Below are 110,089 nucleotides of genomic sequence, written 5' to 3' on the forward strand. Positions count from 1 at the left end.
TCCCGAAGAGAAGCAAGGCCCTGCGAAAGACGTCAAAACGCCGGAGACACGCAAAAGCTCGATAGTGATTGACCTCAACACGCCGAATAGAGAAGTGTCTCAGTTTGAAAATTCTCACATGAAAAAGGCCGCTTCTGGAAGGCGGCCTACCGGCGACGGGAGTCGAACCCGCAGTCTCTCTAAAGACATGGTTTGCGATGGCCTTACCATTCGGGCGAACGCCGGCTTGCTCTATCTATCAGGCCGCACTCTTTTTGTTGTTACTCCCCTGCACCTTCCAGAGTGACAAACACTAGCGGCACTTTCTCCGCGCTTGCTGTGGCCGGCTGCGGGACATGCGTTATCTCGGTCACCGCATACATGGCCAGACTATCGCCTGATGGCATGTGTACCCGGTCACCTACTACAGGCATTGATGCGAACGTCCACATCGTTGCTTCGTTTTCAATTCTGACAAGGCATCGGACCACCGCTCAATCACTCCATCCTTTCCGGTAAGCATATAGGAGTTCGGCGCGTGGCGCGACAGTCGGCCGATGCCTAATAGCAGCCCGTCAAATTTCAAACTGAGACACTACCCGCGCCTTCCGGTGAGACGAGGAGCCGCCGTCATCAGTTCGCCGCTTTCATCCAATGCTGCATCGTCGTCACCGAGCGGGCCAGCTGCGGCGCCGGGTGGATTTTTTCGCCGAAGGTGGCCGCGGCGCGCCAGCCCCAGCGCGGATCGGCAAGGAAAGCGCGCGCCAGCGCCACCATGTCGGCGCGGCCGTCGGCGACGATCGCCTCGGCCTGTTTCGGATCGTCGATCAGACCGACGGCCCGCGTCGGGATGCCGACGGCCTTGCGCACCGCTTCGGCCAGATGAACCTGGTAGCCGGGCCCGGAGGGCAGCTTCTGCAACGGTGAATTGCCGCCGCTCGAGCAGCAGAGATAGGCGACGCCGGCTTCCTTCAGCGCTTTTGCCACTTCGATCGCATCCTCGACCTCGAAGCCGCCATCGACCCATTCCTTGATCGACAGACGCGCGCCCAGCATCAGCCTGGGCACCGCCTTCTTCACCGCCTTGGCGATCTCGACGGCGAAACGCATGCGGTTTTCCAGCGAGCCGCCCCAGCGGTCGGTGCGCCGGTTGGAGAGCGGCGACAGGAACTGGAAGATCAGATAGCCGTGCGCGGCATGCAGCTCGATGAAGTCGAAGCCGGCGCGCTCGGCCCGCCGGGCTGCTTCGGCGAAGCGTTCGATGATTTGCAGTATCTCGTCGTCCTCCAGCGCCCGCGGCACCTGCCAGCCGGTGTCGTAGGCGATGGCCGAGGCCGACACGATCGGCCACGGATCCTGATCGGCATGCAGCGGGCCGCCGCCCTCCCAGGGTTTGCGGTTCGAGGCCTTGCGGCCGGCATGGGCAAGCTGCGTGCCGAATTTCGTGCCCGGTGCGGCGACACGCTTGGCTGCATCCAGCGTGCGTCGCGCCGCCGCCTCGTTGTCCTCGGAATAGAGGCCGAGACAGCCATGCGAGATGCGGCCGCGCCGTTCGACATCGGTCATCTCGACGGTAACCATGCCGGCGCCGGACATCGCCAGGTTCATCCAGTGATAGAGATGCCAATCGCTGGCCGAGCCGTCCTCGGCCGAATACTGGCACATAGGCGCGACCGCGATGCGGTTGGGGAAGGTCAGGCCGTCGAGGGTGATCGGCTGGAAAAGCGATGAGGTCATAAAAAACTCCGGAAAGGGTTGCCGCTATTTATGCAGCCGATTGTGCCAGCGCCAGACACGAGACGGTGAACCGGCGCTCTGGACCAATTGGTGGCCCGATTGCACGAACCGCCGTTCGCGGCTACGCCTTGCCGCGGCAGCAGGGAGTCCACCATGGAAGATCGCATTCGCATCCGCTCTGAGGAAGTCCTTTCCGACGAGTGGGCGGTTTTGAAAAAGACCGTCTTCGACTACCGCCGGCGCGACGGCAAATGGGAAACGCACACCCGCCAGACCTACGATCGCGGCGACGGCGCGGTGATCCTGCCTTTCGATCCCGAGCGTTCGACGGTGCTTCTGGTGCGGCAGTTCCGCTACCCGGCCTACGTCACCGGCCACAAGGAGCCGCTGATCGAGGCCTGCGCCGGCCTGCTCGACGAAGACGATCCCGAAACCTGCATCCGAAAGGAGGCCGAGGAGGAACTCGGCTACCGTCTGAAGGACGTGCAGCGGCTGTTTTCGCCCTATATGAGCCCCGGCAGCGTGACCGAGCGGCTCTGGTTCTTCGTCGCCCGCTATTCGCCCGCCGACCGCATTTCCGACGGCGGCGGCGCCCACGACGAAGGCGAGGACATCGAAGTTCTGGAAATGCCGCTCGACGAGGCGCTGGCCGGCATCCACGACGGTCGCATCATCGACGCCAAGACGATTATTTTGATCCAGCACCTGAAGCTGAACCCGATCGGGCCTTGATCCGTGCTGGAACCTAGACGCCGCGAGCAAGCGCGGCAAACATGAGCGCCGGAAAGGCGGGCTCGCGGCCATGCCGGAGCGCAGAACAGGCAGCTATTCCGCTCGATCGAGCGCTTCGCCGAAGCGAGTGAAATGTATAGAGAATTTCATCAGTAGAATGTAAAAACCATAATTGTTGAGCCTGAAAAGGCGCTCCTTTTGGGGAGCCTCAGCGAACGAGCCTAGTGGCTGTGTGGCCACGTCATCGAACTGTACGATCGCCTCGGGCGTCCGCCTAGAAGCGGGCAGATAAAATAGCTCCGTTTTCTGTTGGCTTTTTATCGCCTGTAGGTGGTTCGAAACCTTTTCGTTTGAGAGTGTTCCCAACGAGCGCAGATGGTCAGCATACTTGCTAAGAGGAACTATTGGGGCGAACACAATATTCCGCATTCGTAGGGATTTGTTGTCCTCGTCGATGTCGCAGCTATTTGAAATTACGATTCCCGCCACGGGGTATCGCTCTGCGGTGCTAAAATCTAACTTTACAAAGCCGTTCCATCCATCGCCTTGAATCGGCCCGGCGGGCCCCTCCCAGGTAGTCGAATAGAAATTGTGATTGTCTGGATAGGATTGGATTCGCCTGCGAAGCTCCTCCTTGCTTCCATCCGTCAGATAACGTGGAAACACCTTTGCCAGTTCTTCCGGCAAGAGACCTGCAGTCGATGAGACGTTGGACATCTAAAGCAGTGTGTAAAAATCGGATCGTCTATCGTACAAGGCAGGCAAAAACTCCTCCTCAACATCCGTCTGTGCGGAGGCCAACTTCCGGAAAAAGGAATTCAAATCGGAGGCAAGAAGTTCATCAGCTTCAACAGCGGCGCGTACGGTCATTCTGGGCGCATAACTGGAATCGCTCCTCTCGTACGTGACGAGGATTTGACGCGGCGCAACTTGAGCATGCGCAGAAGATAGAGGCGTGGCGCATTGAGCTAGCGCTGCAAGCAACGCCAGAGCCCCCTGCGACGTCATAGTTGAGCTGGTTTGCACAGGCATTGTCGTCGCAAACATCATCGAGCTATTCCCACTTTGGTCCGAATGCCTTTAAGGTTCTGTCGTTCAGCATCCCAAAAAATACCTTTTTCTCATCGGCATGAACCATGTCGATGATATCTGAAAAATCCCGCCAAAAATCTTCGAGAGAACTCGTCAAAATGCAATCAACATCCAACAAAATGCCGCTTAATTTGGTGTCTGAAACGCTGTCTTTGATTTCGATGAGGGCTGAATTCGCTACCTGTATGATTGCAAGTGCACCATCGTCCAATATAGTTTCCACACGCAAGTGGAAACCGTCCTCTTTTATTTTAAAATTCCCGACCGAGCCCGACACATTGAGTACGTCCATAACTGAATTGCTTCCTGTGCCTTCCAGAATATTGACGTAGCGGAGGGAACAACGATCGACCGTTGAGACCAATCCAGTGTCTCGAACGGTACTGAGGATCTCACATATCAATTCTTTAAAGGCTTTCCAGCCCCAATATGGGTGCACCAACTCGATAACCAAAGAGCGCTCGGCGAAATTGATGTTCGAACGTTTGCCAACAAGGCTTTTCAGGCCTTGGTATTCGATGTTTGGCAACTGCGCTCGAAGGGCGGCTGGCATTTCTCCTGCCGGTAGCGTCACCACCCTGTCGTAGCGTCCGCGAAGTTTCGTAAACATCAGTCCGGGCAGAATGTCAGAAATTCCCGTCACGTCCGATGAGAACCTAATCTCAAAAACCGCATTGGCGATTGGGTCTCTCTCGAGCGCAACTGGGAGCTTGGTCATTTCAATCTATGCTCACTGCGTCGCCGATTCGTATCAGTGTGCGAGCCCAAGGAAGCAAGGCGCACAACTTTGCACCGGTCAATCCCGAAAACAGATAAATCATTGCAAATCTATCTTCATTTGAGCCGCCATATGAATCAGTAGGTACTTTCGCCCAGCCCGCCAGCGACCTTTCCAAGACGCTTCAACCTTTATCGGAGCGCTGTCAAATTTTCTAAACGTTTTCAACTCTGGTGCGGACGACGGGAATCGAACCCGTACGATCAGAGATCGAGGGATTTTAAGTCCCTTGCGTCTACCAATTCCGCCACGTCCGCAGGCCAGCCCTTTTCAGCCGCCAGCCAAAGGCCGTCAAGCCGTCTTCTGCCGTCGACAAATCTGGCACCGGAAGCTAGCGAGGCCGATCACCTACAGTGGTGCAAACAAAATCGTTTCACCTGGGAAATGTTTTTAGCGGCAGCTTCCGCGGCTACCGCGAATGCGCGTCCCCCGTTCGCAGGATGCGTTCGGGCGCTCTGCCCTGGTAGGCTCGAAGTGGCAAGTGGATCGGCGCTCCGATACTCGACGCCGTCCTCTACAAACACTGGGAGATTGTCATGCTCAAGCTTGCCTCTGCCCTGGCACTGCTGCTTGTTGGGACGGCGCCTCTGTTTGCCGATGAGATGCCGATGAACGCCAAAGACATCAAATGGGGTCCTGCTCCAGCTGTCATTCCCGCTGGCGCGGAAATGGCTGTTGTCGCTGGAGATCCCTCAAAGGACGGCGCCTATGTGCTGCGGTTGAAGACACCCGCCGGCTACAAAATTGCCGCACATAACCATCCCACCACGGAATACGTAACGGTGCTTTCCGGCAACTTCCATATTGGAATGGGCGATAAGCTCGACGAGGCGAAAGGTGTCGAACTGACTGCTGGCGGCTTCGGCGTCGCGCCGGCCGGAATGAATCACTTCGCCTGGACGACAAGCGAAACGATTATCCAGGTTCATGGCGAGGGGCCATTCAAGATCACCTACGTCAACCCGGCGGACGACCCAAGCAAAAAGTGACAGTTCGGGATCGAATTGAGTGAACCGGCCGAAGGCTCGAACGATGGAGTGCGTCAAACTCCGCGACCGTCGATTCGGAAGGATCCTCTAACGAGACGAAAGCTGATTGGCCGCAACGGAATCGTATTCCGCCTGGGCCATTTGCCATGAATGGCGCAATAACAAAAAACCCGTCTCGGGAGGACGGGTCGTTGGAGCCAATTGGCACCATACCCAAATTAGTAGCATAGCTGCCGGCACAAAGCAAGAACAAAGTTGCTGTGGCCGGCACAAAATGCCCTTGACGATTGGCGAAAGCCATGGCGCATCGATCTCCCTCCTTGAGGGGGAGATGGCCGGCAGGCCAGAGGGGGTCGTCGCGCATCGAGCGCCAGCCTGTTTTGTTCGCGGTAAAGGTTCGCGTCAGGACGTCCCGACCCCCTCTGTCGCCTTCGGCGACATCTCCCCCTCAAGGGGGGAGATCTGCAACTTCGCCGTCCGCGCTTACTTCCTCGCTGGTCAAAATCCTCGCGGCTTGGCACAGTCGGGCAAAGAGGAGCCTGTTGATGCCGAAGACCGCCAATGCGACGAAACCAAAACCCTGGGCCGAGATGGCGACGCATCTGGTCGATGTCGCTATGGGCCGCAAACCCGCCGATCTCGTCATCCGCAACGGGCGCTGGGTCAACGTCCATTCGGGCGAGATCATCGCCGGCACCGACATCGCCATTGCCGGCGGCCGCTTTGCCTATTGCGGGCCGAACGCCGGCCATGCCATCGGCCAGGGGACCAAGGTGGTCGATGCCGGCGGCCGCTATCTGGTGCCGGGGCTTTGCGACGCGCATATGCATGTCGAGAGCGGCATGGTGACGGTGACGGAATTCTGCCGCGCGGTGATCCCGCATGGCACAACTTCGATGTTCATCGATCCGCATGAGATCGCCAACGTGCTCGGCCTGCCGGGCGTGCGGCTGATGCATGACGAGGCCGTCGCCATGCCGGTCAACGTGCTCGTGCAGATGCCGTCCTGCGTGCCCTCCGCCCCGGGGCTCGAGCATGCCGGCGCCGAGCTGACCGTCGCCGACGTTGCCGAGGCGATGACCTGGGAGAACATCATCGGGCTCGGCGAGGTGATGAATTTTCCGGGCGTCGCCGCCAATGATCCGGTGATGTCGGGCGAGATCGCGGCGACGGTGAGGGCCGGCAAGACCGTCGGCGGGCATTATGCCTCGCGCGATCTCGGCCTGCCGTTTCACGGCTACGTCGCCGGCGGCCCGGAGGATGACCACGAAGGCACGCGCGCCGAGGACGCCATCGCGCGCGTCCGCCAGGGCATGAAGGCGATGCTGCGGCTGGGCTCGGCCTGGTACGACGTGGCCTCGCAGATCAAGGCGGTGACCGAGAGCGGCCTCGACCCGCGCAACTTCATCCTGTGCACCGACGACAGCCATTCCGGTACGCTGGTGCACGAAGGCCATATGGACCGGGTCGTGCGCCACGCCATCAGCCAAGGGCTGACGCCGGTGACGGCGATCCAGATGGCGACGCTCAACACCGCCCAGCATTTCCGGCTGGAGCGCGAGATCGGCTCGATCGCGCCGGGACGGCTCGCCGATCTGCTGATCATCTCCGACCTGGCCGAAATGACCATCGACGAGGTCTATGGCCGCGGCGTCAGGCTGGCCAAGGGCGGCAAGCTCGAAATTGACATTCCGGCCTACAACTATCCGAAGACGGCGAAGAACACCGTCAAGCTCGGCAGGAAGCTCAAGGCCGGCGACTTCGACATCGCGGCACCCATGGGCGCCAACGAGGTGCGGGTGCGCGTCATCGGCGTCATCGAAAACCAGGCGCCGACGCGGGCGCTGGAGGCCGATCTTGCCGTCGAGGACGGGCTGGTCGCCATGGACCGCCGCAACGATATCTGCCAGATCGCGCTGATCGAGCGTCACAAGGGCACCGGCGGCGTCACCAACGCCTTCGTCTCCGGCTTCGGCTATATCGGCGACTGCGCCATGGCCTCGAGCGTGGCGCATGATGCCCACCACATCATCGTCGTCGGCACCAACAAGCAGGATATGGCTCTGGCCGTGAACCGGCTGGGCGAGGTCGGCGGCGGCGTCGTGCTGTTCTCCAAGGGCAAGGAGCTGGCGCTGGTCGAGATGCCGATCGCCGGGCTGATGTCGGACGAGCGCGCCGAAATCGTCGCCGCCAAGGCGGACCAACTCAGCGACGCCATGCGCCAGATGGGCTGCTCGCTCAACAACGCCTACATGCAGCACTCGCTGCTGGCGCTGGTCGTCATCCCCGAGCTCAGGATTTCCGACGTCGGCCTGATCGACGTGACGACTTTCCAGAAGGTTGATTTGTTCGTTTGAAGAATCACTGAACCCTGGAGGGACAGCGCCCCCCTCTGTCCTGCCGGACATCTCCCCCTCAAGGGGGGAGATTGGCAGTTTCGTCGACAGCGCGTTGTTCGTCAGAGTTGGAGATTGGCGAAAGCCGAAAGTGGCGGCCAATCTCCCCACTAGAGGGGGAGATGTCCGGCAGGACAGAGGGGGGCGCGAAGGATCGCTACAGGGCGTTTTTATTGACTCGCGGCCAACCACCAACGTTGCCGATTGGCAGCAGAGGTCTGCTCACCCGCCGGTGGCGATGGTCAGCACTTTGAACGGCGTGGTGATGACGATTTCGGCGACCGAGCCGACGGCCTTGCCGAGGCCCTGGCCGAGATTGTCGAGCTGGGCCGGCGCGGTCTCTTCGGAGGCGAGGCCCGCCGGGGCGCGCAGGCGGTCGCCGAGCAGCTGCACCAGGAACGGGTTGTCGGCGAATTTGGCGTGGTTCAGCCGGTCGCCGCCCTTGGTCTTGGTCAGGTCGACCACCGAGACGCCATAGCTGGCGAGGTCGGCCGCGTCGCCATAGTCGCCGACGCGTGGCTTGTCGCCGGAGATCAGGGTCGACAGCCTGAGCGCCCGGTCGTCGCCCGAAAGCAGCACGGCGAACGGCTTGTCGGGCTTGCCGTAGCGGATCATCTGCTTCTTGAACACGTCGACGTCGATGTCGGGTGAGGCCAGGATGACGTAGCCGAGCTTGCCGCCGAGGTCGCGGTCGCCGGTGATGGCAAGCTGGCGCAATGCTTCCATGGTCACCCAGGTCCCCATCGAATGGGCAATGATGTCGATGCTCTTGGCGCGGCTCTTGGCGAGCATGCGCAGCGTCGCTTCGAGATCGTCGCGCGCCGCATTGGCGCTTTCCTTGTCGTAGATGTAGCCGGTCGTCTTGCCGCTCGACGCCCACGAAAACAGCACCGGCGTGCCCGGATATTTCGTGTCATGCGCGATCTGCGTCAGCCGGTAGATACCGTCGTCGAAGCCGTTGTTGAAGCCGTGCACGAAAACCAGCGCGCGGTCGCCGCGCATCGCGATATCGGCGCCGACCGCCTTGGCGAATTGCGGCGCGCCTTCGTAGAAGGTGACGCCGGTCGCCGTGAAATCCTTCGCCGGATCGCTGTTGGCCGAGCCCTTGACCCGCTCGATGGCGCCGAGCTGGTGAATTTTGGGCACCGTCACCTCGACGCTGGCAAAGCTGGTGGTCGGCGAACGGTCGCCGTCGAACACCTGCCGGGGCTCTTTCATTGCCTTTTGCCGGGTTGTGGCGACGAAGATCTTGTGCGTCGCGGCAATGTCGGAAGCAGGCACGGTGATTGTCGTCTTGTTGAGCAGATCGTGCGTGTTCTGGCCGGCGCAGCCTGCCAGCGCGAGCGCGAACGCAACGACGAGAAAGATCTTCGAAGGCACGGTCACGCGGGCTCCCGCAAAGGCGACGTCGAGCCGGAGACGTCTTGGCCTATTCGATAGAGGCAGAGCCCGGCACGGTCCAGTTCAAACTGTTCCGATGGTGCGGCAATGGTCAACAATCACTGCCGCGCAATGCAGCTATTGTCCGACCGAGGCGATCCGGTCGGTCACCTCGCGGTCGCTGGCAAACCCGTCATCCTCGCGCAGCTTCTGGCCGATCAACTGCACCAATTCCGGATTGTCCGCGAATTTGGTGTGGTTGAAGCGGTCGGCTCCCTTGACGCTGGAGAGATCGACGACCGACACGCCATAGCTGGCGAGGTCGGCGGCGTCCTTGTAGTCGCCAACGCGCGGCCGCGCGCCGGCTATCAGGCCGGAGAGCCGCAGCGCCCGGTCGTCGTCGGAGAGCAGCAGGATGAACGGCTTGTCCGGCTTGCCGTAGCGGCGCATCTGGCTCTTGAACACGTCGACGTCGATGTCGGGCGAGGCCAGCACGACGTCGCCGAGCTTGCCGCCGAGATCGCGGTCGCCGGTGATGGCGAGCTGGCGCAGCGCCTCCATGGTGACCCAGGTTCCCAGCGAATGGGCAACGATGTCGATGCGCCGCGCGCCGGTCTGCGCCAGCATTCTCAGCGTCACTTCCAGCTGGTCGCGGGCAACGCTGGCGCTTTCCTTGTCGTAGACATAATCGGTGGTCTTGGCGCCCGACGCCCAGGAAAACAGCACCGGCGTGCCCGGATAGCCGGAATCATGGGTGATCTGGGTGACGCGGTAGACCGCGTCGTCGAAGCCGGTGTTGTAGCCGTGGACGAAGACCATGACGCGGCCGCCGCGCGCCGCGATGTCGGCGCTGAGCGCGCTGGAGAATTTCGGCTGGGTGTCGTATCCGACGACCTCGGAAGCCATGAAGTATTTGGCCGGATCGTCCGACTTGCCGCGCGAGCGCCGCTCGATCTGGCCTGTCTTGTGGATACCGGGGACGGTGACGTTGACGCGGGCATAGTTCAGCGTCGCCGAGCGCTCGCCGTCGAAGACCTTGTCGGGATCGTCGGAGCGCTTGCGCGTGGTTGCGATGAAGATCGAGTGGTTGCCGGCGATTTCCGTCACCGGCACCGCCATCATGGCGCTGCCGAGCAGTTCCTCGGTTTGGCGCCCGCCGCAGCCGGCGAGCAGCGCGGCAATGAGAATGATGCAAATCGTCTTCAAGGGCACTTAAGCAATTCCACTCCGGCCTGACCAAAGGCCCATCCACCTCCGCCGCACCTCCCGGACAGGCCAAGTGCGGCGGAAGTAAGTCGCAGGCGCCGAAATGCGCTCAGCGCCTCGCGACTGCCATCGCACTGTTGCGCGAAAGCCAGAACGGCGGCAGGAACGCCGGAATGTTGGAAAACGGCAGCACTTCCGGCTTCAGCCTTATGCCGAGCACGTCGGTCATGAAGGCGCGGCGCGCCTCGATGCGGCGCCAGGCTTCGGGATAGCGCGCGGCGATCTCTTCGCGCAGCGCCTCGTCGGCCAGCGCGATGCCGTCCTCGATGTTGGTGGTGAAATAGTCGGTGCCGGTCGCCGGGATGATGTCGACCTGCAAGGCCATGCCCGACTTCAATCTGATGTCGGAGCCGGAAAATACCGGCGAATGCATCCATTCGTCGATATGGATGAGATGGCCGGGGTTGAGCGCTACGCCGAAGAACCGATCGCCGATGCGGTCGTGCACCGCTTGCCACAACGCGCCGCCGGGAACGCCGATGCCGACCGTCTCGTACCAGTCGACGACGGCGCAGAAATAGGGCGCGACCAGCTTCTCGACATAGTCCTGGATGCCCCTCGGAAGCTCGGCCGCGTCCTCGACCAGAAAACCGGCGCGGGCATTGAGCGAGCCCTGGATGCCATAGGCCATGGTGATCGGGTCGCCGCGCTTGATGATGTCGAGGCGCGGGCTCGGCAGGCCATAGGCCGCACGCTTGCCGGCCGACAGCATCGGGTGACAGCATTGCGGCAGCCCGTTGATGCCCATCAGCCGCGCCGCCTGCAATTCGGTCATGCCGGGTTCGATGCCTTGCAGGACATTGCGCAGGCCTTGCGAGGAATAGGTCGCGGCGAATTCGAACGCCGCCAGTTGGTCGGCCTCATTGATGGCGCGCAGACCGTCGGCGGGGTTCATCAAAAGGTTCGCCGCGTTGACGACCGTGCCCCTGTCGCCGGCAAGGCTGCGCAACGTGTCGGCGATGAAGGACGGCAGGTCGAGCGTCGTTTCGCCAAAACCCGCATCGCCGGGGCCGAGCGGTTTCCAGCCGATGGCGCCGATACGCTGGCCGGGCTTCAGGCCGCAATCGGCAAGGATGTCGGAAAGCGCCTGCGAGCGGTCGCGCGGCTGCGCCGGCAGCGAAAACGTTTGGTAGAGCACGCGCTCGTACGGCCCATCGCAGATCTCGGCATAGCCCCAGCCCTCGTTGCCGACCAGCAGTTTCGGCGGCTTGCCGGGAACGATGACCAGCAGCGTCTCCTCGAAGCGCGGATCGTAGCCGCAGAGATAGGCGACATTGGCCGCATGTTCGCGGTCGCCATAGACGACGAAGGCATCGAACCCGCCGCGCGCGACCAGTGCCGCGATGCGGACCTCATAGGTGGCGCGCGTAACCAGCGGCATCACCGTCGGCTCGCCGAATTCCGGCAGCGACACGGTTTTCCGGGCAACCGATGCGACAGGCATGAGCAAACGCCCCCAAATGCTTACGTTGATTCCGGAAATGCCCCTTCGGGGCGGCCGGACAATGGCTTCACGAGGCCGGATATGCAATAGCGGGACCGAACTCGCGTAGCCTGTGGAGTGCTCTTGCCATGACTAGTTTCTCCTCTCGCGTCGCTGCCGCCGCTGCCGCGATCCGCGAGATCTTTCCCGAAACGCCGCTGCAGGAAAACGACTATCTGTCGAAGAAGACCGGCGCGCGGGTGCTGCTGAAGCGCGAGGACCTGACGCCGGTGCGCTCCTACAAGATCCGCGGCGCCTTCAACTTCTTCCGCAAGATGCTCGCCGCCGGCAACGCTGCCGAGCTGTTCGTCTGCGCTTCGGCCGGCAATCACGCGCAGGGCTTTGCCTTCGTCTGCCACCATTTCGGCAAGAAGGGCGTCGTCTTCATGCCGGTGACCACGCCGCAGCAGAAGATCGACAAGACGCGGCTGTTCGGCGGCGTCTTCGTCGAGATCAGGCTGGTCGGCGATTTTTTCGACGACTGCTACCGCGCCGCACTCGAATTCACCGAAACTGCCGGCGCCCACATGGTGCCGCCGTTCGACCATAAGGACATCATCGAAGGGCAGGCGACCGTCGCCTACGAAATATCAAGCCAGATGCCCGGTGCGCGCATGGCTGATATCGTCATGCTGCCGGTCGGCGGCGGCGGCCTGGCCGCCGGCGTCACCCATTATTTCGCCGACCAGCAGCGAGAAACACGTTTCGTCTTTTGCGAGCCGGCCGGTGCCCCGAGCCTGAGCGAGAGCCTCGCCACCGGAAAGCGGGTCAAGCTCGCCAAGGTCGACAATTTCGTCGACGGCGCAGCGGTGGCCGAGATCGGCCGCGAGCCGCTGCGCCACCTCAGGGAGTTTGCCGCCGACACCGTGCGGCTGATCCCGGAAAACCGGCTCTGCGCGACCATGATCGAAATGCTCAATGTCGAAGGCGTCGTGCTCGAGCCGGCCGGCGCGCTGGCGATCGATGCGCTCAAAGATTTTTCCAGGAAGGAAATCAGGGGCAAGACCATCGTTGCCGTGGTGTCGGGCGGCAATTTCGATTTCGAGCGGCTGCCGGATGTGAAGGAACGGGCGCTGCGCTTCGAGGGCTTGAAGAAATACTTCATCATCCGCTTTCCGCAACGGCCCGGCGCGCTGCGCGATTTCCTCGAATTGCTGGGTCCCGACGACGACATCGCCCGCTTCGAATATTTGAAGAAATCGGCGCGCAATTTCGGTTCGGTGCTGATCGGCATCGAAACCAAGGACCGCCGCAATTTCGACCTGCTCAAGGCGAATTTCGACGCCGAGAGCGTCCATTACCAGGACATCACAGACAACGAGACGCTCGCCGGGTTCATCATATGAGCAGCAACGATCTTCCGAACGCTCCGGCGAACGTTTTTATCGCGCTGTTTTCCGGCATCAACGTCGGCGGCAACCGCATCGTCAAGATGGCGGAACTCAGGTCATTTTTCGAGCATCTCGGCTTCTCCGATGTCGCCACCTATGTGCAGAGCGGCAACGCCGTGTTCCGGTCGCCAGATGGCGATGCGGCGACGCTGACCAAGCGGTTGGAAGCGGAATTCGAGAAGAAATGGGGGTTCCATTCACGCATCATGGTGCGCGATCTCGGCTGGCTCGAGCGGCTGGCGGCGGACAATCCCTATCCGGAAGTGGCCGGCGAGCCGACCAAGCTGCATGCCTATGCGCTGGAGCGCCGGCCGACCGCCGAGGAGGTCGCCCGGCTGGCGGAAAAATGCACCGGGCCAGAACGCTTCGAGATCAAGGGCGACGTGCTCTACCTGCATGCGCCTGACGGGCTCGGCAAATCGGTGTTTGCCAATCTCATTCCGCGCGTTCTGAAGGTGCCGGGCACGGCGCGCAATTGGCGCACCGTGCTGATGCTGCTGGACATGGCCCAGGCCGGCGGTTGACAGGTCGTCTACGCGGCCGGAGCGCGTTTCCAGTCGAATGCCAGGTCTTCACGGAAGGCGAAGCGCTTGATGTGCTCGGCGACGACCGTTTCCAGGCGCTCGAGCGAGCCGGCTTCATCGGTCGTCACTGCAATGTGCAGCGCAGCCGGGTCGGCATCGAGAACCGTGCGGCCGAGCGTCAGATCGATGGTGCCGTGGTTCGGGTCGAATTCGACGGGAAACTTGTGCGCCCAATGTTTGCACAGCTGCTGCAGATAGCGGCTGGCATGTTCGGTGGCGACGTCGACATGGCTGGTCGGCATGAATGAATTCTCCTTGGGAATACGGACGCGAAAACCGAACCAGGGCCGCCTGCGTTCGTTCAACATGGCGTGATCGGTTACCAGCTGCCGGTGTTCGGCATCGACGCCCACGGCTCGGCCGTCGGCTTGGCCGGACCTTTCTGCAACAGCTCGATCGAGATGCCGTCCGGCGATTTGACGAACGCCATGTTGCCGTCGCGCGGCGGCCGGTTGATGGTAACGCCATTGTCCATCAGCCGCTGACAGGTGGCGTAGATATCGTCGACCTCATAGGCGAGATGGCCGAAATTGCGGCCGCCCTTGTAGTCTTCCGGGTCCCAATTGTAGGTCAGCTCGACCAGCGGCGCTTTCTCGCTGATGCCGCTTTGCTCGTCTTCGGGGGCGGCGAGGAAGATCAGCGTGTAGCGGCCCTGCTCGTTTTCATGGCGGCGCACTTCCTTGAGGCCAAGCTTGTTGCAGTAGAAATCGAGCGAAGCATCGATGTCGGCGACGCGGACCATGGTGTGCAGATAGCGCATGATTTCCTCCTTATGTTGCGTTGCGGCGCAACATAGGGGCGGCCCGGCCAAAGGGCAATTGGCCACGTTTGCCGGCGCCGGCAAACGGCAAATCCGCTATTCCTGTATGGAACCGTGAAAAAAGGCACGTCAGGTCTTGCACACACCGGAAGCCGCGGTGTTAATCTGATACCAAGAATCAGTTGCGGTGTTTGTTGAAAAAAGGGGGCGTTCTTATGGGGGAAAAGGCCTCTTTCATGGGGCGGGACGGGGCCGGTAACGATGCGTTGAAGCGGGATGAGAGCGCCGATACGGCCGATCTCGTCGAAATCGCCGGCGCCATCAAATGGTTCGATGTGGCCAAGGGCTACGGTTTCATCCTTCCCGATGATGGTACTTCGGGCGACATCCTCCTCCATGTGACATGCCTTCGAAAGGACGGTTTTCAGACCGCCCTGGAAGGCGCCCGCGTCGTCTGCCTAGTCAAGCAGGGCGAGCGCGGGCTGCAGGCTTTCCGCGTGCTCTCGATGGATGTCACCACGGCGGTGCATCCGGCGGAGATGCAGGAGCAGCGCACCCATGTCGCGGTGACGCCGGAAAGCGGCCTCGAACGGGCGCTGGTCAAATGGTTCAACCGCACCAAGGGGTTCGGCTTTCTGACCCGGGGCGAGGGCACCGAGGACATTTTCGTCCACATGGAGACGCTGCGCCGCTACGGCATCACCGAACTCCGGCCGGGCCAGGTGGTGCTGGTCCGCTTCGGACGCGGCGACAAAGGCCTTATGGCTGCCGAAATTCACCCCGATATGGGTACCTTGCCGGTCTCGCATTAGTTCCGGCCGAGGATTTCATATGGCTCACAGGAACCGGGTGACGGCGGGCGCGCTCTGCGCCGGGATTTTCCTCATCGTCGCCGCAAGTGCGTTCTTCTATTTTCAGCAACCGAGTTCCGCCGACGGCAAGGCGATGATCCTTCCCGTCGATCCGGCGCCGCTGGTCGCGGTGACGAAGGCCGGCGAGCGTTCTTTTTCCGTCGAAATCGCCGATACGCCCGCCGAGCGCGAAGCCGGCCTGATGTTCCGCCGCCACATGGCCGACAATCACGGCATGCTGTTCGTGTTCGGCGCGCCGCAGGATGTGAGTTTCTGGATGAAGAACACGCCGATGCCGCTCGACCTGATCTTCGTCGGCCAGGACGGCCGGATCCGGGCGATCGAGCAAGGCGAGCCGCAGTCGGAGGCGATCATCTCGCCGGACGAACCTGTGCGCTTTGTGCTCGAGCTCAAGGCAGGCACCGCCGCCAAAAAGGGCATTAAGGACGGCGACCTGCTGCGCCATCCCGCCATCGGCACGGCGCCGGGGCCGGCCATGCCGCCGCCCGACAAGGGCGATGCGCCGAGTGTCGATTCCGACTGAGCGGGCAGGATCTTCGGCCGATGCAGTTCTTCTCCCATGACGGTTTCGACCTTGCTTTCCTTGACCGCCAGCCGGCATCGGGGCAGGGCGATCCGGTGCTGATGATCCACGGCTTTGCCTCGAGCCATTACGTCAACTGGGTGTCGCCCGGCTGGTTCAAGACGCTGAACGACGCCGGCTACCGTGCCATCGCCTTCGACAATCGCGGCCATGGGTCGTCGTCGAAGAGCTATGACGAAGCCGACTACACGCCGGCAAAAATGGCGTCGGACGCGGCAGCGCTTTTGAACCATCTCGGCATCGAACGCGCTCATGTCATGGGTTATTCGATGGGCGCGCGCATATCGGCCTTCCTGGCGCTCTCCGACCCGGAGAAGGTGGCGACGCTGGTCTTCGGCGGTCTCGGCATCGGCATGGTCGACGGCGTCGGCGACTGGGATCCGATAGCCGACGCCCTTCTGGCCGACGATCCGGCAGGCACCAGCGATCCGCGCGGCCGCTCGTTCCGCGCCTTCGCCGATCAGACCCGCAGCGATCGCCGCGCGCTCGCCGCCTGCATCGCCACCTCGCGCGAATTGCTGAGCGAGGCCGACATTGCCCGCATTGCCCAGCCGACCTTGATTGCGGTGGGAACCAAGGACGACATCGGCGGCTCGCCGGATGAACTCGCCGCTTTGATGCCCAACGCCAGGGCTTTTCACATCGAAGGCCGCGACCATATGCTGGCGGTCGGCGACAAGACCTTCAAGCAGCGCGTGCTGGAGTTTTATGCCGAGCATCGGTTTTGATGGATGGCTCCCCAAAAGCGGCCATTGGGCCTGAAGCTGGGGTTCTTAGCGGTTTTGCAACGATACGGAAGTAACTAAGCGTGACGCGTGGATCGGTTCAAACCCGCCACGCGCTGAACGAGGGGCAGAGGGTACGATGGCACAATGGGGAAGAAGCGACGCCGCTTTGCTGGGCGTCGTTGCGAAAAGCAGGTTCGGCGAATGGTCGGTTGTTCTAGGGCTGGCTGCATTGGTGGCAGGCGCGATAGCGATCACCGCGTTGATGGCAATGCCGAGCGACGCGTCCGTGCTTATCCAGCACAGTGTGACAGGCTTCTTCATGGCGGTATTTTTCCTGGTCGGGCCATTGGCGCATCTTACCGGCGCGGTCTTCGGGCTGATGGCGCTGGGTCGTCCAAACGACAATCGTTTGCTCGGCCTGGCTGGCATCGTGGTCAACGGCGCGTCGCTTGCCGCCGGGGTGTTCATGCTGTGGGCAATGGCATCGACCATAGGCGCGTTTACGTGATTTCGGGCAAATCTTCCGGACGCAAGTGGCCGACGCGTCGGGCTACGATCGGCGCGGGCTGTGCCCCAACGCCCTGAGCGAGCGCGCCATGTTATGCCGGGCCTGGGTTTCGAAGCGCCGGCGGAATTCCTCGCTGTGGAAGATATGCGGACGCGCGAGGAAGCCCTCTAGCACTGCGGCACGGCCGGCCCGCCACATCGGCTCATCGACCCACTTATATTCGCGGCGGACCGCCTGTTCATAAGCGTCGAACGCCTCGGGCGCAGCACCCAGGATCGCCAGGTCCATGTCGAGGAACAGCGCCGCGTCGCGAACCGAATGCTGGTCGCCAAGGGGCGGCAATTCGTGGCCGGCGGTGGCAGTGATCATCGCCGCGATGTGGCCGAGGCGTTGTGCATCGGCGCGGCCGGCGAGCTTTGTCTCGGCAAGTGCGGCACTCCTCGCCTCATTGTCCTTGGCGCGGCTGTCGTAGATCGCGTCGTGAAACCAGATCGCCGCTTCGACTGCTTCAGGATCATGCAGCAATGCCTTGTAATCGTTGGCTAGCGCTAGCATCGCCTCGATATGGCCAAGGTCGTGGTAGTGGCGATCTTCGGCCTCATACAGCGCGGAAAGCTCGCGCTTCAGGGTCTCGTCCATCAAGGTTGCGTTTTCCATGGCTGCTTGAAATTCCGCCAACCAAATCCATTTGACGAAGCACTAAGGAAAATTGAGTTCACCCGTGCTATGATCTGGCTTATAGGTGCGGCCGGAGAATAGGCAAGCCGCCAACCGAGACATTGGATGGCCGAGACATTGGATGGCCGGAGACATCAGATGAACAGCGTTACGATTTCCCGTCCGACCAGGGTGCAGCCGGTAGATCCGATCTGGCGTTCGATCCGCGACGAAGCGATGGAAGCGGTCAACCGCGATCCGCTGCTGGCGGCGTTCCTCTATTCGACCATCCTCAATCAGGAAAACCTGGAAGAAGCGGTCATTCACCGGCTGGCCGAGCGCCTCGCCCATCAGGACATCGGCTCCGACCTCATCCGCCAGACATTCAAAGCGATGGCGACCGACGACAAGGACTGGTCGACGACGGTGCGCGTCGACATCCAGGCCTATTACGATCGCGATCCGGCCTGCGACCGCTTCATCATGCCGGTGCTCTACTTCAAGGGTTTTCATGCCATCCAGACGCACCGGCTGGCGCATTGGCTGTGGAACCAGGGCCGCCAGGATTTCGCGCTGTATTTGCAGAGCCGGTCGTCCTCGGTGTTCCAGACCGACATCAATCCGGCCGCCCGCATCGGCAAGGGCATCTTCCTCGACCACGCCACCGGCCTCGTCGTCGGCCAGACGGCGGTGATCGAGGACGACGTGTCGATCCTGCACGGCGTGACGCTGGGCGGCACCGGCAAGGCCGGCGGCGACCGCCATCCCAAGATCCGCTACGGCGTGCTGATCGGCGCCGGCGCCAAGATCCTCGGCAACATCGAGATCGGCCATTGCTCGAAGATCGCGGCCGGCTCGGTGGTGCTGTCGCCGGTACCGCACAACAAGACGGTTGCCGGCGTGCCGGCCCGCGTCGTCGGCGAGACCGGCTGCGACCAGCCTTCGCGGCAGATGGACCAGCTGTTGCCATCGCAGACGATGGACCACGTCGTCAGCTTCGACATCTGAGTGCTCGGGCAGGGGCTGAATTCCTGCCCCCCATGCCGGCTTGCCTTTACATGGCCATTGTCGACGTGCCAGAAGCGCGCTCACCAATGCATGTCGCCAAAAGCATGCCCTCGGGCTTGACCCGAAGGTGCCCAGCGGTTTTGGGATTACGACATGCATGAAGCAAGATTTAAAGCGCGTCGCGTCGATCTCTTCAGACGCGACGCACTTTAGCAAGCGACGATCGGAGAAGACTGTTGAAGCCGGACGAAATCAGAAAGCTGGACGCCTATTTCAAGCGCACCTTCCAGAACCCCAAACTCGAAGTGAAGGCGCGGCCGCGCAAGGAAGATTCGGCCGAGGTCTATGTCGGCGACGAGTTCCTCGGCATCGTCTTCAAGGACGAGGACGACGGCGATTATAATTTCTCGATGGCGATCCTCGACATCGATCTGGCCTGAGCTGGGGTTTTAGCTGGCCGCTACGCCTCAAGCGCTGCGGCGGTACGGAACCTTGCAGGACGCCGGCGGGACAGCGCCCTCCTCTGGCCTGCCGGCCATCTCCCCCACGAGGGGGGAGATTGGCAGCCTCGGCGCTGCACTCTTCCTGCAACATTGGAGATTGGCGAAAGCCAAGATGACGGCCGATCTCCCCCTCGTGGGGGAGATGTCCGGCAGGACAGAGAGGGGCGCGAAGGATCGCTACGGAGCGGCTCGTTTCGTTGCTTACCGCCCGGTCTTCAGCCCACGTGCCGCCTCGCCCGAAATCGCCGCGTCGAGCCCCTGCCAGTCGCCAAGGAACTCCCGGGGGAAGCGGTAGGTGAGGCTGAGATTGTCGCCGACCAGGATGTCGCGTTCGCAGGGCGCCAGCGATTCGTCCGCGCTCGGGCCGCTCAGGCAGCGTGCGACGAACGGATCCTTGCCGGGGCGGTTTGCCACCGCCAGCACTTCGTTGAGATAGCCTGATTTTTCGCTGAAGGCGTAAAGCGTGGTGCCGCCAGGGCCGGGCGTACCCGGCTTGGCGATCAGCGCGCTGTAGATCGGCGCGAAGCGGCCGCTCATGTCGCGCGACATCATCTGCGGCTCGAACGACAGGAAGACGATGTCCTTGCTGGGTCCGGTGTGATTGAAGTCGTTGCGGGCAGCCTCGCTGTAGCCGTCCATCTCGGGATAGCGCAGATAGAGGTCGAGCCGCGAGGCGATGCCGTCGCGCCGGGCCTGGGCAAAGCGGATGACATTGGCCGGCACGGCGATGACGTTGTTGCCGATGACGACCTTGTGGACCGTGGTGCCGTCGGTGTACCCGGCCATGGCGATCGAGCGGCCGAACCATTTGCCGCCAAGGCTGATCGCCACCGAAAGCAGCGCCAGCGTCGCGAACGCATAAAACACTCGCTTCATCAGCGTCGAATCGACGACGCTGAGTTGCGGGCCCTCTGTGGCGGCTGCCTGCTTCATCGCGACCCTCGTTTAACGTCCATCGGGTGTGCCTGAGCGGCACATCTCGGCCCGGCACGGCTCTTGCTTCGCAGCTTTTGCAGGCGACTTTGCGATTTCATGGTAAACGGAGGGTAAAGATGGGCCCGGTCGAACAAATCATATTCAGTTTTATGGCTGGGCTGACGGCTTGCGGCCTCGCCGGATCGGCGATGGAGCTGATCGCCGGCCGTAGGCTTGCCTTCGTCCAGCCCTATGTATCGTCGAAGCACATGCTGCGCTCGCTCGCCGCGACGGCTTGCGCCGGGCCGCTGATGTTTGCCAACGAGGCGCTGGACGGCTGGCGCGAGCGTCGCATCTCGGTGCTGGGGCTGATCTCCTGCGGTTGTACGGCGACCATCTGGGCGCTGGCGCTGGGCATGGTGGTGATCGCCATTGCGTCCTGGGCGGCTTCGCTTCTAGGGTCTGGCAGCTTGTCGGTGTGAGACGATCTGGAGACAGCAATGCCGATCTACGCGATTGACGGAAAAGCGCCCGCCTTCGAGGACGCCGACAGCAACTGGATCGCGCCCGATGCCACCCTGATCGGCAATATCAGGATCGGCCGCAATGCCGGCTTCTGGTTCGGCGTCGTCGTCCGCGGCGACGACGAGCCGATCGTCGTCGGCGCCGACACAAACGTGCAGGAGCACACAATCATGCACACCGACGCCGGCTTTCCGCTGACCGTCGGCCAAGGCTGCACGATCGGCCATCGCGCCTTGCTGCATGGCTGCACGATCGGCGACAACAGCCTGATCGGCATGGGCGCCATCGTGCTGAACGGCGCGAAGATCGGCAACAACTCGCTGGTCGGCGCCGGCGCGCTGGTCACCGAAGGCAAGCAATTTCCCGACAATTCGCTGATCGTCGGCTCGCCCGCGCGCGTCGTCAGGATGCTCGACGAGGCCGCAGTCGCCAGGCTGCGCGCCTCGGCCGCGCATTATGTGGCAAACGGCAAGCGGTTTAGGGCTGGGTTGAGGAAGGCATAGCCGACCCGGAAATGGCGGAGCCGGGCCTTAAGATATCGAAGCATAACCCCTTCCAAGTCAAACCGGCTGGGCGGTCGGCCGGAACAAGATCTCGTTGATATCGACGTCGTCGGGCTCGTTGATCGCGAAGGCGACCGTTCGGGCAAACGTATCTGGACCCACGGCGATCTTGCTCACGAAGTCCCTGGTCCCCTGCTGGATATCCTTCTCGCTGATATGCTCGAGCAACTCTGTGCTGACAGCGCCCGGCGAGATCACCGTAGTGCGGATATTGTAGGGTTTCACCTCTTTCCGCAGACCCTCGGATATCGCACGCACCGCGAACTTGGTGGCGCAATAGACCGCCGCACCCGGGTCGACCACATGGCCGTATACGGATGAGACATTGATAATGTGCCCCGATCGCTGCTCCTTCATGTACGGAAGCGCGGCCGCGATGCCGTAAAGGACGCCCTTGATGTTGACGTCGATCATCCGGTCCCATTCGTCGACCTTGAGCCGTTCGAGCGGGGCCAACGGCATGAGGCCCGCATTGTTGAGCATCACGTCGATGCGGCCGAATTCCCGGACCGCCGTGTTCACCAGGTTCTGGACCTGGCCGGCGTCGGTGACGTCCGTAGTAACGGCCTTGGCTTTGTGCCCAGCGGCGGTCAGTTCCTGGACAAGGGCGCCGATGCGGTGTGACCGGCGTGCACCCAGGACCACGGAAGCGCCTCGTGCGGCAAGATGGCGTGCCGTCGCTTCACCGAGGCCACTGCTGGCACCGGTGATGACGACGACCTTGTTCTCGATTCCTCCAGACATGAGATTCTCCTAGACAAGAATTGAAAGAGTTCAGGTGCGGGGGCCGGCCGAGGCGGCGAGCAAGGCCGAGCCCGTAAGCAGGATCGCGGCGAGAAGGAAGGCGCTCCACCAGCCGGCCACGTCGAACAGCAGGCCTCCTGCAATAGCGCCGCCTGCGATCGCGAACTGGATCAGGGCGACCTGGAGTCCGCCCCCGGCCTCCAGGTCTTCAGGGATGAGCGTGGTCATCCAGGTGTTCCACGCCACCGGGATCGGGGTAGCGAACAGTCCCCAAAGAACCAGGAGGCCGGCCGTGGCGCGTGCAAACGGTCCAAAGGTAATCAGCAGTAGAGCGAATACCGCGAGTGCACTCGGCAGCCCGATCAGCACGGCTGTGAGGTGCCGCCGGAGTATGAGGCCGATGATCGACAGTCCCGCCAGGCCACCGAGGCCGACGCCTAACAGAGCCATTGAGAGAGTGTTCACCTCGAGGCCCGTCACGTTTTCCAGAAACGGCCGCAGATAGATCGAGAGCGAGTTCTGCCCGATGAAAGCGAGCCCGGTCGCGCCCATGCCGATGGCGAACCTGCGATTCCGCAGCAGGCCGAACATGCTCGACACCGAGGCGGCCTCCATCGGTGGCATCTTCGGGAGAACGGCCAACTGCCACACGAGCGCCGCAAGGCCGATGGGGACAGTGACGAAAAAGGTTCCCCGCCATCCGATCAGCGATCCGAGGAAGCTGCCGACGGGCGCGGCGATCACCAATGCGAAGGCAGTGCCACCCTGGAGCAAGGCAATGGCCTTGGGCAGGTCGGGTCCCGCGGCCAGGCGGGCCAGAATGGCCGTCGACAGTGACCAGAAACCGCCGATCGCGATGCCCACCAGCGCCCGCCCGGCCAGGAAGACCAGGAAGTTGGGAGCAAGCGCCACCGCCAGGCTCGATGCGGCCAGCACGGCCGTATAGACCAGAACCACCGTCCGTCGATCGACGTTTCGCAACAGCGAGTTGCCGAAGAGGCTGGTAACCACGGCGAAGAATCCGGATACCGCGATTGCCTGGCCTGCCTGACCCTCGGAGACGGCCAGATCCTGAGCGATCGGGGTGAGCAGGCTCACCGGGAGGAACTCCAGTCCGACCAGAAGGAAGGTCAGCAGCGACAGGCAGACCACCGCAGACCATGGGGTCGTCCCGCTGTCAGCAGCAGTGGCCTCGTCCAGCACGAAATCGATGGTCATAAGGCAGTCTCCTGTCCGTTCCCGAACTAAGTAGTCGGGCTGGCCAAATGCGACTAGCGGGTATAATTTTGATGTGGTTGTGAATGAGGCTCATCAATGCCACGCGACGAGTTCGCCGAAATGCGCGCGTTCCTGGAGATCACCCGGACGCGGAGCTTCACCCGAGCAGCCGCCAAGCTCGGGGTCACTCCTTCGGCCCTTAGCCACACCATCAAGTCGCTGGAGTCGCGGCTTGGCGTCCGTCTTCTGTCCCGCACCACGCGCGACGTGGCCCCGACGGCGGCCGGTCAACGCCTCAAGGAAGGCATCGAACCACATTTCGAAGGCATCGCGGCTGAGGTCAGCGCTCTCGGCGTCCTTCGCGACAGGCCGTCCGGCAACATTCGCCTGGTGTGCACCGACGATTCGGTCGACATTGTCTTCCGCGCCCGGCTGCCAAAGTTCCTGAGCGACTTCCCCGATATCAATGTCGAGTTGGTGGTCGACAACGCCTTCACCAACATCGTCGAGCGCCAGTTCGATGCCGGCGTGCGTCTGGGCGAGTCCATTGCCCGGGATATGGTAGCCGTGCGCATCGGAGCCGACGTGACCTACACTGTGGTCGGCTCACCCCATTACTTCGCCCACCGGACACCGCCGGAGACGCCGCAGGAGCTGACCGACCATAACTGCATCAACTACCGGCTGCCGACGTCAGGATCGGTCTATGCCTGGGAATTGCGGGAAGGAGCGCGCGAGTTCAGTGCTCGGGTCGAGGGGCAACTGACGCTTAACAACATGGGGCCGGCGATCCAAGCCGCGCTTGACGGAGTGGGCTTGGCCTATCTGCCGCGCGAACTCGTCCTTCCACACATTGAGAGTGGCCTTCTCCAGGAAGTCCTGACCAAATGGTGCCCGACGTTCCAGGGTTACCACCTGTACTATCCAAGCCGGCGCCATCCCTCTCCGGCGTTTTCCGCCTTTGTCGACGCGTTCCGTATCAGGGGCAAGCAACAGCGTTTCGACGGCAAACGGCAGCTCGTATCCCACAAACGATCGTGAGACAGCTTGGATGACGAAGCGCAGTTGGAGGCAAAGCCGAGATAACTTTATCGAGATGTGTTCCGCCAGAAATGGTGGAGCCGGCCCGGGGACGGGGCCGGCTCCTTAAACCCGGTCGTTGGGGACGGGGAGGGTGGGGACTCGACCGGGTTTCTCCTAAAGCGCGAAGTCATGCGACGCACTTAACCTCTGTTTCTTGCATGTCGTTATCCCAAAACCGCTACGCACTTTTGGGCGACATGCCTTGGCGTCCTCAGCGGACGCTGGCGACCGCGTCGGAGCGGCCGTCGTTGATCGTCACCCAGGCGCCGGAATTCCGCTCGGACTGGCGCTTCAAGTAGGTGTAGCCGGTATTGGTCCAGGACAGCACCTTGGGCTGGAGATTGTCGAGGATGAACTCGCCAAGGCTGGTGCGCACGGTCAGCACCGCATGGCCGTCGCCATTGCGCTGGCGCACCACCGTCATCAGCAGATCGCCGGCCGGCACGCCGATGCTCATCAGTTCGCGGCGCTTTTCCAGCGCATAGTCCTCGCAGTCGCCGAAGCCGCTATTGGGAAAGGACCAGACTTCCTCCTTGCCCCACATTTCCATGTCGGTGCGCGGCGCGACCCTGCTGTTGACCGAATTGTTGACCTTGACGATCGTCGCCCACAGCTTGCGGGTCAGCTCGACGGGTGCCCGGCCAGGCGTCCTCTGATTGCATTCCTGCGGAAGCTGCTGGCACAACTCGTAGTGTCCGACCGGCTGCGTGGTGCGGCCGCCGGTGTGCATGAAGGCCGGCTCCGCCGCGTTTACAGTCCCCCAACCGAAAAGCTGCATCGCTATTGCCGCCAGCAACAGCTTGCCCCTCATCCTGTTCATTATTCAGTCTCCCCGTTTGAGGAGACAATGACACGGCTGGATTTATTTGACGCAAAAGCGCGAAGTAGACATTAAGTAAAACGCCAATAGAATAAACATAAAATTTGAACGCAATTGAATATAGAATTGTTTAAGGATTCCAGCCGGGCATGTTCCCATGCTTCGTCGCGTTCGAACAGCCAGGATGGCGGGACAGAGGGGGGCGCGAAGGATCGCCAGCCTCTCATCCCGATAGTGCTAACGCTTCCGCGTCAGCCGCGCGATGAGCTGAATTCGGTATCGAGCGTTTCCGGCCGCTGGATGACGGCGAACTCGATGGCGACGCCATCTTCGAAATGCCGCACTATCTGGCCGCGCATGGTGCCCAGCATCACCTGGATGCCGATGGCCGGCTTGACGTCGATCTCGATCGCCGCGCCCGACAGCGACAGGTCGATGATGCGGCACTGGTACTGGCGTCCGTCGGCAAGCTGCAGCACGCTCGTCGGGTTGCGCGGCGCCACGCGTTCGTGGCGGCGGTCTTCCGGCAGGTCGAGCTCGTGCTTGTTGGCAAGCCAGGTCAGTTGTGCGGCGAGCTTGTCCCTCTTGCGCTCCGACGCGATGACGGTCATCGCAAAGCCATCCTGCAGCGTGCGGGTGATGACGCCTTCGATGCGGCCGATGTGATCGATATAGGCAATGACCTTTTCGCCCGCCAGGCCCGCGCGCTCGGTGCGCAGCGCAACGTTGCCGGGCGACATGTCGACCACCTGGCAGGGATGTTCGGTGCGGTCTTCCAGCATGAAGCGTCCGTAAATTTTCACGCGGACGCGCTGAAAGTTACGCCTTTCAGCTTGGGACGGCGCATGGTCGACCGCCGCTGACCTCATCACTGCCATACCCCGTTCGGCATTCCGCGCATGGATGCGGGGAATTTCAGCGGAAAACTACAACAAAGCAGGTTAACAAAGGGGAAAGCCCGTCACTGTTGCTTTAAGCTTTGGGCATCATTCCTCGCGTCCGCCGTCGAAGACGACCAGGTGACGGATGCGGCGGGCCTGGCCGAGCGCCGAAATCGTCTCGGGCGGGTCGAATTCCGACGGGGCGAGCGAGGGAACCTCTATCGCCGGACGGTTCCCCGGGAACATCGGCTCCTTGTCGGGATCGACGACACGGATCGAATCGATCAAGGCGTCGAGAACCGGGTCGGCACCCAGCCAGAAGGGCTTTTCGACGGCGCTTATAACACCGAGGCAACGCGGGCTCTCGACACCGCCGTCGAACGGCAGCGCGAGCAGCTCGAACCTGTTGGAACGGCCGCTGCGGCTGAAACCTTCATAGGTGATGAGCACCACCGATTTCAGGTCGAAGACGCCATCGGTCAGCTTCGAAATCAGTCGCTGGTCCTTCTCGCGCCACAGCGAAGGGAATGAAAACCCCTTGAGTTCGCGGCCATAGACCGCGCAGAGCCTGGTGCCGGCCAGCCGGAACACCGCTTCGCCGCGCGTGTCCTTTTCCAGGATGAACGTGTCGGCCAGCAGCGACTTGATGTCGGCGGGTTCGACTTCCGAGCGCTTCGGGGCAGGGCGTCCGTCACGCAACCGGTTCCAATAATGGAACAGCGTGATCGATCCGGTCTGGTTCATGCTAATGCTGCTCCGCGCATTCTGTCTTCTGATGTCCCATCGGTGAACAGAAGGGCGCCCTCCGAAGACCTACATGCGTTGCGGAGCAGGATGCGTGCCAGCATCGTTAATACTTGTTCACGGGTCGGGGCGGTTAAGGTTAACAACTGGTTTACGTTGCGCGCCTGCCAGTCCTGTGGCACACCAAAACCACTCCAGAAGCGGTCGTTTGCGACGATCGGCAGCACTTCAGTCAAGAGTTCAGGGGGAGCAAGGGGGCTCGACCAGCCGTTCAAGGGAAACCTTGGACGGCTTCTTTTTTGATTCGGGGCTGCTGATTCGCCGTTTGTGATTCGGTTGGCCGTGATCTACATGCTCGCGAAGTCCAATCCAGCGACTGAGTGCAAGCCATATGAGCGACCCAGAAAGCCCACCGGAGATCGACCAGGGCGAGAGCGGGCCTGTCGCCCGCGAACCGGAGCGCCGCGAACCGGTGTTCAACCTGCCGCCCGTGGTGCTGGCGGTGATCGGCATCTGCGTCGTCGTCTTTCTGATGCAGCAGTATGTGCTTAGCCAAGACCAGCAGTTGACACTATTGTACGACGGGGCCTTCATTCCTGTTCTCTACACTGGCCAATACGGCTTCGACTGGTTCCTGTTTTCTCGGCCCTTTACATATGCCTTCCTGCATGGCGGCTTTGCCCATCTTGCCATCAACATGGTGTGGCTTGCGGCCTTCGGCTCACCGCTGGCCAACCGCTTCGGCGCGCTGCGCTTCAGCCTGTTCTTCGCCGCGACCGGACTGGCGGCGGTGGCGCTGTTCTGGGCCATGCATCCGCTTGGGGAGGCGCCGCTGGTCGGCGCCTCCGGCGCGATTTCCGGCATGATGGGCGCGGCGGCACGCTACGGCTTCCGCATCGACCGCTCGTCGGGCAAGGCCGCCTTCGCCGGCCAGCCTTTGCCGATGGCGGCGGTGCTGCGCTCGCGCGGCGTCGTCACCTTTCTCGCCATGTGGATGGTGATCAACCTCGCGACCGGCCTCTTCGGCCTGGCGCCTGGCATTGACGGCCAGATCGCCTGGGAAGCCCATATTGGCGGCTTTCTTGCCGGCTTCTTCGGCCTGCGGTTTTTTGATCGGCGAGAGCAGGTGCCCCGGCAGGCGGACGAGCCGGAGACCTGAGACCGCCGCACTTGAAAAGCAACCGATCGCGGCGCACGATGTTCATCCCAGGGAAAGCCGGCCAGGGCAGGAGCCGGCAGGAAATGCAGAGGAGGACGCCATGACTGTTAAGGCAATTCTCGAGGCAAAAGGCCACGGCGTGGTGACGCTCGGGCCGAACGAAAAGCTCAGCGAAGCCATCCGCATGCTTTCCGAACACAGGATCGGCGCGCTGGTCATCACCAACGGCGATCACAAGATCGTCGGCATTCTTTCCGAGCGCGATGTGGTGCGGGTTCTCGCCAAGGAGGGGGCGGCGGCGCTCGACCTTGCCATCCGCTCGGCGATGACGCCCAAGGTGAAGATCTGCAATGAGAACCACACCGTCAACGAGGTCATGGAGATCATGACCAAGGGCCGCTTCCGCCATCTGCCGGTGGAAAAGAACGGGCTGCTCGACGGCATCGTGTCGATCGGCGACGTGGTCAAGCGGCGCATCGAGGATGTCGAGCGCGAGGCCGAGGAGATCAGGGCCTATATTGCCACGGCATAGGTGATGGCGGCCGGGTTGCCGGCCATTGAACTTTTTTCAAGCCGCTATAGCAGTCCATCGCGGCAGGTGCGGGCCTGTGCCGCGTCGGCGGCCTGCGGCTTTGCGCTTGTCTCTTTTGGCGGTTTGCACTAGCGAAGTTGCACATCAAAATATGCGTTCTCGCATATCCGCAATTTCAATATGCAGGCCCTTATGAGCATCATCGATACCCGCACGCCCGACGCCAAGCGCCTGGTTCCCGGCGCCACCGGCGACTGGGAGATCATCATCGGCCTCGAGGTCCACGCGCAGGTGACCTCGCAGGCAAAGCTGTTTTCCGGCGCCTCGACCATTTTCGGCGCCGCGCCCAACGCCAATGTCAGCCTGGTCGACGCGGCGATGCCCGGCATGCTGCCAGTCATCAACGAGGAATGCGTCAAGCAGGCGATCCGCACCGGGCTGGGCCTGAAGGCCGAGATCAACCACAAATCGGTCTTCGACAGGAAAAACTATTTCTATCCCGACCTGCCGCAGGGCTACCAGATCTCGCAGTTCAAGCAGCCGATCGTCGGCGAGGGGAAGGTGATCGTCTCGGTCGGCCCGGACCGGCAGGGCGAATTCGAGGACATCGAGGTCGGCATCGAGCGCCTGCACCTGGAGCAGGACGCCGGCAAGTCGATGCACGACCAGCATGCGACGATGTCCTATGTCGATCTCAACCGCTCCGGTGTGGCGCTGATGGAGATCGTCTCCAAGCCGGATATGCGCTCCGCCGATGAAGCCAAGGCCTATGTCACCAAGCTGCGCACCATCGTGCGCTACCTCGGCACGTGCGACGGCAATATGGACGAAGGCTCGCTGCGCGCCGACGTCAACGTCTCGGTACGCCGGCCCGGCGGTGAATTCGGCACGCGCTGCGAGATCAAGAACGTCAACTCCATCCGTTTCATCGGCCAGGCCATCGACTACGAGGCGCGCCGCCAGATCGCCATCCTGGAGGACGGCGGCAAGATCGACCAGGAAACGCGGCTGTTCGACCCCAACAAGGGCGAAACGCGCTCGATGCGTTCCAAGGAAGAAGCGCACGACTATCGCTATTTCCCCGATCCCGACCTTCTGCCGCTGGAATTCGACCAGGCCTATGTCGACGAACTGGCAAAGGACCTGCCGGAACTTCCCGATGCCAAAAAGGCGCGGCTGACCGCTTCGCTTGGCCTGTCGACCTACGACGCCTCGATCCTGGTATCGGAAAAGGCGGTCGCCGATTATTTCGAGAAGGTGGCGGCCGGGCGCGACGGCAAGCTCGCTGCCAACTGGGTCATCAACGACCTCCTGGGGGCCTTGAACAAGGCCGGCAAGGACATTGAAAACGCTCCTGTTTCACCCGACCAGCTTGGTGCTGTCATCGACCTGATCAAGGAAGGCACCATCTCCGGCAAGATCGCCAAGGATCTGTTCGAGGTCGTCTGGAACGAGGGCGGCGATCCGCGCCAGCTGGTCGAAAGCCGCGGCATGAAGCAGGTCACCGACACCGGCGCCATCGAAAAGGCGGTGGACGAGGTGATCGCGGCCAACCCGGACAAGGTCGAACAGGCGCGCGCCAAGCCGACCATGGCCGGCTGGTTCGTCGGCCAGGTGATGAAGGCGACCGGCGGCAAGGCCAATCCGCAGGCGGTCAACGAGCTGGTCAAGGCCAGGCTCGGGATCGAGTAGGATGTTCGTCCGCACCGCCGGCGAGCGCGATCTGGCGGCGGTGCGCGCATTGCTGATCGAGACGTGGCATGCCACCTATGACGCCATCTACGGCGCGGCGCGGGTTACCGAAATCACCGATGAATGGCATTCGATCGCCGCGCTCAAGGCACGGCTGACGCGGCCGAACTCGGAGTTCCTGGTCGCCGACGACGGCAAAACCATCGGCGGCATGGCTTTCGCGGCCGCCACCACGGATGCCAGGATCGTCATGCTGAACCAGCTTTACGTGCATCCGGCCTGGCAGAGGCAAGGCATCGGCCAGGCGCTGCTGGACGAGATCGAGGCCAGCTTTCCGGAGGCCAGGACGCTGCGTGTCGAGGTCGAGGAAGCAAATGCTCCGGCTGTCGCCTTCTACCGCGCGAGGGGGTTCTTGCCCGCCGGCAACACGGCCGATTGCGGCGGCGCCTCGGGATTGCCGGCGCTGGTTTTGGAGAAGGCGATCGGCTAGCTCGTTCGCCTGACGTTCAGTTGCGTTTCTCAGGCAGGTTGGAGCAGCCGGCAGCGAGAAACTCGCACGGCAGGCTGCCGCCGCCGCCCGACGTGTGCGGGGGCGTGGCGGCTTCAATTTTTTCGACCTCGTAATATTTCGAGGTGACACCCCATTTTTTGACGCCCTGGCACGTCGAGCGCACGCCAACCTCCGTCGCCTTTGCCGCAGTCTTGTAATACGTGGTGATCCTGCAGGATTGGCTGACCGGCAGCGCGTTCGCCGGGCTCGTGACCGGCGGCAGGAAGTTCGGGAAGGCAAGCAGCGAGATTGCCGCAATGATCCTGACGGCGGGCATGGTGTGAGGAAGGTGCAGCATCGTTTGTCTCCATCGATGGCGCCGCTCGCTCGTGGCGCAGCGGCGCGTTTGTTCCAGCAAGATCAGGCCATGATGCCGGCGCTGCCGCATCTGCCGCGCGGGGGAAGGCGGCAGCGGTCTGAACCGCCGCCGTCATCCGCGAGCGGCCGCGTCAGGGCGTTTTCGGCTTGATGAGCGTCTTTATCGGAACGGCGACTTTTGGAGGCCGGACCGTACTGGTTCCACCATCGACGGCCAGCCCGCCGCTGTTGAGATAGCGTACCGTATAGTGCAGCTCATAGCCGGGAACTCTGATCCATGTAGGCTTGGGATTGAACTGGTCCGGCGGCCTCGAATACCACTTCGGGATCTGCATGATCTTGGAACCGGCACCGAATCCCGCCGTCTTGGCCGCTACTGCGAAGGCGCTGTCTCTGGGGTCGTTCGGCGGCTGGTCGACATTGCCGATGACGACCAGCGAATCGTATTTTCGCGCGTCCAGCCGTACTGCGGGAAGGTTCAGCGCAGCCACGTCGCCTTCGCGCATCGTCAGCGCCTTCTGACGGCCATCCTCATTGGCATAGACGTTGAGGTTTATGGCCTCGGATTCCGCATAGACGACATTGTTGTGGAAGTCGCGGGCTGGCAGGCGTGTGAGGCTGTCGAAGGTCACTTCAACCGTCGGCTTGGCTATGGCGTCCGTCACCACCAGGTTACGCCGCGGCACCGTCCAGAAGATGAGATCATCGCCGGTGGCCTGCGTGCCGGCATCGGAGCCGTCTATTGCCGAGCATTTCGAATTTGGAACCGGCGTCGTCACCGGCAGAGGTGCCGAAAACGAGCTGCGTACCTGAGCGTCGATGTAATTGCCGACGTTGAAAACGTCTTCGAGGATGTTGCCGCCCTCGAAGCTCGCCGGGCCGGGTTGCGAGCGGATGATGACCTGGCTGGAATCGGTCTGCCAGCCGCTGCAGAAGACGTTGACGTCTATGGGAATGCCGATGTGGCGGTCGGAGGTCACCGGGATCGAGACTTTGATGGTCAGGATGTAAGGAACTTTGACAAACCAGCTGTTCGGCTGGTTCAGCATCTGCGTCGCAAAGCGCGACGGCCGCCATTGCTTCAGCGATTCGATCGATGCGCGTGACGATCGTCCCTGGGCGGCCAGCTGTGCGTTGGTGGCGTCGACCTTGGCTTGCGCCAGGTTGCGGACGGTATTGGTGATCAGGAACACGCCGAGTTCGGCTTTGCAGGGCCTGTTCGATTGTGTGGCGTTGCATGGGGCAAGTGCCGCACTGGGAACCGGCGGCCCCGAAGGTGGCGGCTGGGCGGCCGCGGTGGCCGCCATCAGGCAGAAGAACAGCATCGTGCAGGTTTTCAACATGGTATCCTCGCTCTGTCGTTGGAAACCACCCTCCGGCTAGACAGCAGCAGTTGTTCGATTGCGGTTCATCGCCCGCACGGGGGATGAACTGCGAAACATCGGGCCGGCCCAGCGACGTCGAGCCGCCGTCCGTTCGGATTGGATATCTACTGCTTCACGACGCCTTTGGTTGTCGCCATCGGCGCGACGACCTTGGGCTTGGGGGTTTTCGGGCCGGGGTCGACTACCAATGCGGCCGTGCAGGAGCATTTGCCCGAACCGCAGTTCAGGTCGCCCTTGCACATTTTGGAATGCCGCATATCGGTGCAGTCGGCGGTCCCGGAGCAGGAGCAACTGCCTTGCCCAATCGTTCCGGACTGACATTTGAAGCTCCATGCCGGATCGGCGGCAAGGCCGGCCACAGCGAGCGATAAGGCAAAAAGCGTCGTCGAGATGAGCTTGCGCATGAATACCTCCCGGTTCTATCGAGCGATGGAACCACGAAGCAGCAACGCCTTCATCTCCCGCGCGGGGGACGAACTCGCATACCGGTGACGATCGTCAATGCTGTCCCTTCAGCACGACGAGATAGCCGCGTTCGACGCGAAGCTGGAACGCGATTTGCCCTGCAGTGCCGGGATCCTTGGAAACCTTGTCGATGACATAGCCGCTGGGATGCGAGCCAAGCCATTCTTCCGGTTTGTCGGTGCTTTCGAATGGCTTTTGCAACCGGGCCAGGAAGCCGACTTCGCCTTGATAGTCGAAAGCCACGGCCCAGTCCGCATCCTTTCGCTCGTCGATGAAGTTGGCGAGCGGCGTCAGATCATAGCGTTTGAACGCGGTTGCCGATGCCACCGCGTGGCCGATGCCGAAAATGACAAGCATGACGATGGCCGAGCTCTTCAGCCTGGCGAGCGGGATCTCCGCCATGAAATAGCCGAACAGGATGACCACGAACGGCAACATCGGCACGACATAATGAGGCTGCTTGCCGGATATCGCGCTGAACACCAGAAACACGGCAACGAACGAGAATGACAGCAGGCGCAAGGCGCGCAGATCCGGCGACTTCGCGTCGATCAGGCTGCGTATCCGCGTGCGCAGCTTCAACCGCCACACCTCGGGTATGAAGATCCACGGTATGAACATGACCGGCAGCAGCAGCAGATAGAAATAGAACGGCCGGCCGTGCGAATTGCGCAAATTGCCGGTGACGCGCCCCGCCGACTGGTTCCAGACGAGATCATAAACGAAATTGCCTTTTGTCAGGATGGTCGCCGGCACCAGCCAGATCGCCACCGGAATCAGCGCGGCGAGCACTGCCAGGCCCACTCCAGCGAGGAAGTTCGGTGTCGTCAGTCCCGCCCGTCGGTCGCGCCAGAACGGGTAGAACAGGATGGGCGCGCCGATATGGATCAGCACCACCGGGCCTTTCGTCAGCACGCCCATGCCGATGAACAGCCCGGCCAGAACGGCCTGCCAGCGGTTGCCGCTGCGGGCAAAGGCAATCAACGACAACAGCGCGGCGAGCACGAAGACCGTCAGCAACAGGTCGAACAGGATCAGCGTCGAATAGATGACGAACACGCTGCTTCCGGCAACCAGCCAGGGGATGCGCCGCGCGATGTCGTCGCGGCCCGGAAACAGGGTCTTTGCCAACGCCGTCGTCAGCCAGATGACGAGCGAGGAGGCGGCGAAGATGACCAGCATCGCCGCCGGCCGGCTGGCGCCGAAAATGTTCCAGACAAGGTCGATAAGCCAAAACAGCAGTGGCGGCTTCTGCAGATAGGGCGCGAAATTCATCGTCGGGACGAAGATCTGTCCGCTCAGATACATTTCCCAGGTGACGCTGAGATATCGCGTTTCGTCGACGGGCAGCAGTGGCCGGAAAGCGACCGCGATTACGATCAGCCCAAGCAGAAAGAGGTAGGGGAGCAGCCGCTCGGTAGATGTCGGTGTCAAAGATCGAGATCCGCGCCAGAAACCATTTTCATTCCAGCCGAGCATAGTGCCGCGTTTCTGGACCGCGAACGACCGCACCATGATTTTGGCCGAATTGCAACGATGCCGGTTTCGTTTCGCAGATTTTGCGGACGATGGTCTCAAAGGTTTGAAAAACTTACCTGCCGAGTCATTTGGACCACCGCCGGTTCGAGGAATCTGCGCAAATCAACTGGAGCGCAACGGCGGTGACAATTCGCGCATCAACAGTTCGAGCTCGCGCTGATCGCCGGTACCGGTCTTGTCGAAGATCGTCGCCAGCTGCGACTTGACGGTGCCGTCCGAGACGCCGCCGGCCGCGGCGATTTCCTTTCGCGTCAGGCCGGCGGCAACGTGACCGGCGACTCGCCTTTCTGCCGCGGTCAGTCCGAACAGCGCCGCAATGGCGTCCAGCGCCGGGGTCGGTGTCGAACCGGCTGCGGCGATGAAGATCGCTGCGGCGGCGCGTTGCGAGATGCGCGCCGAGATTTCACGCCGCGCCAGCGGCATGACATGGGCCACCGCCGGAACGACCGTCCTGGCCAGGGGAATGTTGATGCCGCAAGGTCCGAGCGCGAATTCGTCGCGCGTGCCGAGCTGGACGGCACGGCCGATCGCGGCGTTGGCTTTGGCATAGGTGAAGGAAAGCTGTCCGCGCACGCAAGCGACTGAGATATTTTCGGCGAGCAGCGCTTCGGCTGACGGGTTGGCGAAGATGATGGTCATGTCTTCGGCCACGATCAGCACCGGATGGTCGAGGCTTTCAATGATGGAACGGAAAATTTCGGCCTTGCGCCGCTCGGCTTCGAACAGGTCGCCGATGGTCACCGCGCGCCGCACATGCGGTGCCAGCAGGCTGACAAGCTCGAGATCCTCGCGGGAAATCTGGCGCCTGTCCTTGTCGGTAACCACCATCAACGTGCCGATCCGGGTCGGCCGCTTCATCAACGCCACCCAGAAGAAATCGTCCAGGCGGTTGGGTTGCACCCATTCGCGCACGATGCGGCTTTCGAGCCATCTCTGTCGCGTGTCCGGGCCTTGCAGGGCGTAGATCGAATCGACGGTGAACGGCACGTCGACCTCCATCTTGGGAACCGCCGCATAGAACGGCACTTGCGAGCCGTAGTCATGCTTCAACGGCTCAAGAACTGCGGGATCGCCGCAAGACACCGAAAACCGCGCGGAGCTGCTGATCGTGTCGATGACGGCGAGCATGGCAAGCTGGCCTTCCGCCAGGTTGCAGATGGCCTCGAGTGTCGCCTGCCAGCGGTCGACGTCGGCAATCGAATCGTAGATCGCCTCAACGACCTGCGGCAACGCGCGACCGGCCGTGCCCGCCAGCGATGACATGAACCCCTCTCATTTGCCGTCCTTGAGGCAACGAAGCTTCAACTCCTAGAATAACGCTGCGTAAGGTTGCCAACAACCCATTTCATCTGCTTCGGGCGGCCGCGAAAATAACATGATCGTTTCGCTTTCCCGCCACCCATTTGCTCGTCGGTTGCGGCAAGACGCTTGCCTTCGCAATGCCGTGACGCCATAAGCAGGAACAGGCGCCGCAGCCGCCGCGAGGACTTGCTTCAAGGACTTGCCACGAGGATTTGGATGAAAACTTTCCTTCTGCAGTTTTTCACCTGGTGGAATAGCCAGACATTGGGAACGCGCTTCCACACCTGGCGGCACGGCAAGAAGGTCGGGCAGGACGAGGTCGGCAACGTCTACTATGAGGGCGGCGTCGATTCGGAAGGCCGCACCCGTCGCTGGGTCATCTACCGCAACTATTCGGAAGCCTCGGCGATTCCGCCCGGTTGGCACGGCTGGATCCATCATCGTGTCGACGTTGCGCCGCCAAGCGAAGACTACAAGCCACGCGACTGGCAAAAGCCGCATGTGCCGAACCTCACCGGCAGCCCCGCGGCCTATCGCCCGAAAGGCTCGGTGCTGACCAACCAGCATCGTCCGCAGGTGACGGGCGACTACGACGCCTGGACGCCTGGTTCGTGATCGATCGCCGCGACACGCGCGCGGTCCCCACGGGGGCGGTCCCCACGAGGGCGGTCCTTTGTCGCCACAATTGCTGTTTAGCTGTTTGCTGATCCGACAGCAGCAACTAGCCTTGGCGTTAAGAGAATCACCCGGGCGCAAACCACCGGACCTTGCATGAGCATGTTCAGCCGAATTTTGACGGGCGGATTAACCGCGGTCGTTCTCGCTTCTATGGTGGCGCTTGCTACTGCGCAGGAATTGGCGCCGCCTGCGCCGGACGCGTCGGTGGCGCCTGCAGCACCCGCAGTATCCGAGCGCATCACCAATCCCGTCGCTGAATTCGCCGGCATCGACAAGATCACCGGCCGTATCATCACCTTCGATGTCTACATCGACGAGACGGTGCAGTTCGGCGCTTTGCAGGTGACGCCGCGCATCTGCTATTCGCGGCCCGAAAACGAAGAGCCGAAGACGGATTCGTTCGTCGAGGTCGACGAGATCACGCTCGACCGGAAAATACGCCGTATCTTCACCGGCTGGATGTTTGCCGAAAGCCCCGGGATCAACGCCGTCGAGCATGCCGTCTATGATATCTGGCTGAAGGGCTGCAAGCAGAAGTCCGACGTGCCAGCACCCGCCGCCCCCAAAACCAACTAGAATCTGTCAGCGCGCGGCGGATACCGCGTCTTGCGGAACCGCCGTGTTGCCCGAGCGTTGGTGCCTCTCTACGGAGGAGGTTGCCATGATGATGGCCAACAAGAACGAACTTCTCGACATCGAAAGGGGATTCTGGAGCGGTGGCGCCGACTATTTCAAGGCCAATGCCGATATCGAATGCCTGGTGGCCTTCCCGCAGATGGCGCGGGTGATGAGCAATACCGATCTGGCCGCAACTGCCACGGACCCGAACCGCTGGCGCGATCTCGACATCGACCTCAAGGGCATCATCGAGCCGGGCAGCGACATCGTCATGCTGACCTACGAGGCGCGTGCGACGCGGCAAGATGGCGAAGCCTATGCGGCGCTGGTCAGCACCGGCTATGTCCACCGCGTCAATGGCTGGAAGATGATGTTCCACGCACAGACGCCGCTGGTGACGGCAGAAAAAGGCTGACCGGCCGCAAGAGCAATTCCAGGAAACTGTGAACGGCTTTCCGTCCGGAATTGCGTTTCTGTGAAACGATGAACCATTCCAGGTTATGGAAAAAACACGGCCTCGCCCTTCAGCGCCTCGGCCAGCATCTTCTCGTACTTGCCGCGCGGCACGTCGATTGCGCCGAAGCGTTTGAGATGCTCGGTGGTGAACTGCGTATCAAGCAGTGCAAAGCCACGCGCCTTCAGGCGTTCGACGAGGTGAACCAGGCAGGCCTTTGACGCGTCGGTCTCCCTGGCGAACATGCTCTCGCCGAAGAACACGCGGCCGAGCGATACGCCGTAGAGCCCCCCGACCAATCGGTCGTTGTGCCAGGCCTCGACCGAATGGCAATGGCCCATCCGATGCAGCTCGATATAGGCTTCGCGGATCGGTGCGTTGATCCAGGTCGACCGCCGTTCCTCGCGCCTTTCGGCGCAGGCCTCGATCGTCGCCTCGAAGTCGAAATCGATGCGGAACTCGAACAGGTTCTTGCGGATCGTCTTTCTCAGGCTTTTCGGTATGTGGAACCCGTCGAGCGGAATGATGCCGCGCGTCTCCGGTCGCACCCAGAATACTTCGGGGTCATTGGCGCTTTCGGCCATCGGGAAGACGCCGGAGGCATAGGCTTTAAGCAAAAGGTCGGTCGGGATGCGATAACCGGGTGCGTAGGGACGGGTCATCGCTTCGCCCCTGTGTCACTCGCCTTCGGCCAGGTATTTTTCCAGCCAGTGGATATCGTAGTCGCCATTGGCGATGTCGGCGTTGCCAACGAGGTCGCGAAACAGTGGCAGCGTCGTCTTGATGCCGTCGACGACGAATTCGTCGAGCGCGCGCCGCAGCCGCATCATGCATTCGACGCGGTTGCGGCCATGCACGATCAGCTTGCCGATCAGGCTGTCGTAGTAGGGCGGGATCTTGTAGCCGGAATAGACGCCGGAATCGACACGGATGCCGAGGCCGCCCGGCGTGTGGAAATGGGTGATGGTGCCCGGCGAGGGGGTGAAGGTGCGCGGATCCTCGGCATTGATGCGGCATTCGATGGCATGGCCGTGGAAGCGGATGTCCTCCTGGCGCACCGAAAGTCCGCCGCCCGAGGCGACGCGGATCTGCTCGTGCACGAGGTCGATGCCGGTAATCGCCTCGGTCACCGGATGTTCGACCTGCAGGCGCGTGTTCATCTCGATGAAATAGAACTCGCCATCCTCATAGAGGAATTCGATGGTGCCGGCGCCGGAATAGCCGAGATCGGCGATCGCCCTGGCGCAGACGCCGCCAATATGCGCGCGCTCCTCGGCATTGAGCGCCGGCGAGGGCGCTTCTTCCCAGACCTTCTGGTGGCGGCGCTGCAGCGAGCAGTCGCGCTCGCCGAAATGCACGCCGCGCCCGGCGCCGTCGCCGAACACCTGCACTTCGATATGGCGCGGCTTCTGCAGATATTTCTCGATATAGACTGCGTCGTCGCCGAAGGCCGCACCCGCCTCCGAGCGTGCCGTCTGCAGCGCCACCTCGAGATCGGCCTCGCTACGCGCCACTTTCATGCCGCGCCCGCCGCCGCCGGCCGACGCCTTGATGATCACGGGGTAGCCGATCGCGGCGGCAATGCGCTTGGCTTCCTTGTCCTCGGTGACCGCGCCGTCGGAGCCGGGCACCACGGGAATGCCGAGGCGTTTTGCGGTACGCTTGGCCTCGATCTTGTCACCCATGATGCGGATATGGTCGCCGGTCGGGCCGATGAAGGTGATGTTGTGCGCGGCGAGGATGTCGGCGAACTTGGCGTTCTCCGACAGAAAACCGTAGCCGGGATGCACCGCGTCGGCGCCGGTGATCTCGCAGGCGGCGACGATCTGGTGGATGTTGAGATAGCTGTCGCGCGACGGCGGCGGGCCGATGCAGACGCTCTCGTCGGCGAGACGCACATGCATGGCGTCGGCGTCGGCGGTCGAATGCACCACCACCGTCTGGATGCCGAGCTCCTTGCAGGCGCGCAGCACCCTGAGGGCGATTTCGCCGCGATTGGCGATGAGGATTTTCTGGAACATCTTTCGCCTGTTCCCGGCTCTACTCGATCACGACGAGCGGCATACCATATTCGACCGGCTGCGCATCTTCAAACAGGATCGCCGTCACCGTGCCGGCGCGCGGCGAGGGGATCTGGTTCATCGTCTTCATTGCTTCGATGATCAGCAGCGTCTGGCCTTCCTTGACCTTCTGGCCGATTTCGATGAACGGCCTGGCGTCGGGCGACGGTGCCAGATAGGCGGTGCCGACCATCGGCGAGGCAACGGCGTTCTTCGACACGTCGGGCGTCGCCGGCGCGGCCGCTGCCGCAGGCTGCGCGGCTGCCGGGGCATAGGCCGGCTGAGCTGTGGCGACGGCATGGACGGCCGGGGCCTGCCGCGAGACGCGCACCTTCAGATCGCCCAGCTCGACCTCGATCTCGGTCAGGTTGGTGTCGTTCAGTATGCCCGCCAGATCGCGGATCAGCTGCTGGTCAACACCGTTCTTCTTTATCGACATTTTCGAGCCTTCTGTTTGTTGGCCGGTCATAGGCGTGCAGCCAGCGCCTGCAGCGCCAGCGTGTAGCCGAGCGGCCCGAACCCGCAGATCATGCCGACGGCGACCGGCGCGACCATGGAGACGTGGCGGAATGGTTCCCGCGCGTGGATGTTGGAGAGATGCACCTCAGCGACCGGCAGCGGCGCGACAGCGCGGATGGCATCGTGAATGGCGATCGAGGTATGGCCGTAGGCGCCCGGATTGATGACGATCGCGGCGGCCTTGTCGGCGGCCTCCTGGATCCAGTCGACGAGGTCGCCCTCATGGTTCGACTGGCGGAAATCGATCTCCAGCCCAAGTGCGGCACCTGCCTGCTTGCAGTCGTCGGTGATCGCGGCAAGCGTCTTGCCGCCATAGATGCCTGGCTCGCGCTTGCCGAGCGCGTTGAGATTGGGGCCGTTCAGGACGAAAACCGTTTTCAAAATATGCCGACCTTTCCCGGCGCGGCTAAGCCGGCGCGCCGGACCCTCTATAATGGGCATAGACGCTGGCGAAAAGAGCGCAAGTGCGTTCTTTCGCCGTCCACAACAGCCGGAAAAACGGCCGGTGCCGGAAACCCGCAGCCTAATCGAAACCCGAATGCTGATCAGAGCGCGGCCTTCGCCGCCTCGATCTTTTCGGCCAGCACTTCCTGGCCAAGCGCGCCGAACACCACCTCGTTGCCGACGACATAGGACGGCGTTCCGGTGATGGCGAGCTTGGTGGCGAGGTCATAGGTCTTGGAGAAGGCCTCGGTGATGCTCGGGTCCTTCATCTTTTCGCGCAGCGCCGCCTCGTCGGCGCCGAGCGACAGCGCCACCTTGATTGCCGCCGCCTCGGTGGCGCGCCCCTGGCCGCCGAGCAGCGCATTGTGGAATTCGCCGTATTTCTCCGGCTTCATCAAATGGAAGGCCATCGAGACGACGCTCGCCTTCTGCGAATCCGGGCCGAGGATCGGGAACTCCTTGAGTACGAAGCGCAGGTCCGGATCGGCCTTGGTCAGCGCGCGCATGTCGTCGATGGCGCGTTTGCAGTAGCCGCAATTATAATCATAGAATTCGACGATGGTGACCTTGCCGTTCGGATTGCCGACAACACCGTCGAATGAGGAATTGAAGATCTGGTCCTTGGCGTCTTTGATGACGCCGAGACTGGCGACGCGCTGTTCTTCCTTCTGCTTGGCCTCGAGTGCCTGCTGTGCCTCCAGAAGCACTTCCGGGTTCTTCAGCAGATAGTCGCGGACGATGCCTTCGACTTCGGCACGGTCGAGCTTGGTACCTGAGGACGTCGTCTGGGCAAGCTGTGCCGTGCCGGCCTTCGCCGTCTGCGGATTGCCGGCGACGAAGCCGAACGCCAGCATGACGAGAGCCGCTGCCACTCCGGTAGTGCCCAGCAGAATTGCCTTGGTCATGATCCTCGATCCTCTTGCCTGTGTTCGGGTCCGCCCGGTTTGGCTGTGTCGCAGCCTGCGTCCGAAAGGTTCACTTCTTCTTACCTGATGGTGCGTAGTTTATAATGTCCTGCGCGCGAAGCCAGCCCGGCTCGCCCCGCTTCATGCTCTGCTGCGCCCGCATGGCGAATATCTTCGCATTCTTGTAGTCGCCGGAATAGAAATGCCCTTCGGCGGTTGCAAGCTCGGCGGCCGGGATGTTGCCGAGTTCCCCGTAAGCCTGTGCCAGGTAGCGGTATCCGGCGGCGTTTTCGCGATCCCGTCCGAGGCCGGTGTTGATCTGCGCCACTGCCTTCTTCAGCGAATCCTGCGTGCCGATCGCCATCAGCGCCTGGCCGTAAGAGACCGGCAGCAGCCCCGATCGCGCCGGATCGAGGCTGACCGACTTGGCATAGCCGTCCGCCGCATCCTTCGGCCGGTTCGCCTTCATCAGGATGTCGCCGCGTAATTCCTGGAAATAGGGATTTTTCGGCTGTTCCTTGATCAACGCGTTGGTCTTGGTGAGCGCCGACGCCAGATTGCCGAAAAGATAGGTCATCTGCGCGTCGCCATAGCGTGAGGCGAGGCTGCCGGGGTTCTTGCGCATCAATCGCGACGCCGCCGCCTGGCCCTGCATGTAGGCGGCGATCTTGATGCGCATCATGTCGTGGCGCTGCTGCAGTGCCGGCGGGTCGACCTTGTCGACGTAAGGGCTCTGCTTCACCAGCACTTCGAGATTGGCGATACGCTCCTGCGGCATCGGATGGCTGATCCTGTAGGGATCGACTTGCGCGCCCGAGAGCGACAATGCGTTCTGGAAGCGGCCAAACGTCTTCAGCATGCCCATGCCGGACTGGCCGGTTGCATTGAGATAGGTGATCGCCGAACGGTCGGCGGTCATCTCTTCGGTGCGCTGATAAGCGAGGATACTGCGTTGCGCCATCTCGCCGCCGCCGGCCACCACGCCCATGCCGGCGCCGGCGAGACCGCGGCTGTTGCTGGTGGCGCCGGCCACCATGGCGCCGGCGCCAAGCAGCGTCGCCAGGATCGCCATCGTCTTGGCGCGCTCGAGCTGTTCTCGCAATTTCTGCTGGTGTCCGCCGGCGATATGGCCGGCCTCGTGGGCAATGACGCCAATGATCTCGTTGGGCGTTTCGGCCGTCATCAGCGCGCCGGTGTTGATGAACAGGCGGCGGCCGGCAACAAAGGCGTTGAAGCTCTGGTCGTTGACCAGCACGATGTTGATGGCGTCGCCCGACAAGCCCGCCGCCTTGAAGATCGGCCGCGCGTAATCGCGCACCAGCGCCTCGATCTCGGCATCGCGCACAACCGGCACATTCTGCGCAAAGGCATTGACCGAGCCGGCCATGGCGACCACCGCGCCAAGCGAAAGCGTCGCGAGGGCGCGCGCTGTCCTGGCGATCGTCGATTTGGGTCGGCTCAACATGGCAGGTCCACTGGTAGACGAGTGGGCGAAGGATGAAAAGTCGGCAGCCTAAACTTACCGAACTTGTGATCCCCACACCAATCGGGCATTTGTGCGGCGCGGCCAGCATGGCCGGCACGTGCGGACAAGTGTGGTGGATTGAAAAATGGTTGTTTCGCTTTCGCGCCGCGGCGCGGTCGAACCGTTCCATGCCATGGACATCCTGGCCGAGGCGAATCGGCTGAAAGCCAAGGGCCTGCCGGTCGTTTCCATGGCCGTCGGCCAGCCTTCCGATCCGGCGCCGGCCGGGGTTCGCGAAGCGGCGGCCAATGCCTTGAAAGCAGGCCGCATCGGCTATACCGACGCGCTGGGCCTCGCCGGCCTGCGCAAGGCGATCGCGGCGCATTATGGCGAGCACTACGGGCTTGACGTTTCGCCCGAGCGGATAGCCGTCACCACCGGATCGTCGGCTGCCTTCAACCTCGCTTTCCTGGCAATGTTCGATCCAGGCGACCGCGTCGCCATCGCTGCGCCCGGCTATCCTGCCTATCGCAACATCATGGCCGCGCTCGGCATCGACATCGCCGAGATCGAGTTGGACGGCGCCGCCTATCTGCATGCCGAGCACCTGCAAGCCGCGCATCGCGAAAAACCGCTGAAGGGCGTGCTGTTCGCCAGCCCGGCCAACCCGACCGGCGCGGTCATTCCCGCCGGCGATCTCGAGGCGCTGGTCGAGACGGCGCAAGAGCTCGGCATCGCCGTCATCTCGGACGAAATCTATCACCGGCTGGCCTATGCGGCGCCCGACACGACGGCGCTTGCTTTCGGCGCGGATGTGACGGTGATCAATTCCTTCTCGAAATATTATTGCATGACCGGCTGGCGCATCGGCTGGATGGTGCTGCCGCAGGAACTGGTGCGGCCAGTCGAGCGCATCGCCCAGAGCCTCTACATCTCGCCGCCCGAACTGTCCCAGATTGCCGCGATCGAGGCATTCAAGGCGACGCCAGAGCTGGAAGCGGTGAAGGCGCGCTATGCCTGGAACCGCGAGCTCCTGATGCAACGCCTGCCGGAGCTCGGCTTTGCTTTGGCCGCGCCCATGGACGGCGCGTTCTACGCCTTCTGCGACGTCACCAGGCACACCAATGACAGCATGGCGTTTGCGCGCCGGATGCTTGCCGAGGCGCATGTGGCTGCGACGCCGGGCCGCGATTTCGACCCGCTGCAAGGCCATCGCACGATGCGCTTTTCCTATGCCGGCAGCCACGACGACATGGTCGAGGCGATGGCGCGTATCGAACGCTGGCTGAAGTAGCGGGGCGACGATGCCGGAGCTTGAACAGGCGCCCCAACTCGAACATGCGTTGCGCGAGGTCGCTGCCGAAATGGCGGAGCGTACCGATCGCGGCGACGTCGCCAGCTATATCCCCCAGCTCGGCAAGATCGATCCGAAAAAATTTGGCATTGCCGCGGTGACCAATGACGGCCGCATGCTGACCGCAGGCGATGCCGACGAGGCGTTTTCGATCCAGAGCATCTCAAAGGTGTTCACGCTGACGCTGGCGCTCGGCAATGTCGGCGACGCGCTGTGGCAGCGGGTTGGGCGCGAACCTTCGGGCAATCCGTTCAACTCGATCGTCCAGCTCGAGCACGAGAAGGGCATTCCGCGCAATCCATTCATCAATGCCGGCGCCATCGTGGTCTCGGACATCCTGCTTGCCGGCCATCAGCCGCGCGAGGCGATCGGCGAGATCCTGCGCTTAATCCAGTTCCTGGCCGATGACGACACGATCATCATCGACCGCGAGGTCGCGGCGTCCGAACGCGCCACCGGCTTTCGCAATTTCGCACTTGCCAATTACATGAAATCGTTCGGTAATCTCAATCACGCGCCGGAACTGGCGCTGGGCGTTTACTTCCACCATTGCGCTATCGCCATGAGCTGCCGGCAACTGGCCCTGGCTGGCCGCTTCCTTGCCAATGGCGGCAAGAACCCGGCGACCGGGCATTCCGTCGTCTCGGCAGAGCGCGCCCGCCGCATCGGCGCGATGATGCTGACCTGCGGCCACTATGACGGCTCCGGCGACTTCGCTTTCCGCGTCGGCATTCCCGGCAAGAGCGGCGTTGGCGGCGGCATATTGGGGATCGTGCCGGGCGTCGCCTCGCTTGCCGTCTGGTCGCCTGGCCTTAATGCCAACGGCAATTCCAGGCTGGGCTCGATCGCGCTGGAAAAACTGGCGAAGACGATGAACTGGTCGATCTTCGCACCATAAGCATTTTGCAGCCAAATGGAATCATTTGGCGTCCGCACAAATGCGGCAAAACAAACAGTTAGAGCGGAATGCCCCATTCAATTTGAATGCATTCCGCTCTGGTGCCTGTCGCCTGGAATTGGGACAAAAAATCCCGCGCAGCCGATCGGCAGCGCGGGATTTTTTTTTAATCAGAAAGTCTGGCTAATGCACGGAAAGGCTTAGAAAAAGCCCTTCCGTTGCCACCAGCCGGCACGCTTCGGCTTGTCCTCGGCCTTTGCTTCCTCGGTCTTTGCCTCGTCGGGGACGATCGAGGAGACGACCGGCACGACCGGAGCATCCACCGGTACGGGCTTGCGCCGCGACGGCCGGACCTTCGGCGTTTCCTCGGCAGCCGCCACTTCAGTCTCCTGCGAAGCCGGCGCAGCGGTCTCGCCGGAAGCCACGGAGGCGGCCTCGGCAGCCGATGTCTCGGCGCCCGCAATCTCGGCAACTGCATCCGCCGCAACCTTCTTCGGCTTGGCGGCACGGCGCGGCTTCTTCGGCTTTTCGGCGCTCGGCATGTCGTCATTCGCCGGAGCGAGCACCGCAAGCTCTTCGGCCGGCGGCGCACCTTCCGGCTCGCCGGTTACGGGCTCTGCTTCCGACACGGCACCTTCCGTCATGGCGGCTGGCTCGCCGGGGGCAGCTTCCAAGCCGTCCTCGCCGTCCTCACGGCGATTGCGCTTGCCGCCGCGCTTGCCGCGCCGGCGCTTCTTGCCGTGACCGTCGTCCGCCGCTTCCGCCGTTTCGGCCACAACACCTGCCGGCGTTTCACGTTCCGCTTCGGCGCCTTGATCGCCGGCGGCTACGAAGGCATCGTCTATCGGCGCCGAAACGGAAGCACCTTCCACAGCAGCGCCATGCTCGCGATCGCCATGTTCACGTTCCCCGTGTTCACGATCCCCGTGTTCACGATCCTTGCCGCCGCGCCGTCTGCGGCGCTTGCGGCGCTTGCGATCGCGGCCTTCGCCGTCCTCGCCGGACCTTGGCTGCTGCGGCTGCTGGGCAGGGCGTGGCTGCTCGGCCTGCACCGGTGCCTCGTCTTCCTCTTCGATGACGATCTCGTCCTCGGGTTCTTCCGGCTCGACATAGGCCGGGAACGTGCGCGCCTCGACAAAGCCTTCCGGCTTTTCGGCCAGCGCGCCGCGGAAGATGGCATAGTGTTGTGCACCGACCGCGTCATCGGCTTCGATGGTGATGGTCACGCCGAAGCGGTGCTCGAATTCCACCAGCGTGCCGCGCTTGTGATTGAGCACATAGAGCGCGGTCGCCGCCGGCGTCCGCACCGTGATGTGGCTGCGCGAATCCTTGAGCAGGAATTCCTCGATTGCCCGCACCACCATCAGCGCGACCGACGAATCGGAGCGCACATGGCCGGTGCCGCCGCAATGCGGGCAAGGCTTCATGGTCGATTCCAGCACGCTGGCACGGATGCGCTGGCGCGACATCTCCATCAGGCCGAAATGCGAGATGCGGCCGACCTGGATGCGGGCACGATCGTTCTTGAGGTGATCCTTCAGCCGCTTCTCGACGGAGCGGTTGTTGCGGTTCTCCTCCATATCGATGAAGTCGATGACGATGAGGCCGGCGAGATCGCGCAGCCTCAATTGCCGGGCGACTTCCTCGGCGGCTTCCAGATTGGTGTGAAGTGCGGTGTCCTCGATCGAGTGCTCCTTGGTGGAACGGCCCGAATTGACGTCGATGGCGACCAGCGCTTCCGTCTGGTTGATGATGATGTAGCCGCCGCTCTTCAGCGTCACCTGCGGCTGCAGCATGCGGTCGAGCTGCGCTTCGATGCCGTTGCGCACAAAGATCGGCGTCGTGTCGCGGAACGGCTGAACCACCTTGGCGTGGCTCGGCATCAGCATGCGCATGAAGTCCTTGGCCTCGCGGTAGCCTTCTTCGCCGGAAACCAGGATCTCGTCGATATCCTTGTTGTAAAGGTCGCGCACCGAGCGCTTGATCAGGCTGCCTTCCTCGTAAACCAGGGCAGGGGCCGTGGATTGCAGCGTCAGATTGCGGACGTTTTCCCAAAGCCGCATCAAATATTCGTAGTCGCGCTTGATCTCTGCCTTGGTGCGGCTTTCGCCTGCCGTACGCAGGATGACACCCATGCCTTGCGGCACTTCGAGATCGGCGACAACTTCCTTTAGCCGCTTGCGGTCCTGCGCATTGGTGATCTTGCGCGAAATGCCGCCGCCGCGTGCCGTGTTCGGCATCAGCACCGAATAGCGGCCAGCCAGCGACAGGTAGGTGGTCAGCGCCGCGCCCTTGTTGCCGCGCTCTTCCTTGACGACCTGCACCAGCAGGATCTGCCGGCGCTTGATCACTTCCTGGATCTTGTACTGGCGGCGCGCCGGCTTGCGGCGGTTGCGTACTTCTTCGAGCGCGTCCTCGGCGCCGACCGATTCGACCTCGTGATCGTCCGGATGCGAGGATTGCACCTCCTCCAGCATGCCGCGGTCATTGTCTTCGGAGGTTGCTTCGCCGCTTGTCTCGGCCCCGCTTGTCTCGACTTGTGGGACGGCTTCGGAGATTACGTCGGCATCGACGCTGGCAGCGATGGAACTCGATCCGCCTTCGGAAGGCCCGGTCTCGCCGCTATCAGCGACTTCTTCAATCTGTCCAGCGGCATCCTCGCTCTGTCCGGCAGTGTCGGACGTGGTGTTGTCGGCAACGGCATCCAGCTTTTCTGCGATGGCATCTTCGCCGTTCTCGCCATTCTCACCGTCGGCCGCGCCTGCCTCGCGCCTGTGCTCGCCGCGGTCGCGGCTCTTGCCGCCGCGCCTGCGTCCGCGCTTGCCACGGTCGCGGCTCTGGCGGTCCTCGCCTTCGGCAGCTTCCTCGTCCTCTTCGTCCTGGGCTTCCTGTGCTTCCGCACGCAGCAGCGCCTGACGGTCGGCGACCGGAATCTGGTAGTAGTCGGGGTGTATTTCACTGAAGGCGAGGAAACCGTGACGGTTGCCGCCATATTCGACAAAGGCTGCCTGAAGGGAAGGTTCGACGCGCGTTACGCGGGCGAGATAGATGTTTCCTTTGAGCTGCTTCTTGTCCTGGGATTCAAAGTCGAATTCTTCAATACGGTTACCGCGAACGACGACAACGCGTGTTTCCTCCGGGTGGGAGGCGTCTATCAGCATTTTGTTGGGCATTATTTCGTTTCCTCCCGGCAGCCGTCGGCCGCAGCTTGCAGGACACTGCCCGCTGCCGTGGACCTGGAACATGGGTGCCGGACAATTGAACGTCCGCCGGCCGCTGCCTGAGCGCCATGGCGGTGCCGCCCGCAGCCGTAGTGGCGCGGTTTGTTGCGGACCTTTCCATGATTGCGCTTGAAGCCATCGTCACCAGCAGAACCTTTTGAACCAAAGCCCGGAAAAAACCGGACCAGCTTGTTTGCTCATACAGAGCCGGCACGGGACAATCCCGGCCGTTTTGCTCACGCAGGCGATTCCCCCGCCACGGGAGCACGCCTGCGAAAATCGTCGCGATCACCGATGCCTTCTTCGCCTGAAGCGAAAGGAGCCGTCTTGCGTCTGACCTGTAGCAGGAAGCTGCGGAGGAGGACGGTTCCAGGATTGCAGTGATCCACCATCGCTTTTATGATTTGGCGGGTTGGAAGGCAACCCCGATTCCCGATGCCGGCAAAAAGCCGTTCCGCAGCGGAAGCCCAGGTTCCAAGCCTTCCATGAAAAGGCTTGGTTAACCTTCTCTGGATACCAATCGTTAATCGAGTTCGCGGCCTGCCAGCACTTTGACAAGCAATAGGGCACTTCGACAAGCGATCGGGCATGACGCCAACGGGAGCGATTGGTAGAAAGATGGGACTGGCAGGCTTCGCAGACAAGGGCCGTCATCATGGAGGCTGGTTGTTCCGCACCGCCTGCCTGCTGCCGCTGATCCTGGCTTGCCTGGTCTTTTCGCCGCTTTCGCGTGCTGCCGACGTACCGCTCGGCGCCACAAGCTACAAGATGGCCGGCGATGCCACCAAGATGCGCATCGTCATCAATTTCGACCGCGAACCCGACATCAAATGGTTCCTGCTGCGCGGCCCCAATCGTCTGGTCATCGATCTGCCGGCCACCAGATTTGCCCTCAATGCCAAGGATGTAAAGCCGCGCGGCCTTGTCCGCACGGTGCGTTACGGCGAGCTCGGCGAGGGGAAATCGCGGCTGATTCTCACCGGCAAGGGACCGTTCGCCGTCGACAATCTCGACGTGCTCAAGAACGATGACGGCAACGGCTACCGGATCGCCATCGACATGTCGGCGGCCTCGCAGCGGGAATTCGACGCAGCGCTCGCCAATCAGGCGCTGACCACCGGTTCGACGGTCTCCGCCGACAAGGCCGGCAGGGTCGGTACCGGGCCGGTCTCCAATCCGGGCCATCGTTTCACCGTCGTCATCGATCCCGGCCATGGCGGCATCGACGGCGGCGCCGAGGGCCTGAACGGTACGGTCGAGAAGAACGTGACGCTCGCCTTTGCCGTGGAACTGCGCGACAAGCTCGCCGCCAGCGGCAAATACGACGTGTTCCTGACGCGCGAAACGGACGAGTTCCTGCGGCTCGACGACCGCGTGCGCATTGCCCGCCAGCATGAGGCCGACCTGCTCATCTCGATCCATGCTGACACGATCAACCTCAAGGGCATTCGCGGCGCAACCGTCTACACCGTGTCCGACAAGGCTTCCGACCCGCAGGCGCAGGCGCTTGCCGACCGTGAAAATCTTTCCGACCAGTTCGCCGGCATGGAGATCAAGGACGACAGCAAGGAAGTGACCGATATCCTGATCGACCTGATCCGCCGCGAGACGCATAATTTTTCGATGAGCTTCGCCCATACTCTCGTCGGACAGCTTTCCACCAGCGTCGGTCTGATCAATAACCCGCAGCGTTCTGCCGGCTTCAAGGTGCTGAAAGCGCCGGACGTTCCATCCGTGCTGGTCGAACTCGGCTATCTGTCGAACGCCAAGGACGAAGCGCAATTGCTCAGCGCCGATTGGCGCAACAAGGCGACCCAGAGCATAACCAACGCCGTTGCCCTGTTTGCTTCGGCCAGAAGCGGAACGGGGGCCGGAGGCTGAAATGTCCGCCGGCGCCCACAACCTGAAGCAGCGTTGCGCGGCGACAACACCCTGTGCTTTTATTTCCGGCATTCGAAACCGAAATCCCGCGCTGCCGTATTTTGCCCACATGGTCGCGACATGGATTTTGTGATTACGGTTTGGGATCGTCCCGAAAGCTTGCGTGAAGGGCGGCTTCGTTTAGGAAATTCCCGAACCAAGGACTGGAGCGGGTATGATTCGTCTCATTGGCTATTTCTTCGGCATCGGCACGACGCTGGCCCTTTTGGTCGCGGCGGGCGTGGCGATCTATATCGGCCATTTGTCGAAGGACCTGCCCGATTACGAGGTGCTGGCCAAATACGAGCCGCCGGTGACGACCCGCATCCACGCGTCGGATGGCGCGCTGATGGCCGAATATGCGCGTGAGCGGCGGCTTTATCTGCCGATTCAGGCGATCCCGGACCGTGTCAAGGCGGCCTTCCTGTCGGCCGAGGACAAGAACTTTTACAATCACCCCGGCATCGACGTGACCGGCCTTGGCCGGGCCATTGTCGTCAACCTGCAGAATGTTGGCTCGGGAAAGCGCCAGGTCGGCGCCTCGACCATCACCCAGCAGGTGGCGAAGAACTTCCTGTTGTCTTCAGACCAGACCTACGAGCGCAAGATCAAGGAGATGATCCTCGCCTTCCGCATCGAGCAGGCATACTCGAAGGATCGCATTCTCGAGCTCTATCTCAACGAGATTTTCTTCGGCTTCGGCGCCTATGGCGTCGCCGGTGCTGCGCTAACCTATTTCGACAAATCGGTGAACGAGCTCACCGTGGCCGAAGCCGCCTATCTCGCCTCTCTGCCGAAGGGGCCGAACAACTACCATCCCTTCAAGCATGCCGATCGCGCCTTGGAGCGCCGCAACTGGGTGATCGACCAGATGGTCGAGAACGGTTACGTCACGCATGAGGAAGGCGAGAAGGCCAAGGCCGAGCCGCTCGGCGTCACGCCGCGCCGCACCGGCAACTATCTCTTCGCCGGGGAGTATTTCACCGAGGAAGTGCGTCGCCAGATCATCGCGCGCTATGGCGAGAATGCGCTCTACGAGGGCGGCCTTTCCGTCCGTACCACGCTCGATCCGAAGATGCAGCTGATTGCCCGCAAGGCCATGCAGAACGGACTTATGAAGTTCGACACGCTGCGCGGCTACCGCGGGCCGGTCACGAGCATCGACGTTTCCGGCGACTGGGGTGTGCCGCTGGGCAACGTCAAGCGGTTGGAGGACGTGCCGGAATGGTCGCTCGCCGTCGTGCTCGACAGCTCGGCCACCGGCCTGTCCATCGGCCTGCAGCCGACGCGCCAGATCTCCGGCGAAATCGTCAAGGACCGCGTCGAAGGCACCGTCAGCAAGGAAGACATGAGCTTCGCCATGCGCCACGTGGTCGACGGCAGGACCGTCAAGGCGAAGTCGCCCGCCGACGTGCTGAAGCCGGGCGACGTGATTTTCGTGCAGAAGAACGACGGCTCGGACAACAGCTACAGCTTGCGCCAGGTTCCCGAAGTGGAAGGCGGCCTGATCGCCATGGACCCGCATACCGGACGCGTCCTGGCCATGGTCGGCGGTTTCTCCTACGCGCAGTCGGAGTTCAACCGGGCGACGCAGGCCATGCGCCAGCCGGGATCGTCGTTCAAGCCGATCGTCTATTCCGCCGCCCTCGACAATGGCTATACGCCCGCGTCGGTGATCATGGACGGGCCGATCACCATCCAGAGCGGCAACACGACCTGGACGCCCAAGAACTACGACGGAACGGTGGCCGGCCCAGCGACCTTGCGTTCCGGCATCGAAAAATCACGCAACCTGATGACGGTGCGGCTTGCCAACGACATGGGCATGAAGCTGGTCGTGGAATATGCCGAGCGTTTCGGCGTCTACGACCACCTGGCGCCGTATTTGCCGATGGCGCTGGGATCCGGCGAGACGACGGTGATGCGCATGGTGTCGGCCTATTCGATCATGGCCAATGGCGGCAAGTCGATCAAGCCGTCGCTGATCGACCGCATCCAGGATCGCTACGGCAAGACCGTCTTTAGGCAGGACGAACGCGGCTGCTCAAACTGCAATGCCGCCGAGTGGCAGGACCAGCCAGAGCCGGAACTGGTCGACAACTCCGAGCAGGTGCTCGATCCGATGACCGCCTACCAGATCACATCGATGATGGAGGGCGTCGTGCAACGCGGTACCGGCGCCACCATCAACGAGCTTGGCCGTCACATCGCCGGCAAGACCGGAACGACCAACGACGAAAAGGATGCCTGGTTCATCGGCTATACGCCGAACCTCGTTGTCGGCCTCTATATGGGCTACGATCAGCCGAAAGGTCTTGGCAAGGGCGCGACCGGCGGCGGCCTTGCCGCGCCGATCTTCAAGGATTTCATGCGCGTGGCGCTGGATGGCACGCCCAATGTCGACTTCAAGGTTCCGGAAGGCATGAAGCTGATTGCGATCAATCGCAAGACCGGCATGCGGGCCAACGCGGGCGACGCCGGAACCATCATCGAAGCCTTCAAACCGGGTACCGGTCCCGCCGACAGCTACTGGGTGATCGGCATGGGTGCGGACGGCTCCAACGCCACCGGCGGGGCGCTGTCGCCGCAGGCCAACCAGGCCATCCAGTCGGGCGGCGGCGGGCTCTACTGACAGTCGCTACATCGGGTCGAGCCGGCTTGACGATGATGGTCGAGCCGGTCCATTCCGCTTTACAGGGGCCGGTACATTACAGGGGCCGGCGCTTTACAGGAGACCGTGCCGTCCCTATGTATCGCGCCACCAAACCGCCATCCAGCAACAGGACAGAACAGCCAGCCATGCGCGCGGAAACGCAAAACATTGTCGACGAGATCAGGCAGGCGATCACCCTGCTGAGGAGGCATCTTTGACTGGGACCAAGCCATAAAGCGGCTTGAGTACCTGAATGTGCGTGCCGAGGATTCGAGCCTCTGGAACGAGCCGTTGGAAGCGCAAAAGCTGATGCGCGAGCGTCAGGGCCTCGAGGAAGGTATTGCCGCGGTCAAAGGCCTCACCCAGGCCCTGGAAGACAATATCGGCCTGATCGAGCTTGGCGAGGAAGAGGGCGACGAGGGCGTCGTTGCGGAGGCCGAGGCGGCGATCCGCTCGATGCGCGGCGAGGCCAAGGCGCGCCAGATCGAAACGCTGCTGTCGGGCGAGGCGGACGCCAACGATAGCTATCTGGAAGTCCATGCTGGCGCCGGCGGCACCGAAAGCCAGGACTGGGCCTCGATGCTTCTGCGCATGTATACGCGCTGGGCAGAGCGTCGCCGCTTCAAGGTCGAGGTGCTGGAGGTGCATGACGGCGAAGAGGCCGGCATCAAGTCCGCCACGCTGCTGATCAAGGGCCACAACGCCTATGGCTGGCTGAAGACGGAATCCGGCGTGCATCGTCTCGTGCGGATTTCGCCGTATGACAGCAATGCGCGCCGCCACACCTCCTTCGCCAGCGTCTGGGTCTATCCCGTCATCGACGATACGATCGACATCGACGTTTCCGAATCCGACGTCCGTATCGACACGTATCGTTCCTCGGGATCGGGCGGCCAGCACGTCAACACCACCGATTCGGCCGTGCGCATCACCCATCTCGCCACCGGCATCGCGGTCGCCTGCCAGGCCGAGCGCTCCCAGCACAAGAACAAGGCCAAGGCGTGGGAAATGTTGCGCTCGCGGCTTTACGAGGAAGAGCTGAAGAAGCGCGAAGCGGTGGCGAACGCCACGGAAGCGTCGAAGAGCGATATCGGCTGGGGCCACCAGATACGGTCCTACGTGCTGCAGCCCTATCAGCTGGTGAAAGATCTGCGCACCGGTGTCGAGAGCACCAGCCCGTCGAGCGTGCTCGACGGCGACCTCGACGATTTCATGGAGGCGTCGCTGTCGCAGCGGATCGAGGGTGGCGCCGGTGAAACGGTGGCCGATATCGACTGAGGCCGCCGGCACCAATCCGGCAGGAATGTGGGTTCATCACGCGAGAGTTACGGCCATCGTGCGAGAGTGACGAGCTCTCAATTTGCACCTACCTGTCGTTCTACAACTTTGTTTTTCGTAGAGTTTTTCAAAATCGATTTCGGCTTTTGACGCGGATGCCTCGGGCCTGCCGGTGCCAAGCCTGGAACCAGCGCGAGCCAAATCCCGTTATTGGCGATCCCGCTGCCGGGGTTGACCAGGTTTCGTCAATCAGGACGGCAGGTTGGTTCCGGCTGCAGAGGTCGGCGTTCGGTTGCGACAGCAATTCCTTGCGCCAACCAAGGAATCAGCCCAGCATTCATGCGCTGGGGAGGAAAAAAGCATTTATGGCCGGACGCGGCGTATCTGCGACCTGACGATCCGGCCACTGGGAAGACACGTTCCGGGAACGGGCAAGCGAAATGCTTGACAACCGTTGATAGGAACTGCGCTCATGCCTGCTCTCACAACCAGACCGGCCCCAGTCGCCCGCACGGCGCGCCGACTCCTGAATTCACTTGTCGCGGCAGTGGTTTTGATTGCTGCCGCCATTCCATTTGCGGCGCCTGCTCTGGCGCATGATGCCAAGCCGACCGCGGCAATGCCGCAAGGCTGGAGCTATCCGTTCTCCTGCTGCTCGGGCTATGATTGTCGCGAGGTCTCTCAGACATCGATCAGCGAACGTCCCGAGGGCTATGTCATCAAAGGAACCGGGGAAGTCGTGGCCTATAGCGACAAGCGGATCAAGAATTCGCCCGACGGCGAATATCATTGGTGCTCCGTTGCCGGTGCCAATGACGGAAAGACCATCTGCCTGTTCGTGCCCCCATCGTCCTACTAGCGCATGACGCCCAAAAGCTTGCCCACGGGCTGACCCGAGCGTGTGCAGCGGTTTTGGATCAATGGGCCTTCGATCTGTGCATCGCAGGCTCACAAGCCTGCTGACCGGCAGTTGTCAGGAGCGTTTCTTTATGCTGCCTTTGCCGTACGGGGCGGCGGCATTGTGAGGGACCAATTCATGACCATCAAGGCAAGCTGCCACTGCAAGGCGACGACGTTCGAGGTTTCGCAAGCGCCGCAGACAGTGACGCGATGCACCTGTTCCTTCTGTTCGAAACGCGGTTCGTTGTGGGCCTATTACACCCCATCGCAATTCAGACTCACCAGCCCGCCGGAGAATGTTTCGTTCTACCAGTGGGGATCGAAAACCATAAAACACGGTTTTTGCGCCACCTGCGGCTGTGGCACCTTCACCGAGACGCCGGACTGGTCGACAGGCGAGCCGAATTTCGACAATCCGAAGATCAGCGTGAACTCGCGGCTGTTCGACGATTTCGATCTCGACAAGGTCGAAGTGGTGGTCATCGACGGCAAGAATCTCTGGTAGCCGGTCGAATTGGGGTGGTCGCGCGAGCCGCTGCAGGCGTGTGGAATTGAGCCGGGGAAAGCCGCGGCAACGGCTTTTGCTGGTCCGTTTTTCGCCGCATTTCATGGTACAAGTCGCTGGAAGGGCTGATGCGGTGCGCCGTTGCGCGGCCGTGGAATGGAGAGGGACCACCATATGAAAAAGATTGTGCTCGCCGTCGTGGCGACGGCTGTGCTCGTGAGCGCATGCACCACCGATCCCTACACCGGGGAACAGAAGGTTTCCAACACCGCTGCCGGCGCCGGTCTCGGTGCTTTGGCGGGTGCCGGGCTCGGCATGCTTGCCGGCGGTAACGACCGCCGCAATGCGCTGATCGGCGCGGGCATCGGCGCGCTTGCCGGCGGTGCCATCGGTGCCACCATGGACCAGAACGAGGCCGAACTGCGCCGACAGCTTCAGGGCACCGGCGTCAGCGTCACCCGCACCGGCGACCAGATCATCCTCAATATGCCGTCCGACATCACCTTCAACGTCGACCAGGACGCGGTGAAGGCCGGTTTCTATCCGGTGCTGAATTCAGTGGCCGTTGTGCTGAAAAAGTTCCGCCAGACCACGGTCGACGTGTTCGGCCACACCGACTCGACCGGCGGCGACGAGCACAATTTCGACCTGTCGCAGCGCCGCGCCCTGGCGGTCGCCAACTATCTGTCCGGGCAGGGCGTCGATTCCCGCCGCTTCGCCGTCACCGGCTTCGGCAAGACGCGTCCGATCGCCTCCAATGCGACGGCTGCCGGCCGGGCTCAGAACCGCCGCGTCGAGATCCAGCTGTCGCCGCTCACCTGAGGCAAGCACATGAACCGAGAGCGGCCCCGTCCGGGGCCGCTCCAATGGTTATGCCGGACCACCGGCCGCCGGCGCCCTTCGTTCGCGATATCAGGACCGGGCCGGCTGATCGACAATTGCGGCAACGATCCGGCGCACGATCGGAAGCACAATCAGCAGGCTGGGAAACGCAACAAGCCATGAAGCGCCCCACGCATAGCTCCAGGCCGCTATAAACCCGTTCGTCCAGCCTGCGCCGATTGCCGTCGAAACCGCCGAGACAATCGAGGACATCAGAATCGAAAGAACCAACGGCATCACCACCGCGCCGTAGGAGGGCGGCAGCTTTCTCAACTTGAAGGCTCGGTCCGGTGATGCTTGCATCGAAATCTCCTAATAAAAAATATGCGTAAGCGTTATTGTGAGGACGATCAGGCGGCATATGCCGTCTGCAGCGCCAATTCCTGAATGAAGCTTCGCAGCGAACGCGGCTCGCGGCCAAGCGCGGCACGCAACGTCAGGCTGTTCCCGCCGAGGCCGTATTTGGCGTAGTGGCTGTGTACTTTGGCCAGCATCTGCAACTGCCGGTCGGTATAGGGAAGGCGGGCCTTCGCCGCCCAGTCCTGAAATGTCGGCTCGCCCGCCGAAACCGGCCGGCCAAGCGCTTCGCTCATCATGGCGACGACCTCTTCGCGGCTGTGCATACCGTCGGCGCACAGCTCGAGGGTCGCATAGGACAAACGCGCTTCGGTCAGTGCGATTGCCGCCACTTCAGCCACATCGCGATAGTCGACGCGGGCGAGCTTCGCCGTCCTTGGAAACGGCTCGGCGAAAACGCCGTGCTCGACGACGGACGGCCAGGCCGCCGCGATATTTTGCATGAAATTGGCCGGGTGCAGAATGGTGTACTCCATGTTCGTCGAATAGAGGGCAGCTTCAACGGGTACCTTGCTTGCATGGTTTTCCAGCCTCGTATTGGTCGGCTGGATCACCGACGAAAAGACGAATTTTCGAACGCCTGCTCGCGCCGCCGCCTCAACCATGGCAACCCCCATGGCGGCTTCGTCGGGAGCAAAGGCCGGTCCGATGTGAAAGACACCGTCGACACCTTTCACGGCCTGCTCAAGGCTCCGATGGTTGCGCAGATCTCCGATCGCGATCTCGGATGCGCCGGCTTTCCGGGCTTTTTCGGCACTCGCGGCGTCACGAACAAGCGCCCGAATCCTGGCATTGCGGCGGACGAGTTCAGGCACCACCAAACCGGCAACGCGGCCTGCGGCGCCTACGACCAGGACTGTTGGACCGGGTATTCGCATGACGATCTCCTTCCCTCAAGTCTGCCTTTCGGCCTGTGCAAGGAAGATAAGATCTAGCGAACTGCGTTACAATTGATCGAGTTTGCGATAGTTTCTTCCGGTTTTCGGGAGAAACTCAAAATGAGCCGGATAGATGATTTCGAAGCCTTCATTGCCATTGTCGAGCATGGCAGCCTGACGGCTGCCGCACGCCGGCTGAACCGCTCGCTGCAGTCGGTCAGTCGGTCCCTGGCGACATTGGAGGAATCAATCGGGGTCGAGCTTCTGCACAGGACGACACGCCGCTCGACGCCGAGCGAAGCCGGAGCGGCCTTTTTCCAGCGCATCAAACCCGCCGTCGAGGAAATTAACGAAGCCAGGCTTCAGGCGGCCAATCGACGGTCGGAGCCATCGGGCATCCTGCGTGTGAGTGCCCCAGTTCTGTTCGGCCCGGACTTCCTCGTGCCGGTTATCGCCGACTATATGCGGACATATCCCCGGGTTGAGGTTGACCTCAAGCTTTCCGATGAATTTGTCGATCTTGATGCCGAGGGTCTCGATCTGGCGGTAAGAATCGGCAATTTGCCGGATTCCAATTTACGTGCGAAGCGGCTGGGGGCGTTGCGGCGTGTCGTGTTCGGCGCACCTGCCTACTTCCAGCAACGCGGCCGACCGGCCCATCCGCTTGAATTGCGTGAGCATGATTGCATCGTGCGAACCGTCGACGGTCGCCCGGGCGAATGGATGTTTCAGATCGAAGGCAAGCCCCGGCCGGTGAAGGTCGCTGGCACTTTCCGGTCGAATTTGATGATATCCATCTATGCGGCCGCGGTTCACGGCTTGGGTCTGGGCTACTCGCCGCTTTGGCAGATAAAACACCTCGTGGACGATGGCCGCCTGGAACTGGTTCTAACCGAATTCGAGCCGGTGCCGGTGCCGATACACGCCGTGTGGCCGGAGGGCAGGTCGTCCTCCGCCAAAGTCCGCGCTTTTCTGGACCTGCTGGCGTCCCGCCTGGAACTCAAGAACCTTTAGGGCCTAGACCAAACTCAACGCCGATCTTACCTCATCGACATTAAGTTCGTGATTAGAACAGCCGTGGCGGCATCGAGTGCGGGTTGATGGACCTCCGAATGACCGATGTCCTTCAGCTGTTCGGTCGTCAGATCTGCCAGTGCCCTGCGTCTCGCGACGGTCCGCCGCCATCCCGTGAAGGCAGCGATCATCATTGCTGCGCCTTTCAGGCTAGACGCAAGCAAGCGTTTGGACATGCTGCGGGCGGCGCGAGGTTCCGTGTGAGCCATTGTTTTGGTCTCCCATTTCCAGTTTGCGGATGGGAGCGTGCCACGCAGGCGTTTTCGGGCTGTTCGGCTGTGCGTGAACAACTGGGAGAAGTCCGGCGATCCGCCGTTAAATCGGTGTTAAATCGATCCGCCGAGATGCTATTCTGTCGCTGCGGTAGAAGCCTGGAGACGATTTGTGCGCATCCGGTTGCTTGGTGGCCTAGAGGTTACTTCCCCGGAGCATCGGCCTGTCCGGTTCGCCACACGCAAGACTTCGCTTCTTTTTGCTGCTCTGGTTCTCGCAGGCCGCCGAGGCCATCGTCGCGAGCAGCTTTCCGAAGCCTTTTGGCCGGGGCGAAGCAATGGGCAGGCCCGCAATAGTCTGCGGCAAGCGCTGGTCGACATCAGGCGCACGTTCCCCGCCAGCTCGGATGCCACCGTCTACATCGATGGGGATCAGGAAACCGTTGCGCTGATTGCCGGTCCGGATGAGGCGGACATCTCGATCTTCGACCGGAAATTGGAGGAGGGCCGAACCGCCGATCTCGCCTTCGCCGCCGATCTCTACCGCGGTGAGTTGCTTGCCGGGCAAGCCATTCCTGACGAACTGGACGAGTGGTTTGGACCGTATCTGAGCAAGTATCAGCGCAAGGCGCTGCAATTGGTCGATCGGCTGAGCCTGGCGCTGCCCGCACCCGGCTCAGCGGAAGAGACGGCCTGCGAAGGGCTCGCGGAGAGATTGCTCGCCTCGGATCCGACGGCGGAGGCAGCCCATCGGGCGCTGATCCGCATCCACGCTCATCGGGGCTACGAAAACGCCGCTTTGCGCCAGTTCGAGTTGTGTCGGGCAGCTTTAAAAAAACATCTGAACGCCGAGCCTGAAGAGCAGACAAGCTCACTGGCGGCTTCTCTGCAGTCCCGCGAACGTCAGCGGCCGAAGCCAAGCTCTGGCGCCGTATCACTGGCGCAGGTTCTGGCAGTCCCGACGAGGCGCGACGATCAGCCATCAATTGCGGTGCTGCCGTTTCAGAATCTAAGCGGTGATGTCGAGCAGGAATATTTTGCCGACGGCATGGTGGAAGACATTGTCACCGCCTTGGCTCACTTTCGTCACCTGTTCGTGGTCGCACGGAATTCGAGCTTCACCTACAGGGGACGGTCCATAGACATAAAGCAGGTCGGGCGTGAGCTGGGCGTGCGCTATGTGGTCGAGGGAAGTGTTCGCCGGGCGGGCGACCGCCTGCGCATCGCCGGGCAGCTCATCGACACCTCGACGGGGGCCTATCTCTGGGCCGACCGTTTTGATGGAACGCTCGCCGAAGTTTTCAATCTGCAGGACCAGGTCGCCTCGAGCATCGTCGGCGCAATCACACCGAAAATGGAGGAGGCTGAGATCGAGCGTGCCAAACGCAAACCGACAGAAAGCCTCGATGCTTATGACTACTATCTCCGCGGGCTGGCGGCCTTTGACCGAACGATCACTAGTAGATCGGCCATTGACGACGCCTTGCGCCTCTTCATGAAGGCGATCGACCGTGACCCGGAGTTCGCGATAGCCCATGCGCGGGCGGCGCGGTGCTACGCTACCCGAAAAAGCAACGGCTGGATGGTCGACCGTGCAGAAGAGATTGCCGAAGCTACTCGACTGGCCAGGAGAGCGGTCGAACTCGGAAGGGACGATGCAATTGCGCTTTCCTACGGTGGATACGTCCTCGGCTACGTAGGCGGCGACCTTGATGATAGTGCGGCTTGCATCGATCGCGCGCTCGCTCTCAACCCGAACTTGGCCGCTGCTTTGGGCGTCAGCAGCTGGGTGAGGGCTTGCTTGGGCGAGCCAGGCAAGGCCATCGAGCACGCCGCGCTTGCCATGCGCCTAAGCCCATTGGATCCACGCCTGTTCGCTTGGCAGTTCAACACCGGGCTCGCTCATTTTTGTGCAGGCCACTACGATGACGCCGTCGCTTGGGCGGGAAAGTCGCTGCGGCACCAGCCGAACTACGTGAGCGCGATGCGTGTAGTGGCGGCGGGTCATGCCCTTGCGGGGCGCCTGACGGAAGCGCAGCAAATGATGGCCCGGCTTTGCGAGTTCGATCCCTCGCTGCGGCTTTCGAATCTCGCCGAGGTGCTGCCGCCGTTTTATCGACCGGACGATCGCAGCAGATATATCGAAGGCCTTCGCAAGGCGGGCCTGCCGGACTAACGCAGTATCAGCGCGAAGCGAGGCCGTCTTATGCAGCTTTCGGTGCTTCGCGCGTCGGCGCGACGCGCAAGCCCTGCCGTATCAGACCTTGGCGACGATCCGCATGAAGGCCGGCATGTCGTCGCCGAAGCCGACGGTCGCGTCATTGTCTTCCTGGCGCTGGCGGGCAGGGCGCTCGCGCTGCGGCCTGGTGTCGCCGCGTTCCGGCGCGCGCCGTTCGTTGCGATCGGGCGAAGCCTTGCGTTCAGGTGAAGCCTGGCGCTCGCTGTTTTCCGAGCGGATCGCCTCTTTGCGGGTACGCCGCTCGTCGATGTCGGCGACGGTGGCTTCGGCCACGACCGGCTGTTCCTCGCTAACTGCTTCCGGCGCTGCTTCTTCGCTGCGCTTGGCGTGGCGTTCACGCGGTTTGCGCTCGCCCCTATCCTTGGCGTCGTCCTTGCGGCCGGCACGGCGTGGCGCACCGCGGCCACGGCGCGGGGCCTCATCCTCGCCGCCTTCGCTGGCAACGACCGTCGACACATCGCCGTCATGCCACTCGATCTTGGTGCCGATCAGCCGCTCGATGGCGTCGATGTATTTGGTGTCCGACTTGGTCGCGATGGTGAAGGATTTGCCCGAGCGCCCGGCGCGGCCGGTACGGCCGATGCGGTGGACGTAATCCTCCGCGTGGATCGGCACGTCGTAATTGAAGACATGGCTGACATCGGGAATGTCGAGGCCGCGCGCCGCGACATCCGAAGCAACGAGGTAGCGCAGCTTGCCGTCACGGAAATTGGCCAGCATCTGCATGCGCGCGCGCTGGTCCATGTCGCCGTGCAGAGCGCCGGCGTCGAAATCATATTTCAGCAGCGAGCGGAACAGCTCCGATACCTCGATCTTGCGGTTGCAGAAGATGATGGCGTTCTTCAGCTCGGCATCCTCGGCTTTCATCAGATTGCGCAGCGTCTCGCGCTTGTCCCAGGGTTTCGGGCCGGATTTCACCAGCCGCTGGGTGATGTTGGTGGCGGCCGATGCTGCCTTCGACACTTCGACGCGCACCGGTGCGTGCAGGAATTTCTCGGTGAGCTTGGTGATTTCCGGCGGCATCGTCGCCGAGAAGAACAGCGTCTGCCTGGTGAACGGGATCATCTCGCAGATACGCTCGATGTCGGGGATGAAGCCCATGTCGAGCATGCGGTCGGCCTCGTCGATGACGAGGATCTCGACGCCGTTGAGCAGGAGCTTGCCGCGCTCGCGGTGGTCGAGCAGGCGGCCGGGGGTCGCGATCAGCACATCGGCGCCGCGCTCGAGCTTCTTGTCCTGCTCGTCGAAGGACACGCCGCCGATCAGCAGTGCGATGTTGAGCTTGTGGTTCTTGCCGTATTTGACGAAGTTTTCCTCGACCTGCGCGGCGAGCTCGCGCGTCGGCTCGAGGATCAGCGTGCGCGGCATGCGGGCGCGGGCGCGGCCCTTTTCCAGCCGGGTGAGCATCGGCAGGACGAAGGACGCCGTCTTGCCGGTGCCGGTCTGGGCAATGCCCAGCACGTCCTTGCCGAGCAAGGCGTGCGGGATAGCACCAGCCTGGATCGGCGTCGGCTCGGTGTAGCCGGCATCGGTAACTGCGGAAAGGACCTTCGGCGACAGGCCGAGGTCTGCGAAGGTCAACGCTTCTTGAGCGATCTGGGTGTCTGAGGACAAGTTTGGCTGTCTTTGGCTGGTTCGGGGGCGCAACATATGCAGTCGCGGCAAGCGCCGCGCGCCTGCAAGATTGGTATTGCAGGTAGGCGCAAGCCCACGATTTGTCAACACAAACGGGCGGCATTGGCGCGATTGTGAAGCCGTAACCTTAATCGCGATGCTTAATTTGCGCAGCGGCCGCCGCGCCGGCTCAGTAGCGGAACTGTTCGGCGAGAATGCGCTCGTTCCACGAATGGTTGGGATCGAACAGCAGCGTCGCCGTTGCCGTCGGCGATTCCCTCACCGTGACCGTCGTCACCGCCTTGACCTCGGTGTGGTCGGCGGCGGCATTCACCGGCCGCTTTTCCGGCTCCAGAATGTCGAAACGCACGATCGCCTTGTTGGACAGCAGCGCGCCGCGCCAGCGGCGCGGACGAAACGGGCTGACCGGGGTCAGCGCCAGCAGCGGAGCGTCGAGCGGCAGGATCGGCCCGTGCGCCGACAGATTATATGCGGTCGAGCCGGCCGGCGTCGCAATCATCACGCCGTCGCAGTGCAATTCCTCCAGCCGCTCTTGCCCATCCACGGTGATGCGGATCTTGGCCGTCTGGTACGACTGGCGCCAAAGCGCGACCTCGTTGATCGCGAGCGCCGAAATCGTCTCGCCTTCGGCCGTCACCGCCTGCATCTCCAGCGGACGGATCGTTTCGGCAACGGCCGCCGCGATGCGCCCGGTCAAGCCGCTGGCGCGGTATTCGTTCATCAGGAAACCGATGGTGCCACGGTTCATGCCGTAGACCTTCTTTCCCGTGCTCATCGTCTCACGCAGGGTCTGCAGCAGAAAGCCGTCGCCGCCGAGCGCCACGACGATCCGGGCTTCTTCGACGGATGCCTGGCCGTAACGTGCAGAGAGGCTTTCTAGCGCTGCATTGGCGTCGGCTGTACCGGATGAGACGAAGGCGAAACGGCTGGCGGTTTTGCTCATGGCTCTCAACGACAACCGATTTGCGACGACCGTCTGGCGACCGATTGGCGGCGACCGGTTGCTGGGCCGCGCCAGCGCCGGGTTAGCATGGGTGGGCATTTCTGCAAAGGGAGGGAGGTGCCTGGAGATGGCGACCAAACAAGCCGCACTCGCGCATCATGTCGGAGGACAAAATGATGTGATGGTTAAGACTCGCCTTAAACTCTCGTAAAGCCATATCGATCATGTTAGCCGGCAGCGGACGGGCGGCGTGGGGGCTAACCAGTCGAGGCCGATCTATTGCCGCTGGCACGCTTGATTATTGTCTTCCTGATGCTGGCAAGTTTTGCCCTGGCTTTCGCGGAACTGGTGCGCCAGTCGGAGGAAAAGAGCTTTAGACCCGAGCCCACGGCCTCACGCTGCGGCGACGCGGCGGGGACACCCTGTCCGCAAAGGGCGCTTTGACGCCACAGCGCCAGTGCTTATCGGGCTTGCAACAGATGGCAGCCGGCCTGGCGCTTTTGCGCGAGATACTCGTCGACAAGCTGGCGATAGCGGACTTTGCCGAAGCTCGGGAAATGGCCGCCGTGCACGACCGAGACATCGAGATCGCGCATGCGCAGCAGCGTTTCGACATAATCGTCGATATCGGAGTGATAGACGTCGTCGATCAGCGGGCCGTCATAGATGATATCGCCGGAAAACAGGATGCCCGTCCTGTTTTCGTAGAGCGCAATGCCGCCGGGTGAATGGCCGGGCGTGTGGATGACCTCGAAGGCACGGTCGCCGAGATCGACGATGTCGCCTTGCTCGAGCAACCGGCCGGCTGGTGCGGGCAGGATCTGGTAGCGCTTCGTGTCCCAACCTTGCGGCATGCCGTCGAACATCTCGTCAGTGGCATAGCGGTCGGCAACCGTCCATTCGTTGCGTGGATCGGCGAGGATTTCGGCCTCGGCCGGGTGCACGCAGCGGTCGGGAAATTCGTGATGGCAGCCGATATGGTCGAAATGCGTGTGGCTGGCCACGCAAACGAGCTGTCGCTCGCTCACCATCGGCACATGGCGACGCAAACTGAAATGACCGAGCCCGGTGTCGAACAGAAGATCGCGGTCGCGGCCGCGCACATGCCAGATGTTGCAGCGGAAGAACGGCTTGATCCACGGCTCGTGGATCAGCGTCACGCCATCGCCCATGCGGATAGTTTCGTACCAGTTAGGAGCGTCGATGATTGGAAGCGAGCTCATGTTTGGTCCGCAAGCAGGATGATGTCGCCAGCATCGCACGATACCGCGACAACGTCGCCCGGCTGGACGGCCGATGCTGCCGCGACCTTGGCGATGAAGTGCAGCGCCGGGTCGGTCGTGGAGGTCCCCAGCACGCGCTTGAAGCTGCCCTGAAAGACAACGTCGCTGACCTTGACCATGCCAAGTGCCACAGCGCCGCCGGCAGCGCCGAGAACAAGATGCTCAGGCCGAATGGCCAGCGCAACGGTCGAGCCGGCCGGCAATGTGCCGGGCAGCGAGAGCGACCCAAGCTTCGTGGTGACGGTGATTTTGCCGCTCTTCGCCTCCGTCACCGTTCCCGATAACAGCGTGCTTTCGCCCATGAAAGTCGCGGAAAAGCGCGTCGCTGGCCGTGCATAGACGCGCTCGGGCGGTCCTTCGTCCTCGATGCGCCCGTCATTCATCACCACGCAATGATCGGCCAGCGCCATCGCCTCTTCCTGGTCGTGCGTGACGTGGATGAAGGCGGTGCCGACGCGTTTCTGGATCGCCTTCAATTCGTCCTGCATCTGCCGGCGCAATTTCAGGTCGAGCGCGCCGAGCGGCTCGTCGAGCAACAGCACCGCCGGCTCGACCACCAGGGCGCGCGCCAGTGCCACGCGCTGCCGCTGACCGCCCGAAAGCTGATGCGGCTTCTTGTCGAAGGCAGTGGCCAGCCCAACCAGCGCCAGCGCCTCGCGTGCCCTTGCTGCCCGGGTTGCGCCATCGACACCCCGCATGCGCAGCCCGAAGCCGACATTGCTGCCGACGCTCATATGCGGGAACAGCGCATAATCCTGGAACACGGTCGTCGTCGGCCGCTTCGCCGGTGGCACGGCGGTGCAGTCCTCGCCGCGGATCAGCACCTTGCCCTCGCTCGGCGTGACGAAGCCGCCGAGGATGGACAGAAGCGTCGTCTTGCCGGAGCCGGACGGCCCGAGCAGGATCGTGTAGCTGCCAGGCTCGATCGTCAGCGAGACGTTCTTCAGCACGGTGTGCTGGCCGAAGCGATGCGAGACAGAGCTTATATCGACCAGTGGCGCGGTCATGCCGGCTTCCTCCGCAACAGCATCAGCTCGAACAATACCACCAGTACGATTGAGACGGCGAAGACCAGCGAGCCGACGGCGTTGGTCTTGGGATTGAGGCCGGAGCGCAGCAGGTTCCAGATCTCGACCGGTAGCGTCGTGTCGAAGCGCGTCAACAGGAACGAGATGACGAACTCGTCCCAGGAGAAGGTCATCGACAGGAAGAAACCGGCGAAGATCGCCGGCGCCATGACGGGCACGGTGATCAGCAGCAGCACCTTCCATTCGGGCGCGCCGAGGTCGCGCGCGGCGCGCTCGATATTGATCTGGTGGTCGCCCATCTGGCTGTAGACGATGGCAAAGCAGAGCGGCAGGTTGATCACGACATGGCCGATGCCGGCGGCAATGAGCGACTTCGGCACGCCGGCCCAGTTGAACAGCACCAGCAGCCCCATGCCGATGATGAGATAGCTGACGGTCAATGGCAAGGTGATCAGCCCGCGCATCAGGCCCGAGCCCGGCAAGGCGAAGCGCGCAAAACCCCAGGCGGAGAGAAAGCCCAACGTGACGGCGGCAGCCGAGGAGACGACCGCCACCAGCAGCGAATTGACCAAAGCCGAAGTCAGCCGCGTGTCGGCGAGCACGGCCTCGTACCAGCGCAGCGACGGCCCGGTGAAGGGCGGGATCGGAAACGAGGTTGCCTGCAGCGAAAACAGCACCAGAACGATGACCGGCAGAAAGGTGAAGCCGTAGATTGCGATGGCGTAAAGGCCGGAGACGAGGCGGATGAAAGCGCGCATGGTCAGGCCCGCTCGATCTTCAGCCAGCGGGCGCAGGCGAGGTAGGCGATGGTGACCACCGCCATCAGGATGATCGACAGCGCCGAGGCGAGCGGAAAATCGCCGCGCCGGCCGATCTGCATCATGACGAGCTGCGGCATCAAAAGCTCGTTGTTGCCGCCGAGGATCTGCGGCGTGATGTAGTCGCCGATGCACAGCACAAAGGTGAGGAAGGCGCCGACCATGATGCCAGGCAGCGTCAGCGGCAGAACGACATGCAGGAATGTGCGCATCGGCCCGGCGCCGAGATCGGCGGCGGCCTTGCGGTAGCTGGGGCTGAGCTGCTTCAGATTGGCGAAGATCGTCAGCGTCAACAGCATGACGAAGAAGTGCACGAAGCCGGTGACCGTGGCCAGCCGCGTATTGGCGAGCTGCAGCGGCTCGCCGAACAGGCCGGAGCCGGTCAACGCGCGATTGACGACGCCGTTCTGCGCCAGCACCAGCAGCCACGAATAGGAGCGCACGACATAGGAGGTCCAGAAGGGCAGCACGGCCAGCATCAGCGCCAGCCGCTGCCAGCGCTCCGGCACCTGTTCGGCCAGAATCCAGGCAAAGGGATAGGCAAGCAGCACCGAGATCACGGTGACGATCGCTGTGACCTGCAGCGAGTTCACCATCGCCTGCCAGTAGGACGGATTGGCAAAGAACTGGCTGTAGTTGGACAGCGTGAAGCCGCCGCCTTCATGCGCCGTCAGGCTGGATACCGCCATGGCGACGAAGGGCAGCACGAAGAACAGCAACGTCCAGCCGAGCGCCGGCGTGACCAGCGCCCAGGGCAGGGCACGCCCGCTGTTGACGGAGTTCACGACCGGCAGCCGGTTATTGCGCCTGCAGCATTTCGGTCCAGACGTCCTGCATCTTCTTGTCGAGGTCGGCGTTCGGCGCAGGATAGGACTGGGCGCGGGCGAGGAATTCCGGCTGCTCGTCGAAGCGCAGGATCTTCTTCTGCTCGTCGCTCAACGCCGCCTTGCTGTTGGCCGGCATGCCCCAATAGCAGGACGAGGTGGCGAGCCGCGCCTGGCCTTCGGGGCTCATAATGTACTGGATGAATTTAAGCGCCAGCTCCTTGTTCTTGGAATCCTTGAACATTGCCAGCGACTGCGACCACAGCACGGCCCCTTCTTTCGGTATCGAGAAGTCGAGGGCAGGGTTTTCCTTGGCCAGCCCCGCCGTCACCCATTCGCCGCCGCCGACCAGAATGTCGACCTCGCCGGTCGCCAGCGCCGTCTGGCTGGCGGTCACCTCGCCGACCAGCTTGGCGTTGGCCTTCATTTTGAGCAGCTCTTCCTTGATGGCGGGAAGGTCGGCTTCGGTCAGCTCGGCAGTCTTCTTGCCGATCGCCAGTGCGGCCATGCCGATGACAGGCAGGTAATAATCGTAGATGGCGATCTTGCCCTTGTATTTGTCGCCGGTCAGCGCGGCAAGCGACTGCATGTCGGCCGGGTCGACTTTGGTCTTGTTGTAGCCGATCGTGTTGTAGCCGAACTTTTCGGTGATGCCGTAACGCTTGCCGTCGACGACGGTGGAGCTGTCCATTTTCACCTGCGGAAACAGGTCGGCCAGCGGCAGCTTGTCTTCCGGCAGCGGCTCGAACAGGCCTTTTTCGACGCCGCGCGGTATGTCGATGCTGTCGATCACCATCACGTCCCAGTCGCCCGGCTGCGACTGTTCGACGATGGCCAGGCCGGCGCCGGTGCCTTCGAACTCCTTGACATTGACCTTGACGCCGTTCGCCTCCTCGAACGGCTGCAACAGCGCCGGATCGGCGTGATCGCACCAGATCAGCGCGTTGAGATCCTGCGCCTGAGCGAGGCTGCCCGCCGCCAGCAGCAGTGCTGCCGCGGCACAGGCGCCTTGGAGATGGCTCTTCAGAACGGAAAGCGGATTCCTGACGGTTGGATTGGTGGTCTTTGGATTGACGGACATCGAGTGTTCTCCCTTGCCTTTTTGGCTTGTAGGAAAAAATTGAACCAATTCTAAAATTGAGTCAATTCTGTTTTTGTGGCAAACAGCCGCTATGAGCGGATTGCGGGCAAGGCAGAAAGCGGATCGGCACCGCCGCATTATCGACGCGGCGGCGGACCTATTCCGCGATGCCGGTTATGAAGGCGCCAAGATCGAGACCATCGCCGCGCAGGCCGAGGTCTCGGTCGGCACGATTTACAATTACTACCAGAACAAGGGCGACATCCTTGGCGCCATCGTCTCGATGGAGGTCAACGAGGTGCTCAATGCCGGGCGCGGCGTCGTCGCCAACCCGCCGGCCAATGTCGGTGACGCTCTCGATACGCTGCTCGGCATCTATATCGAGCACTCGTTGCATTACCTCAGCAAGGAGATGTGGCGGCAGGCCATGGCGATCTCGACGCAACTGCCCGACAGCCCGTTCGGCCAGGCCTATACCGCGCTCGACCGGGCATTGACCGAGCAAATCCGCGCGCTGATCGTCCGCCTGCAGGCGCTCGGCCTAGTGCGCCGCGACATCGATGGTCCGGCGCTCGGCGAACTCATCTTCAACAACATGAACATGATGTTCATCGAATTCGTGAAGCGCGAGGAGGCGAGGATTGCCGAACTGCGCACGGCGATACGCAGGCAGAACCGGATATTGGTGGCGGCGATCGGAGTGTAAGAAGATCAAGGGCGAGTAGGGCCTGCAACACAAATCGCCGCAGCCGGAGCATCGCCTAACGGTTGATCAGCCATAGAATGGCCGAGAGCACGATGCTGACCAGTATCCCCGTGGTGATAGGGACATAAAGCCTGAAGTTCTCACGCTCGATCACGATATCGCCGGGCAGCCTGCCAAGGCCGGTCCGAGCCAACCAAGGCCACAGCAGGCCTATGGCAACTATGCTGAGACCAACCACGATCAGAGTTCGCGACATGGCAGCATCCTGCCGATAAAAATGCCGGGCGCCTAGTATGGACCCGGATCAGCCAGCCGTTAGGCCTGCTCGAGCGAGGATTTCAGGAGCCGGCGTGACATGCCCGTGCGGCTTGCAGTAGTCCGGGTCGATCGCGCGATAGCCGAGCAGATGGCCGAGTGGCGCCAGGATCGCCAGCGCCACTCGCTGAATCGCAGGTGGCGGGTGCGTGAAGACGATCACGTCGGCAAATTCCCTGGCGATGACTGCTGCCTGAAGCGGCGAAGGTCTACCTTTGCTGTCCACCTTGTCGGCATTGGCCAGGCCGAAGAGCATGCCGATCAGCAGCTCGAAACGGTTCGGGTCGACATTGTCCGCACCTGGCGCCCGGTCGACTTCGACCAGGACATGCGCTTCTTCGGTTTTGCTGCTGTTCCACCAATCATGTGCGACGCCTGCTTCGACCGTGGCGGATTGGCCAGACCCCAGGGCCAAAGTCTTCCCGGCGATGCAAGCGTCGAGACGGCCACGGAGGACGGTAAACCGTTCCGTCAGATTCGGGTGGAAGTGCTCGCCCACCACTGCGGCTCCCGGCCGGGCGGTCAGATGAGCGATGCCAGGTCCCTGGCCGCGGTCTTCGGTGCCGCGCAGGATGACCGCATATTCGCCGGTCACCTTGTTCTCGTAGACATCTCCACAGCGTGACATGGATCGGCTCCGGAGTTTCAGAGCACCACTGCCCGGCAACTCTATCGTCAAAGGCTTGGTCGTTCAACGACGCTCCAACGGGCGATTGCGGAAACACCAGTTGCCGGCTCTTCGTCAACGCGGGCGATCAGCGCTCTACCGAACATGCTTAGGCGGCCGCGCACGCGGAAACGGCACGACCGTCAGTGGCGCCTTGCGGAATTCCGCGATGGCTATTTCTTCAATCAGCGCGTCGAGGGCCTCGTTGACGCGTCGGCTCGTTTCATCCGCGCCGCAGAGGCGGTTTTGTGCGCACTCCAAAAGCTCGCGCGCCGCGGCGAAATCACTTCGCATGACAACACCCTTTGGTTTTTGGCCCGCCGCACCGACATTGTCGGCGCGCTTAATTGAGCGAGTGCTAATATACACAGGAGCAATTTAATCGAATGGTACGAGATGGCCGAGGCCGGGAGAGAGGGCCGAAATGACGGCTCTGCAACGGCGAAGTCACGCCCGGGCTCAGCGTCTCTAGATATGAGATGCTAACTCGTTGTCTGGCGACAGATTTTGCCAGCAATTTCACGGAAGTTTCTGGTGACCCGACGAGGACGGTCCCGACACGTACGCCCCTAATACGATCTTGGGCGGCTTATATATTCTCTGGCGGCGGCAATCTGGCGCCGGTGCTCGCGGAGGAAGGCTGCGCCGAAACAAATGGCGAAGGCCAGTACTGAAAGGCTTGTCGTTGCTCTTGATGTTGGATCGGGATCGGGACTTAGCAGGAAACGGAAACCGAACGCGAAGGCGAAGACGATAAATCCGCCAAATATGCCGTTGATGAAGGGGGCGGTCGTGCGTTTCTGCTCCAACGAAGACTCCTAGGTTTTCCGCTAGGGAACTATGGTTTCCGCTAGGGAATATATGCGTTGAAGCTGATGTGCTACCGATCCTGACGGCCCCGGCCTGTGGATATCGGGGATGAGCAGATATCAAGCGCCCCGGAGGTCTCAAGAAGCCCGTACTGGTGCCCCCGGACGGAATCGAACCGCCGACCTTCGGTTTACAAAACCGCTGCTCTACCAGCTGAGCTACAAGGGCACGGCGCTCCGGTTACCATATCTGCTGCGCCAGTAAAGACAAAACTCCGTTTTCCGCTGCCGCGAACGCGGCGGTTCTGCCGCCAAGGCGTCCTGAAAACGGCCAATTCGCTTCCTATATTGATCGAAGGTGCAATTGCATCAGCGAGGCAGTCGCATGATCAGGTTTGTCATCATTCTCCCGCTCGTCGTCGTGGCCTGGGTTCTCCTGGTGAAGCTCATCAAGGACCTGAAGCACGCCAATATCGACTGGACCGGCGTCACCACCATCATCGGCTTCATCGCGCTCGCCTTCTGGCTTCGCCATATCACCGGCATGGGCTGAGGCCTGCCGGTTGTTCCGGTGAACTGTCGACGGCGCGACCGTTCGTGGTCGCGCATCAGACCGCGCGATTTCTCCCGCCGAGAAAAAATCCAAAAAGACCTTCGAACCTTTTTCCTTGTCGCGACGACTGACGGTCAAGAGGCGGTTGGATCGCCTCCCACAACAAGGAGATCGTCATGTTCAAGCGCACCATCGTTTCCGGCCTCGTCGCCACCACCGTCGCCGCCGCCATGCTGGTCGGCACCGTTCAGCCGTCGGCCGCCCATCACAAGCACAAGCACCTCCGCATCGGCATTGCCGCAGGTGTCGGCGGCTTCCTGCTCGGCAGCGCGCTCGCCCAGCCGCGCACCGTCTATATCGAGGAAGACGGCGGCTCCTGGCACGTCCGGCGCTGCCTCAATCGCTACCAGAGCTACGACCCGTACTCGGACACCTATGTCGGCTACGACGGCTATCGCCATCGCTGCTGGCTTTGAGGGCCACTATGCCAGCTTGGGAGGAGGTGACCGTTTCAGGCAACCGGAAGAAGGGGCACCCCACTGCCCCTTTTTCTGCGCGTCTGAGTGGCAGGGCAGAGGGGTTGTTCCTCCGACCTCTTAGGACCTGGGTTCCTCGCCCGCCGCGAAGCGGGGGAGAGGTGGCCGCCCACGGGTCTTGCCTTCGGCAAGCCCGAGGACAGGCTCCGCGGCCGGAGAGGGGGCCTTCGTAGGGCGCGGTCCCCTCTCCGTCGCGGCTTCGCCGCGCCACCTCTCCCCACTTCAGTGGGGCGAGGAACCCAAGCTGGAATAAAGCCGCGCTCCGTCAGCCTTTCTGTCCTGTCGAACATCGCCCACTTAAGGCGAGATCGGATGCCGCTTCAGCATTCGCCGACACTCTTGCCGATGTACAGCGATTTCCCAACAGCCTAGTCTGCACCGATACCGAAACAGGGAGAGGGCGCTTGGGCGAGCACGATCCGAACGAAGAGCCGATCGAGACAATTTTCCGCAACGGCACAATCACCACCGTCGGCATCCTGCTGGCGTTCTCGCTGGGCTTCATCACGCATTGGGCCGCCAACCCGATACCATGGGAAATCTATCACCTGGCCGCCGTCGTGCCGATTTTGATCGGCATTGCCCTGCAGATACGAGCGCTGCGGTTGCTGCTCGACATAACGTCTCTACAACGGCGCGTTTATGAACGCGCCAATCGTATCTTCATTGCCGGCCTCATCTTCACCGCCTGCGGAGTTGGGCTGGCGATGCTGCTTGATTTCTACGACCTATCGACCAAGAGCGCGGTGCCCGGGGCCTAGCTCTGGCCATCCTGGCAGATGTCGCACCATTCCGCGCTGGTCAGCGCTGCCATGCGCTCGGTTCGCTGCCAAGGCCGGGAGGGGTCGGCAAGCCGCCGATCATCCTCGTCACCTCCGCCGCCGCATCGTGCACCAGCGGGCCGATCTCGGCCAGCCGTTCCGGCGTGACCCGCACCGTCGGCCCGGAAACCGAAACGCCGCCGATCGGCTCGCCGAACTCATTGAAGATGGCGGCGGCAACGCAGCGCATGCCCGGATGCCGCTCCTCGTCGTCTACCGACCAGCCGCGCAGCTTGATCGTCACCAGGTCGCGGGCGAGCGCCGAGATGTCGGACAGCGTGTTTTCGGTGAAGCGCTCCAGCCCGGCCCGGCGCAGGATGGTGGCGACGCGTTCCGGCTCGAGATGCGCCAGCACCGCCTTGCCGATGCCCGAGGCATGGAAGGAGCTGCGCGTGCCCGGCCGGAAGAAGGCGCGGATCGCCTGATGCGTCTCGACCTGGCTGACGAAGACGACGCAATCGTCCTCGGCGACGCCGAGATTGGCGGTCTCGCCGGTCTTCTCCATCAATTCCTGCATGACGATACGGGCGCGGTCGACCAGCTTGCGGCGGCGCAGGAACGCCGCGCCCATGCGATAGGTCTCGACGCCGATCGACCACAGCTGGTCGGTGCCGTCGAACTCGACCATGCCATGGTTCTCCAGCGTCGTCAGCATGCGGTAGGCGGTGGATGCCGGCAGACCGGAACTGGCAGCGATCTCGCTCAGCGATAGGCCGCTGCCATCGGCGACGATTGCCAGGATGCGCAGCGCCCGGTCCAGCGACTGCACCGAGGCGGCCTCGGACGGCCCGTTGAAGGCGCGCGGCCGGCCGCGCTGGCGTTTTTCGGTGGTTTCCATCGGGCCATTCTTCGCCCTGTTCGCCCAAACAGGCAATGAAAAAGTTTTCCAGTGATTTACGAAGCGAATTCATGGAAAACAAAAAGGCCAATCAATTCAATCAACAAGAGCTGTTTTCTAGAAATGGAAAAATATTCTGAAAAAATTGAAAAATCATTGGTGCGCTGGCATCATCGGCTATCAACAATTCCGTGGAGGCTGACATGGCCAGGATGCGCGCAGTCGACGCAGCGGTTCTCGTTCTCGAAAAGGAAGGCATCTCCTGTGCCTTCGGCGTGCCGGGTGCTGCGATCAACCCGCTCTATTCGGCGCTGAAGGCGAGGGGCAGTATCCGCCACATCCTTGCGCGGCACGTCGAGGCGGCTTCGCATATGGCCGAAGGGTTTACCCGCGCCAGATCGGGCAATATCGGTCTGTGCATCGGCACTTCGGGTCCTGCCGGCACCGACATGATCACCGGCCTCTATTCGGCCGCTGCCGATTCAATTCCCATCCTCTGCATCACCGGGCAGGCGCCGCGCGCGCGTCTCAACAAGGAGGATTTTCAGGCCGTCGACATTGCGGCGATCGCCGCACCCGTCGCCAAATGGGCGCTCACCGTCATGGAACCCTATCTGGTGCCGATGGCGCTGCAGAAAGCGTTCCATCTGATGCGCTCGTCGCGGCCGGGGCCGGTGCTGATCGATTTGCCTGTCGATGTGCAACTGACCGAGATCGAGTTCGACATCGATGCCTACGAGCCGCTGGTGCCGTTCAAGCCGGCAATGTCGCGCGCCCAGGCCGAGAAGGCGTTGACGATGCTGAACGCGGCGGAAAAGCCTGTCATCGTCGCCGGCGGCGGCATCATCAACGCCGATGCGTCCGATCTGCTGATCGAGTTCGCCGAGGTCACCGGCGTGCCTGTCATTCCGACGCTGATGGGCTGGGGCGCGATCCCCGACGACCACCGCCTGATGGCCGGCATGTGCGGGCTGCAGACCTCGCACCGCTATGGCAATGCCACGATGCTCGAAGCCGATTTCGTTTTCGGCATCGGCAACCGCTGGGCCAACCGCCACACCGGTTCGGTCGACGTCTACACCAAGGGCAAGAAATTCATCCACGTCGATATCGAGCCGACGCAGATCGGCCGGGTCTTCGGACCGGACCTTGGCGTCGTCTCAGATGCCGGTGCGGCGCTTAAGATGCTGCTCGACGTCGCCACCGAGTGGAGGACGGCCGGAAAATTGCGCGACTGGTCGGGCTGGGCCGGCGAATGCCGGCAGCGCAAGAAGACAATGAAGCGCAAGACGCATTTCGACCAGGTGCCGCTGAAGCCGCAGCGCGTCTACGAGGAGATGAACAAGGCGTTCGGCCGCGACACCACCTATGTCACCACGATCGGCCTGTCCCAGATCGCCGGGGCGCAATTCCTGCACGTCTACAAGCCGCGCAACTGGATCAATTGCGGCCAGGCCGGCCCGCTCGGCTGGACATTGCCGGCAGCCCTCGGTGTTCGCGCCGCCGATCCGGACCGCACAATTGTGGCATTGTCCGGCGATTATGATTTCCAGTTCATGATCGAGGAACTGGCGGCCGGCGCACAGCACAAATTGCCCTACATCCATGTCGTCGTGAACAACGCCTATCTCGGGCTGATCCGCCAGGCGCAGCGCGGCTTTTCGATGGATTTCGAAGTCAGCCTGGCCTTCGAGAACGTCAACCGGAAAGACGAGCCTGAGGCGGGCTACGGCGTCGACCACGTCGCCGTTGCCGAGGCGATGGGCTGCAAGGCGGTCCGGGTGCGCCGACCGGAGGAATTCGCCGGCGCGTTCAAGGAGGCGCAGCGCCTGATGAACGAGCACCAGGTTCCGGTGGTGCTCGAATTCATCCTCGAGCGCGTCACCAACGTTTCGATGGGTACCGAAATCGACAAGATCACCGAATTCGAGGAGCTAGCCGAACATCACGAAGATGCCCCCACGGCGATCGTCATGCTCGATTAAGCTGCATATGAGGAACTACTGCCATGCCACGGTTTTCAGCCAATCTTTCGATGCTCTTTGGCGAGCATGACTTCCTCGACCGCTTCGATGCCGCCGCCCGCGCCGGCTTCAAGGGCGTCGAGTATATCGGCCCCTATGACCATGCGCCGGATGTCGTCGCGGCCAGGTTGAAGAAGAACGGGCTGACGCAGGTCCTGTTCAACCTGCCTGCCGGCGACTGGGCCAAGGGCGAGCGCGGCATCGCGATCCTGCCGGACCGCATCCCGGAGTTCCGGCAAGGCATTGCCAAGGTCGTCACCTATGCCCATGCGCTCGCCTGCGAGCAGGTCAACTGCCTCGCCGGCATCGCGCCGCAAGGCGTCGATCGCTCCGTGCTGGAAGACGTCTTCGCCGAAAATCTGGCTTTCGCGGCCGAAAAGCTGGAGCAGGCCGGCATCAGGCTGCTGATCGAGCCGATCAACACCCGCGACATTCCGGGCTTCTTCCTGAATTACTCGGACCAGGCTCTGGCCCTGATCGACCGCGTCGGCTCGAAGAACCTGTTCCTGCAATACGACATCTACCACATGCAGATCATGGAGGGGGATCTCGCCCGTACCATTGAGGCAAACCTCAGCCGCATCGCGCATATCCAGCTTGCGGACAATCCCGGCCGTCATGAGCCGGGGACGGGCGAGATCAATTTTCCCTTCCTGTGCAACCACATCGACCGCATCGGCTATTCCGGCTGGGTCGGCGCGGAGTACAAGCCGAAGGCTGGAACAGAAGCCGGGCTCGGGTGGTTCAGGGACCTGGCCGGGCAGGGGAGTGCGGCGGCATAGACGCTACGTGTCGCACGTCACGTTCCTTCGCGCCCCCCTCTGGCCTGCCCTCTTTGCCAAAACTTGGCATCTCCCCCACAAGGAGGGAGATTGAATGTCACCGCCGCTTTCGCCAATTTTCGAGGTCGGGAACGTTTAAGGGCCGGCGCGGCAACTGCCGATCTCCCCACTCGTGGGGGAGATGGCCGGCAGGCCAGAGGGGGGGCGCGCAGGAACGCCCCCTTAACAAGAAACGGAGAAAAACATGGACACAATCGGCTTCATCGGCCTCGGCATCATGGGTGCGCCGATGGCGGGGCATCTGCTCGACGCCGGCTACACCGTCGTCGCCAGCACCCACCGTTCGAAACCGCCGGCCGATCTCGTCGCCAAAGGCTTGAAGACCGTCACCGGCCATGATGCCGTGGCCAAAGCCGCCGACATCATCATCACCATGGTTCCGGATACGCCGCAGGTCGCCGACGTGCTGTTCGGTGAGAACGGCGTCGCGTCAGGCCTCACTAAAGGCAAGCTGGTCATCGACATGAGCTCGATCTCGCCGATCGAGACCAAGGCCTTTGCAAAAAAGATCAACGATCTCGGCTGCGACTATCTCGATGCGCCGGTGTCGGGCGGCGAGGTCGGCGCCAAGGCGGCATCGCTGACCATCATGGTCGGCGGTGAGGAAAAAGCCTTCGAACGCGCCAGGCCTATCTTGGAGAAGATAGGCAAGAATATCACTCTGGTCGGACCCAACGGCGTCGGACAGACCACCAAGGTCGCCAACCAGATCGTCGTCGCGCTGACCATTGAGGCCGTCGCCGAAGCGCTTGTTTTTGCATCGAAAGCCGGCGCCGACCCGGCCAAGGTCAGGCAGGCGCTGATGGGCGGGCTCGCAAACTCGCGCATCCTGGAAGTGCATGGCGAGCGCATGATCAAGCGCACTTTCGCGCCCGGCTTCCGCATCGAACTCCACCAGAAGGATCTTAACCTGGCGCTGGAAGGGGCAAAGGCGCTGGGCGTAGCACTACCCAACACCTCGATGACGCAGCAATTGTTCAACTCTTGCGTGGCGAACGGTGGAGCAAAGGAAGACCATTCGGCACTGGTCAGGGCACTGGAGCGGATGGCTGGCCACGAGGTTGGGTGAGAGTGAGGTGAATTAGTCTGCAATACCTTCGATGGGCCGACTTCTTTCGACCGCATAGCGTATGAGATCGGCAAAACGTTTCAGAAAATCTTTGGATTCCTCCGACATTCCTTCAGTTCGCACAAGTGCCTCAACTTGCTTGGTCAAGGAAGGTAGGGATTCGATCGGAAGAGTGACGTCCTCATAGAAATCTTCGAATTTCAGTATGAATTCAAACGCGTTTTGGTTTGCGATTGACACGATTTCATGATGCGCAGAGGGACCTACCGATACGCATCGATCGATATGTCCATCTGGATTGAGAACGGCAAAATCCAATGACATGCATTGCGCCCTATTTGCCGCGCGCGAACCACCGCCTCGCCGCATAAAGCGCCACCGCCGCGGCATTCGACACGTTGAGCGAGCGGATGGCGCCCGGCATGTCGAGGCGGGCGAGCGTCGTCACCGTTTCGCGCGTTTTCTGGCGCAGGCCTTTGCCCTCGGCGCCCAGCACCAATGCGATCTTGTCGCCGGCAAAGCTGGTTTCAAGTTCCGCCGGCCCGTCCGAATCCAGCCCTATCGTCTGGAATCCGGCCTCGTGCAGCTGCTCCAGCGCATCGGCGAGGTTCTTCACCTCGATCTGATCGATGTGTTCGAGCGCGCCGGAAGCCGACTTTGCCAGCACGCCGGATTCCTGCGGGCTGTGGCGCGCCGTGGTGATCAGTGCGCCGGCGCCGAAGGCGACCGCCGAGCGCAGGATCGCGCCGACATTGTGCGGATCGGTGATCTGGTCGAGCACCAGCACCAGCCTGGTGTCGCCGAGCGCATCGAGGCGTTTCGGTTTCAGCGGCTCGGCCTCGATCACCACGCCCTGGTGCACGGCATCCGAGCCGGTGACCTTGTCGATGTCCCTGGGTTCGACCAACTCCGCCTTGAAGGGCAAAGCGCCAAGATCGGCGATTGCCAGCCGCTCGGCAGCGTTGCGCGTCACCAGCATCTTCTTGATTTTTCGGCGCGGATTGTCGAGTGCGGCCCGCACCGTGTGCAGCCCGTAGAGCCGCACCAGCCCATCCGCCGGGTTCTCGCCGGGCGGCACCGGCTGGCGTGGCCTGAATGCAGGCGCGCCACCGCTCTTCTCGTCGCGATGCGCGCGGCGCAGCTTGGCGTAGTGGGTGTCTTTAGGGGTCTTCGATTTGTTGTCGTTGCTCATGGCCGGCTTCTATAGCCGTGTCGTCCGGCCATGGATACAGCTGCATAAGCTGCTTGTCGGGCGAGGCGTGAGATTCAGCGCTTTTTGCCGGACTGTTGCGGTTGACAGTTTTGGGCGCTGCCGCCATAAGGCGCTTCGCGGAAGGGCTGCTCAGGCAGCCGCGACGCGTCGATGCCTCGTTGCATGGCTCCGGCGGCAGACTGGAGAGGTGCCCGAGTGGTTAAAGGGGACGGACTGTAAATCCGTTGGCTATGCCTACGTTGGTTCAAATCCAACCCTCTCCACCACTGCCGGCCCGGAAGCCCTGAAACGCAGAGCGAGCGTCGGAGCGGATCCGATGCTTGACTGAAAGGCGCGGGTATAGCTCAGTGGTAGAGCAGCAGCCTTCCAAGCTGAATATGCGGGTTCGATTCCCGCTACCCGCTCCAGATTTCCCCCAAGCCGCGGCGCACCTCGCGCACGATGCCGAAGTAGGCAGCCCCAAGCGAAGCGCTTTGCCGATAGTTCAAAGTATTCGTTGCGCGTCCAGACGGACGCGCATCTTAATCTGTGTTATCGTTGTTATCGTTGTCCCGAACCGCAGGCGGCGTTGGGCGACAGGCGTCAGCTCGCGAATTTGCTGAATATGGACGCGAGCTGGTTCTGCTGCGGCACCTGCCCGTTCGGCGTCAACTGGTCGACAAGCCCTGGCAAGGCCGCGGACAATTGCTTGAGCAGATCCTGCTGGTTCAGGCCCGTCCTTTGCGCGATCTCCTGGATGATTTGTGGCCCGAGAGCACTGCCCAGATCGCTGGGGTTGATCGGCTGGTTCTGACCGGTGCCGACCCACGAATTGGCAACGTTGCCGTGGCCGGCGTCCTTCAGTTTGTCGAGCAGTCCGCCCAGACCGCCGAGCAGTCCGCCGTCGGCGGATGCGGTTGTATCAGGCGGGACGGGGGCAGGGCTCTGCGCCGCCTCCGGCTGGGCGGAACTTCCACCGCTCAGCATTTTTCCCACCAAAAGTGCGCCGAGCGCGATCATCAGCGGCTTGGCGACGTTGCCGCCGGGAACGGCATTGTCAAACAGTCCCATTGTGGATCTCCATGTCAAATTGCCCGTCCGTCTCCAACAATGACGCATCCATGGCGAATTTCAAGCCGGTTTGAGCTTTCCGTAATCATGATTTTCAAGTTGGCTTGAGCTTTGCTTAATAATGTGGAAGTAATCGGGTGCGGGGAACGGAGAGGAAAAATGTCAATATTAAGCTGGATTATTCTCGGCGTCATCGCCGGCTTCATAGGCAGCAAGATCGTCAATAAAAGCGGGCAAGGCCTTGTGCTCGACATCGTGCTCGGGATTGTCGGTGCCATCGTCGGCGGGCTCATCTTCAGCGCCTTTGGCGCGTCGGGCGTTACCGGGCTCAACATCTATAGCCTGATCGTAGCCGTGGTCGGTGCCGTGGTTGTCCTGTGGGCCTATCACCAGTTCAGCGGCAGGCGGGCTCTGTAGAAGCCGCTCGGCAATTGCGTCGGCATTCATCCGAATGCCGACCGCCTATCTGATCCTTTTGAGGATTTCGCGGATCAGCGTGTTGAGGCCGGCTTCCAGCCCTCCCACCATGATCGGCCATAATTCCTCGAGCAGTCGCTGCCATGCGGCATCGCGCCCGTTCCTCACCGGCAGATTTGGCATCGCGCCCATTGCCGCCGTCACGTCGCGGCGCAGCCGGTCGCCGCAGGCGCTTGCGCCGCTGATCGTCGGATCGAAGGGCAGCCGGGTGAAATCCCATTTTCCGCGTTGCTCGATGCCGAGATTGCTTTCGACCTCGGCGTGCGAGAGCACCGTTTTGGGCGTGACCTTGATGCGGTAATATTTGCAGAGTTCGGCGACAACCGTGGTCATCGCGTCCCACTGCGCCCTGGTCATCGGATAGCGGCCGGCATCGAACGGCCTTTCCTCCGCCCCGGCCATGCAGCAGAGCGAAACCCCGATCGAGCCGCCGTTGCAGTTGAGCGTGTGCGCGGCATATCCCGGTTTTACCCGGCTCGAATTGAGCGCGATCGAAGGCCGGCCCCTGACCAGGCGGCCATTCCCCTCGACCAGTATGTGATACGCATCCCTGTCGGTATCGCCGGCCGAATGCGAGCCGGCCGTCCAATGGCAAATGACGCGCCTCATCGCAACATTGGGCAACCAGTCGGGCGGCAATGCCACAGAAATCCCCGCGACATAAGTTCAGTGACGGAGCACAGTATAGTTTCGTTGGCGGCCGACGCGAAAACGAAACGATAATTTGGTTGAGCGTTTTCTAACGGTCAGCTATTCGCCGGCATCTCCGGCGACCGCGTGTTCTCTGTATTGCGGCAGATCGTCGGTGATCGTGAACCACTTCGCCTTCGAGCCGACGAAGATGTGCTGCGTCGGGCGGATGGTCGGCTCGTCGACCAGGGTTCCCATGGCGACATGCACGAAGGCACCGTCGCGGACCACGGAATAGAGCAACGAGCCGCAGGTCTTGCAATGCGCGTCATGGCCGGTTTCGTCGCCGAAGATCATGAGATTGTCCTCGCCCCTCGCCAGGCTCAGCCTGTCGCGCTCGATGCCGGCGAATGGCTTGAAGGCCGAGCCGGTGGTGCGCCGGCAGTTCGAGCAGTGGCAGTTCGTGGCATAGACGAACGCGTCCGCCACCGCGTACTGAACGGCGCCGCACAGGCACTTTCCGATAAGCCTGCGGTTGCGTGAATTCTGGTTGTCATCCGGGCTTGCCACGCGCTCCTCCTATTGTGCAGGCCGATTTCAGTTTCAAGCGACGACGGTCAACCGGCGCTTGCGCTCGTCGAGCGAGACGATGGTCAACCCGCTGGCCACCACCAGCAGGATGCCGCAGATGGCCAGCGCATTCGGGAGCTGCCGGAATACCACCAGGCCTGAAATCACCGCCCAGACGGTAAAGCAATAGTAGAACGGCGCCACCACGCTGGTCGGCCCGACGCGATAGGCCATGAAGATAAAGAAGTGGCCGAAGATCAGGAACAGTCCGGCGCCGCCCATCAGCAGCAGGTGACGGATTTCAGGCACCACCCACTGCTCGGAAACCAGATGCGCAACGCCGGCGCCGGTGAGCACCACAATCACCGCGGAAATAGCGACGATCATCCCCGGCACGTCGGCGGCGACCTTGCGTCCGGCCAGATCGCGCGCCGCGGACAGGGCGGCATTGCCTAGCGCCAGCAGGGCATAGACCGAAATCCCCTGCATCGTCGGTTGTGCAACCATCACCGCGCCGATAAAACCAAGGCCGATCAGCGCCATGCGCAGCCCGCCGATCCGTTCGCCAAACAGCATCGAGGAGCCGACCAGCATCAGCAAGGGCGTGATCTGCCCGAGCGCGGTCGAATCGGCGATCTGCATGTTGGCGAGCGCCACCACGTAGCAAAGGATAGCACCCAGTTCGAGCAGGTTCCTGCGCAAAACCTTCGCGTCGAGGATCAGCGGAATTTGCTTGCCATAGCCCAACATGAACAGCAGCGGAATGCCCCACAATGTTGCCGCAGCGCCGCGCAGGAACAGCACCTCATAGGGCGGCAGTCCCGCGGTTGCGAGCTTCATCATCGTGTCGTTGACGATGTAGGACCCGGTCGAAACGACCATGAACAGCGGGCCTCGTATGGCAGTCGGGATGAAATGCATCGGCCCACGAAATCAGACCGGCGCCAGGGCGGCAATGGGCCAGATCCGGCTGTAAATCCGACAAAGCCGTCAGCCGCCGCCGTAACCATTCCATTTGCCCTTGTTCGTTCCTATATCCGCGCCACATTCTCCGAAACCGGATCACACGTTCGGGCCGGGCGAGCGCGCTCGGCGACAAGGCACTTGTGTTTTTCGGCCTTAGTCGCTAATCGCCCCGCATTCGACTGAACTGAAGGTCCAGGCCGTCCCCAGGCCGTCCAAGGAAAGAGACTATGGCAAAAGGTAAATTCGAGCGCACTAAGCCTCATGTGAACATTGGCACGATTGGTCACGTCGATCATGGCAAGACGTCGCTGACGGCGGCGATCACCAAGTATTTTGGCGAATACAAGCGCTACGACCAGATCGACGCGGCGCCCGAAGAGAAGGCGCGCGGCATCACCATTTCGACGGCGCACGTCGAATACGAAACCGCCAACCGCCACTATGCCCATGTCGACTGCCCCGGCCACGCCGACTATGTGAAGAACATGATCACCGGTGCCGCGCAGATGGACGGCGCGATCCTGGTGGTGTCGGCCGCCGACGGCCCGATGCCGCAGACGCGCGAGCACATCCTTTTGGCCCGCCAGGTCGGCGTGCCCTCGATCGTGGTGTTCTTGAACAAGGTCGACCAGGTCGACGACGCCGAGCTGCTCGAGCTGGTTGAGCTCGAGGTGCGTGAGCTTTTGACCAAGAACGAGTTCCCCGGCGACGACATTCCGATCGTCAAGGGTTCGGCGCTTGCCGCACTTGAAGACAGCGACAAGAAGATCGGCGAGGACGCCATCCGCGAACTGATGGCTGCGGTCGATGCCTACATCCCGACGCCGGTGCGTCCGCTCGACAAGCCGTTCCTGATGCCGATCGAGGACGTGTTCTCGATCTCGGGCCGTGGCACGGTGGTGACCGGCCGCGTCGAGCGCGGCGTGGTCAAGGTCGGCGAGGAGCTGGAGATCGTCGGCATCCGTCCGACCACCAAGACGACCTGCACGGGCGTCGAGATGTTCCGCAAGCTGCTCGACCAGGGCCAGGCCGGCGACAACATCGGCGCGCTGCTGCGCGGTGTCGACCGTGAAGGCGTCGAGCGCGGCCAGGTCCTGGCCAAGCCCGGCACCGTCAAGCCGCACAAGAAGTTCGTTGCCGAAGCCTACATCCTGACCAAGGACGAGGGCGGCCGCCACACGCCGTTCTTCACCAACTACCGTCCGCAGTTCTATTTCCGCACGACGGACGTGACCGGCATCGTGTCGCTGCCGGAAGGCACCGAGATGGTGATGCCGGGCGACAACATCACCGTCGATGTCGAGCTGATCGTGCCGATCGCCATGGAAGAGAAGCTGCGCTTCGCCATCCGTGAAGGCGGCCGCACCGTCGGTGCCGGCATCGTCGTCACCATCAAAGAGTAATCGCCGGCGCTGCCGGTTGAGATCGGATGCAAAGGGGGCGGTCTTCGGGCCGCCCTTTTTGATTCTGATATTCTGGCAATGGATTAACCGCATTGCTTCAAATCCTGTTGCAAGCGCCTCTGCCATAACTAGTATAGGTTGCATCGAGGGGGCTGCCCGAATGGTTCCATGGCGCCGTTTGCATTGTCAGGCATGGTGGTCGCTAGGGCTGATCTGCCTGGTGTCGTTGCTTGCCATGGGCCACGCTGCCTTCGCAGCGGATGCAAAGAAATCCACGCCGGAAAAATCCGCGCCTGATTTCGGCCCGACGATGCGGTTCGTCGTCGTCCGCAGCAGCGCGCCGGGCTGCGAGCCGACCTGTCCGGAATGGATATCGGCGGAAGGCTCGATAGAAGCCGGCACGCCGGCCCTGTTCAAACGCGCGCTGAAAGCGCTTGGCGGCCGAAAGTTGCCGATCGTCGTCGATTCCCCCGGCGGCAATGTCGAAGCTGCGCTGACACTTGGCCGCCTGATCCGCAAGAACAAGCTCGATATCGCCGTCGGTAAAACCGGTTTCGTCGGCTGTCTGCCAGATATGAAGAACTGCAAGGAAAACGACGGCAAGGGCTCCCGTTATTTCGGCGAAGCCTATGCCAACGGCGCCATCTGTAATTCCGCCTGTCCGTTGATGTTTTCCGGTGGCATCCGGCGCGTGGTCGGGGAATGGGCCTTTCTCGGCGTCCATCAGATCACCACGACCTATATCCGGACGAAATTGCTGTACCGCACCACTTATCGCATGGTGAAAGGCAAGAAGAAGATACTCAGCACCAGGGTCGTCAGCCGGAAGAACGCCGGCAGCTACAAGACCTACGAGAGATCCCTGCGAATGCCAAGCCGCCCGAGGCGGCAGCGATCGAGGCGAAGGCCGGACCTTCTCAACCGGTTCAAGTCCAAATTTCTCAGCCGGCCACGCAGGCGACCAATGCCGGCGACGAAGGGTCGTACGGCAATCCCCCGCAAACCCTCATAGCCTGCATCGGAGGGGGATCGCGGGTAGCGGGGGCGAGCTCCACCTGTGATCCTGAGATGGAACCAATGCCGGCTTGGCGTTGGGACGTGGCGAGTGGCCCGTACACATCATCGGACATGAAACCATGATCAGCCGGGGTAGGCGACTGGTTGCGCCAGCGGGAGATCGAGACAGAAAAGGGCGATCCTGGGGCCGCCCAACTCGAAGCCGACGCGATGCTGCAGCTCGGGCTAACGACGGGTTCTCAATCGGTTGACGAGCTGACCGGCGCCACGATCTGCAGGTCGGTGCCGAAGGCCGATAATTGCAGGGTCGCGCCGTCGGCCAATACCGAGGCCGCGACGCGCCCTAAGCGGTAGCTTCGCCGGCCAAACTGCCCATCGAGGCAGGTTGAGCGGCGCTCGGTGTTTCCGCTATCGTCCAGCGTGGTTGAAGACCAGCCAGGTGAGGGATCGCAAATGAGCCAGGATGCCCCGACATTGTTTGAATGGGCCGGTGGCACCGAAGCGCTGAACCGCCTGACCCAAACCTTCTACGACAACGTCTCTCGGGATCCCATCGTCGGGCCGGTGTTCAAGCATATGTCGCCGGACCATCCCGCTCACGTCGCGGCCTTCATCGGTGAAGTTTTTGGCGGACCGAAAACCTACAGCGAAGAGCATGGCGGCCATCGCGAGATGGTGATGCATCATCTCGGCAAGCATCTGACCGAGGAGCAGCGCCGGCGCTGGATCAACCTTCTCGCCGACGCCGCCGACGAGATCGGGTTGCCTGACGATCCCGAATTCCGCTCGGCCTTCATGGCCTATGTCGAATGGGGATCGCGGCTGGCCAAGATGAATTCCAACAAGGGCCCGACCTGCGACCCCGAGAGCGAACCAATGCCGGCCTGGGGGTTGGGGGGTGCCGGGCGGCCCCTACAAGGCGCCTTCGGGAACCTGACCGGGCACGAATCGGTCGAAAACCCTGCCGGCCAGGACCCGATTTGCGGGAAATGGGTGGTGGTGAATGGTTCGGTCCGCCAGGCTGGAACGGTTTGAGGCCGCCGTGGCTGGCGGGGGCCGCGCTGAAAAACCGGAGGCCTGCGATGGGATCGGACAGCAAAGCAAATTCTGACAGCAACCGCGGAATCCGAAATCCGTTTGGCTTCATGGACGTGCCTCATGCCTCGGCATTTTCATCGCTTGGAGTTCCCTCCAGTTTCACGCCGGCGGCGAACGCCGACACCTCCTCGTCGTCGGGGGTGGGGACGCACCCAAAGCGACCGCGACCGCAACGACACCATCGAAGGCAGCTGGTCCAACCGATGGAACGGCGGTGCCGATCCCACGATTCCAGGCGACAGCAAGGATAAATGGAAGTCTGGCTGGGGCGAGGTGAAGACGGCGGGAGAGAGAGTTTACCTGCTGTTCGATTGGCATAATGGCGTGCGCAAGGGGCTCATCGATGCCCGGCGCCAGGGTGCGAAAGGGCTGGTGGGAAAATACATCAATCTGACCGACCCGGAAATCGTGCGTCCCTGGGTCGGCTTGATCGTCAGCAATCAACGGATCGACGGGAAATGGCCGGGAGGACGCCTGGACTTTCGAAGATGAAGGCCGGGTAGCGCACGTCGCTCTTTACAGAGCGCGCGGAAGCTTTTAGGAAGCGCCTGCTGCGCCGACATGCGCATACGGGCATAGCTCAGTTGGTAGAGCGGCGGTCTCCAAAACCGCAGGTCGTAGGTTCGAGCCCTGCTGCCCGTGCCATTCTTCGAATGGATACCTAAAACGATTCTTTTGCAGTGCGGCCTTTGAAAACCGGCTTGTGACTTGCCATATAGCATAAGTTGCGGCATAAGGGCCGCATAGCCGGGACGGAACGACTGGATGGTTCCGAGGCGGCGTTTGGCCATAAAGCGGACACTTGCCACTTGCGTGGATCAAGAATCGGTTTTATGTAGACGAGACAGACACGCGACGCGTGGAGCTGGGAAGCCGGCTTTACGCGTCTGATTTGCATGGGCGAAATGATTGCGCTGATTCGGCGCGAACGCACGCTCAAGCGGCACGTCCCGGCCAGCGGGATCATCCAGGAGGCCCGGCCAACGGGTCTTGCAGACAGAGCGGCATATGGCTTCGAAAACCACAAATCCCTTCACCTTTCTCCAGCAGGTTCGCGCGGAGACCGCCAAGGTCACTTGGCCGTCGCGGCGCGAAACGATGATCTCGACGGTGATGGTCCTTGTGTTCGCGGTCATCGCGATGATCTTTTTCTTTACCGCAGACGTGGCCATGGGCTTTGCGGTCGAAAAAATCCTCGGCCTCGGACAGTAAGTCCGGCGATTACGGAGAAGTCTTGAAATGACCGCGCGGTGGTACATCGTCCACGCCTACTCGAACTTTGAAAAGAAGGTCGCCGAGGACATTGAGAACAAGGCCAAGCAGAAGGGCCTGTCCGCCGACATCGAGCAGATCGTGGTGCCGACCGAGAAGGTCGTCGAGATCCGCCGCGGCCGCAAGGTCGATGCCGAGCGCAAGTTTTTTCCGGGCTATGTGCTGCTGAAGGCCAATCTGACCGACGCCGTGTTCTCGCTCGTCAAGAACACGCCGAAGGTCACCGGTTTCCTGGGCGACTCCAAGCCGGTGCCGATCACCGAAGCCGAGGCCCAGCGTATCCTGAACCAGGTTCAGGAAGGCGTCGAGCGGCCGAAGCCGTCGGTGACGTTCGAGATCGGCGAAGCGATCCGCGTTTCGGATGGACCATTCGCGTCGTTCAACGGTTTCGTCCAGGAAGTGGACGAGGAGCGGGCGCGGCTCAAGGTAGAAGTTTCGATCTTCGGGCGCGCCGTGCCGGTCGATCTGGAATTCGGACAGGTCGAGAAGGGCTGATCCGAAATCCCTGCACCGGTTTCGGCGGCAGGGAAGGCGGCGCGGAGATCGCGCGGCCAAAAACGGGTGGGAGGCGAATGCGGCTTTAGCCGGCCGCGCGGACCGCACCACCAGACTGCAACCGCCGGCAAGACCGGCATGAGAAAAGGCAGGAAGAGAGATGGCTAAGAAAATTGCAGGCCAGCTCAAGCTCCAGGTTTCCGCGGGATCGGCCACGCCGTCGCCCCCGATCGGCCCGGCGCTTGGTCAGCGTGGCATCAACATCATGGAGTTCTGCAAGGCGTTCAACGCGCAGACCCAGGAAATGGAAAAGGGCTCGCCGGTTCCGGTCGTCATCACCTACTACCAGGACAAGTCGTTCACCTTCGTCATGAAGACGCCGCCGGTGAGCTACTTCCTGAAGAAGGCTGCCAACCTGAAGTCGGGCTCGAAGGAGCCGGGCAAGGTCAAGGCCGGCACGATCGGCCGCGACAAGGTGCGCGCCATCGCCGAGCAGAAGATGAAGGATCTGAACGCAAACGACGTCGAGGCGGCCATGCGCATGGTCGAGGGCTCCGCCCGCTCGATGGGTCTGGAAGTGGTGGGCTGAGATCATGGCAAAGATTGCAAAGCGTGTATCGAAGACCCGCGAAGGCATCGATCCCAACAAGGCTTATGCTTTGGGTGAGGCGCTGAAGCTGCTCAAGGATCGCTCCTCGGTGAAGTTCGACGAGACGATCGAAGTCGCGATGAACCTCGGCGTCGATCCCCGCCATGCCGACCAGATGGTCCGCGGCGTGGTCAACCTGCCGAACGGCACCGGCCGCAGCGTTCGCGTCGCCGTCTTCGCGCGTGGCGACAAGGCCGAGGAGGCCAAGGCCGCCGGCGCCGACATCGTCGGAGCCGAGGATCTGGTCGACATCGTCCAGAAGGGCACGATCGACTTCGACCGCTGCATCGCCACGCCGGACATGATGCCGCTGGTCGGCCGTCTCGGCAAGGTGCTCGGTCCGCGCGGCATGATGCCGAACCCGAAGGTCGGCACCGTCACCACCGACGTTACCGCCGCCGTCAAGGCATCGAAGGGCGGCGCCGTCGAGTTCCGCGTCGAGAAGGCCGGCATCGTTCACGCCGGCGTCGGCAAGGTCTCGTTCGACGTCAAGGCGCTGGAAGAAAACGTCCGCGCCTTCGCTGATGCGGTGACCAGGGCAAAGCCGGCTGGTGCCAAGGGCAACTACGTCAAGAAGGTGTCGGTCACCTCGACGATGGGCCCGGGCCTCAAGCTCGACGTCTCGACGCTCGCAGCGTCCTGATAGGAACAATTGGATCGGCCGCTAAAACGCTGATCCGTGAAAGAATTCCGGGCCTCCGACCTGTCGGCGGCCCGGTACCGGAAGTCGAAAGGCTTCCGGACATCCTGTCCGAGATTGCAGGCGGCCCCCAAGCCTTAGGTGATGTGGGCCTTAATTCATGCGGGCCTGCATGAGACGGGTGAAGACCGGACAAAGGAGCGAAAGCTCCAATGAAAGGTTCGAACCGTGTTTGCCTTTTGTCTGCGCACCGTCCGGCTTGCCGGCAGGTGTGGCGAAAGGGGGCAGGATCCTCGAGCGTCGTTCGGGAGATCCGTTACTGGATGGCCCGGCCGGCAAAAAGGCAACCCGACGCCTGTCCTTCGTAGAGGGCAGGGGTCAACTGGAGATAGGCAGTGGACAGAGCGGAAAAACGCGAACTCGTCACGGGCCTGAATGATGCGTTTTCAAGCGCTGGTTCAGTCGTCGTGGCCCACTACGCCGGTATCACCGTCGCGCAAATGAACGACCTTCGGTCGAAAATGCGCGCCGCCGGTGGCACCGTCAAAGTCGCGAAGAACCGTCTCGCCAAAATCGCTCTTCAGGGCACGGACTCCGCATCGATCATCGAGCTGTTCAAGGGACAGACGCTGATCGCCTATTCGGAGGATCCGATTGCGGCGCCGAAGGTCGCGTCCGATTTCGCCAAGGGAAATGACAAGCTCGTCATTCTCGGCGGCGCAATGGGCACCACCTCGCTCAATGCCGACGGTGTGAAGGCACTCGCCACACTTCCGTCGCTCGATGAGCTGCGCGCCAGGCTGGTTGGCATGATCGCCACGCCGGCAACCCGGATCGCCCAGATCGTCAATGCGCCTGCGGCTTCGGTCGCGCGCGTCATCGGCGCTTACGCCCGGAAGGACGAGGCGGCATGAGGCCGTTCCTCGCTATCACAAACACACGTTCGAACCTTATGAAGGAACATTGCAATGGCTGATCTGGCAAAGATCGTAGACGACCTTTCGAAGCTGACCGTCCTCGAGGCGGCCGAGCTGTCGAAGCTTCTTGAAGAAAAGTGGGGCGTTTCCGCCGCTGCTCCGGTGGCGGTTGCCGCTGCCGGCGGCGCTGCGGCCGCTGCTGCTCCGGTCGAGGAAAAGACGGAATTCGACGTCGTCCTCACCGAGGCAGGCGCTCAGAAGATCAACGTCATCAAGGAAGTTCGCGCCATCACCGGTCTTGGCCTCAAGGAAGCCAAGGACCTGGTCGAGGCGGCTCCGAAGCCGGTCAAGGAAGCCGTTTCCAAGGCCGACGCGGACAAGTTCAAGGCCCAGCTGGAAGCAGCCGGCGCCAAGGTCGAACTGAAGTAAGCGTTGAGTACCGGCGGACGGCGTCGCGCCGTCCGCCACTCCTTTCGCGTCGAAGGGAGGCTGCGTAACGCGAAGAGTGCGAAAACCTCTTTCCTGAGGGCCGCAAACCGGCCTTCAGGAAACGGGTTTTCTCCCGTTTCTGGCCCGCCGCCAATTGGCGGCGGGTGAAAAGACAAGAAGCCGCCGACAGGCGGCGGGCAACAAGACAGGGCCGCCAAGGTGGCCCGAGATGCAAGGCGAGCCGCGGCGAGGCTCGTCCCGAGAATTGAGCTAAGGAGCGACGATGGCCCAGACCCAGACTTTCAATGGCCGCAGACGCGTACGCAAATTTTTCGGAAAGATCCCGGAAGTTGCGGAGATGCCGAACCTGATCGAGGTTCAGAAGGCATCCTATGACCAGTTCCTGATGGTGGAGGAGCCCAAGGGTGGGCGTCCTGACGAGGGACTGCAGGCAGTTTTCAAGTCGGTCTTCCCGATTTCCGATTTTTCCGGCTCCTCGATGCTGGAATTCGTGAAGTATGAGTTCGAGGGACCGAAATTCGACGTTGACGAATGCCGTCAGCGCGACCTGACCTATGCGGCGCCGCTCAAGGTGACGCTGCGCCTCATCGTGTTCGATATCGACGAGGATACCGGCGCCAAGTCGATCAAGGACATCAAGGAGCAGGACGTCTACATGGGCGACATGCCGCTCATGACCTTGAACGGCACCTTCATCGTCAATGGTACCGAGCGCGTCATCGTCTCGCAGATGCACCGTTCGCCGGGCGTCTTCTTCGACCATGACAAGGGCAAGTCGCACTCGTCCGGCAAGCTTCTGTTTGCCGCGCGCGTCATTCCCTATCGCGGCTCGTGGCTCGACATCGAGTTCGATAGCAAGGACGTCGTGCATGCCCGCATCGATCGCCGCCGCAAGATTCCGGTGACGTCGCTGCTGATGGCGCTCGGCATGGACGGCGAAGAGATCCTGTCGACCTTCTACAACAAGATCACCTACAAGCGCGCCGGCGACCATTGGCGCATCCCGTTCAACGTCGAGCGTTTCCGCGGCCTCAAGGCCGTTGGTGACCTGGTCGACGCCGACACCGGCGAAGTCGTCGTCGAGGCCGGCAAGAAGATCACCGCCCGCCAGGCCAGGGCGCTTGGCGAAAAGGGTCTCAAGGCGATCAAGGCGACCGACGAGGATCTGCTCGGCAACTACCTTGCCGAGGATATTGTCAACTACGCGACCGGCGAGATCTTCCTCGAAGCCGGTGACGAGATCGACGAAAAGACGCTGAAAGTGCTGCTTGGCACCGGTGACGATGAGATCAAGGTCCTCGACATCGACCACGTCAACGTCGGCGCCTACATCCGCAACACGCTCAACGTCGACAAGAACGAGAGCCGCCAGGACGCGCTGTTCGACATCTACCGCGTCATGCGCCCCGGCGAGCCGCCGACGCTGGAAACCGCTGAAGCCATGTTCAACTCGCTGTTCTTCGACAGCGAGCGCTATGATCTGTCGGCCGTTGGCCGCGTCAAGATGAACATGCGCCTCGAGCTCAAGGCCGAGGATACCGTGCGCGTGCTGCGCAAGGACGACATCCTGGCCGTGGTCAAGACGCTGGTCGAACTGCGCGACGGCAAGGGCGAGATCGACGACATCGACAATCTCGGCAACCGCCGCGTGCGCTCGGTCGGCGAGCTGATGGAGAACCAGTACCGCGTCGGCCTGCTGCGCATGGAGCGCGCGATCAAGGAACGTATGTCCTCGATCGAGATCGATACGGTGATGCCGCAGGACCTGATCAACGCCAAGCCGGCGGCTGCCGCTGTGCGCGAGTTCTTCGGTTCCTCGCAGCTGTCGCAGTTCATGGATCAGACCAACCCGCTTTCGGAGATCACCCACAAGCGCCGTCTTTCGGCGCTTGGACCGGGCGGTCTGACCCGCGAGCGTGCCGGTTTCGAGGTGCGCGACGTGCACCCGACGCATTACGGCCGCATCTGCCCGATCGAGACGCCGGAAGGCCCGAACATCGGCCTGATCAACTCGCTTGCGACCTTCGCGCGCGTCAACAAATACGGCTTCATCGAGAGCCCGTACCGCAAGATCGTCAACGGCAAGCTGACCAATGAGGTCGTTTACCTCTCGGCTATGGAAGAGGCCAAGCACCACGTCGCGCAGGCCAATGCCGAGCTCGACAAGAATGGTCATTTCGTCGACGAATTCGTCATTTGCCGCAACGCCGGCGAAGTGATGATGGCGCCGCGCGAAAACGTCGATCTGATGGACGTGTCGCCGAAGCAGATGGTGTCGGTGGCCGCGGCCCTGATCCCGTTCCTGGAGAACGATGACGCCAACCGTGCGCTGATGGGCTCGAACATGCAGCGTCAGGCCGTGCCGCTGGTGCGCGCCGAAGCGCCGTTCGTCGGCACCGGCATGGAGCCGATCGTCGCCCGTGACTCGGGCGCCGCCATCGGCGCCCGCCGCGGCGGCATCGTCGACCAGGTGGACGCGACGCGTATCGTCATCCGCGCCACGGAAGATCTCGATCCCGGCAAGTCCGGCGTCGACATCTACCGGCTGATGAAGTTCCAGCGTTCGAACCAGAACACCTGCATCAACCAGCGTCCGCTGGTGCGCATGGGCGACCGGGTCAACAAGGGCGACATCATCGCCGACGGCCCGTCGACCGAGCTCGGCGATCTGGCCCTCGGCCGTAACGTGCTGGTCGCGTTCATGCCGTGGAACGGCTACAACTACGAGGATTCCATCCTCCTGTCCGAGCGCATCGTCGCCGACGACGTCTTCACCTCGATCCACATCGAGGAATTCGAAGTCATGGCCCGCGACACCAAGCTGGGGCCGGAGGAGATCACGCGCGACATTCCCAACGTCTCGGAAGAAGCGCTGAAGAACCTCGATGAGGCCGGCATCGTCTACATCGGTGCGGAAGTGCAGCCGGGCGACATCCTGGTCGGCAAGATCACGCCGAAGGGCGAAAGCCCGATGACGCCGGAAGAAAAGCTGCTGCGCGCCATCTTCGGTGAAAAGGCCTCGGACGTGCGCGACACCTCGATGCGCATGCCTCCGGGAACCTTCGGCACCGTCGTCGAAGTGCGTGTCTTCAACCGCCACGGTGTCGAGAAGGACGAGCGCGCCATGGCGATCGAGCGCGAGGAGATCGAACGCCTCGCCAAGGACCGCGACGACGAGCAGGCGATCCTCGACCGCAACGTCTATTCGCGTCTTTCCGACGTTCTCGTCGGCAAGGAAGCGATTGCCGGGCCGAAGGGCTTCAAGAAGGGCTCGAAGCTGTCGAAGGACACGCTCGACGAGTATCCGCGTTCGCAGTGGTGGCAGTTTGCCGTGGAGAACGAAAAGCTCCAGAGCGAACTGGAAGCCCTGCGTGGCCAGTACGACGATTCCAAGAGGGCGCTCGAGCAGCGCTTCATGGACAAGGTCGAGAAGGTGCAGCGCGGCGACGAAATGCCTCCGGGCGTCATGAAGATGGTCAAGGTCTTCGTGGCCGTGAAGCGCAAGATGCAGCCCGGCGACAAGATGGCCGGCCGGCACGGCAACAAGGGTGTCGTGTCGCGGATCGTTCCGGTCGAGGACATGCCTTTCCTCGAGGACGGCACGCATGCCGATATCGTGCTTAACCCGCTGGGTGTGCCGTCGCGCATGAATGTCGGCCAGATCCTGGAAACGCATCTGGGCTGGGCTTGCGCTGGAATGGGCAGGAAGATCGGCGATCTGATCGACGCGTACAAGACGGCGGGCGACATCAAGCCGCTGCGCAAGACGCTCGAGAGCTTCATGCCTTCCAACGACCGCAACGAGCCGGTCCGCGAATATGACGACGAGAGCATCGTTCGCCTCAGCGAGCAGATGCGCCGCGGCGTCTCCATCGCGACACCGGTGTTCGACGGCGCGCACGAGGCCGACATCAACATCATGCTGGAGCAGGCGGGCCTGCACACCAGCGGTCAGTCGCAGCTCTATGACGGACGCACCGGCGAGCCGTTCGATCGCAAAGTGACGATGGGCTACATATATATGCTCAAGCTTCACCACCTTGTGGACGACAAGATCCACGCGCGTTCGATCGGTCCGTACTCGCTCGTTACCCAGCAGCCACTGGGCGGCAAGGCGCAGTTCGGTGGTCAGCGCTTCGGCGAGATGGAGGTCTGGGCGCTCGAAGCGTACGGCGCCGCCTACACGCTGCAGGAGATGCTGACGGTGAAGTCGGATGACGTCGCCGGCCGCACCAAGGTCTACGAGGCGATCGTCAGAGGCGACGACACCTTCGAGGCCGGCATTCCCGAGAGCTTCAACGTTCTCGTCAAGGAAATGCGGTCTCTCGGCCTCAATGTCGAGCTGGAGAACACCAAGCTCGACGACAACCCGATCCGGCTGCCCGACGCGGCCGAGTAAGCAAGACGTCCGGCCGCGGTCTTCCCGCGACCGGACGCACCAAATTCTCGGCCGATGGCCGATCAAGTCGGCGGGCGTTTGGCCCGCGCTAGATGCAAGGGGTTTTCGAGGACCCCGAAAAGGAGAACGGCATGAACCAAGAGGTCATGAATCTCTTCAACCCCCAGGCGCCTGCGCAGGTGTTCGATTCCATCCGGATCTCGCTTGCCAGCCCTGAGAAGATTCTGTCCTGGTCGTTCGGCGAGATCAAGAAGCCGGAGACCATCAACTACCGCACCTTCAAGCCGGAGCGTGACGGCCTGTTCTGCGCGCGCATTTTTGGCCCGATCAAGGACTATGAGTGCCTGTGCGGCAAGTACAAGCGCATGAAATACAAGGGCGTCATCTGCGAGAAGTGCGGCGTCGAAGTCACGCTGTCGCGCGTCCGCCGCGAGCGCATGGGCCATATCGAGCTGGCGGCACCGGTCGCCCACATCTGGTTCCTGAAGTCGCTGCCGTCGCGCATCGGCACGCTGCTCGACATGACGCTGAAGGACATCGAGCGGGTCCTCTACTTCGAGAACTACATCGTTACCGAACCCGGCCTCACCGCGCTGAAGGAGCACCAGCTGCTCAGCGAGGAAGAGTACATGATGGCCGTCGACGAGTATGGCGAGGATTCGTTCACCGCCATGATCGGCGCCGAGGCGATCCACGACCTTCTGGCCGGCATGGACCTCGAGAAGATCGCCGGCGATCTGCGTTCTGAGCTGGCTTCGACCACCTCCGAGCTCAAGCATAAGAAGTACCTGAAGCGGCTCAAGGTCGTCGAGAACTTCATGGAATCCGGCAACCGTCCGGAATGGATGATCATGAAGGTGGTTCCGGTGATCCCGCCGGATCTGCGCCCGCTTGTCCCGCTGGACGGCGGCCGTTTCGCTACGTCGGATCTGAACGACCTCTATCGCCGCGTCATCAACCGCAACAACCGCTTGAAGCGGCTGATCGAGCTGCGCGCGCCCGGCATCATCGTGCGCAATGAAAAGCGCATGCTGCAGGAAGCCGTCGATGCGCTGTTCGACAACGGCCGCCGCGGCCGCGTCATCACCGGCGCCAACAAGCGTCCGCTGAAGTCGCTGTCCGACATGCTGAAGGGCAAGCAGGGCCGGTTCCGCCAGAACCTGCTCGGCAAGCGCGTCGACTATTCCGGCCGCTCGGTCATCGTCACCGGTCCGGAGCTCAAGCTCCACCAGTGCGGCCTGCCGAAGAAGATGGCGCTCGAACTGTTCAAGCCCTTCATCTACGCCCGTCTCGACGCCAAGGGCTACTCCTCGACCGTCAAGCAGGCGAAGAAGCTGGTCGAGAAGGAGCGTCCGGAGGTCTGGGATATCCTCGACGAGGTCATCCGCGAGCATCCGGTGCTTTTGAACCGCGCGCCGACGCTGCACCGCCTCGGCATCCAGGCGTTCGAGCCGATCCTGATCGAAGGCAAGGCGATCCAGCTTCACCCGCTGGTCTGCACGGCCTTCAACGCCGACTTCGACGGCGACCAGATGGCGGTCCACGTGCCGCTGTCGCTGGAAGCGCAGCTCGAAGCCCGCGTGCTGATGATGTCGACTAACAACATCCTGCACCCGGCTTCCGGTGCGCCGATCATCGTGCCGTCGCAGGACATGGTTCTCGGTCTCTACTATCTCTCGATTGTCAATCAGAACGAGCCGGGCGAGGGCATGGTGTTTGCCGACATGGGCGAACTCCAGCACGCGCTCGAGACCAAGGCGGTGACGCTGCATGCCAAGATCAAGGGGCGCTTCCGCACGGTCGACGCCGACGGCAAGGTCGTGTCGAAGATCTACGACACCACGCCTGGCCGCATGATCATCGGCGAGCTGCTGCCGAAGAACCACAACGTGCCCTACGAGACCGCCAACCAGGAGATGACCAAGAAGAACATCTCCAAGATGATCGACACCGTCTATCGCCATTGCGGTCAGAAGGAGACGGTCATTTTCTGCGATCGCATCATGGCTCTCGGCTTCAGCCATGCCTGCCGCGCCGGCATTTCGTTCGGCAAGGACGACATGCTGATCCCGGACGCCAAGATCAAGCTGGTCTCCGACACCGAGGCTTTGGCCAAGGAGTACGAGCAGCAGTACAATGACGGTCTGATCACCCAGGGCGAGAAGTACAACAAGGTCGTCGACGCCTGGGCCAAGTGCTCGGAAAAGGTCGCCGACGAAATGATGGCCCGCATCAAGGCGGTCGAGTTCGAGGACAACGGCCGTCAGAAGCCGATGAACTCGATCTACATGATGTCGCACTCCGGTGCGCGCGGCTCGCCCACCCAGATGCGCCAGCTCGCCGGCATGCGCGGCCTGATGGCCAAGCCTAGCGGTGAAATCATCGAGACGCCGATCATCTCGAACTTCAAGGAAGGCCTCACCGTGCTCGAGTACTTCAACTCGACCCACGGCGCCCGCAAGGGTCTGGCCGACACCGCCTTGAAGACGGCGAACTCGGGTTACCTGACGCGTCGTCTTGTCGACGTGGCGCAGGACTGCATCGTCAATTCGCTCGACTGCGGCACCGACAAGGGCCTCACCATGCAGCCGATCGTCGATGCCGGTCAGGTCGTCGCCTCGGTTGGCCAGCGCGTTCTCGGCCGCACCTCGCTCGACGACATCACCCACCCGGTCACCGGCGAGGTTCTGGTCAAGGCCGGAACGCTGATGGACGAGCGTGACGTGGAACTGATCGAAAAGGCCGGCGTGCAGTCGGTTCGCATCCGTTCGGCGCTGACCTGCGAGGTCAGGGTCGGTGTCTGCGCGGTCTGCTACGGACGCGATCTGGCCCGCGGCACGCCCGTCAACCAGGGCGAAGCTGTCGGCGTCATCGCGGCGCAGTCGATCGGCGAGCCGGGTACCCAGCTCACCATGCGTACCTTCCACATGGGCGGCACGGCGCAGGTGGTGGATTCCTCGTTCCTTGAAGCCTCGTACGAGGGCAAGGTCGAGATCCGCAACCGCAACGTCGTGCGCAACTCCGACGGCCAGCTGATGGTCATGGGCCGCAACATGGCGGTGCTGATCCTCGACGAGGCCGGCAAGGAACGCGCCACGCACCGCGTCACCTACGGTTCGCGTATCTTCGTCGACGATGGCGACAAGGTGAAGCGCGGCCAGCGCATTGCCGAGTGGGATCCCTATACCCGCCCGATCCTCACCGAAATCGAGGGCAGGGTGGCATTCGAGGATCTGGTCGATGGCATTTCCGTCCAGGAAACCGCCGACGAATCGACCGGCATCACCAAGCGCGAGGTCATCGACTGGCGTTCGACGCCACGCGGCAACGATCTCAAGCCGGCGATCGTCGTCCAGGATGCCAAGGGCAAGGTCGGCAAGCTGTCGAAGGGCGGTGACGCCCGCTTCCTGCTCTCGGTCGAGGCCATTCTTTCGGTCGAGCCGGGTGCACAGGTTCGCCCCGGCGACGTGCTGGCGCGTATCCCGATGGAAAGCGCCAAGACCAAGGACATCACCGGCGGTCTGCCGCGTGTGGCCGAACTGTTCGAGGCACGCCGTCCGAAGGATCACGCCATCATCGCCGAGATCGATGGCACGATCCGCTTCGGCCGCGACTACAAGAACAAGCGCCGCATCATCATCGAGCCGCATGACTCCACGCTTGAGCCGGTCGAATACCTGATCCCGAAGGGCAAGCCGTTCCATCTCCAGGACGGCGACGTCATCGAGAAGGGCGACTACATCCTCGACGGTAATCCGGCGCCGCACGACATCCTGGCGATCAAGGGCGTGGAGGCGCTTGCCTCCTACCTCGTCAACGAGATCCAGGAGGTCTACCGACTGCAGGGCGTGTCGATCAACGACAAGCACATCGAGGTGATCGTTCGCCAGATGCTGCAGAAGGTCGAGATCACCACGCAGGGCGATTCGACCTACATTCCGGGCGACCACGTCGACGTGATCGAGTTGGAAGAGGTCAATGAGCGCCTGGTCGAGGAAGGCAAGAAGCCGGCCGAAGGCCAGCCGGTGCTGCTCGGCATCACCAAGGCCTCGCTGCAGACGCCGTCCTTCATCTCCGCCGCTTCCTTCCAGGAGACGACGAGGGTGCTGACCGAAGCTGCGGTTGCCGGCAAGACCGACATGCTGCAGGGGCTGAAGGAAAACGTCATCGTCGGCCGGCTGATCCCGGCCGGTACCGGCGGTACGATGAGCCAGATCCGGCGCATCGCCACCTCGCGCGACGAGTTGATCATCGACGAGCGCCGCAAGGCGTCCGGCGTCGAGGTCGCCGAGCCGATGCTGACCGACATGGTTAACGCCGCGCAATAAGCGCGCAAGAAAGAGAAGATAGAAAAGGGGCCCAAGTGGCCCCTTTTCGCGTTGTGGTTCCCCAATCGGATCGGAGGAGAACGATGAGCAGGAAGATCTGGGCTTCTGTCGATGACTACATTGTCGAAGCTCTTTTCGAGGCGGATCCAGCCCTCGATGCCGTTCTGGCGGCCAACCATGATCAGGGCCTGCCGCCTATCGACGTTTCCCCGGCACAAGGCAAGCTGCTCTCACTTCTTGCGCGAATGCAGGGAGCAAAGAAGGTACTCGAAATCGGCACGTTGGGCGGTTATTCGACAATCTGGATGGCGCGAGCATTGCCGATGGACGGCAAGGTCGTGACGCTCGAGCTTGATCCGCACCACGCCAGTGTCGCGCGGTCGAACTTTGAACGGGCAGGGGTGTCGGACCGGGTGGAACTGCGGGTCGGACCGGCGCTTCAATCGCTTGCGGGGTTAGGCGCCGAGAATGCCGGGCCGTTCGACTTTATCTTCATCGACGCCGACAAGCCGAACAACCCGCACTATCTGTCCTGGGCCATGCGTCTTTCGAGGCCGGGGACCGTCATCGTCTGCGACAATGTCATCCGTGACGGCGCGGTGGTGAATGAAGATGGTCGCGATGCCAATGTCGAAGGGGCACGCGCGGCGTTCTCGTTCATTGGCAGCGACAAGCGTCTGGCAGGCACCGCGATCCAGACTGTTGGCGCCAAGGGCTATGACGGCTTTGCAATAGCGATCGTCAATTGATTTTGTGCGGTGCGCCGACCAGACCTGCGATCCGGCCGGCGCCCACTCGTCAATCGAAAAAAGCTTCCACCACATTGCGCTTGCCGAGCATGAAGGCGTCGGCGACGTGCTGCAGGGGCGCGAGATCGACGTCGGAGGTGCCGGCGCGCACGATATCGGCAAAGCGCTTGTAGAGCATCGGATATTCGGCTTCCGGCTCCTCGTGAACGACGCGGCCATCGATGGCGAGCTTTGAGCCGCCGCCAGAAAGCACCATCGATCCGGCCTCGGTATCGGCCAGGATGTCCCAGCTTTGCGGGCCGGTCTGACGCCAATCGAGTTCCATCGTCACCGGCAGACCGTTCGAAGTGCGGAAGGCGATATGGGCGGCGATCGGGGCCGCGCGGTTTTCGGGGAAATCGAGTTCTGCCGAGCTGATAAACATCGGCGGCAGGATGTGGGTGGCGATCGACAGCGCGTTGATGCCGGGATCGAAGACGCCAAAGCCGCCGGCAGCCCAGATCCACTCCTGGTTCGGATGCCAGCGGCGCACGTCTTCCTTCCAGTTGATGGCGGCCGACCTGATCGTAGTCGAGCTGAGGAATGTGCGCGCTGCTTCGACAGCCGGCGCATAGCGTGAATGCCAGCTGGCGAACAGGCAGACGCCGTTCGCTGCCGCCAGCGTCTTCAGGTCTTCGACCTCGCTGACCGTGGCGCCGGGCGGCTTTTCCAGGAAGACATGCTTTTTCGCCGTGAGCGCCAAGCGCGCGGCGTCATAGCGAAACTGCGGCGGCATGCACAGCGACACCGCCTCGAGCTCCGGCACCGAGTCGAGCATCGCCTCGATCGTCGGGAAGTTCGGGATGTCCTCCACTTTGCCATGCCGGCTGGCTGCAGCAACCAGGCGATAATCCTGGTCCTTCGCCACCGCCGGCAGATGCTGGTCACGGACGATCTTCCCCACGCCGACGATGCCGAGCTTGATGGGATTAGAGGACATGGGAGCTCCGCAGGTTGAGTGTGCTTGGTTTTGCCAGAGGTCGCTTCTTAGCAGAGAACTTGTGCCGGGCAAGTCGCCGGGCTTTGTCGCCGGCCCGTGAGATCGACCGCGATTCAGATATCTTCAGATCGGCACATCGAACGTCACGATCGACACTTCGCCTTCGAGCGCGCCCTGATAGGCGGACAGATGCGGCTCCTCGTCCGGCACGCCGTCCATGTCGCCGATCTGATCGAGCTCTGCCTCGGCATAACCTTCCGCGGCAAGCGATTCGAGAGCGCGGCGCACTGCCGAATCGTCGTCCGGCGCGACCAGCATCACATGCACGCCTTCCGGCTTGCCGCCTTTGCGCTTCCACACCCGGCCGGTAATAATGGTGACCGGGCGCTCCTCATTGTCATTCACGGGTTCGTACCTCCGGGCGAGGGGGTTTGGGCTGCTCATGCCGCCTTTTCGCACGAAGCACGGCCTGGAAACAGCCGCAAGCCGGTCACTTTCTGGCTTCCTCTTGAAAAACGGCGCAAGAAAATTACATGCGCTTTTCGCATGGCTGCCACGCCTCGGGTTCAGCGCAATATTTGCCGCTCCGGGGTTGACGGACAGTGGCCATACGAGTAGAAGCCGCCCAGTCAGAACCGATGTGAGGCTCTTGCTTCCGAAGCGACACGCTTTGGAGTTTGCCTCAAACAGGGTTCGTTTTACGAGCGAGAAGACATTTCCGGCGTGCATGAAGCGGATTCCGCTTCCTCTGCCATTTGTTCGGGCAAGACCGCGAGGCGCGGTTTGTGGCCCGAATTTGCGTATGGAAATGACGCTTTGAGCGGCCCTGACCGGGCGAGATACGGAATTGAGAGACAAGAGGGTTTAATGCCTACCGTCAACCAGCTGATCCGCAAGCCGCGCATTGCGCCGGTGAAGCGCAACAAGGTCCCGGCCATGCAGCAGAACCCGCAGAAGCGGGGCGTCTGCACGCGCGTCTACACCACGACGCCGAAGAAGCCGAACTCGGCGCTGCGCAAGGTGGCCAAGATCCGCCTGACCAATGGTTTTGAAGTGATCGGTTACATCCCCGGCGAAGGCCACAACCTTCAGGAGCATTCGGTGGTGATGATCCGCGGCGGTCGCGTCAAGGATCTTCCGGGCGTCCGTTACCACATCATCCGCGGCGTGCTCGACACGCAAGGCGTGAAGAACCGCAAGCAGCGCCGTTCGAAATACGGCGCCAAGCGTCCGAAGTGACCGAAGCGTAGCCAAGGTCGTTCCGGGCGGCGTCAAGCGACGATCCGGGATCCAGGCCACCGCGTAGAATTGAGGCAGAGAAAAAATGTCCCGTCGTCACAGTGCAGAAAAGCGTGAGATCAATCCGGACCCGAAGTTCGGCGATCTGATCGTCACCAAGTTCATGAACGCCGTCATGTATGACGGCAAGAAGTCGGTTGCCGAGACCATCGTCTACGGCGCGCTCGATCAGGTCCAGTCCAAGACCAAGCAGGAGCCGGTCACCGTCTTCCATCAGGCGCTCGACAATGTCGCGCCGCATGTGGAAGTGCGTTCGCGTCGCGTCGGCGGCGCCACATACCAGGTTCCGGTCGACGTGCGCCCCGAGCGCCGTCAGGCATTGGCCATCCGCTGGCTGATTGCCGCCGCCCGCAACCGCAACGAGACCACTATGGTCGACCGCCTCTCCGGCGAGCTGATGGACGCGGCCAACAACCGCGGCACCGCCGTCAAGAAGCGTGAAGACACCCACAAGATGGCAGAAGCCAACCGCGCTTTCGCGCACTACCGCTGGTAAAGCGCGAACGAGACTGAAGAGGCACCTCCCATGGCCCGCGAATATAAAATCGAAGACTACCGCAATTTCGGTATCATGGCGCATATCGACGCCGGCAAGACGACGACCACCGAGCGCGTCCTCTATTACACGGGCAAGTCGCACAAGATCGGCGAAGTCCACGACGGCGCTGCCACCATGGATTGGATGGAGCAGGAGCAGGAGCGCGGCATTACCATCACGTCCGCCGCGACCACGACCTTCTGGAAGGGTCGCGACGGCAAGATGCACCGCTTCAACATCATCGACACCCCCGGCCACGTCGACTTCACCATTGAAGTCGAGCGCTCGCTGCGCGTGCTCGACGGCGCCATCGCGCTGCTCGATGCCAATGCCGGTGTCGAGCCGCAGACGGAAACCGTCTGGCGCCAGGCTGACAAGTACCGCGTGCCGCGCATGATCTTCTGCAACAAGATGGACAAGATCGGCGCCGACTTTTACCGCTCGGTCGAGATGATCGGTTCGCGCCTAGGTGCGCATGCCGTCGTCATGCAGCTGCCGATCGGCGCCGAGACCGAGTTCAAGGGTGTCATCGACCTTGTCGAGATGAACGCGCTGGTCTGGCGCGACGAGACGCTGGGCGCTGCCTGGGACATCGTCGAGATCCCTGCCGACCTCAAGGCTCGTGCCGAAGAATACCGCGAGAAGATGATCGAGGCCGCCGTCGAAATGGACGAAACGGCGCTCGAGAATTACCTCGAAGGCAAGATGCCGAGCAACGACGAGATCCGTGCGCTCATCCGCAAGGGCACGATCGCGGTGAAGTTCTATCCGATGTTCTGCGGCTCGGCCTTCAAGAACAAGGGCGTGCAGCCGCTGCTCGACGCCGTCGTCGAATATCTGCCGTCGCCGGCCGATGTCCCGGCCATCAAGGGCGTCGATGCCAAGACCGACGCCGAGATCGAGCGTCATGCAGACGACAACGAGCCGCTGTCGATGCTTGCCTTCAAGATCATGAACGACCCGTTCGTCGGTTCGCTCACCTTTGCCCGCATCTATTCGGGCAAGCTCACCAAGGGCATCTCGGTCGACAACACCGTGAAGGGCAAGAAAGAGCGCATCGGCCGCATGTTGCAGATGCATGCGAATTCGCGCGCCGACGTCGAAGAGGCGTTTGCCGGCGACATCGTCGCCCTCGCTGGTCTCAAGGACACCACCACCGGCGACACGCTCAGTGATCCGCTGCATCCGGTCATCCTCGAGCGCATGGAATTCCCCGATCCGGTCATCCAGATCGCCATCGAGCCGAAGACCAAGAACGACCAGGAAAAGATGGGTCTCGCCCTTCACCGCCTGGCCGCCGAGGATCCGTCCTTCCGCGTCAAGACCGACGAGGAATCGGGCCAGACGATCATTTCCGGCATGGGCGAGCTTCACCTCGACATCATCGTCGACCGCATGCGCCGCGAGTTCAAGGTCGAGGCCAATGTCGGCGCGCCGCAGGTGGCCTACCGCGAGACGATCACCCGCAAGCACGAGCAGGACTACACGCACAAGAAGCAGACCGGCGGTACCGGCCAGTTCGCCCGCGTCAAGATCCTGTTCGAGCCGAATCCGGAAAGCAGCGAATTCGAGTTCGAAACCAAGATCGTCGGCGGCGCTGTGCCGAAGGAATACATCCCCGGTGTCGAAAAGGGCATCAACAGCGTCATGACCTCGGGCCCGTTCGCCGGCTTCCCGATGATCGGCGTCAAGGCGACGCTGATCGATGGCGCCTACCACGACGTGGACTCGTCGGTTCTGGCCTTCGAAATCGCCGGCCGCGCCTGCTTCCGTGAAGCAGCGCCCAAGCTTGGCGTGCAGTTGCTAGAGCCGATCATGAAGGTCGAAGTGGTGACGCCGGAAGATTACGTCGGCAGCGTTATCGGCGACCTGAACGGCCGTCGTGGCCAGATCCAGGGCCAGGAAGCGCGTGGCGTGGCTGTGGTCATCAACGCGATGGTGCCGCTCGCCAACATGTTCAAATACGTGGACAACCTTCGCTCGATGAGCCAGGGCCGCGCGGCCTACACGATGCAGTTCGACCACTACGAGCCGGTCCCGACCGCGGTCGCCCAGGAAGTCCAGAAGAAATACGCGTAACTCGAAACGAGTTGCATCAGTAACTTAATTCAAGGCCCGCACGGGCTGGCAGGAATGGAGAGATCACATGGCAAAAGGTAAATTCGAGCGCACTAAGCCTCATGTGAACATTGGCACGATCGGTCACGTCGACCATGGCAAGACGTCGCTGACGGCGGCGATCACCAAGTATTTTGGCGAATACAAGCGCTACGACCAGATCGATGCGGCGCCCGAAGAGAAGGCCCGCGGCATCACCATTTCGACGGCGCACGTCGAATACGAAACCGCCAACCGCCACTATGCCCATGTCGACTGCCCCGGCCACGCCGACTACGTCAAGAACATGATCACCGGTGCCGCGCAGATGGACGGCGCGATCCTGGTGGTGTCGGCCGCCGACGGCCCGATGCCGCAGACGCGCGAGCACATCCTGCTCGCCCGCCAGGTCGGCGTGCCCTCGATCGTGGTGTTCTTGAACAAGGTTGACCAGGTCGACGACGCCGAGCTGCTCGAGCTGGTCGAGCTCGAGGTGCGTGAGCTTTTGACCAAGAACGAGTTCCCCGGCGACGACATTCCGATCGTCAAGGGTTCGGCGCTTGCCGCACTTGAAGACAGCGACAAGAAGATCGGCGAGGACGCCATCCGCGAATTGATGGCTGCGGTCGATGCCTACATCCCGACGCCGGTGCGTCCGCTCGACAAGCCGTTCCTGATGCCGATCGAGGACGTGTTCTCGATCTCGGGCCGCGGCACGGTTGTGACCGGCCGCGTCGAGCGCGGCGTCGTCAAGGTCGGCGAGGAGCTGGAGATCGTCGGCATCCGTCCGACCACCAAGACGACCTGCACGGGCGTCGAGATGTTCCGCAAGCTGCTCGACCAGGGCCAGGCCGGCGACAACATCGGCGCGCTGCTGCGCGGTGTCGACCGTGAAGGCGTCGAGCGCGGCCAGGTCCTGGCCAAGCCCGGCACCGTCAAGCCGCACAAGAAGTTCGTTGCCGAAGCCTACATCCTGACCAAGGACGAGGGCGGCCGCCATACGCCGTTCTTCACCAACTACCGTCCGCAGTTCTATTTCCGCACGACGGACGTGACCGGCATCGTGTCGCTGCCGGAAGGCACCGAGATGGTGATGCCGGGCGACAACATCACCGTCGATGTCGAGCTGATCGTGCCGATCGCCATGGAAGAGAAGCTGCGCTTCGCCATCCGTGAAGGCGGCCGCACCGTCGGTGCCGGCATCGTCGTCACCATCAAAGAGTAATTTGGACTTAAACCGATCTGTCGCGGGCGCTGCCCGCGCCGCGCCAGAACAAGGAAGTGACGCATGAACGGACAGAATATCCGCATCCGCCTGAAGGCGTTTGATCACCGGGTGCTCGACGCCTCGACACGGGAAATCGTGTCGACCGCCAAGCGCACCGGCGCCAACGTCCGCGGCCCCATTCCGCTGCCGACGCGGATCGAAAAGTTCACGGTCAACCGGTCGCCTCACGTCGACAAGAAGAGCCGCGAGCAGTTCGAGATGCGCACGCACAAGCGTCTGCTCGACATCGTCGACCCGACCCCGCAGACGGTCGATGCTTTGATGAAGCTCGACCTGGCCGCCGGTGTCGACGTCGAGATCAAGCTCTAAGGAACCAGAGGTCAGCGGGGCGACCCGGAACTCTGAAGGAACAAGAGGCGTGGAGGGGCGACAGCCCCGACAGGGAACTCTAAAGGAATTGAACCGATGCGTTCAGGTGTGATTGCAAAGAAGGTGGGAATGACCCGCATCTACAACGATGCCGGGGAACATGTTCCCGTCACTGTTCTCCAGATGGAGAACTGCCAGGTCGTGGCGCAGCGCACGCAGGAGAAGAACGGCTATACCGCCGTCCAGCTCGGCGTTGGCCTTGCCAAGGTGAAGAACACGTCGAAGGCGATGCGCGGCCATTTCGCGACCGCTTCCGTCGAGCCCAAGGCCAAGGTTGCCGAGTTCCGCGTCTCCGCCGACAACATGATCGATGTTGGCGCCGAGATCACCGTCGAGCACTTCGTCGTCGGCCAGAAGGTCGATGTGACGGGGACCACGATCGGCAAGGGCTTCCAGGGCGTCATCAAGCGGCACCACATGGGTGGCGGCCGCGCGACGCACGGCAACTCGGTGTCGCACCGTACACACGGCTCGACCGGCCAGCGCCAGGATCCGGGCAAGGTGTTCAAGGGCAAGCATATGGCCGGCCACATGGGTGACACCCGCGTCACCACGCAGAATGTCGAGGTCGTCTCGACCGACGCCGATCGCGGCCTGATCCTGATCCGCGGTGCGGTCCCGGGTTCGAAGGGTGCATGGATCCTGGTCCGCGACGCGGCCAAGGTGGCGCTTCCGGCCAATGCGCCGAAGCCCGCCGCGATCCGCGCCCTTGCGACTGACGGTGCCGCCACGAACGAGGCCCCGGCCACAGAGGGAGCGGAATAATGGACCTCAAGATTACAACGCTTGGCGGCAAGGACGCCGGCAAGCTGAAGCTCTCCGAAGAGATTTTCGGCCTCGATCCGCGCGAGGACATCCTGCAGCGCGTTGTGCGCTGGCAGCTTGCCAAGAAGCAGCAGGGCACCCACAAGGCCAAGGGTCGCGCGGAAATCGCCCGCACCGGCGCCAAGATGTACAAGCAGAAGGGTACAGGCCGCGCCCGTCACCATTCGGCTCGCGCTCCGCAGTTCCGCGGCGGCGGCAAGGCCCACGGCCCGGTCGTGCGCAGCCACGAGCACGATCTGCCGAAGAAGGTGCGTGCACTCGGCCTCAAGCATGCGCTTTCGGCCAAGGCCAAGAGCGCGTCGATCATCATCATCGACGAGCTGAAGCTGACCGAGGCCAAGACCAAGGCACTGATCGCGAATTTCGCGACGCTGGGCCTGAGCAACGCCCTGGTGATCGGCGGCGCCGAGCTTGACAAGAATTTCAAGCTGGCGGCGACCAACATCCCGAACATCGACGTGCTGCCCATCCAGGGCATCAACGTCTACGACATTCTGCGCCGCGGCACGCTGGTCCTTTCCAAGGCCGCCGTCGAGGCTCTCGAGGAGCGCTTCAAATGACCGACCTTCGTCATTACGACGTGATCGTCTCGCCGGCGATCACCGAAAAGTCGACCATGGCTTCCGAGCAGAACCAGGTCGTCTTCAATGTCGCCAAGAAGGCGTCGAAGCCGGAAATCAAGGCCGCCGTCGAAGCGCTGTTCGGCGTCAAGGTGATGGCCGTGAACACGCTTGTCCGCAAGGGCAAGATCAAGCGCTTCCGCGGCACGATCGGCCGCCAGAGCGACGTCAAGAAGGCGGTTGTGACGCTGGCCGAAGGCCAGTCGATCGACGTCGCGACGGGTCTCTGAGCAAGGTCGCGAGGACAGAACAATGGCACTGAAAAAATTCAACCCGGTAACGCCGAGCACCCGTCAGCTGGTCATCGTCGACCGCTCGGGCCTCTACAAGGGCAAGCCCGTCAAGGGCCTGACCGAAGGCCTGACCAAGTCGGGCGGCCGCAACAATTACGGCCGCATCACGGCCCGCTTCATCGGCGGCGGTCACAAGCGCACCTACCGTATCATCGACTTCAAGCGCCGCAAGTTCGACGTCGTCGGCACGGTCGAGCGTATCGAGTACGATCCGAACCGCACCGCCTTCATCGCGCTGATCAAGTATGACGATGGCGAGTTGTCCTACATCATCGCCCCGCAGCGTCTGGCTCCCGGCGACAAGATCGTGGCCGGTGAATCGGTCGACGTGAAGCCGGGCAACGCGATGCCGCTGGCTTCGATGCCGGTCGGCACGATCGTCCACAATATCGAGCTGAAGCCCGGCAAGGGCGCTCAGGTCGCCCGTTCGGCCGGCGGTTATGGCCAGCTCGTCGGCCGCGACCAGGGCATGGCGATCCTGCGCCTCAATTCGGGCGAGCAGCGTGTCGTCCACGGCTCCTGCATGGCCACTGTCGGCGCCGTGTCCAACCCGGACCACGGCAACATCAATGACGGCAAGGCAGGCCGCACCGTGTGGCGCGGCAAACGTCCGCACAATCGCGGCGTGACCATGAACCCGGTCGACCATCCGCATGGCGGCGGCGAAGGCCGCACCTCGGGTGGCCGCCATCCGGTTTCGCCCTGGGGCAAGCCGACCAAGGGCAAGAAGACGCGGTCCAACAAGGCGACCGACAAGTTCATCCTGCGCTCGCGCCATCAGCGCAAGAGCTAAGAAGAGGTAACGCCAAGTGACTCGTTCGATTTGGAAAGGCCCCTTCATCGACGGCTACCTTCTGAAGAAGGTGGACAAGGTTCGTGAAGGTGGTCGCAATGAGGTGATCAAGATGTGGAGCCGCCGCTCCACCATCCTGCCGCAGTTCGTCGGCTTCACCTTCGGTGTCTACAACGGCCAGAAGCACGTTCCCGTCTCGGTGAACGAGGACATGGTCGGTCACAAGTTCGGTGAATTCGCTCCGACCCGGACCTATTACGGTCACGGCGCGGATAAGAAGGCGAAGAGGAAATAATCATGGGCAAGGCCAAAGCTCCGCGCAGGCTTGCTGACAACGAAGCGCGCGCCGTGTTGCGCACGATCCGTATCAGCCCGCAGAAGCTGAACCTGGTTGCCGCGCTGATCCGCGGCAAGAAGGTCGCGACAGCACTTTCCGACCTCGAATTCTCGGCCAAGCGGATTTCCGGCACGGTCAAGAAGACGCTGGAATCGGCGATC

Annotated in this window: 116 protein-coding genes, 6 tRNA genes and 1 pseudogene (1 of these 123 cut by a window edge); 68 read left to right on the forward strand and 55 right to left on the reverse strand. The window is 62.2% G+C overall.

Going from position 1 to position 110,089, the window contains the following annotated elements; genetic code table 11:
- Positions 1-147: 147 nt before the first annotated feature.
- Together NKI18_RS19635 and NKI18_RS19640 are read right to left on the reverse strand one after the other, a co-directional pair.
- A tRNA-OTHER gene (locus NKI18_RS19635) sits at positions 148-226 on the reverse strand.
- A gap of 386 nt (positions 227-612) precedes the next feature.
- Positions 613-1,716, reverse strand: coding sequence for an NADH:flavin oxidoreductase/NADH oxidase (locus NKI18_RS19640; protein WP_352501621.1), 1,104 nt, complete (start codon positions 1,714-1,716; stop codon positions 613-615).
- A 153-nt stretch (positions 1,717-1,869) separates the two neighbouring features.
- Between NKI18_RS19640 and NKI18_RS19645 the strand changes: the two genes are divergently transcribed.
- Positions 1,870-2,448 (forward strand): NUDIX domain-containing protein, encoded by a 579-nt coding sequence (locus tag NKI18_RS19645; RefSeq protein ID WP_352620643.1) that lies wholly within the window; start codon positions 1,870-1,872, stop codon positions 2,446-2,448.
- Positions 2,449-2,541: 93 nt separating this feature from the next.
- Here the strand turns inward: NKI18_RS19645 and NKI18_RS19650 are convergent, their stop codons facing one another.
- From NKI18_RS19650 to NKI18_RS19665, 4 genes are all read right to left on the reverse strand, one after another.
- Positions 2,542-3,135: a hypothetical protein gene (locus tag NKI18_RS19650; RefSeq protein ID WP_352620641.1), complete on the reverse strand. Its 594-nt coding sequence runs from the start codon at positions 3,133-3,135 to the stop codon at positions 2,542-2,544.
- A 30-nt stretch (positions 3,136-3,165) separates the two neighbouring features.
- A complete protein-coding gene (locus NKI18_RS19655) occupies positions 3,166-3,498 on the reverse strand; it encodes a hypothetical protein (RefSeq protein WP_352620639.1) in 333 nt (110 codons plus the stop codon).
- Between the two features lie 4 nt (positions 3,499-3,502).
- Positions 3,503-4,258 (reverse strand): TIGR04255 family protein, encoded by a 756-nt coding sequence (locus tag NKI18_RS19660; protein ID WP_352620637.1) that lies wholly within the window; start codon positions 4,256-4,258, stop codon positions 3,503-3,505.
- A 231-nt stretch (positions 4,259-4,489) separates the two neighbouring features.
- Positions 4,490-4,575, reverse strand: a tRNA-Leu gene (locus NKI18_RS19665).
- 279 nt (positions 4,576-4,854) lie between these two features.
- Here NKI18_RS19665 and NKI18_RS19670 point away from each other — a divergent pair.
- On the forward strand, positions 4,855-5,307 hold the full coding sequence (locus NKI18_RS19670) for a cupin domain-containing protein (protein ID WP_352620635.1): 453 nt from the start codon (positions 4,855-4,857) through the stop codon (positions 5,305-5,307).
- A 545-nt stretch (positions 5,308-5,852) separates the two neighbouring features.
- A complete protein-coding gene (gene ade, locus NKI18_RS19675) occupies positions 5,853-7,664 on the forward strand; it encodes an adenine deaminase (RefSeq protein ID WP_352620634.1) in 1,812 nt (603 codons plus the stop codon).
- 261 nt (positions 7,665-7,925) lie between these two features.
- On the opposite strand, the gene NKI18_RS19680 is transcribed toward ade, so the two are convergent.
- From NKI18_RS19680 to NKI18_RS19690, 3 genes are all read right to left on the reverse strand, one after another.
- Positions 7,926-9,089, reverse strand: coding sequence for an alpha/beta hydrolase (locus NKI18_RS19680; RefSeq protein ID WP_352620632.1), 1,164 nt, complete (start codon positions 9,087-9,089; stop codon positions 7,926-7,928).
- A gap of 132 nt (positions 9,090-9,221) precedes the next feature.
- Entirely contained in the window at positions 9,222-10,295 is a 1,074-nt protein-coding gene (locus tag NKI18_RS19685; protein WP_352458455.1) for an alpha/beta hydrolase, read from the reverse strand.
- Positions 10,296-10,398: 103 nt separating this feature from the next.
- Positions 10,399-11,793, reverse strand: a complete 1,395-nt coding sequence (locus NKI18_RS19690; protein ID WP_352620630.1) for a hypothetical protein — start codon at positions 11,791-11,793, stop codon at positions 10,399-10,401.
- A gap of 128 nt (positions 11,794-11,921) precedes the next feature.
- On the opposite strand from NKI18_RS19690, the gene ilvA reads away from it, so the two are divergent.
- Together ilvA and NKI18_RS19700 are read left to right on the forward strand one after the other, a co-directional pair.
- Positions 11,922-13,178, forward strand: a complete 1,257-nt coding sequence (ilvA, locus tag NKI18_RS19695) for a threonine ammonia-lyase IlvA (RefSeq protein WP_352620628.1) — start codon at positions 11,922-11,924, stop codon at positions 13,176-13,178.
- Complete coding sequence (locus NKI18_RS19700) at positions 13,175-13,747, forward strand: DUF1697 domain-containing protein (RefSeq protein WP_352620626.1); 573 nt, start codon at positions 13,175-13,177, stop codon at positions 13,745-13,747. The genes ilvA and NKI18_RS19700 overlap by 4 nt, the downstream gene beginning before the upstream one ends.
- An 8-nt stretch (positions 13,748-13,755) precedes the next feature.
- On the opposite strand, the gene NKI18_RS19705 is transcribed toward NKI18_RS19700, so the two are convergent.
- On the reverse strand, positions 13,756-14,049 hold the full coding sequence (locus tag NKI18_RS19705; protein ID WP_352620625.1) for a DUF2218 domain-containing protein: 294 nt from the start codon (positions 14,047-14,049) through the stop codon (positions 13,756-13,758).
- Positions 14,050-14,126: 77 nt separating this feature from the next.
- Positions 14,127-14,567, reverse strand: a complete 441-nt coding sequence (gloA, locus tag NKI18_RS19710) for a lactoylglutathione lyase (RefSeq protein WP_352620623.1) — start codon at positions 14,565-14,567, stop codon at positions 14,127-14,129.
- A 215-nt stretch (positions 14,568-14,782) separates the two neighbouring features.
- Here gloA and NKI18_RS19715 point away from each other — a divergent pair, with 215 nt between their 5' ends.
- The 4 genes from NKI18_RS19715 to NKI18_RS19730 all read left to right on the forward strand — a co-directional run bounded on the left by NKI18_RS19715 (position 14,783) and on the right by NKI18_RS19730 (position 17,258).
- The gene (locus NKI18_RS19715; RefSeq protein WP_502893739.1) at positions 14,783-15,379 is read left to right on the forward strand and encodes a cold-shock protein; all 597 of its coding nucleotides are present in this window, start codon (positions 14,783-14,785) and stop codon (positions 15,377-15,379) included.
- A 19-nt stretch (positions 15,380-15,398) separates the two neighbouring features.
- Complete coding sequence (locus NKI18_RS19720) at positions 15,399-15,962, forward strand: DUF192 domain-containing protein (protein ID WP_352620826.1); 564 nt, start codon at positions 15,399-15,401, stop codon at positions 15,960-15,962.
- Between the two features lie 20 nt (positions 15,963-15,982).
- Positions 15,983-16,750, forward strand: coding sequence for an alpha/beta fold hydrolase (locus tag NKI18_RS19725; protein WP_352620828.1), 768 nt, complete (start codon positions 15,983-15,985; stop codon positions 16,748-16,750).
- 136 nt (positions 16,751-16,886) lie between these two features.
- Complete coding sequence (locus NKI18_RS19730) at positions 16,887-17,258, forward strand: hypothetical protein (protein ID WP_352620829.1); 372 nt, start codon at positions 16,887-16,889, stop codon at positions 17,256-17,258.
- Positions 17,259-17,300: 42 nt separating this feature from the next.
- Here NKI18_RS19730 and NKI18_RS19735 read toward each other — a convergent pair whose 3' ends face one another.
- On the reverse strand, positions 17,301-17,915 hold the full coding sequence (locus NKI18_RS19735; RefSeq protein ID WP_352620831.1) for an HD domain-containing protein: 615 nt from the start codon (positions 17,913-17,915) through the stop codon (positions 17,301-17,303).
- A 159-nt stretch (positions 17,916-18,074) separates the two neighbouring features.
- Here NKI18_RS19735 and cysE point away from each other — a divergent pair, with 159 nt between their 5' ends.
- On the forward strand, positions 18,075-18,923 hold the full coding sequence (cysE, locus tag NKI18_RS19740) for a serine O-acetyltransferase (RefSeq protein WP_352620833.1): 849 nt from the start codon (positions 18,075-18,077) through the stop codon (positions 18,921-18,923).
- A gap of 236 nt (positions 18,924-19,159) precedes the next feature.
- Positions 19,160-19,363, forward strand: a complete 204-nt coding sequence (locus tag NKI18_RS19745) for a DUF3126 family protein (protein WP_023674799.1) — start codon at positions 19,160-19,162, stop codon at positions 19,361-19,363.
- A 264-nt stretch (positions 19,364-19,627) separates the two neighbouring features.
- On the opposite strand, the gene NKI18_RS19750 is transcribed toward NKI18_RS19745, so the two are convergent.
- Positions 19,628-20,359 (reverse strand): hypothetical protein, encoded by a 732-nt coding sequence (locus NKI18_RS19750; RefSeq protein WP_352620835.1) that lies wholly within the window; start codon positions 20,357-20,359, stop codon positions 19,628-19,630.
- A 119-nt stretch (positions 20,360-20,478) separates the two neighbouring features.
- Between NKI18_RS19750 and NKI18_RS19755 the strand changes: the two genes are divergently transcribed.
- A complete protein-coding gene (locus NKI18_RS19755; protein WP_352620837.1) occupies positions 20,479-20,823 on the forward strand; it encodes a DUF6949 family protein in 345 nt (114 codons plus the stop codon).
- 18 nt (positions 20,824-20,841) lie between these two features.
- A complete protein-coding gene (locus tag NKI18_RS19760) occupies positions 20,842-21,369 on the forward strand; it encodes a gamma carbonic anhydrase family protein (protein WP_352620839.1) in 528 nt (175 codons plus the stop codon).
- Between the two features lie 57 nt (positions 21,370-21,426).
- On the opposite strand, the gene NKI18_RS19765 is transcribed toward NKI18_RS19760, so the two are convergent.
- Together NKI18_RS19765 and NKI18_RS19770 are read right to left on the reverse strand one after the other, a co-directional pair.
- Positions 21,427-22,173 carry an SDR family oxidoreductase gene (locus NKI18_RS19765; RefSeq protein WP_352620841.1) on the reverse strand — a complete coding sequence of 249 codons (747 nt, stop codon included), beginning with the start codon at positions 22,171-22,173 and terminating at the stop codon, positions 21,427-21,429.
- A 30-nt stretch (positions 22,174-22,203) separates the two neighbouring features.
- Positions 22,204-23,391 carry an MFS transporter gene (locus tag NKI18_RS19770; protein WP_352620843.1) on the reverse strand — a complete coding sequence of 396 codons (1,188 nt, stop codon included), beginning with the start codon at positions 23,389-23,391 and terminating at the stop codon, positions 22,204-22,206.
- A gap of 96 nt (positions 23,392-23,487) precedes the next feature.
- Between NKI18_RS19770 and NKI18_RS19775 the strand changes: the two genes are divergently transcribed.
- Positions 23,488-24,432: a LysR family transcriptional regulator gene (locus NKI18_RS19775; RefSeq protein WP_352620845.1), complete on the forward strand. Its 945-nt coding sequence runs from the start codon at positions 23,488-23,490 to the stop codon at positions 24,430-24,432.
- A 253-nt stretch (positions 24,433-24,685) separates the two neighbouring features.
- Here NKI18_RS19775 and NKI18_RS19780 read toward each other — a convergent pair whose 3' ends face one another.
- The 4 genes from NKI18_RS19780 to NKI18_RS19795 all read right to left on the reverse strand — a co-directional run bounded on the left by NKI18_RS19780 (position 24,686) and on the right by NKI18_RS19795 (position 27,194).
- Positions 24,686-25,285, reverse strand: a complete 600-nt coding sequence (locus NKI18_RS19780) for a transglutaminase-like cysteine peptidase (RefSeq protein WP_198023528.1) — start codon at positions 25,283-25,285, stop codon at positions 24,686-24,688.
- A gap of 260 nt (positions 25,286-25,545) precedes the next feature.
- Positions 25,546-26,163 (reverse strand): PilZ domain-containing protein, encoded by a 618-nt coding sequence (locus tag NKI18_RS19785; RefSeq protein ID WP_352620847.1) that lies wholly within the window; start codon positions 26,161-26,163, stop codon positions 25,546-25,548.
- 117 nt (positions 26,164-26,280) lie between these two features.
- On the reverse strand, positions 26,281-26,919 hold the full coding sequence (locus NKI18_RS19790) for a PAS domain-containing protein (protein WP_352620849.1): 639 nt from the start codon (positions 26,917-26,919) through the stop codon (positions 26,281-26,283).
- A complete protein-coding gene (locus NKI18_RS19795; RefSeq protein ID WP_352620851.1) occupies positions 26,916-27,194 on the reverse strand; it encodes a hypothetical protein in 279 nt (92 codons plus the stop codon). The genes NKI18_RS19790 and NKI18_RS19795 overlap by 4 nt, the downstream gene beginning before the upstream one ends.
- 116 nt (positions 27,195-27,310) lie before the next feature.
- Here NKI18_RS19795 and NKI18_RS19800 point away from each other — a divergent pair, with 116 nt between their 5' ends.
- From NKI18_RS19800 to NKI18_RS19815, 4 genes are all read left to right on the forward strand, one after another.
- A complete protein-coding gene (locus NKI18_RS19800; RefSeq protein ID WP_353020300.1) occupies positions 27,311-28,078 on the forward strand; it encodes a rhomboid family intramembrane serine protease in 768 nt (255 codons plus the stop codon).
- Between the two features lie 100 nt (positions 28,079-28,178).
- Positions 28,179-28,610: a CBS domain-containing protein gene (locus NKI18_RS19805; protein WP_352451102.1), complete on the forward strand. Its 432-nt coding sequence runs from the start codon at positions 28,179-28,181 to the stop codon at positions 28,608-28,610.
- A 192-nt stretch (positions 28,611-28,802) separates the two neighbouring features.
- Positions 28,803-30,302, forward strand: a complete 1,500-nt coding sequence (gene gatB / locus NKI18_RS19810; protein WP_352620855.1) for an Asp-tRNA(Asn)/Glu-tRNA(Gln) amidotransferase subunit GatB — start codon at positions 28,803-28,805, stop codon at positions 30,300-30,302.
- Position 30,303: 1 nt separating this feature from the next.
- On the forward strand, positions 30,304-30,792 hold the full coding sequence (locus NKI18_RS19815) for a GNAT family N-acetyltransferase (RefSeq protein ID WP_352620856.1): 489 nt from the start codon (positions 30,304-30,306) through the stop codon (positions 30,790-30,792).
- A 16-nt stretch (positions 30,793-30,808) separates the two neighbouring features.
- On the opposite strand, the gene NKI18_RS19820 is transcribed toward NKI18_RS19815, so the two are convergent.
- The 5 genes from NKI18_RS19820 to NKI18_RS19840 all read right to left on the reverse strand — a co-directional run bounded on the left by NKI18_RS19820 (position 30,809) and on the right by NKI18_RS19840 (position 35,822).
- Positions 30,809-31,150 carry a hypothetical protein gene (locus NKI18_RS19820; RefSeq protein ID WP_352578246.1) on the reverse strand — a complete coding sequence of 114 codons (342 nt, stop codon included), beginning with the start codon at positions 31,148-31,150 and terminating at the stop codon, positions 30,809-30,811.
- A gap of 151 nt (positions 31,151-31,301) precedes the next feature.
- Positions 31,302-32,513, reverse strand: a complete 1,212-nt coding sequence (locus NKI18_RS19825; RefSeq protein ID WP_353020302.1) for a hypothetical protein — start codon at positions 32,511-32,513, stop codon at positions 31,302-31,304.
- Positions 32,514-32,659: 146 nt separating this feature from the next.
- Positions 32,660-32,959, reverse strand: coding sequence for a hypothetical protein (locus NKI18_RS19830; protein WP_352570904.1), 300 nt, complete (start codon positions 32,957-32,959; stop codon positions 32,660-32,662).
- Between the two features lie 94 nt (positions 32,960-33,053).
- A complete protein-coding gene (locus NKI18_RS19835) occupies positions 33,054-34,454 on the reverse strand; it encodes an ArnT family glycosyltransferase (RefSeq protein ID WP_352620860.1) in 1,401 nt (466 codons plus the stop codon).
- A gap of 207 nt (positions 34,455-34,661) precedes the next feature.
- Complete coding sequence (locus NKI18_RS19840) at positions 34,662-35,822, reverse strand: helix-turn-helix transcriptional regulator (protein ID WP_352620862.1); 1,161 nt, start codon at positions 35,820-35,822, stop codon at positions 34,662-34,664.
- Positions 35,823-36,077: 255 nt separating this feature from the next.
- On the opposite strand from NKI18_RS19840, the gene NKI18_RS19845 reads away from it, so the two are divergent.
- From NKI18_RS19845 to NKI18_RS19855, 3 genes are all read left to right on the forward strand, one after another.
- Positions 36,078-36,476, forward strand: coding sequence for an NADH:ubiquinone oxidoreductase subunit NDUFA12 (locus NKI18_RS19845; protein ID WP_352458848.1), 399 nt, complete (start codon positions 36,078-36,080; stop codon positions 36,474-36,476).
- A gap of 156 nt (positions 36,477-36,632) precedes the next feature.
- Positions 36,633-37,115: a DUF2155 domain-containing protein gene (locus NKI18_RS19850; RefSeq protein ID WP_023674819.1), complete on the forward strand. Its 483-nt coding sequence runs from the start codon at positions 36,633-36,635 to the stop codon at positions 37,113-37,115.
- Between the two features lie 88 nt (positions 37,116-37,203).
- Entirely contained in the window at positions 37,204-37,572 is a 369-nt protein-coding gene (locus tag NKI18_RS19855; RefSeq protein ID WP_352578266.1) for a hypothetical protein, read from the forward strand.
- An 83-nt stretch (positions 37,573-37,655) separates the two neighbouring features.
- On the opposite strand, the gene aat is transcribed toward NKI18_RS19855, so the two are convergent.
- The 6 genes from aat to NKI18_RS19885 form a co-directional block, all read right to left on the reverse strand.
- On the reverse strand, positions 37,656-38,273 hold the full coding sequence (gene aat, locus NKI18_RS19860) for a leucyl/phenylalanyl-tRNA--protein transferase (RefSeq protein WP_023674821.1): 618 nt from the start codon (positions 38,271-38,273) through the stop codon (positions 37,656-37,658).
- 15 nt (positions 38,274-38,288) lie between these two features.
- Positions 38,289-39,632, reverse strand: a complete 1,344-nt coding sequence (accC, locus tag NKI18_RS19865) for an acetyl-CoA carboxylase biotin carboxylase subunit (protein ID WP_023674822.1) — start codon at positions 39,630-39,632, stop codon at positions 38,289-38,291.
- 19 nt (positions 39,633-39,651) lie between these two features.
- The gene (gene accB, locus NKI18_RS19870; protein ID WP_023674823.1) at positions 39,652-40,110 is read right to left on the reverse strand and encodes an acetyl-CoA carboxylase biotin carboxyl carrier protein; all 459 of its coding nucleotides are present in this window, start codon (positions 40,108-40,110) and stop codon (positions 39,652-39,654) included.
- 26 nt (positions 40,111-40,136) lie between these two features.
- Complete coding sequence (gene aroQ / locus NKI18_RS19875; protein ID WP_353020305.1) at positions 40,137-40,571, reverse strand: type II 3-dehydroquinate dehydratase; 435 nt, start codon at positions 40,569-40,571, stop codon at positions 40,137-40,139.
- A gap of 164 nt (positions 40,572-40,735) precedes the next feature.
- Positions 40,736-41,539 (reverse strand): DsbA family protein, encoded by an 804-nt coding sequence (locus NKI18_RS19880; RefSeq protein WP_352578243.1) that lies wholly within the window; start codon positions 41,537-41,539, stop codon positions 40,736-40,738.
- Between the two features lie 70 nt (positions 41,540-41,609).
- Entirely contained in the window at positions 41,610-43,004 is a 1,395-nt protein-coding gene (locus NKI18_RS19885) for a M48 family metalloprotease (RefSeq protein WP_352457444.1), read from the reverse strand.
- 145 nt (positions 43,005-43,149) lie between these two features.
- Between NKI18_RS19885 and NKI18_RS19890 the strand changes: the two genes are divergently transcribed.
- Positions 43,150-44,298 carry a pyridoxal phosphate-dependent aminotransferase gene (locus NKI18_RS19890; protein ID WP_352457445.1) on the forward strand — a complete coding sequence of 383 codons (1,149 nt, stop codon included), beginning with the start codon at positions 43,150-43,152 and terminating at the stop codon, positions 44,296-44,298.
- A gap of 10 nt (positions 44,299-44,308) precedes the next feature.
- Positions 44,309-45,256 carry a glutaminase gene (locus NKI18_RS19895; protein WP_353020309.1) on the forward strand — a complete coding sequence of 316 codons (948 nt, stop codon included), beginning with the start codon at positions 44,309-44,311 and terminating at the stop codon, positions 45,254-45,256.
- A gap of 200 nt (positions 45,257-45,456) precedes the next feature.
- Here NKI18_RS19895 and NKI18_RS19900 read toward each other — a convergent pair whose 3' ends face one another.
- A complete protein-coding gene (locus tag NKI18_RS19900) occupies positions 45,457-48,429 on the reverse strand; it encodes an Rne/Rng family ribonuclease (RefSeq protein ID WP_353020310.1) in 2,973 nt (990 codons plus the stop codon).
- A 666-nt stretch (positions 48,430-49,095) separates the two neighbouring features.
- On the opposite strand from NKI18_RS19900, the gene NKI18_RS19905 reads away from it, so the two are divergent.
- From NKI18_RS19905 to NKI18_RS19935, 7 genes are all read left to right on the forward strand, one after another.
- Complete coding sequence (locus tag NKI18_RS19905) at positions 49,096-50,358, forward strand: N-acetylmuramoyl-L-alanine amidase (protein ID WP_352620868.1); 1,263 nt, start codon at positions 49,096-49,098, stop codon at positions 50,356-50,358.
- A gap of 1 nt (position 50,359) precedes the next feature.
- Positions 50,360-50,491: a hypothetical protein gene (locus NKI18_RS19910; RefSeq protein ID WP_352451086.1), complete on the forward strand. Its 132-nt coding sequence runs from the start codon at positions 50,360-50,362 to the stop codon at positions 50,489-50,491.
- An 81-nt stretch (positions 50,492-50,572) separates the two neighbouring features.
- The gene (locus NKI18_RS19915) at positions 50,573-53,029 is read left to right on the forward strand and encodes a penicillin-binding protein 1A (RefSeq protein ID WP_352457450.1); all 2,457 of its coding nucleotides are present in this window, start codon (positions 50,573-50,575) and stop codon (positions 53,027-53,029) included.
- Positions 53,030-53,196: 167 nt separating this feature from the next.
- Positions 53,197-54,328 (forward strand): peptide chain release factor 2 gene (gene prfB, locus NKI18_RS19920; protein ID WP_156948021.1). Its coding sequence is split into 2 segments (ribosomal slippage): positions 53,197-53,262 and positions 53,264-54,328, totalling 1,131 coding nucleotides; the frame shifts between segments, so codons are not numbered across the junction.
- 472 nt (positions 54,329-54,800) lie between these two features.
- On the forward strand, positions 54,801-55,187 hold the full coding sequence (locus NKI18_RS19925; protein WP_031212810.1) for a hypothetical protein: 387 nt from the start codon (positions 54,801-54,803) through the stop codon (positions 55,185-55,187).
- Between the two features lie 177 nt (positions 55,188-55,364).
- On the forward strand, positions 55,365-55,733 hold the full coding sequence (locus NKI18_RS19930) for a GFA family protein (protein ID WP_023679923.1): 369 nt from the start codon (positions 55,365-55,367) through the stop codon (positions 55,731-55,733).
- Positions 55,734-55,907: 174 nt separating this feature from the next.
- Positions 55,908-56,555: a YiaD family glycine zipper/OmpA-like lipoprotein gene (locus NKI18_RS19935; RefSeq protein ID WP_352620871.1), complete on the forward strand. Its 648-nt coding sequence runs from the start codon at positions 55,908-55,910 to the stop codon at positions 56,553-56,555.
- Between the two features lie 90 nt (positions 56,556-56,645).
- On the opposite strand, the gene NKI18_RS19940 is transcribed toward NKI18_RS19935, so the two are convergent.
- Both NKI18_RS19940 and NKI18_RS19945 read right to left on the reverse strand, forming a co-directional pair.
- Positions 56,646-56,918, reverse strand: coding sequence for a DUF2798 domain-containing protein (locus tag NKI18_RS19940; protein WP_023679921.1), 273 nt, complete (start codon positions 56,916-56,918; stop codon positions 56,646-56,648).
- A gap of 47 nt (positions 56,919-56,965) precedes the next feature.
- Positions 56,966-57,850, reverse strand: coding sequence for an NmrA/HSCARG family protein (locus NKI18_RS19945; RefSeq protein ID WP_352620873.1), 885 nt, complete (start codon positions 57,848-57,850; stop codon positions 56,966-56,968).
- Positions 57,851-57,922: 72 nt separating this feature from the next.
- Between NKI18_RS19945 and NKI18_RS19950 the strand changes: the two genes are divergently transcribed.
- Complete coding sequence (locus NKI18_RS19950; RefSeq protein WP_352620874.1) at positions 57,923-58,864, forward strand: LysR family transcriptional regulator; 942 nt, start codon at positions 57,923-57,925, stop codon at positions 58,862-58,864.
- A 26-nt stretch (positions 58,865-58,890) separates the two neighbouring features.
- Here the strand turns inward: NKI18_RS19950 and NKI18_RS19955 are convergent, their stop codons facing one another.
- Positions 58,891-59,133: a YjiS-like domain-containing protein gene (locus NKI18_RS19955; RefSeq protein WP_352620876.1), complete on the reverse strand. Its 243-nt coding sequence runs from the start codon at positions 59,131-59,133 to the stop codon at positions 58,891-58,893.
- Positions 59,134-59,308: 175 nt separating this feature from the next.
- Between NKI18_RS19955 and NKI18_RS19960 the strand changes: the two genes are divergently transcribed.
- On the forward strand, positions 59,309-61,312 hold the full coding sequence (locus NKI18_RS19960; RefSeq protein WP_352620878.1) for a BTAD domain-containing putative transcriptional regulator: 2,004 nt from the start codon (positions 59,309-59,311) through the stop codon (positions 61,310-61,312).
- An 81-nt stretch (positions 61,313-61,393) separates the two neighbouring features.
- On the opposite strand, the gene NKI18_RS19965 is transcribed toward NKI18_RS19960, so the two are convergent.
- From NKI18_RS19965 to NKI18_RS19995, 7 genes are all read right to left on the reverse strand, one after another.
- On the reverse strand, positions 61,394-62,989 hold the full coding sequence (locus NKI18_RS19965) for a DEAD/DEAH box helicase (protein ID WP_352620880.1): 1,596 nt from the start codon (positions 62,987-62,989) through the stop codon (positions 61,394-61,396).
- Between the two features lie 190 nt (positions 62,990-63,179).
- Positions 63,180-63,953: an NAD kinase gene (locus tag NKI18_RS19970; protein WP_352699910.1), complete on the reverse strand. Its 774-nt coding sequence runs from the start codon at positions 63,951-63,953 to the stop codon at positions 63,180-63,182.
- Positions 63,954-64,414: 461 nt separating this feature from the next.
- On the reverse strand, positions 64,415-65,176 hold the full coding sequence (locus NKI18_RS19975) for an MBL fold metallo-hydrolase (protein WP_352622175.1): 762 nt from the start codon (positions 65,174-65,176) through the stop codon (positions 64,415-64,417).
- Complete coding sequence (locus NKI18_RS19980; protein WP_352622173.1) at positions 65,173-66,243, reverse strand: ABC transporter ATP-binding protein; 1,071 nt, start codon at positions 66,241-66,243, stop codon at positions 65,173-65,175. The genes NKI18_RS19975 and NKI18_RS19980 overlap by 4 nt, the downstream gene beginning before the upstream one ends.
- The gene (locus NKI18_RS19985) at positions 66,240-67,022 is read right to left on the reverse strand and encodes an ABC transporter permease (protein ID WP_352622171.1); all 783 of its coding nucleotides are present in this window, start codon (positions 67,020-67,022) and stop codon (positions 66,240-66,242) included. Before NKI18_RS19985 ends, NKI18_RS19980 begins: the two co-directional genes overlap by 4 nt.
- 2 nt (positions 67,023-67,024) lie before the next feature.
- On the reverse strand, positions 67,025-67,867 hold the full coding sequence (locus NKI18_RS19990; protein WP_352622169.1) for an ABC transporter permease: 843 nt from the start codon (positions 67,865-67,867) through the stop codon (positions 67,025-67,027).
- 13 nt (positions 67,868-67,880) lie between these two features.
- Positions 67,881-68,987: a polyamine ABC transporter substrate-binding protein gene (locus NKI18_RS19995; RefSeq protein ID WP_352622167.1), complete on the reverse strand. Its 1,107-nt coding sequence runs from the start codon at positions 68,985-68,987 to the stop codon at positions 67,881-67,883.
- 91 nt (positions 68,988-69,078) lie between these two features.
- On the opposite strand from NKI18_RS19995, the gene NKI18_RS20000 reads away from it, so the two are divergent.
- Positions 69,079-69,693 carry a TetR/AcrR family transcriptional regulator gene (locus NKI18_RS20000; RefSeq protein ID WP_352622165.1) on the forward strand — a complete coding sequence of 205 codons (615 nt, stop codon included), beginning with the start codon at positions 69,079-69,081 and terminating at the stop codon, positions 69,691-69,693.
- 55 nt (positions 69,694-69,748) lie between these two features.
- On the opposite strand, the gene NKI18_RS20005 is transcribed toward NKI18_RS20000, so the two are convergent.
- The 5 genes from NKI18_RS20005 to NKI18_RS20025 form a co-directional block, all read right to left on the reverse strand.
- Complete coding sequence (locus tag NKI18_RS20005) at positions 69,749-69,949, reverse strand: DUF2905 domain-containing protein (RefSeq protein WP_023679908.1); 201 nt, start codon at positions 69,947-69,949, stop codon at positions 69,749-69,751.
- Positions 69,950-69,997: 48 nt separating this feature from the next.
- Positions 69,998-70,636, reverse strand: a complete 639-nt coding sequence (locus NKI18_RS20010; protein ID WP_352622163.1) for a cupin domain-containing protein — start codon at positions 70,634-70,636, stop codon at positions 69,998-70,000.
- A 135-nt stretch (positions 70,637-70,771) separates the two neighbouring features.
- Positions 70,772-70,969 (reverse strand): hypothetical protein, encoded by a 198-nt coding sequence (locus tag NKI18_RS20015; protein ID WP_084641813.1) that lies wholly within the window; start codon positions 70,967-70,969, stop codon positions 70,772-70,774.
- Between the two features lie 275 nt (positions 70,970-71,244).
- Positions 71,245-71,484 carry a hypothetical protein gene (locus NKI18_RS20020; protein WP_156937488.1) on the reverse strand — a complete coding sequence of 80 codons (240 nt, stop codon included), beginning with the start codon at positions 71,482-71,484 and terminating at the stop codon, positions 71,245-71,247.
- 153 nt (positions 71,485-71,637) lie between these two features.
- Positions 71,638-71,713: transfer RNA gene (locus NKI18_RS20025), tRNA-Thr, on the reverse strand.
- 156 nt (positions 71,714-71,869) lie between these two features.
- Between NKI18_RS20025 and NKI18_RS20030 the strand changes: the two genes are divergently transcribed.
- The 3 genes from NKI18_RS20030 to NKI18_RS20040 all read left to right on the forward strand — a co-directional run bounded on the left by NKI18_RS20030 (position 71,870) and on the right by NKI18_RS20040 (position 73,334).
- A complete protein-coding gene (locus NKI18_RS20030) occupies positions 71,870-72,037 on the forward strand; it encodes a hypothetical protein (RefSeq protein WP_352451069.1) in 168 nt (55 codons plus the stop codon).
- Positions 72,038-72,213: 176 nt separating this feature from the next.
- Entirely contained in the window at positions 72,214-72,513 is a 300-nt protein-coding gene (locus NKI18_RS20035; RefSeq protein WP_352622160.1) for a BA14K family protein, read from the forward strand.
- Between the two features lie 464 nt (positions 72,514-72,977).
- Entirely contained in the window at positions 72,978-73,334 is a 357-nt protein-coding gene (locus tag NKI18_RS20040; RefSeq protein ID WP_352484569.1) for a hypothetical protein, read from the forward strand.
- Positions 73,335-73,374: 40 nt separating this feature from the next.
- Here the strand turns inward: NKI18_RS20040 and bhcR are convergent, their stop codons facing one another.
- Positions 73,375-74,232: an HTH-type transcriptional regulator BhcR gene (gene bhcR / locus NKI18_RS20045; RefSeq protein ID WP_352622158.1), complete on the reverse strand. Its 858-nt coding sequence runs from the start codon at positions 74,230-74,232 to the stop codon at positions 73,375-73,377.
- 203 nt (positions 74,233-74,435) lie between these two features.
- Here bhcR and gcl point away from each other — a divergent pair, with 203 nt between their 5' ends.
- The 3 genes from gcl to NKI18_RS20060 all read left to right on the forward strand — a co-directional run bounded on the left by gcl (position 74,436) and on the right by NKI18_RS20060 (position 78,167).
- Positions 74,436-76,217, forward strand: coding sequence for a glyoxylate carboligase (gcl, locus tag NKI18_RS20050; RefSeq protein ID WP_352622156.1), 1,782 nt, complete (start codon positions 74,436-74,438; stop codon positions 76,215-76,217).
- A 23-nt stretch (positions 76,218-76,240) separates the two neighbouring features.
- Entirely contained in the window at positions 76,241-77,038 is a 798-nt protein-coding gene (hyi, locus tag NKI18_RS20055; RefSeq protein WP_352622154.1) for a hydroxypyruvate isomerase, read from the forward strand.
- A 244-nt stretch (positions 77,039-77,282) separates the two neighbouring features.
- Positions 77,283-78,167 carry a 2-hydroxy-3-oxopropionate reductase gene (locus NKI18_RS20060; RefSeq protein WP_352622152.1) on the forward strand — a complete coding sequence of 295 codons (885 nt, stop codon included), beginning with the start codon at positions 77,283-77,285 and terminating at the stop codon, positions 78,165-78,167.
- 12 nt (positions 78,168-78,179) lie between these two features.
- On the opposite strand, the gene NKI18_RS20065 is transcribed toward NKI18_RS20060, so the two are convergent.
- A complete protein-coding gene (locus NKI18_RS20065) occupies positions 78,180-78,491 on the reverse strand; it encodes a hypothetical protein (RefSeq protein ID WP_352457472.1) in 312 nt (103 codons plus the stop codon).
- A 10-nt stretch (positions 78,492-78,501) separates the two neighbouring features.
- The gene (locus NKI18_RS20070; protein WP_352622150.1) at positions 78,502-79,359 is read right to left on the reverse strand and encodes a TrmH family RNA methyltransferase; all 858 of its coding nucleotides are present in this window, start codon (positions 79,357-79,359) and stop codon (positions 78,502-78,504) included.
- Positions 79,360-79,561: 202 nt separating this feature from the next.
- Between NKI18_RS20070 and NKI18_RS20075 the strand changes: the two genes are divergently transcribed.
- Together NKI18_RS20075 and NKI18_RS20080 are read left to right on the forward strand one after the other, a co-directional pair.
- A tRNA-Tyr gene (locus NKI18_RS20075) sits at positions 79,562-79,646 on the forward strand.
- Positions 79,647-79,713: 67 nt separating this feature from the next.
- A tRNA-Gly gene (locus NKI18_RS20080) sits at positions 79,714-79,787 on the forward strand.
- A 175-nt stretch (positions 79,788-79,962) separates the two neighbouring features.
- Here NKI18_RS20080 and NKI18_RS20085 read toward each other — a convergent pair.
- Entirely contained in the window at positions 79,963-80,430 is a 468-nt protein-coding gene (locus NKI18_RS20085) for a YidB family protein (protein ID WP_023680430.1), read from the reverse strand.
- 159 nt (positions 80,431-80,589) lie between these two features.
- Between NKI18_RS20085 and NKI18_RS20090 the strand changes: the two genes are divergently transcribed.
- Complete coding sequence (locus NKI18_RS20090; protein ID WP_023680431.1) at positions 80,590-80,847, forward strand: GlsB/YeaQ/YmgE family stress response membrane protein; 258 nt, start codon at positions 80,590-80,592, stop codon at positions 80,845-80,847.
- 45 nt (positions 80,848-80,892) lie between these two features.
- On the opposite strand, the gene NKI18_RS20095 is transcribed toward NKI18_RS20090, so the two are convergent.
- From NKI18_RS20095 to NKI18_RS20105, 3 genes are all read right to left on the reverse strand, one after another.
- Positions 80,893-81,516 carry an N-acetylmuramoyl-L-alanine amidase gene (locus NKI18_RS20095; RefSeq protein ID WP_023680432.1) on the reverse strand — a complete coding sequence of 208 codons (624 nt, stop codon included), beginning with the start codon at positions 81,514-81,516 and terminating at the stop codon, positions 80,893-80,895.
- Between the two features lie 141 nt (positions 81,517-81,657).
- Entirely contained in the window at positions 81,658-82,107 is a 450-nt protein-coding gene (locus NKI18_RS20100; RefSeq protein WP_023680433.1) for a GFA family protein, read from the reverse strand.
- A 33-nt stretch (positions 82,108-82,140) separates the two neighbouring features.
- Complete coding sequence (locus NKI18_RS20105) at positions 82,141-83,028, reverse strand: DMT family transporter (RefSeq protein WP_023680434.1); 888 nt, start codon at positions 83,026-83,028, stop codon at positions 82,141-82,143.
- Between the two features lie 272 nt (positions 83,029-83,300).
- Between NKI18_RS20105 and tuf (NKI18_RS20110) the strand changes: the two genes are divergently transcribed.
- The 15 genes and pseudogenes from tuf (NKI18_RS20110) (at position 83,301) to NKI18_RS20180 (ending at position 100,490) form a co-directional block, all read left to right on the forward strand.
- Complete coding sequence (tuf, locus tag NKI18_RS20110; RefSeq protein WP_254817137.1) at positions 83,301-84,476, forward strand: elongation factor Tu; 1,176 nt, start codon at positions 83,301-83,303, stop codon at positions 84,474-84,476.
- A gap of 160 nt (positions 84,477-84,636) precedes the next feature.
- A complete protein-coding gene (locus NKI18_RS20115) occupies positions 84,637-85,488 on the forward strand; it encodes a COG3904 family protein (RefSeq protein ID WP_502900724.1) in 852 nt (283 codons plus the stop codon).
- 149 nt (positions 85,489-85,637) lie between these two features.
- The gene (locus NKI18_RS20120; RefSeq protein WP_352622073.1) at positions 85,638-85,847 is read left to right on the forward strand and encodes a hypothetical protein; all 210 of its coding nucleotides are present in this window, start codon (positions 85,638-85,640) and stop codon (positions 85,845-85,847) included.
- Between the two features lie 99 nt (positions 85,848-85,946).
- A pseudogene (locus NKI18_RS20125) lies at positions 85,947-86,430 on the forward strand (group II truncated hemoglobin).
- Between the two features lie 221 nt (positions 86,431-86,651).
- Complete coding sequence (locus NKI18_RS20130) at positions 86,652-87,083, forward strand: hypothetical protein (RefSeq protein WP_353020317.1); 432 nt, start codon at positions 86,652-86,654, stop codon at positions 87,081-87,083.
- A gap of 77 nt (positions 87,084-87,160) precedes the next feature.
- Positions 87,161-87,236 (forward strand) — tRNA-Trp (locus NKI18_RS20135).
- A gap of 363 nt (positions 87,237-87,599) precedes the next feature.
- The gene (gene secE / locus NKI18_RS20140) at positions 87,600-87,803 is read left to right on the forward strand and encodes a preprotein translocase subunit SecE (RefSeq protein WP_023680439.1); all 204 of its coding nucleotides are present in this window, start codon (positions 87,600-87,602) and stop codon (positions 87,801-87,803) included.
- 27 nt (positions 87,804-87,830) lie between these two features.
- Positions 87,831-88,358, forward strand: coding sequence for a transcription termination/antitermination protein NusG (gene nusG / locus NKI18_RS20145; protein WP_006333333.1), 528 nt, complete (start codon positions 87,831-87,833; stop codon positions 88,356-88,358).
- Between the two features lie 160 nt (positions 88,359-88,518).
- Positions 88,519-88,947: a 50S ribosomal protein L11 gene (rplK, locus tag NKI18_RS20150; protein WP_023680440.1), complete on the forward strand. Its 429-nt coding sequence runs from the start codon at positions 88,519-88,521 to the stop codon at positions 88,945-88,947.
- Between the two features lie 4 nt (positions 88,948-88,951).
- A complete protein-coding gene (gene rplA / locus NKI18_RS20155) occupies positions 88,952-89,650 on the forward strand; it encodes a 50S ribosomal protein L1 (RefSeq protein ID WP_023680441.1) in 699 nt (232 codons plus the stop codon).
- A 392-nt stretch (positions 89,651-90,042) separates the two neighbouring features.
- A complete protein-coding gene (rplJ, locus tag NKI18_RS20160; RefSeq protein WP_008875657.1) occupies positions 90,043-90,561 on the forward strand; it encodes a 50S ribosomal protein L10 in 519 nt (172 codons plus the stop codon).
- Positions 90,562-90,615: 54 nt separating this feature from the next.
- A complete protein-coding gene (gene rplL / locus NKI18_RS20165; RefSeq protein WP_023680442.1) occupies positions 90,616-90,993 on the forward strand; it encodes a 50S ribosomal protein L7/L12 in 378 nt (125 codons plus the stop codon).
- Between the two features lie 283 nt (positions 90,994-91,276).
- Entirely contained in the window at positions 91,277-95,413 is a 4,137-nt protein-coding gene (gene rpoB / locus NKI18_RS20170; RefSeq protein ID WP_352622067.1) for a DNA-directed RNA polymerase subunit beta, read from the forward strand.
- Between the two features lie 131 nt (positions 95,414-95,544).
- The gene (gene rpoC / locus NKI18_RS20175; protein WP_352643136.1) at positions 95,545-99,741 is read left to right on the forward strand and encodes a DNA-directed RNA polymerase subunit beta'; all 4,197 of its coding nucleotides are present in this window, start codon (positions 95,545-95,547) and stop codon (positions 99,739-99,741) included.
- 83 nt (positions 99,742-99,824) lie between these two features.
- Positions 99,825-100,490: an O-methyltransferase gene (locus NKI18_RS20180; RefSeq protein ID WP_352622063.1), complete on the forward strand. Its 666-nt coding sequence runs from the start codon at positions 99,825-99,827 to the stop codon at positions 100,488-100,490.
- 49 nt (positions 100,491-100,539) lie between these two features.
- Here NKI18_RS20180 and NKI18_RS20185 read toward each other — a convergent pair whose 3' ends face one another.
- Entirely contained in the window at positions 100,540-101,469 is a 930-nt protein-coding gene (locus tag NKI18_RS20185; RefSeq protein WP_352622061.1) for a Gfo/Idh/MocA family protein, read from the reverse strand.
- Between the two features lie 123 nt (positions 101,470-101,592).
- Complete coding sequence (locus NKI18_RS20190; protein ID WP_023680447.1) at positions 101,593-101,874, reverse strand: transcriptional regulator; 282 nt, start codon at positions 101,872-101,874, stop codon at positions 101,593-101,595.
- Between the two features lie 462 nt (positions 101,875-102,336).
- On the opposite strand from NKI18_RS20190, the gene rpsL reads away from it, so the two are divergent.
- From rpsL to rplV, 11 genes are all read left to right on the forward strand, one after another.
- Entirely contained in the window at positions 102,337-102,708 is a 372-nt protein-coding gene (rpsL, locus tag NKI18_RS20195; RefSeq protein WP_006333356.1) for a 30S ribosomal protein S12, read from the forward strand.
- A gap of 85 nt (positions 102,709-102,793) precedes the next feature.
- Positions 102,794-103,264 (forward strand): 30S ribosomal protein S7, encoded by a 471-nt coding sequence (rpsG, locus tag NKI18_RS20200; RefSeq protein WP_008875664.1) that lies wholly within the window; start codon positions 102,794-102,796, stop codon positions 103,262-103,264.
- A gap of 30 nt (positions 103,265-103,294) precedes the next feature.
- Complete coding sequence (gene fusA, locus NKI18_RS20205) at positions 103,295-105,385, forward strand: elongation factor G (RefSeq protein WP_352622059.1); 2,091 nt, start codon at positions 103,295-103,297, stop codon at positions 105,383-105,385.
- A gap of 67 nt (positions 105,386-105,452) precedes the next feature.
- Positions 105,453-106,628 (forward strand): elongation factor Tu, encoded by a 1,176-nt coding sequence (tuf, locus tag NKI18_RS20210; protein ID WP_254817137.1) that lies wholly within the window; start codon positions 105,453-105,455, stop codon positions 106,626-106,628.
- Positions 106,629-106,691: 63 nt separating this feature from the next.
- On the forward strand, positions 106,692-107,000 hold the full coding sequence (gene rpsJ / locus NKI18_RS20215) for a 30S ribosomal protein S10 (RefSeq protein WP_006205468.1): 309 nt from the start codon (positions 106,692-106,694) through the stop codon (positions 106,998-107,000).
- Positions 107,001-107,096: 96 nt separating this feature from the next.
- Positions 107,097-107,825 carry a 50S ribosomal protein L3 gene (rplC, locus tag NKI18_RS20220; RefSeq protein ID WP_352451050.1) on the forward strand — a complete coding sequence of 243 codons (729 nt, stop codon included), beginning with the start codon at positions 107,097-107,099 and terminating at the stop codon, positions 107,823-107,825.
- The gene (rplD, locus tag NKI18_RS20225) at positions 107,825-108,445 is read left to right on the forward strand and encodes a 50S ribosomal protein L4 (protein WP_023675140.1); all 621 of its coding nucleotides are present in this window, start codon (positions 107,825-107,827) and stop codon (positions 108,443-108,445) included. Before rplC ends, rplD begins: the two co-directional genes overlap by 1 nt.
- Positions 108,442-108,735: a 50S ribosomal protein L23 gene (locus tag NKI18_RS20230; RefSeq protein WP_023675139.1), complete on the forward strand. Its 294-nt coding sequence runs from the start codon at positions 108,442-108,444 to the stop codon at positions 108,733-108,735. Before rplD ends, NKI18_RS20230 begins: the two co-directional genes overlap by 4 nt.
- 22 nt (positions 108,736-108,757) lie before the next feature.
- Complete coding sequence (gene rplB, locus NKI18_RS20235; protein WP_023675138.1) at positions 108,758-109,591, forward strand: 50S ribosomal protein L2; 834 nt, start codon at positions 108,758-108,760, stop codon at positions 109,589-109,591.
- A gap of 16 nt (positions 109,592-109,607) precedes the next feature.
- Positions 109,608-109,886 carry a 30S ribosomal protein S19 gene (gene rpsS, locus NKI18_RS20240; protein WP_006205463.1) on the forward strand — a complete coding sequence of 93 codons (279 nt, stop codon included), beginning with the start codon at positions 109,608-109,610 and terminating at the stop codon, positions 109,884-109,886.
- Between the two features lie 2 nt (positions 109,887-109,888).
- A protein-coding gene (gene rplV / locus NKI18_RS20245; RefSeq protein ID WP_006205462.1) for a 50S ribosomal protein L22 crosses the window boundary here: on the forward strand, positions 109,889-110,089 show its 5' portion. Its footprint extends 189 nt past the window's final position; 201 of the gene's 390 nt are visible here — the first part of the coding sequence; it begins with the start codon at positions 109,889-109,891; the stop codon falls past the right edge of the window.

Source organism: Mesorhizobium sp. M0800, from assembly GCF_040320095.1.
Taxonomy (GTDB): domain Bacteria; phylum Pseudomonadota; class Alphaproteobacteria; order Rhizobiales; family Rhizobiaceae; genus Mesorhizobium.

Bases quoted from the DNA above. Each gene is read 5' to 3' on its own strand.
- NKI18_RS20230 (WP_023675139.1), top strand. From the start codon at position 108,442: ATGACCGACCTTCGTCATTACGACGTGATCGTCTCGCCGGCGATCACC.
- rplC (WP_352451050.1), top strand. From the start codon at position 107,097: ATGCGTTCAGGTGTGATTGCAAAGAAGGTGGGAATGACCCGCATCTAC.
- NKI18_RS20065 (WP_352457472.1), bottom strand. From the start codon at position 78,491: ATGTCATTGGATTTTGCCGTTCTCAATCCAGATGGACATATCGATCGA.
- NKI18_RS20115 (WP_502900724.1), top strand. From the start codon at position 84,637: ATGGTTCCATGGCGCCGTTTGCATTGTCAGGCATGGTGGTCGCTAGGG.
- NKI18_RS20030 (WP_352451069.1), top strand. From the start codon at position 71,870: ATGATCAGGTTTGTCATCATTCTCCCGCTCGTCGTCGTGGCCTGGGTT.
- NKI18_RS19885 (WP_352457444.1), bottom strand. From the start codon at position 43,004: ATGTTGAGCCGACCCAAATCGACGATCGCCAGGACAGCGCGCGCCCTC.
- NKI18_RS19640 (WP_352501621.1), bottom strand. From the start codon at position 1,716: ATGACCTCATCGCTTTTCCAGCCGATCACCCTCGACGGCCTGACCTTC.
- ilvA (WP_352620628.1), top strand. From the start codon at position 11,922: ATGACTAGTTTCTCCTCTCGCGTCGCTGCCGCCGCTGCCGCGATCCGC.
- NKI18_RS19900 (WP_353020310.1), bottom strand. From the start codon at position 48,429: ATGCCCAACAAAATGCTGATAGACGCCTCCCACCCGGAGGAAACACGC.
- NKI18_RS19785 (WP_352620847.1), bottom strand. From the start codon at position 26,163: ATGAGGTCAGCGGCGGTCGACCATGCGCCGTCCCAAGCTGAAAGGCGT.
- NKI18_RS20180 (WP_352622063.1), top strand. From the start codon at position 99,825: ATGAGCAGGAAGATCTGGGCTTCTGTCGATGACTACATTGTCGAAGCT.
- NKI18_RS20070 (WP_352622150.1), bottom strand. From the start codon at position 79,359: ATGAGCAACGACAACAAATCGAAGACCCCTAAAGACACCCACTACGCC.
- NKI18_RS19705 (WP_352620625.1), bottom strand. From the start codon at position 14,049: ATGCCGACCAGCCATGTCGACGTCGCCACCGAACATGCCAGCCGCTAT.
- NKI18_RS19760 (WP_352620839.1), top strand. From the start codon at position 20,842: ATGCCGATCTACGCGATTGACGGAAAAGCGCCCGCCTTCGAGGACGCC.
- NKI18_RS19800 (WP_353020300.1), top strand. From the start codon at position 27,311: ATGAGCGACCCAGAAAGCCCACCGGAGATCGACCAGGGCGAGAGCGGG.
- tuf (WP_254817137.1), top strand. From the start codon at position 83,301: ATGGCAAAAGGTAAATTCGAGCGCACTAAGCCTCATGTGAACATTGGC.
- NKI18_RS19790 (WP_352620849.1), bottom strand. From the start codon at position 26,919: ATGAACCAGACCGGATCGATCACGCTGTTCCATTATTGGAACCGGTTG.
- NKI18_RS19815 (WP_352620856.1), top strand. From the start codon at position 30,304: ATGTTCGTCCGCACCGCCGGCGAGCGCGATCTGGCGGCGGTGCGCGCA.
- NKI18_RS20085 (WP_023680430.1), bottom strand. From the start codon at position 80,430: ATGGGACTGTTTGACAATGCCGTTCCCGGCGGCAACGTCGCCAAGCCG.
- NKI18_RS20090 (WP_023680431.1), top strand. From the start codon at position 80,590: ATGTCAATATTAAGCTGGATTATTCTCGGCGTCATCGCCGGCTTCATA.
- NKI18_RS19975 (WP_352622175.1), bottom strand. From the start codon at position 65,176: ATGAGCTCGCTTCCAATCATCGACGCTCCTAACTGGTACGAAACTATC.
- NKI18_RS20015 (WP_084641813.1), bottom strand. From the start codon at position 70,969: ATGCGAAGTGATTTCGCCGCGGCGCGCGAGCTTTTGGAGTGCGCACAA.
- NKI18_RS19820 (WP_352578246.1), bottom strand. From the start codon at position 31,150: ATGCTGCACCTTCCTCACACCATGCCCGCCGTCAGGATCATTGCGGCA.
- cysE (WP_352620833.1), top strand. From the start codon at position 18,075: ATGAACAGCGTTACGATTTCCCGTCCGACCAGGGTGCAGCCGGTAGAT.
- NKI18_RS20010 (WP_352622163.1), bottom strand. From the start codon at position 70,636: ATGTCACGCTGTGGAGATGTCTACGAGAACAAGGTGACCGGCGAATAT.
- rpsG (WP_008875664.1), top strand. From the start codon at position 102,794: ATGTCCCGTCGTCACAGTGCAGAAAAGCGTGAGATCAATCCGGACCCG.
- rplK (WP_023680440.1), top strand. From the start codon at position 88,519: ATGGCTAAGAAAATTGCAGGCCAGCTCAAGCTCCAGGTTTCCGCGGGA.
- NKI18_RS19850 (WP_023674819.1), top strand. From the start codon at position 36,633: ATGAGCATGTTCAGCCGAATTTTGACGGGCGGATTAACCGCGGTCGTT.
- NKI18_RS19720 (WP_352620826.1), top strand. From the start codon at position 15,399: ATGGCTCACAGGAACCGGGTGACGGCGGGCGCGCTCTGCGCCGGGATT.
- NKI18_RS20130 (WP_353020317.1), top strand. From the start codon at position 86,652: ATGCCTCGGCATTTTCATCGCTTGGAGTTCCCTCCAGTTTCACGCCGG.
- NKI18_RS20095 (WP_023680432.1), bottom strand. From the start codon at position 81,516: ATGAGGCGCGTCATTTGCCATTGGACGGCCGGCTCGCATTCGGCCGGC.
- rplD (WP_023675140.1), top strand. From the start codon at position 107,825: ATGGACCTCAAGATTACAACGCTTGGCGGCAAGGACGCCGGCAAGCTG.
- ade (WP_352620634.1), top strand. From the start codon at position 5,853: ATGCCGAAGACCGCCAATGCGACGAAACCAAAACCCTGGGCCGAGATG.
- bhcR (WP_352622158.1), bottom strand. From the start codon at position 74,232: ATGGAAACCACCGAAAAACGCCAGCGCGGCCGGCCGCGCGCCTTCAAC.
- NKI18_RS19690 (WP_352620630.1), bottom strand. From the start codon at position 11,793: ATGCCTGTCGCATCGGTTGCCCGGAAAACCGTGTCGCTGCCGGAATTC.
- NKI18_RS19970 (WP_352699910.1), bottom strand. From the start codon at position 63,953: ATGAGCAAAACCGCCAGCCGTTTCGCCTTCGTCTCATCCGGTACAGCC.
- NKI18_RS19775 (WP_352620845.1), top strand. From the start codon at position 23,488: ATGCCACGCGACGAGTTCGCCGAAATGCGCGCGTTCCTGGAGATCACC.
- NKI18_RS19980 (WP_352622173.1), bottom strand. From the start codon at position 66,243: ATGACCGCGCCACTGGTCGATATAAGCTCTGTCTCGCATCGCTTCGGC.
- hyi (WP_352622154.1), top strand. From the start codon at position 76,241: ATGCCACGGTTTTCAGCCAATCTTTCGATGCTCTTTGGCGAGCATGAC.
- NKI18_RS20105 (WP_023680434.1), bottom strand. From the start codon at position 83,028: ATGCATTTCATCCCGACTGCCATACGAGGCCCGCTGTTCATGGTCGTT.
- NKI18_RS19830 (WP_352570904.1), bottom strand. From the start codon at position 32,959: ATGCGCAAGCTCATCTCGACGACGCTTTTTGCCTTATCGCTCGCTGTG.
- accB (WP_023674823.1), bottom strand. From the start codon at position 40,110: ATGTCGATAAAGAAGAACGGTGTTGACCAGCAGCTGATCCGCGATCTG.
- gloA (WP_352620623.1), bottom strand. From the start codon at position 14,567: ATGCGCTATCTGCACACCATGGTCCGCGTCGCCGACATCGATGCTTCG.
- NKI18_RS19725 (WP_352620828.1), top strand. From the start codon at position 15,983: ATGCAGTTCTTCTCCCATGACGGTTTCGACCTTGCTTTCCTTGACCGC.
- NKI18_RS19985 (WP_352622171.1), bottom strand. From the start codon at position 67,022: ATGCGCGCTTTCATCCGCCTCGTCTCCGGCCTTTACGCCATCGCAATC.
- NKI18_RS19905 (WP_352620868.1), top strand. From the start codon at position 49,096: ATGGGACTGGCAGGCTTCGCAGACAAGGGCCGTCATCATGGAGGCTGG.
- NKI18_RS19660 (WP_352620637.1), bottom strand. From the start codon at position 4,258: ATGACCAAGCTCCCAGTTGCGCTCGAGAGAGACCCAATCGCCAATGCG.
- NKI18_RS19895 (WP_353020309.1), top strand. From the start codon at position 44,309: ATGCCGGAGCTTGAACAGGCGCCCCAACTCGAACATGCGTTGCGCGAG.
- NKI18_RS20185 (WP_352622061.1), bottom strand. From the start codon at position 101,469: ATGTCCTCTAATCCCATCAAGCTCGGCATCGTCGGCGTGGGGAAGATC.
- NKI18_RS19755 (WP_352620837.1), top strand. From the start codon at position 20,479: ATGGGCCCGGTCGAACAAATCATATTCAGTTTTATGGCTGGGCTGACG.
- gcl (WP_352622156.1), top strand. From the start codon at position 74,436: ATGGCCAGGATGCGCGCAGTCGACGCAGCGGTTCTCGTTCTCGAAAAG.
- fusA (WP_352622059.1), top strand. From the start codon at position 103,295: ATGGCCCGCGAATATAAAATCGAAGACTACCGCAATTTCGGTATCATG.
- NKI18_RS20035 (WP_352622160.1), top strand. From the start codon at position 72,214: ATGTTCAAGCGCACCATCGTTTCCGGCCTCGTCGCCACCACCGTCGCC.
- NKI18_RS19995 (WP_352622167.1), bottom strand. From the start codon at position 68,987: ATGTCCGTCAATCCAAAGACCACCAATCCAACCGTCAGGAATCCGCTT.
- NKI18_RS19855 (WP_352578266.1), top strand. From the start codon at position 37,204: ATGATGGCCAACAAGAACGAACTTCTCGACATCGAAAGGGGATTCTGG.
- rpoB (WP_352622067.1), top strand. From the start codon at position 91,277: ATGGCCCAGACCCAGACTTTCAATGGCCGCAGACGCGTACGCAAATTT.
- NKI18_RS19700 (WP_352620626.1), top strand. From the start codon at position 13,175: ATGAGCAGCAACGATCTTCCGAACGCTCCGGCGAACGTTTTTATCGCG.
- NKI18_RS19765 (WP_352620841.1), bottom strand. From the start codon at position 22,173: ATGTCTGGAGGAATCGAGAACAAGGTCGTCGTCATCACCGGTGCCAGC.
- NKI18_RS19910 (WP_352451086.1), top strand. From the start codon at position 50,360: ATGTCCGCCGGCGCCCACAACCTGAAGCAGCGTTGCGCGGCGACAACA.
- rpsL (WP_006333356.1), top strand. From the start codon at position 102,337: ATGCCTACCGTCAACCAGCTGATCCGCAAGCCGCGCATTGCGCCGGTG.
- NKI18_RS19925 (WP_031212810.1), top strand. From the start codon at position 54,801: ATGCCTGCTCTCACAACCAGACCGGCCCCAGTCGCCCGCACGGCGCGC.
- tuf (WP_254817137.1), top strand. From the start codon at position 105,453: ATGGCAAAAGGTAAATTCGAGCGCACTAAGCCTCATGTGAACATTGGC.
- NKI18_RS19940 (WP_023679921.1), bottom strand. From the start codon at position 56,918: ATGCAAGCATCACCGGACCGAGCCTTCAAGTTGAGAAAGCTGCCGCCC.
- NKI18_RS19955 (WP_352620876.1), bottom strand. From the start codon at position 59,133: ATGGCTCACACGGAACCTCGCGCCGCCCGCAGCATGTCCAAACGCTTG.
- rplA (WP_023680441.1), top strand. From the start codon at position 88,952: ATGGCAAAGATTGCAAAGCGTGTATCGAAGACCCGCGAAGGCATCGAT.
- nusG (WP_006333333.1), top strand. From the start codon at position 87,831: ATGACCGCGCGGTGGTACATCGTCCACGCCTACTCGAACTTTGAAAAG.
- rplB (WP_023675138.1), top strand. From the start codon at position 108,758: ATGGCACTGAAAAAATTCAACCCGGTAACGCCGAGCACCCGTCAGCTG.
- NKI18_RS19735 (WP_352620831.1), bottom strand. From the start codon at position 17,915: ATGGAAAACGCAACCTTGATGGACGAGACCCTGAAGCGCGAGCTTTCC.
- rpoC (WP_352643136.1), top strand. From the start codon at position 95,545: ATGAACCAAGAGGTCATGAATCTCTTCAACCCCCAGGCGCCTGCGCAG.
- accC (WP_023674822.1), bottom strand. From the start codon at position 39,632: ATGTTCCAGAAAATCCTCATCGCCAATCGCGGCGAAATCGCCCTCAGG.
- NKI18_RS19915 (WP_352457450.1), top strand. From the start codon at position 50,573: ATGATTCGTCTCATTGGCTATTTCTTCGGCATCGGCACGACGCTGGCC.
- NKI18_RS19655 (WP_352620639.1), bottom strand. From the start codon at position 3,498: ATGATGTTTGCGACGACAATGCCTGTGCAAACCAGCTCAACTATGACG.
- NKI18_RS20005 (WP_023679908.1), bottom strand. From the start codon at position 69,949: ATGTCGCGAACTCTGATCGTGGTTGGTCTCAGCATAGTTGCCATAGGC.
- NKI18_RS19750 (WP_352620835.1), bottom strand. From the start codon at position 20,359: ATGAAGCAGGCAGCCGCCACAGAGGGCCCGCAACTCAGCGTCGTCGAT.
- NKI18_RS19730 (WP_352620829.1), top strand. From the start codon at position 16,887: ATGGCACAATGGGGAAGAAGCGACGCCGCTTTGCTGGGCGTCGTTGCG.
- rplL (WP_023680442.1), top strand. From the start codon at position 90,616: ATGGCTGATCTGGCAAAGATCGTAGACGACCTTTCGAAGCTGACCGTC.
- aat (WP_023674821.1), bottom strand. From the start codon at position 38,273: ATGACCCGTCCCTACGCACCCGGTTATCGCATCCCGACCGACCTTTTG.
- NKI18_RS19805 (WP_352451102.1), top strand. From the start codon at position 28,179: ATGACTGTTAAGGCAATTCTCGAGGCAAAAGGCCACGGCGTGGTGACG.
- NKI18_RS19880 (WP_352578243.1), bottom strand. From the start codon at position 41,539: ATGACCAAGGCAATTCTGCTGGGCACTACCGGAGTGGCAGCGGCTCTC.
- NKI18_RS19890 (WP_352457445.1), top strand. From the start codon at position 43,150: ATGGTTGTTTCGCTTTCGCGCCGCGGCGCGGTCGAACCGTTCCATGCC.
- NKI18_RS19840 (WP_352620862.1), bottom strand. From the start codon at position 35,822: ATGTCATCGCTGGCGGGCACGGCCGGTCGCGCGTTGCCGCAGGTCGTT.
- NKI18_RS20000 (WP_352622165.1), top strand. From the start codon at position 69,079: ATGAGCGGATTGCGGGCAAGGCAGAAAGCGGATCGGCACCGCCGCATT.
- NKI18_RS19670 (WP_352620635.1), top strand. From the start codon at position 4,855: ATGCTCAAGCTTGCCTCTGCCCTGGCACTGCTGCTTGTTGGGACGGCG.
- NKI18_RS19930 (WP_023679923.1), top strand. From the start codon at position 55,365: ATGACCATCAAGGCAAGCTGCCACTGCAAGGCGACGACGTTCGAGGTT.
- NKI18_RS19645 (WP_352620643.1), top strand. From the start codon at position 1,870: ATGGAAGATCGCATTCGCATCCGCTCTGAGGAAGTCCTTTCCGACGAG.
- NKI18_RS19945 (WP_352620873.1), bottom strand. From the start codon at position 57,850: ATGCGAATACCCGGTCCAACAGTCCTGGTCGTAGGCGCCGCAGGCCGC.
- NKI18_RS19935 (WP_352620871.1), top strand. From the start codon at position 55,908: ATGAAAAAGATTGTGCTCGCCGTCGTGGCGACGGCTGTGCTCGTGAGC.
- NKI18_RS19845 (WP_352458848.1), top strand. From the start codon at position 36,078: ATGAAAACTTTCCTTCTGCAGTTTTTCACCTGGTGGAATAGCCAGACA.
- NKI18_RS20060 (WP_352622152.1), top strand. From the start codon at position 77,283: ATGGACACAATCGGCTTCATCGGCCTCGGCATCATGGGTGCGCCGATG.
- NKI18_RS19715 (WP_502893739.1), top strand. From the start codon at position 14,783: ATGGGGGAAAAGGCCTCTTTCATGGGGCGGGACGGGGCCGGTAACGAT.
- NKI18_RS19780 (WP_198023528.1), bottom strand. From the start codon at position 25,285: ATGAGGGGCAAGCTGTTGCTGGCGGCAATAGCGATGCAGCTTTTCGGT.
- NKI18_RS19825 (WP_353020302.1), bottom strand. From the start codon at position 32,513: ATGTTGAAAACCTGCACGATGCTGTTCTTCTGCCTGATGGCGGCCACC.
- rpsJ (WP_006205468.1), top strand. From the start codon at position 106,692: ATGAACGGACAGAATATCCGCATCCGCCTGAAGGCGTTTGATCACCGG.
- gatB (WP_352620855.1), top strand. From the start codon at position 28,803: ATGAGCATCATCGATACCCGCACGCCCGACGCCAAGCGCCTGGTTCCC.
- secE (WP_023680439.1), top strand. From the start codon at position 87,600: ATGGCTTCGAAAACCACAAATCCCTTCACCTTTCTCCAGCAGGTTCGC.
- NKI18_RS19770 (WP_352620843.1), bottom strand. From the start codon at position 23,391: ATGACCATCGATTTCGTGCTGGACGAGGCCACTGCTGCTGACAGCGGG.